The following is a 115,343-nucleotide window of genomic DNA, read 5'->3' as shown; positions in this document are numbered from 1 at the left end:
CATTCCGGAAGATGGTTCGAAAGAGCTGATGATGGATCGCCGTCAGACCAGCTGCTTCGTGATTAAATTCGGCGTACCCGGTGAAAATCTGGCAAAAGAGCTGTGGGAAAATCACGGCAAGTTTTCATTCGCCAGCTCTGCTAACCCATCAGGTAAGGGTAACCGCGGTCTGGTAGAAGGCATCGGTGAGCGCATTGAATCACAGGCGGATCTGATCATCGAAGCCAATGACTACGTGAAATCTATCCAGCCAAACGAATCAGAAAAGACCCGCTACGAGCAGGGCGTGATGGTGGCGATGGTGGATGAGAGCGGCAAGCTGGTGCCTGAACAGAAGGGTGAGCGCAATATTACCCCCTGTCCGGTCCTGATCCGTAAGGGGCTGGACGTGGACAAAATCATGTCCATGCTGTCTGACACCTTCACGACCTGGGATTACCGCCACGGTAATTACTACTGATGTCAGCGCGGGCGGCCCATCGCCGCCCGGTCAAGCCTGAGCAGTATCCACCTGCAACGCCTTCTGCAACGCCTCCATAAACAGCCTGACGCGCGGCGATATTACGCCCTCATGACGGTACAGGATGTACGAGCGGTACAGATCCATTTCCCATTCCGGCAGAACCCGCTGAAGCCTGCCCGCCTTTACTGCGGTCTGGGCGATATAATCCGGCAGATAGGCAACGCCGGTTTGCGCAATCGCAGAGTTGACCAGCGCGGTACTGTTATTGGCACGGAAGCGGCTGCGAACCTCAATATTTCGTCTCTGCTTGTCCTTTTTAAACGGCAGCGAGAGCGTATGCGCCGGGCCGCGGAACAGAATAAAGTCATGGCGCGGCAGATCGTCCGGCCCGAGGATGGGGGCGAAGCGCTGAAGGTACTCGGGTGCAGCATAAAGTCCCCAGCTGATATCCATCAGAGGTTTAGCGTTCGCCTCCGCAGGCGCATCACGGCGGATAACAATCGCGATATCGACATTATCTTCGACCAGGTTGACGGGGCGATCGGTTAGATCCAGATCCACGCTGACGTGCAGGTTATTGGCCACAAACTGGTTCAGCACCGGCACAATACACTGGCAGCCAAAGGTGACCGGGGCCACAACGCGCAGGCTGCCGGTCGGCTCTTCATGATACTGGCGTATAAACAGTTCGGCGCTTTTCACCTCGCTTAAGATGCGCGCGCAGTAGTGATACCAGGTCATGCCGACCTCAGTTACCTGAATTTTCCGCGTGGTGCGTTGTAATAACCGGGCACCGAGGCGTATTTCAAGGGCCGAGATCTCCTTACTGACCGAGGACTTCGACAGCCCCAGGGCCTTTGCCGCGTCGGTAAAGCTAAGCGTCTCCACCACTCGGGCAAAAACGATCATCGCGTGCAGGTTTTCAACATCGCTCATGGTCGCGCTCCTTCTGGCTTTTCGCGGCGGCTTTCACCCTCATCGGTCTCCGCCGTAGAGGTTATCAGGTGGCAGGGGCGGGCGTCTGTCTGTCAGTTATTGAGGGCCGTAGCTTAGAGGGTGGGCGGGATGAAGTAAATATTTAAGAGCAGGGTTTTCCCCGTTAATATTTATTCTCAATACAGTTAATTATACATTAATATTTTGCCGATAAGGGTTGATATATCCGCCAGTGAATGAGGGTAAAGCAAGGTAATATTGTTTATGTTTTGAAATATAGATTCATGTCAGGTAATAAAATCATCGATTTGCATTATGAGACGAGGGTACTATACTGAACGCTTAAATTAAAAAATACACTGCAAACATTGTCGATATTAATTGGCATCAGGAGGTTTTTATCACTTTTAATCAAAATGACCTGATCGTTGACAATAACCGTACTGATTATGAGGCCTGGTATAACGACTACGAGGCCAGCGCAGATGCGCAGCCCGAACCCCAGCCGGAGCCGATTAGCGGCCTCCCCGCGCCGGATATCCTGACGCCGTCCGACCGCTATCAGGAACTGTTTTCGGCGGTACAGAGCGCCCGTATATTCACCGACAGTAAAACCTTTGCGGACTGTGCGCCAAAAATTGAGCCGGAACGTATTTTATATCGTTATTATATCCAGCGTGAAGAGGCCGATTTTAATCTGCTGACCTTCGTGCTGGAGAATTTTGATCTGCCGCGGGCCCACGACAGCCGCTATATTTCAGATCCTGCGAAAAATATGGGGCAGCATATTGACTCCCTGTGGCCGGTGCTGACGCGTCAGCCTGAGAAACATTCTGAGTTTTCCTCGCTTCTGCCCCTGCCTGAACCTTATGTGGTCCCGGGCGGGCGCTTTAGTGAAACTTATTACTGGGACTCCTACTTCAGCATGCTGGGCTTCGCCGCCAGCGGCCGCGACGATCTGATGCGCAATATGGCGGACAACTTCGCCTGGCTGATCGATACCTATGGCCATATCCCGAATGGCAACCGGACTTATTATCTCAGCCGCTCTCAGCCGCCCGTTTTTGCAATGATGGTCGAACTGTTTGAAAAAGATGGCATTAAGAAAGCGAAGCGCTACCTGAAACAGTTAAAACGTGAACATGCTTTCTGGATGGAAGGGGCTGACTCCCTGACGCCAAACGAAGCTTATCGCCATGTGGTGATGCTGCCGGGCGGCGAGGTGCTTAACCGTTACTGGGACGATCGCGATACGCCACGCGATGAATCCTGGATTGAGGACGTGGAAACAGCCCGAAATTCTTCCCGTCCTGCCAGTGAGGTCTACCGCGACCTGCGCGCCGGAGCGGCTTCCGGCTGGGATTTTTCCTCACGCTGGCTCAGCGAGCCTGGCCGCCTGGAAAGTATCCATACTACGCGCATTGTGCCGATCGATTTGAACGCGTTTCTCTATAAGCTGGAAACCACTATCGCCCGGCTGGCCGCGGCGGATAACGATCCGCTGACGGCGGAGCAGTTCCAGCAGAAGGCAGAGCGTCGCCGCGCCGTCGTGGATAAATACCTGTGGGATGCAGAAGCCGGACTTTATCGTGACTATAACTGGTGCGACCGTGAAAAAGGCATGTTCTCTGCGGCCGCCGTAACGCCCCTTTACGTTGGGATGGCCGGTTATGAGCAGGCAACCCGTATGGCGGCGGCAATTCGATCGCATCTGCTGGCTCCCGGTGGGGTGCTCTCGACGGTAGACGAAACCGGCGAGCAGTGGGACAAGCCTAACGGCTGGGCGCCTGTGCAGTGGATGGCGATAGAAGGGCTGAATCACTACGGCGAAGAGCTGCTGGCGAAAGAGATCGCCACGCGCTGGCTACAGATTGTAGGCGCAACCTACGATCGGCACCATAAGATGGTTGAGAAGTACAACGTCGCTGGCCGGGCACCGGTGCTGGCTGGAGGGGGAGAATACCCCCTCCAGGACGGCTTTGGCTGGACAAACGGTGTGACCCGCCGCCTGCTGGCAATGTACCCGGATGCCATGCCCGCGCGCTAAATAGCTGATGCGCATCCCTGTGTCCCGCAGTAATTGCGGGCTGGTGCGTATCTCAGTGTCTCGGAGTCATTGCAGGCTGAGACTTTTATGTGTCCCGCTGATATTACAGGCTGAGGCACTTTTATGTGTCTCGCCGTAATTACAGGCTGATGCGCTTTCAGTGTCTCGCCGTCACCTCAGGTGATCTGTTTTTCTACTCTCAGGTCATCGCAACTGGGCGCAGGCCTGCCTGGACGGATTATTCCTTTCCGGCCTGCGCCCGCTCGCGACGATTACCCATAATCTGATGCAGGTTCATCTCGATCCAGTCGGCCAGTCCCGTTACCTGACCACGCACCTCCTGTCCCAGAGGAGTAAGACGATACTCTACGTGCGGCGGTACAACTTCCCACGCAATACGCTCGACGAATCCATCTTCTTCCATAAACCGCAAAGTCTGCGCCAGCATCCTTTCGCTGACGCCACCAATCTTTTTGCGCAGTTCGCCGAAGCGAAGCGTTTCCTCCTCCAGCGCCACCAAAACCAACAGGCTCCAGCGGCTGGTCAGACGCTTGAGCACCTCACGCGATGGGCAGTGAGTGTTCAATAGCTCACCGCGACGAAACTTTTCACTCAGGGTAGAGAGGGGCTGCGCGGATTCTTTTTTCATACTAACATTCCTGTGCGTACTTACTTTTAATTAGTATATGACTTAGGCTGGTAAGGTTAAAGCACATTCGCGGTCTCTGAGCCGCGGAAAAATTTCACTACGCCATAAGGAGCACATGATGATTGCTGTTACCGGTGCAACAGGTCAGCTTGGCCGTTTAGTCATTGATGCATTATTAAAATCGACGCCAGCAGGTGAGATTATTGCCGTCGTACGTTCACCTGAAAAAGCCCGCGATCTTACCGCCCTGGGGATAGATGTCCGTCAGGGGGATTACACCCAACCTGAAACGTTGCTCAGTGCCCTTAACGGGGTAACGAAAGTTCTGCTGATCTCCTCTAACCAGCTGGGCGAGCGTGAATCGCAGCATAAGGCGGTGATTGCTGCCGCCAAAGAGGCCGGGGTGAAGCTGCTGGCCTATACCAGCCTGCTGCATGCCGACACCACCCCCATGGGCCTTGGGAAAGAGCATCTCGCGACCGAAAGGGCATTAATCGCCTCCGGCGTGCCCTATGCCATTCTGCGCAACGGCTGGTACACCGAAAACTATGCGGCCAGCATTGCTCCGGCGATGGCTCACGGGGCCTTTATTGGTGCCGCGCAGGAGGGGAAAATCGCCTCTGCGAGCCGTCAGGACTATGCTGAAGCCGCAGCTGCGGTTTTGACGCATGAGAATGCGGCTGGAAAAATCTATGAACTTGCAGGCGATAGCGCATACACCCTGGCGGAATTTACCCGCGAGATCGCCAGACAAAGCGGCAGGGATATTCACTACATTAATCTGCCTGAAGCCGAGTTTGTCGGGGCGTTGAAAGAGGCGGGGTTGCCCGATGCGTTAGCGGAAATGCTGGGTGACTCCGATGCCAGCGCGGCGAAAGGGGCGCTTTTCGATGACAGTCATACTCTGAGTCAGCTGGTGGGCCGTTCTTCCACGCCCTGGCAGGAGGTAATTAAGGCGTTTATTAATCAACAATAACGCCCTGAAGGTAACCCGCAGCCCCCAGGGCTATTCCCCTGTATTGATTTTGTCTTAATCTCAGGGGAAAGGGATGCGGGTAAAATAGTTACGGGTGTTAACTAATATATTTGAAGGATTGACTCAAATATCTTGAATATCGGTTAAACAATGAATATTGCACTATGGTTAATACTCATTGTTTAACTAAGGCTTTTGCGCATGTCTGTATTAAAAAAGATTACCCTGCCGCTACTTATTGGTACCGCACTTTACTCACAGTTTTCTGCCGCCGCGCCAGAAAGCTACGCGATGGATTCAGGCCATACCTCTGTTGTTGTCTCCTGGACCCACTTTGGTTTCTCGCATCCGACCGCCGATTTATCGAACATAACCGGTAATATTGATTTCGATGCAAAAGACGTGACTCATTCAAAAGTGGATGTTTCTATCCCGGTTGATACGATCAACACCCATGTTGATGCGCTGACCAGCGAATTTAAGGGAGCGGATTATTTCGACGTGGCGAAGTTCCCGACTGCGACCTTTAAGAGTACGAAGGTGGTCAGCAAAGGGAAAAATAAAATGGACGTCTATGGCAACCTGACTATCCGGGATATCACCCGCCCTGTTATCCTGCATGCAATCTTGAACAAGCAGGGTATGCATCCGATGGTGAAAAAAGAAGCAGTAGGATTTGACGCCACCACAACGTTCAAGCGCTCAGAGTTTAAGCTGGATAAGTATGTGCCAGCAGTAAGTGATGACGTCGTACTGACGATTTCGACAGAAGCCTACGCAAAATAAATTTGCGAAGGGCAATTAACCGCCCGATGTTTCGGGCGGTTAGCCGCTCCAGGTACGAAAGGGTTCAACTGAAGGTAAAATGAGCCACGCTCTGATCAATACGCGATTGCATCATGTTATAAGCATAAAGTTTGTTCTGGCAGGGAATGATCCCGGCTTAGGGTAATGTTTGCGCCATCCTGCCATGAAATAATATTTACCCTGGGAACAGTAAACTCTTCCGAAACGTTGGATTTATGTTCAGGGTAGCTAAATGCATGCACGATCGCCACGTTAACGCCTTAATTATTCGTATTTAATCGTATAGATAAGGGTGGTCTGGTATTCACCCACTGATTGTTTATTGCTAAGCGCATAATAGCCAGCCCGCAGCGGGATAGTTATGTTTGAGAGAGCCGATTCAAAACTGCCAACCTTAAATTTCTCGCCCAGAGAAATGGGGGTCCAGATATTCTCTTCTGAGCGGGATATTTGCATGGCAATCTGATTCGATATTTCTCCGGTGGCTTTATCCTTAAAGGAAAATACACCCTGTTTTTCCAGTCCGGAAATGCCAGGGCCTGTTAACGTCATCCAGATCCCCAGGGTACTCCACAAATTAGAATTACAGAACAGATTAATATTAAAGTCGCTACTGACACCCGGCGTGCTGCCCGTTCCTGAAACGTCATGGATACTCAGGGGTGGAAGGGTGACACGGTAATTTTCATCGCCCGTAACATCACAGGTTTGTGTGGAGAAACTCAGCATACTGGTATTTCTCATCATAAATTGTAGGCTGCCATTACCCACTGAACCTATATCGAACAAGACCACCGTATTGCTCTGAGGATCCAGGGTAACATTTTCTCCTGTCTTTATTAGATCGACGACAACTTCCGAATCAAAATTTAGGTAACGATCGGTGGGTGAACCCATAATAAAAAGAGTGCGCGTTTGATAATCCGTTTTTAAACTTTGAGCGCCCCTGAACTTTTGGCCATTTATCGTGATGGAAAGGCCTAAACCACTCTCTCTTCCGAAAACGCCGTCGAGGTTTTTGACATTAAAATAAATATATTCACTATCGAAAACCCCTGAACTGCGTGGGGCCTTGGCACACCAGGTCTTAAAGTTCATGGTTTTACTGTAAATTACCGTCCCAACCGGTAAGCCGGAGGGAATTTGGGAAGGAATAGTTTTAAAGTCAAATTCCGTCTTCCCCACATAATTATCGCTAAAGCCACAGGTGAGGTCCGCTCGCGTATAAAAACAGACCGTGAGTGAGAAAATTAGCAAACAGGATTTTATCATTTGCATTACGTGTCCCTTTATCGCTGTCTTAACCCTTGGGTTGGCCCGGGGTCTTAAGATGTGCCATCAACGCGGGTTTTACTGCGCCGTGAGTAAGTGCATCCGAAGCCAGTGGCAGACAGATGCGGTGGAGCCTTGTAAACGTTTTGGGGGTAGAAAGAGACGGCGATTCAAGTTCAATAGTAAAATTGCAGCCCATTTCACTTTTGCTTCCCCAACGCACTGAAAGACTTGCGTCATCTTCCTTCAGTCGAACATATATCTGCCCACCCTGGGCGACCACTCCCACGTGCTCGCCATTGGCTTTTCTCACCGCCGCGCCAAAGGGCAACGCATTACCATCCGGAAGCTCAGCACGGATCAGGACCATACGTCCGCGCTGCGTTGGGTAGTCGATTCTTACAATCGCTCCCTGATGTGGTGCCACCTGCTGGCTGGTATTTTGCAATTCCACATTCCAGGGCAGCCCCTTAGGACTGATAGCGATCTGATTAATACGGTAAGGGTTCAGATAAGGCACGAGGGCCATGCCATTTTTATCAAGGCTAACGCCAGAGTAACCCTCGATGGTGGCCCCGGCTGCGTGCTGAGCAGAGACGACGGCCATCGTGCTGAGGTTGCTATAAGGGCTGAGTATCAGACCATCAGAGATACCTACAATACTGCCGCTAAGTCCGCCTGACAGACCATAGTAGCCTTTACCACCAGAGTAACCCGCGTTCATTGTTGTACCAGAGGAGATATAATTTCCATTAAGGCTGCCGGAGTAATTCTTATTCTTATTCTTACTGGCCGAAGCATTATATCCCATTTGATTACGTTCACCGGCCTGACCGCTGACGCCTAACTGGCTGGTAGATCCCTTTTTTTCCAGGGTGGTATAGCTGTTAATGTTGGCACTCTGCCGCCCGGTGCCTAACGGCAGAGAGAAATTAAGCAGATACTGCGTTTCCGAATCTACCTGGCTAAAGGTTTTGTTTATCGACAGGCCATAGCTCAGGAAGCCGTAATGATTATTGTAACCAATCTGAAACTGGGTATTGGTATAGCCTTTATTCCAGTAGTTTTCTCTGAAGCCGGAGAGGTAAACCTGCCCCATATTTTCACTTAGCGGTTGGCTCAGAGTTAATGAGATTCGGTTTTTAGGCCGATTAAGCCGTCTTAGCAGATTATTGCCACCGGGATTGTTTTCAATTAAATCCTGTAGATATACCGCATTGTATATATCCAGATAACCGGGTGATGAGAAGCGGTAAGCCGCCAGAGAGATATTGCTGTTAGTGGACGTCAGCAGTTTGCTATAGCTTGCTTTCGTGCTGACGCCATGGCGTGATTCTTCTTTATATTTGAATTCTGTACCGGAGATGTCAAATGAGAACGCTCCGACCGGCGTGCCCAACGCGCTACCGATTACGCCTGAACTCCAGTTGCCCGTACTGGTTAACCCCGTATAGGCTGTCAGCAGATTACTGATACCTTGCTTATAGGTAGCCTGAACAACGAGAGGCTGATCTTTGAGGTTGAGATTACGCAGCTGGCCTGCAACAAGGCTGTAATTTTTCATTCCAGGCCGCAGGAGCTGGGTAACAGAAGAAAAAGGAACGGAAAAGGAGGATCGCGTTCCATCCGCCTCAGTAACGGTGACGTCTAAATCACCCCCATAGCCGGATGGGTAGAGGTCGTGGATAGAAAACTCCCCGGGCGGTACCGTGGTTTCATAAATTACATTTCCACGCTGCTTAATGGTGATTTTGGCATTGGTTTTGGCAATACCCCTGACGACAGGCGCGTATCCCCGGAGTGAATCAGGTAGCATCAGTTCTGCAGTCGCCAGCTGGACGCCGCGAAAAGAAAAGGAGTCGAAGATTTCACCTGAGGTGCTGGAGTCGCCCATCAGTAAGCGTGAATTCAGGAGGACAATGTCCCGCTGCACATTGGTACTAAAACGGTTGTAGCGTCGGCCCGCTGTCTGATTCCAGTGCAGCGTACCGGCGTGGCGCAGGAGCCAGGGGCCAAGATTCAGCCCGGATCTGAGATCGCCATAAAATGATCGACTAACATTGTTGCCATTATGCTGTTCGAAGTAGCTGGTATTATAACTGGCAAACAGGCCATTTACGCCATAGGTCCACATCGAAGGTGGAACATACCCGCGTGCCAGCTGGTTTAGGTGGGCCTGCGGAATGGATAAGTCGATGCGCATAGCCGAGAGATTCATCACCACGCTGCCGTCCGGCAATACTTCCTTTAAGGTCATGCACTGCGACGGCTCTGTGAGACGTTCCATTATTTCCGGCGAGATAACGCTGGTTTTTATTCCGGACAGCGTGATGATTTCCTGGTTGATGCAAATTCTTGAATGGCCTGCTTTTTCTGTAACATTAATATTGCTACGACCAATAAGTCGGCCATTCACATAGACATCCGGGAAATATTTACCGGGCAATATCCGGTATTCCCCATTGAATCGGGAGATATCAATATCGCCGCCCGCCATGCGGTTAAGAAAGTCGGGATTAAATTTAACCGCAGCCAGTAAAGGTGATTTTATAAATATTGACACACATATCATTGTAGTGACTGAGAGAACGAACCTGGAAAGTACGCGGAGTTTCATATGATCATCCTTGAGTGACTAAAGTGGCATTCAGCTCTCTGTAAGGGGGCGCTTTATCATTGCACCATAATCATTAATGTAATTTAAGAAAAACTGGTAATCCCTGGCCAGATATTCTCTTTTCAGATTAATTGACGCTGTAGCGAAAGGTGAAATCATACTACCCTGTACAGTTGCAATAATTTTACTTCCGCGCTGGATATCCAGGGACGAAAGCGTGACGTGAAACGCAGAACGGTTTTTTACATAAATTTTAACGGTGTCGCCAGGCGCTTCTTTGGAAATAAATAAATCTATTTTCGCAATGGCATCGGTAAACGATAACTTATTAAGCCCCGACGGCCTGAAAAAGAGTTTCATCCTTGTGCGGAAGGCCATCTGCAGTTCGTTACCGTCATTGTTTTCAGCCTGAGGCGGAATATCTACTATATTGAACCAAAAAACACTCTCTCTTTCTGTCGGTAGTGCCTGCCCGGTATAGGTAATTCTCAGGCTTTGTCCCTGGCCGGGTTCAATGCGCGAGACAGGCGGTAATATTAAAAAGGGGACATTCATTGTGTTTATTTTTTGTTCTTCGTTGCCTTCGTCTATCCACGCCTGTACAAGAGAGGGCTGTATCCCCTTATTTTCGAGTCGGACAATGACTTCCTTTTCTTTTTCATTATAAATCACACGCGTACCGTTAATGACAATGCCGGCACTTATGATATTTGAAAAAGCGAACAGGGATAAAACAGCGGATCTGACGACAGTAGTACATAAATTCATCGTATATTCCTTAATAAATCGGGGTGAGCCCCCGATTTATTAAAAGTACAGGTTATTATTAATCGTAATCGATAGAGTAAGTCACTTTGGTATCAACTTTTCCCGGTTTAACGTCGTCTGTGACGGCATAATAACGCATTTTATATACCAGGTTGGCAGCACCCCCTACCAGATCTGTTGCGGCGTGAGTACGCTGGCTGCTGCTACCCGCCTGAAGTACGTCTTCCTTATCGTTCAGCAGCTGAACGTCAACGTTTTCTGCACCCTCTGCCGTAGTATTGGTATTAATCAGTCGGCCGGTGACGGCATCAACAGCGGCACCTGTTTCAAACCAGGCGCGCACGCCACCTGTGGCGGGTGTACAGTTGGTCAGCTTGATCACAAAGCTGGTACCACCGGCAGTGTCACCCGCTTTAGCCAGGTTTCTGGTTGATAATTTTGGCAGACTTACGGTACCGTTACCGGACTTGTCATTATCTAAAGCGACATCACAGGTCGAGGCGGTTATTGCGCCGTCAACAATAATTGAACCTGATGGTGTAGCCAGGGTCGGGAATGAGACCAGAGCGCTGGTCGCTATAACTAATGATGCAATGAGTGTCTTTTTCATCTTATATTCCTTTATAAATAGGTTCACAACGGTAAATTTAAGATTATCTCTTTAAAGTCTGGAGATATTTTTAAAAAAACTAATTGGGTCTTTAATTCAGAAAGGGTTACTTTCCGCAAAGCCAGTAATGAAAATACAACCGAGCAGAGCCAACGCATGTTATCGCTATCGCTAATTCCCCGGACGCAACTTTACTCATTACAACCACCCTGGCCGACTGTCGGGGAAGGGCCGGTAACAGGGCTTATCCATTGGCGATCGGAGTTATTCGAATCGGTGCCACGGATAATATCAGGAATTAGTCAGGTGAGGATTCCGCCTGATGCCTGAGCTAATTATTTAATGCAGATCTGACGCATATAGCCTTCCTCCCGTTACGTGGGTATATTGAAAATTCAATTAATAACTTACTTAGGAAGTATCAGCAAAATTCATTGCGAGATTCCAGTCATTGACCACACAATAAAGTGCATCCTGAACGCCTCCGGCTATAACCGCCGCAATCATGCCGATCAATGTACTGACAGCTCTAACGCTCATCCACCCCGCTGATCGCCGCTGCGGGCAGCACGTTTGCATATTGCGCTGGTCACACCCCCGGGAAAAAATTACAGCAGTACCAGGGGGCTAAAAAGTTTCCCCTGATACTTTATTTATTTCTGAAGGGTGTAATTCACGCATTGATTGAGCTCTCTTGTTTTATAGTGTTAACAACAAATTTCGAGAGCTGAGATTATCGGGAAGGCTACTGTCCAACAATAGTATAAAGTCTAAAGCCTACTTAAAGAGGTTTTTTTTGTTGATAATTTTTAATTCCCCCTTATCAAGACAAATTACCCGGTCAGCGCTGAGGATGGTTTCAGGGCGATGCGCTATTATAATTCTGGTTATTTTCATATTAGATATTTCGTTATTAATAGCGCTTTCTCTTGTAACGTCAAGGTGGCTGGTTGCTTCATCGAGAATAAGCAATTTTGGACGTCTGTAAAGAGCCCTGGCCAGCAGAATACGTTGAATTTGCCCCCCTGATAAAGAAGACCCCATATCGCCAACCAGACTGTTATACCCCATAGGCATGGCCAGAACATCTTCATGTATTCGGGCAATGTGAGCGGCTTCTATTGCTCTATTTTCATCATATGTCGCATCGAAGAAACAAATGTTATCCATAATGGAGCCCGCAAACAAAATGTCATCCTGCATGACACTTCCAACAAGATTACGGAAGTACTTCATGCCCAATTTCTTAATATCCGTATCATTAATCATAATCTCGCCCGACTCCGGGCGAAGAAGGCCTAACATCAGTTTTGCCAGCGTACTTTTTCCCTGTCCTGAGGGGCCGATAATAGCAATGGACTCACCCGCCGCTATCGTAAAGCTGCAGTTTTTTAGAATGTAGGGCTCCGTCTCCGCATAGCGAAAATCGATGTTTTTAATCGCAACCGTGCAGGGCTCATCATCTTCAGGTAGCGCAGCCAGGTTCTCAGTATTCCTCTCGGTTTCTGTCAGAACGATATCTGCCAGGCGCTCACCGTGCAGTCTGAGCATTGAAAACTCAATAACAGCATCAACTAAACCCGTCATGCGCGAGATGAACTGATCGGAAAAGCTGATAAAAGCGACCAGCATGCCGCCAGTGAAGTTTCCATTCAGCACCTGAATAGCGGCCAGCCAGACGAGAATAATACGGCTTATCCCCGACGTTAACCCTTGCAACACGCTGAAAAGAATGGAAAGTCTTTGAATTTTTATGCCTTTATTAGTTACCTGGACTAACTCGCTGGCATAGCTGGATACGCGGATCTCTTCTTTATTATTGAGCTTTACGGCCTGCATGCCCCGAATGGATTCCAGCAGCTGGGACTGTGCTTTTGCAGAGGCTATCAGCTGATCTTCATTGGCCTGCCTGAACGGGCGGAAGGAAACCGCTCTGAGCAGGGTATAGATAGCGACGGTAGCCAATACGATCCAGGTGAGAGTACTGTTATAGCTAAAGAGCACAAAAAGGGTCACGACGGCCATCGCGCCATCAAGAATGGAGCTGATAAAGCGGGTGGTCAGCGTATTCTGTATCGTACTTATGGAGCCAAACCTCGAGACGATATCCCCGATATGTCTTTCATGAAAATAGGACATCGGCAGACCGAGTAAGTGGGAGCAAATATTACTGGACCACTGAACGCTTAGCAGACTGGAGAACCAGGTCGTCACCCAGGAACGCAATGCAGAAATGCCGGTTTGCAAAATAATGATGCAGATAAACGCACATCCCAGCAGCGTCAGCAGATCCCTGTCGGCCGATACCAGTACCTGGTCCATCACCCACTGCATGTAAAAGGGGGAGAGCAGGCCAAATACTTCAAGCGCAATGGACAGCACCATAATATGAAAGAAAACGGTTCCAATGCCTGTAACGTTGCTAATTAAATTCAGCATCGACAGGCGGCTTTTTTCATTTTTTTGCTCGAAATTGCAGTTTGGATAGAGCTCGAGTGCAACGCCGGTAAAGGACTCTGAAGCCTGCTCAAACGTCAGTTCACATTTACCGCGCGCCGGGTCGTGCAGGGTAATCTTGTTTTTAGTGACTTTTTTAAGGACGACAAAATGATTCATGTCCCAGTGAAGAATACAGGGGAGCTGTAACTTATTTAATTCCTCCAGCTCAAGCCTGAGCGCCCGACCCGACATGCCCATATTATTAGCAATAAGCATCACATCTGCCAGCGTGGCTCCTTTGAGCGATGTCGCGTGGGCGCGACGCAGGGTGATCATATCGGTATTGTGGCCATAGTAACCTGCGATCATCCCTACACAGGTCAGCCCGCACTCTGCTGCCTGGGTCTGATGCAAGACCGGCAACTTTCTCCGCCAGGAAAACTGCAAATTTCTTAAAATTTTCATATGTGATAAACCTGAATATAAGGAGAAGTAATAAGGGGAAATTAAACAGAGGATCGACGTCCGAGTGCATACAGGGGTTCAAGGACCCATTCGTAAAGGCGGCGCTTATCGATGATAAAATCAGCCTCTAAAGCACTTCCTGGCTGCAGCTTTACCCGTTGCCCATAGGCATTCATATGCTGTTTATCCAGCCTGACCCGAACCTGATAAAAAGCTTCGCGAACCTGAAGGTCACCCGTAATATGCGAAACTTCCTGTGGGGAAAGTGATACGCGTGAGACATCGCTGACGGTGCCAAACTGTTGACCAAATTTCTGATAGGGAAAAGCCTGATAGCGTAGTACCACCTGCTGGCCGGGTTTGATAAAACCGATGGCCCTGCTGCTTACCATGATACGGGCGATCAGGTGGCTATCTTCGGGCAATAAGGAGGCCACAGACTGTCCCGCACTGACTATCTGACCGGGTTTTACCAGAACGGAACCCACAAGCGCATTCTGAGGCGCTTCCAGCATAACGGAGCGACGTGATTCGTTTTCCACCCGCGACTGTCTGATGCTGGAAAGTTGACGTTCAATTTCATGCTGCTTATTACGAAAATTCAGCGGCTGTTCCCGTCTTTGCTGTCGGGTCAGCGTCAGCTGCTGCTCAACATCCGTTTGCAGCCTTTCTACATCAAGAAGACGAGATTGGGCGTCAAGAAGAGCGGACTGCTGTTGCTCAACCTGAGAGTTCGAGGCATAACCGTTTTCACGCATCAGAGAGATTTTTTTGAGTTGTTTCCGGGCAAGGCCCACCTGGGAAAAACGCTGTGAATGCATAGATTTGTATTGTTCAATCTGCTGCTTAAGATGGCTCTCTTTTTCATTCAATCCCTGAAGCGTTTCCTTATTTAACTTCTCAAGATTTTGGAGTTCGTTTTCCAGCCCCAGCGTCTGTTGTAACAGCTGTTCGGCGACCCTCTCCCGGGTTTGCCCATATTTCGTGGCAATTTCAGAGGATAGGGTGGCAAGGTGATCCCCCTTTTTAACCTCCTTTCCTTCAAACATATTAAGATCGACAATGGTGCCATTGTTGGCCGCCATGATATTCATCATACCTTCTGAGGGTATCAGCGAACCTGTGGCAGTTTCGCGTTTCGTATAGTGACCGAAGAAACAAAATAAAACGATGGTAAGGGTAACAACCGCCACCAGTGCTATGTAAACCCATCGATAAGGGGGGCAGTATATGGCTACCCTGCCAATCGCTTTTGAACGGTTAGCCTCTAAGGCCTCATCCCTGAATAATTGACTGCTCATAATTAATTTTTACGCCCTGGATTAATGACAGATATAGTTTTTCAGCATCGAATAATCTAAATCACCCGTGGCAGCTGCCAACAGGATTTTTTGCTGTATAAAGTTATTCTCAGCTTCGGTAAGATTCTGTATTGCCTTAAACAGTTCTTTCTCAGCATTAAATTCATCAATTAGCGTTCTTAGTCCCACCTCTTTTCCATATATTGTCGAGTCCAACTTTTTCTTAGCAGACTGCCTGGCTTTTCGTAAGGCATAAACCTTTTTCAGGTTATTATTCACGTCGAGCCAGGCAACCTGAGTATCCTGTAGTATTTTTCGTCGGGTATCCTCCAGCAGTTGTTTAGCTCTGTCGTGACGGCTCACGGCCTCAAGCGTTTGGGAAATATTCCGCCCGCCGGTAAAAATGGGCACCGCTACATTAATACCAACATAAGTGTTTGTGGTTTTAGAGGTTGTTCCGAAGAATTCATCCAGCATATTCTCATTTTCTCCTCTGCTCCAGTTACCTCCATAGTTAGCGCGAAGGGTAACGACAGGCAGATGCGTCGATAATGCCGCATAGACGTCTGAACGCGATTCCTGAAGCTGATGCGAGGCAGCAATGATATTCAGGTTTTTGGCTGTTGCACGCGCCAGAACGGTATTCAAGTTTTCACGCATCGGCTTAAAAAGACACGCCGTTTCTGCTTCACTTATTCCCTGCGCGCTCAGGCCCGTTAAGCGCTGGAAATCAATATCAGCGTGATTGAGATCGTTTTCTGCAGAGAGCATATTAGCATCAGAAGTATCATAGCTGGCCTGTGCTTCATCAACATCCAGCTGAGTTCCATCATCGACCGCCAGTGCTCGCTGCGCTTTTCTTAACTGAAGTTCATATGCTTTTTTCTCCTGTCTTAATGTCGTGAGTTGTTTTCTGGAAAAGATAACCGCAAACCATGCTTTACTGACGTTTTGTATTAATTTCTGCTGCGACAGCAAAAAATTAGCATCAGCAATATTGGCTGTGGCATTTGATCTTTGCCAGCTGGCGAAGCGGGCAATGTCGAAAAGAGGTTGTGTCAGATTAAGTGCATAATCGTGGCGTTTAACGCCCGCAGCATAGGCCGCCTTAGGTTGATCCTGCTTTGAATAATTACCGGTTAACGTTATTTCTGGCAGGAGGCCGGCAAAGCCCTGATAGCGCTTTTGCTGCTCTGCCTGATGAAGACTGACGGCGGCAAGATATTCGCTGTCATAGGTGGTCGCCACCATTACCGCCTGCTGTAGCGTTAAGGCCTGAGCGTGCCCCAGCCAGAGCAGCAGAAAAGAGGTGCTGAGTGATATCTTAAAAAAATTCATTTACTTATAATATTCCATTAAAATAAGCATATTTAAGCAGTTCGCCGTTGGTGCTCACACTCAGCTTTTTCATGGCATTATGCTTCTGAGTTGCTACAGTACTGATTGCCCTATTTTTCTTCGCGGCTATCTCTGACAGAGATTGGCCCTGAACAATAAGAAAGATAACCTCCCACTCTTTCAACGTTAGCGTCTCAGACAGGGCCATCCGTTTTTTGTCATCCGTTATGCTTCGTAAGGCTTTAGATATGAATACCGTATCGCGACAAGAGGCCAGGTGTTGCAGCGCATTTTGAAACTCTTCTACATTATCCTGTGCGCTAATGAGCGCGTGATAGCCCGATTGTATTATCTTCCCTATTAATGGAGTCTGAGTATCCTGGAGAAACATCATGATTTTGACTTGATGATTATGACACTCATCTTTGAGGTATTTTTGCTCGCCCGTACTGCATTTTTTATAAACAAAATAATATTCTGTCAGGAGAAGATCAATTTTACCACCTGCTATCTGACGACAAAGAAATGCATAGTCGTCACAGATAGTTATCTCAACAGGTATGTTTTTGGATTCTTTTTTAATAAAATCACATATCGCTTTCTCAAAAATATTTGTATTATAAAATATAATAATTTTTAAGGGCTGTTTTTCATTCCTCATATGCTTTTCCTTGCATTATCCTGACGTAAGGTATTTGAGAGGTCTATGTCATTGTCGATCGTTAATTTTTTTCTGGCATTATCGTCTGTCCATTGTCGAAAGTACTTATCTGATACGACTTTATCTCGAAATAATTCGATGTGTCATCCGGGAAAAGTTTACTCGCATTAAGGAAGCCGCTCTAACCGCTTTCTCCTCATGACAGATCCTTTGTTTAGGATTCTGGGGTCTGGTGGCTTTTCCATAATTAACTCAGTAACCAATACGAGTAATAGGTATCTGTCATGACCGATCGCTCAGACCTGGATTATAGCAATGGAAGTGCCATTTAAATATCCCAGACCATAGCACTGCATTCTTCCATTAAGAATTTAACTTTACAAGTATCGTTTTACAGTGCTGAAGTAGATAATTATCCTGCATAAGTGTCAGTACTAGCAAAAAATTTCCCTGTGAAAAAAATGACAGTAGTTAATTCTGTCATTTCTTATTTCTCGTCAAAATACCTGTAATGTTAGAAAACTTATTGTGTGTTTATTTTGGGTGTCAGATTGCTAATGTGTTACTTTTTGCTGATTATTCTCTTTCTTGTATAGTTCATCATTACATGTAATACTTTTTTACCGTTAAAAAATGATGCCAGGTTAGAGCGTTGGTGTAGATCAATTTGAATGAGATGGACGGAGCGCCACTCTTATAAGTAACATAAAATTTATTCTGAGAGAATTTATGGATAAAAGCCTCAAAGAGATGAGTGCCTCGGTCATTGGCGAAGGTCAGTCTCCAAAAAAAACGCAGCCATTGACCTCATTTTTTCATGTGAAGTCGGTTAAAGAGGGGGAGGCGATGCGACATAGTTCTGTTAATTACGGGCAGAATTATAATAAACCCTGTCAAAGTCACCAAAAAATAATCGATTCACTGTCATCTTTCTCAGTCATTTCCGAGCATGATGAAATCTCCCGCAAAAAAAGGCGTTATCGGTTCTTAAAGAACGCATTGCCAGTCGTTTACTTACTCAGCGAAGGAGATTATTTGTTGAATACGCAGGGGAGTAATAAACTGCTCAATATAGTTTCCTCTCCCTATGTTGTCGGCATGATTCACAACAGTGATGACACCCCGCTCTATTTGGAACGCATAGATTACGGGAAAATTAGCCATATTCCACTGGAAACATTCTGGCATCTCATCTGTAAAAAAAATCTTCTTGATGATGCTATGTTGTTGATATGCGAACATTTCTCAGATTTAACGGAGTACATCACTCTGAATAAGAGCAACGCTTATGAAGAGGTGAAGTCGCTTAGCCATTACTGGGAAAAACTTCCCCCGCATCTGCTAAAACGCTATTCGGCCATGTACCTGATCGAAAACAGTTCATGGCTCTCAAAAAGTTCAATTAGCAGAGCGTTAAAAATAATGAAGGAGCGGGGGGAAATTACCCTTGAGAAGGGGCATATGGTCCGGCCCGAGTGATCCCGGGCTGGCACCTTTATGGCGTCATAGGTGGAGGGGACATTGCACCGTCATATGGCGTGGGGATCCTCCGCAGCCCCTCGCATGGCATGAAGCCTCTCGTGTTAAAGCCAGCCTGTCCGTCTTAGCTTCCACCACAGCAGGGTACAAAGCGAGAACGTGCAGGCTACGACAACAGGATAGCCATAGTGCGTATGCAACTCCGGCATGTGATCAAAATTCATGCCGTACATGCTAAACATGACCGTTGGAACAATCAGTATGGCCCCCCAACCCGCCAGCTTTTTCCCCACCTCATTCTGCTGAACGCTGACCAGGGCCAGATTCATCTGCATTGCGGTGGTTAACATCTCGCGCATATCTTCAGCATCGCTCACCACGTGGCTGGCATGATCTTCTACGTCACGGATATAGGCTTTAAGGGGTTTGGGAATCAGCTCGTCATGCAGCCTGACCAGCTGATTGCAGATTTCGACCACCGGCATTGCTGAATTACGGAGTGCGAGCAGGTGGCGGCGCATAACATAGACCCTTTGCACCGCACTTTTGTCGAAATCACTGCGAAACATGGCATCTTCAATATCGGTAATTCTTCCACTTAGCGACATCGTCAGCTCAGCATAATTATCGACAATGAAATCCAGAATGCAGTAGAGCGCATAACCGGGACCCATGGCCAGCATATCAGGATTTTCCTCCGCCCGTTTGCGGCAGGAAGAATAGCGATCGGATGCGCCGTGCCTGACGGTAATCAGAAAGTTTTTACCAATAAAAATATGTGTTTCACCAAAATGGATGGTGCCGTCTTTTGCATCGCGCGCCGTTTTGACCACGATAAAAACAGAGTCACCATAGTGCTCAATCTTGGTACGCTGATGAGCCGTCAGGGCATCCTCAATGGCCAGGTCATGTAGCCCAAACTCTTTTTGAATTCGGTGCATAAATTCGGCATCGGGATGCAACAGGCCCAGCCAGATAAAGGCATCCGGTTCTTTGAGAACCTCACTGATATTATCAATGTCTACCTCCTCACCATGCCTGCCAGCGTGGTAGACCCTGCTGTTCACTATCATTTCTTTGTCCTGTTTCGAATGCTGCTGAAGCTTAGCAGGGAAATAATCAAGGGGGAAAGTCTGTCGCTCAGGGTAAATCGTCACCGTTTGTGTAAACGACAGCGCCATCACGCATTCGATAAGAATTCTCGATCGCTGGTTAAATGCTTCTGGTAATGTATGCGGTACTCACGCATAAACCCGGAACGCAGTATGCTGTCAACGATCATCTACCGGAGCCATCTTTCTGATGATGTACCGGTGAAAACCCTGGAAAAGTTAGCTATCCAGGCCAACGGCAAGAATCAGTCATTCGATGTGACAGGCATTTTGCTGTTTAACGGCACCCACTTCCTGCAGCTTTTGGAAGGCCCGGAAGAGAAGGTCTGCGCGATATACGATCGTATCTGCGCCGATACCCGCCATCATAATCTGGTTGAGCTTATGCGCGATTTTGGCCCTTCACGGCGTTTCGGTAAGGTCGGCATGGAGCTTTTTGATCTGCGTAAATATGGCAGAGACTCTGTTCTTCAGGCGGTTTTAGACAAAGGCACATCAAAGTACCAGCTGACTTATAACGACAGGGCGCTGCAGTTTCTTCGTACCTTTGTTGAAGCACGGGAAAGAGAAAATTATTTTGAAATTCCTTCGGCCGATCTCTGGGATTTTATCCAGGAAGAGGGGGTGGAACCGGAGACCGTGCCGCTGAACACCGGTACTGAAGCCTGGAGCTTTGCCTTTCAGCCGATTATTGACCCTTTTGCCCGCCAGATCGTTTCGTACGAAGCGTTGATCCGCACGGTTGAGGGCGGTTCACCCGATGACTATTTTGCTCCGCTACCCCGGGAGGAAGTCTATAAGGCAGATCTCAGATCTAAGGCATCGGCGTTTGCGCTGGCAAGGAAGCTCAATATCCAGCAGCAAACGCTATCTATTAATTTGTTGCCTATGTCGCTGGTCTCAGAGCCTGATGCCGTTGAGTTTTTGCTCCAGCAGATCCTTGCAAACGGTTTGGTGCCAGAGCAGGTGGTGGTAGAAGTGACAGAAAATGACGATCTCTCTCGCGTGGAAGAGTTTGAAAGGGCCATCCGGAAGTTAAAAGCCGCCGGTATTTGCTTCGCGATTGATGATTTTGGGGCGGGTTTTGCCGGGCTGTCGCTTCTGTCCAGATTCCAGCCAGACCGCGTCAAAATCAATCGCGATATTATCAGCGACGTGCATAAAAATGGCCCAAAACAGGCCATTGTGCAGGGGATCATTAAGTCCTGCTCGTCGCTGGAAATCGCCGTCATCGCGGTGGGCGTTGAAAAGCCTGAAGAGTGGATGTGGCTGGAGGCAGCCGGAATTTCTCACTTCCAGGGCTTTCTGTTTGCCAAACCGCTGATAAATGGGCTACCCCCCGTTGCCTGGCCGGAGCCGCGCTAACAGACCAACGGCCCTCACCGGGCCGTTGGTCTCAGGTGCGGACTCGCAGAGTGGACTCAATTTTATCGGCCACCTTTGTGACGACCCACGCGATAACCATATAAAACACCACCGCAATGGCAAAAGCTTCCAGATAGTAGAAGTTCAGCGCGGCCGTAAGCTGGGCCTGGGCAAAGATATCGACCACCTCGATCGCAAAAGCGAGCGACAGCGCCTTCATGATAACCATAAAGGAATTAGCCAGGTCGGGGATGGCTGACACGATAATCTGAGGAAACAGTACCCGGCGGAAAAGCTGAGGGGTGGTGTAACCTAACGAGCGTGCGGCGTCTGACTGACCCGAATCAAACGCATTCAGCGCGCCTTTTACGACCTCCGCCTGAAAGGCTGAGACGCAGGCGGTGAGCGCGACGATGATAATGACTTCGTTGGGCAGGGAGTGGGCGCCAGCGTTCATCCCCAGATGGCTGGCCACGTAGTGAACCGCCGGGGGGAGGCCATAATAAGCAAGGAAGATCACCACCACCATCGGCACCCCTTTAAATATCACTTTCCAGGCAATCACCAGCTGCCGCAGCACCGGTATCCGCCGGTGTTCCACGAAGGCGAACAGGCTGCCTGCCAGCGTCGAGCACAGGAAAATGGTTACCGCCATGGCAAGCGTCAGCGGCACGGCACCCAGAATGCTCCAGAAGTCCGGCAGTAATACATCAGGATCAAACATATGTCGTTAACTCCTTTGTCAGAGGCTGGGGGTGAAGGTTTTTTTCGCCGCGACCGTTTTCGAGCTGTACTTCGCATGGCGACGCTCAAAGAAGCGTACGATGAGCCAGGCAATCAGGCACAGCAGGGAGTAAATGACCGCCAGAACCAGGTAGGTGCCAAACTGATACTGGTTATAGTCCCGCTCCATGATCAGATGTGCCGTTGCCATTACGTCGGCCGCTCCGATATACATCACCAGCGCGACGTTATGGATCAGATAAATAATCGCATTGCCGTAGCCGGGCAGGGCAATATGCCCGGCCTGCGGGGCAACGATGCGCAGCATCTTTTGCCGAAAGCTGTATCCCAAACTGTCTGCCGCATCATGCTGGCCGCGCTCAACCGCCAGAAAGGCCGGGCGCATCACCTCCGAAAGATACCCACCGTGATAGAGACTCAACCCAACCATTGACGCCGCCGCCGCTGAGAGAGAATCACCCATTTCGAACAGGCCGGCCACCAGCGGAAGCCCGTAGAAGGCCACGAAAAGCTGGAGCACCACGGGGACACTCCGGGCGTAGGAGACGTACAGGTCGGCCAGCTGGCTGAGGAGGGGTATCCGCCGCACCCGCAATGTTGTCACCACCAGTGCCAGGCAGAAGCCTGTAACAAGGGCGACAAAAATAATCGCGAGCGTTAGCGGCAAGGCTGAAAGTAGCTCGGGAATCATGGAAGTCAGATCCACGTTGGAATGCTCCTGAATACAATGTCTGCGTTAAACCCTGGCCCGAGGCCCGGATGTGAGGCGATAAACTTATTTCATATATTTACTGACGTTTTCGCCAAACCACTTCCGGGAAAGCTTATCCAGCGTACCGTCATCCTTAAGCTCTTTGAGGGCCTTATTCACGTCCTCACTCAGCGCTTTATTTTTCTCCGACTTATGGATCATCACGTAGGTGTTGTTGACTGCGACGGGCTCGCTGGTGGCAATACTCAGTTTCTGGTTATCAATGACGGTCTGTTCACCCAGGTTTGAGGGCAGGATCAATGCATCATATTTACCGCCCTGGATTTCCTTCAGGCGATCCGGGTAGGGAACGCCGGCGCTGGATGCGCGAACAGTGACGTTCTCGCCTGGGTGCGCCTGCTGCCACTGGGTGACAAATTTGTAGACGCCGCCGCCCGCAGTGACCGGGACGATATTCTTGCCCACCAGGTCTTTCATCTCATTAATCGGGCTCTCTTTCCGACTGTAGATCTTCATCAGGCTGGCCCCAATCGGGCTGTCCGGGATCAGGAACTGTTTGAGACGTGCGGGCGCTTTATAGTAGCCGCCTGTCGCCATATCATATTTTCCGGTCGCCAGGCCCGTCTCCTGAGCAATGTCTGCGGCACCTTCCATTTTAAATTTGTACTGGGGCAGCTTAGCGTTTATGGCTTTCAGCACGTCCGGCTCATATCCCTGGGGTTCAACGCCGATGGCGCCCCATGAAAGCGGCTTGGATTCTGCCGCCGTAGCGATTTTGATGGTTCTTACACCGTCGGCGTAGCTGGTCCCGGCTGTGGAAAGCGCGAGGGCAAGCAGCGCCGGCGTGGTCAGACGCCGTAAAGCAGAGTTGAGTGCAGGCATAGAAATTTCCCTTAATTATCAGATGGCGCGTTCAGCGTTGAGAAACTGAGCAAGTCGGGGCAGAGCAGGGCGATCGAAAATCTCATCCGGACGGCCTTCAGCCGCGACCACGCCCTGATCCATAAATACAATGCGATTTGAGACGCTCCTGGCGAACTGCATTTCATGGGTCACCAGCAGCGATGTGATACCTGAGGAGGTGACGTCTCTGATCACTTTAAGCACTTCACCCACCAGCTCCGGATCCAGCGACGACGTGGGCTCATCAAACAAAATCACATCGGGACGCACGGCCAGCGCGCGCGCGATCCCCGTACGCTGAAGCTGACCACCAGAGAGCTGGGAAGGGTAATGATCCTGCTTTGCCGTCAGGCCCACGCGCTCAAGCTCGTGGAGAGCGATAGCGCGCGCCTCCTCTTTTGATTTGCGCTGCACCACCACCAGAGGATCCATGACGTTTTCAATGACCGTCATATTCTTAAAGACGTTGAACTGCTGGAATACCATGGCGGTACGTAAGCGGATCGCCTGAATGGCTTCCTTATCGGGTGCCTGATAATCCATGTGGATCCGATCAAAGCCGATCGTCCCGGAAGAGGGTTTCGCCAGATAGTTAATGCATCTGAGCAGCGTCGTTTTCCCGGTTCCGCTCGGGCCGATAATGGATACGACGTCGCCGCGCTTCACTGAGAGCGAGACGCCTTTCAGGATCGGCGTCCGTCCGTAAGAGAGCGTAATATCATTGAGTTCAAGCATTGACTTTCTCTGTCCTTCTCATTATTCGACCCGGGCATGGCCGAGGACGTGCATCAGGCGATTGGCCCAGCCGAAGATCGCGATCGCATGGATCAGATCGATGATGTCGTGCTCTTCCAATCCCACGCTTTTTAGCGCGACGATATCTTCTGTCGTGGCTTCTGAGGGCGTGACGGACAGGCGACAGGCAAAGCGGTATATGGCTGCCTCGCGTGGATTAAGCATTTCGGGTCGGTTAAACCAGAGGGCGCTGACCAGGCTGGTGCTTTGGGTCAGCTGCGCATGACGGCGAGCGTGGACAACCGCACAAAATTTGCAGCCATTGACGATCGAGGCACCCAGTGCGCCAAGCTCGCGATCCGGGCGATCGAGCCCACCTCCGACATACATAATGGCGTTAAACAGCAGCGTACGGGCAACGTAGCTTTCAGGGTCGTGTGCCAGCGTGCGCACGTAGTCTGAAACCTTTTTATTTGACGGGGTAATCTTCATCGCCTCACGCTGCTCTGCCGAGGCATTGATGAGTTCAACGGGCGCGATATAAGGATGCCAGGCTAAAGGCTTGAGGGTGACCTGTGGGATCATGCTGACCTCAACAGGTGTAAACCCGCGACAACGCGCGTCTGGAAGTTGACGAAGGCAATCAGCTCAGAGAGTGCGACAATCTGTGGGTTATTCAGCCCGGCCTGCTCAAGCCGGGTGATATCATTGGCTGTCGCCAAACCGGGCGTTAGCGTGATCAGATCGACATGCCGTGCAAGCGTCGCCAGCGGTTCATCCAGCGCCGTAGAGCCCTTCGCCAGGGCCATTAGCGGTTCCGGTGGTGCCATGGCCACCAGTTGGGCTTCATAGTCGGCGACCAGTTCCCAGGCCTGGTTCAGCGCCGCCATACGGTGCGCCAAAGCAAGCCGTAATCCGGCCTCCAGACCCTGGTCATTTGCGGGTTGTAACACCGACAGGCGGCACTGCTCCGCGCCCTCGACAAATTCCGGGCGAAGCCGACGCAGGTTATAATGCTCATCGCCCGGTGAAAGGCCGGCGGCATTGTCTATTGCATCAATCACAATGCGTTCTCCTGTTTTAATAAGGGTGTTGAATCAACCCACTCATCGCCCTGAAGCTCAGGCGTGTCGTAAGCGACCAGGTTCTGGAAGTGGGTTTCGACATCTTCAGCAAATAGCGAGGCCGCAATACCGCGTACCAGACGGTCGGCACCGGCACTGACCGCCGGAATATCGCCGGAAACCTTGCCGTGAGTCAGCATGGCAGCATCGTTAAAGCAGTGGATATGGGGCAGTATCGTGTAGGCACCGGGTGATCGTTCGCGAAACTCGAAGGCCGGGCCCAGATCGGGTGCTTCCAGCATACTGGCGCGTGGCGTGCCCATCTCTGGGGTATAGCGGCCCGCCGACCAGCTGCGGATATGGGGGGCGATGGCGGAAAACTCTGGCCGACCGGTAAAGTCGTTGGTAAAGCCGGTGGCGGCAATCAGGAAGTCATAACGCCGTGCGCCCGTAGTGGTGTCAACGATCAACCCCTCTGCCTCTTCCCTGACGGCCGTGATACCGCAGTCGAGAAAGAATCGGGCATGAGGATGGCGAGAAACGCGAAGCGTTGATGAGCGGGGAGGCGGCGTCTGCGTGGCGGCCGTATAGTCGACGAATTTCCACTTCCAGGCATCGGGCAGCTGATGCATGCCGTGAACCAAGCCCTGGCTGCCGATACCGGTCATTTTGTTGATGCGCGGCATCGCTTTACGACGGATCAGGAGGTCAACCGATCCCGCGCCGGCCTCCAGTGCCGTTGCCGCGTTATCCATCGACGAGGCTCCGGCACCGATTACTGCAAGACGCTTGCCTTTAAGCGCCTCGAAATTGATCGCGTCAGCAGAGTGCGCCCAGTATTTGCGATCGATGCCGTTAAGAAAATCGGGAACGGCCAGGCCGCCCAACCCGGATCGCCCGGTTGCCAGCACCAGACGCCGGGTGAACACGCGGCCCGTTTCTTCACCCTCAATATCAATAGCAATCAGGTCACCGACCGGTGTGATACCGGTCATACGCACGTTATTGCGTACGGGCAGGTTGAGAACGTGGCGATACCAGACAAGGTATTCCATCCACTGTTCCCGGGCTATCTTGTCCAGGGCGTGCCAGGCCTCTGCTCCCCACTGCGCCGTATACCAGGCGCGGAAGGTTAACTGCGGCAGGCCCAGCGCCGGACCGTGCAGGGATTTTGGCGATCGCAGCGTTTCCATGCGGGCAAAGGTAACCCAGGGGCCTTCATGTCCGGCAGGCGCGGCATCATAGGCGACAACATTATTGATGCCGGTAAGCAGCAGTTTAGCCGTGGCTGCCAGTCCGCACATGCCCGCACCGATGACCACCACGTCACGCACTGCAACGCCGTCATGGGAGCGTTCAGGGACCCAGGGCTTTGCGGGTAACTCAAGAAGCTCAAGGTCTTGCTGAAGCCGGGCTTCCAGCGCTGAGATCCCGGTTGCGACGGGCGAAGCTGCAGGACAGGTCATGATCGTATTCCTAACATTCGTCCGGTGCCGGGACGCTGAGTGATGGTCTGGATCGGGTTTCAATCGGCGAGGCCATACTGTCTGCCTGAGAGGGCAACAGGGTCTGAATCGCAATATCGTTGCTGACTTTTACTATCCGTTTTATGTATTTTTAAGCGGTAAGTATTAGATATACAAATAGTAAAAAGCGAGGATCTGAATATCTCTTTCCACCGAAAAAGAGTCAATAAGCATGCTGGTTTATCAACCAAACGTTTTCTTCTATGCTTTGCCGGAATTGATATAAGGCGGGGTGTCGGCGCAGCGGTTTGCCGCGCCGTGAACGTTGATTAGTCCTGATTGATCAGGCGCATGACTCGCTGATGTTCAGAGGGGGCCAGCCGCTGAAAAGCAGGAAGCAGATTTCCAGCCGCGGTTTCGAGGGCAGTAACCAGCGACTGCGCCGCCGCCGACAGCTGGCGACCCTGCGGTGTTATCACGCCAAAAAAGTAGGGGATCTCTTCTTCCAGCGGTCGGATGACTACGCCCTCAAGCGGCAGACCCCAGGCCGTAACGGGTTCGAGTATCGCCACGCCAAGGCCCGCGCGGACGCAGGCGAGGATATTAGCGGAGGAATTGGTTTCAATGGTTTCATGCGGCGCGACCCTGAGCTTTTTCAGCACTTTCTCAAGGCTCCCACGCAGGCGCAGCGGATTCAGCGGCGCGATTAAACGGCGTCCCGTCAGGTAGCTAAGCGTAACCTGCTGCGCCGTGGCCAGGGGGTCCCCCTGAGGCAGCGCCACCACGCACCGCGACTGACCTATCCAGTGCAGCTCGACCGCGTGATGTTCAAGCGGGAGGCTGCACAGGCCAATATCCGCCTCAGCGGCAATAATCGCGTGCGTAGTCTGCTCTGCGGACTGGCTGATAATCTGGACTTTATTCTGCAGGTCCAGCGCGGCCAGTGCCTGCGGCAGCAGACCGGCGGCCAGCGCGGGCGTCGCGGCGATTCTGACAGGACGGTGCTGCTGGTGGCCAATTTCCTGTGCGCGGTGGCGGACCTGTTGCAGCGATACCAGCGCTCTCTGTACGTACTGATGCAGCTGTAGCGCTTCTTCGGTCGGATGGAGTCGTGGCCCGTTACGGATAAACAGCGGGTAGCCCACCGACTGCTCCAGCTCCTGTATCAGGCGTGAAACCGTAGGCTGTGAGCGTTTGAGCGCTTTCGCGGCGGCGGTGACGCTGCCAGCAGAAATTACGCAGGCAAAGGCTTCCAGCTGTTTTATATCAAGGTCAAATAGAGTGGTCATCCTGCGCACTATCCCTAACTCGCTGATAATCCCCGACAAGCGCGTGGGAAACCTTTTAATCATAGAGAGACTGAGCGGAATAAGCTATCAGGAGTGCGGGGGAAGGTCATCGGAACACGTCAGGTAACAACGGAGAAGCGGATGCGCCACAGGAGCCAGAAAGCAAAAACCCCCGCCTGAGCGAGGGTTTGAAATGATGGTGCCCGGACTCGGAATCATATCCACGACTAACACGCTATTTGTCATTAGTTTTATTAGCATTTCTCTCAAACAGTACCCCCACTAAGGCCCCATGAAAAATCAGTTTTATTTTGTGATGGGTAACACGAAAAATCGGTGTTTAATTAACTCACTCCCCCACTCTTACGACACATAATTTGTTCCATATCATAAAACTCACCCTTGTTATGAAGCAGAATCATTATTTTTTATCGTAGGGAGTTAACACAATTTCCGCGTTTTTCCACCACGTATTCTTGCATCTTGCTTTATAAAGTTACTCTGGACGTCCTCAGTTCATACTTTAGCCCAAACTTGTAGCACACAGATTCCGGTATTTCCCTGATAATAGAGAAAAGTCGCTGGAGAAAATATTGTGATAAAAATCACAAAGTAAGGCAGGCTACTGGAGAAAAAGCCCGCAACGGCGAATTATCGTAGTCTGTGTACCTCAACCAGCATTTTGAAGGCTCTGCTACATGGAAGAAAATACAAGGCAGCGTACGGAAAAGTATATTTCAGCAAAAAATCAGCATCCAGCCTGGATACTTCTTGCCACCCGCCGTGCCCCGCTGGTATTGAGTTGTCTGAAAACGCTTTTTGAAAAATCACATGATGGTATCCCCTTTGAGGAAGCTATTCAGTCTCTTACCGGCATTCTTGTCGAGCACGTNCCCGCCGTGCCCCGCTGGTATTGAGTTGTCTGAAAACGCTTTTTGAAAAATCACATGATGGTATCCCCTTTGAGGAAGCTATTCAGTCTCTTACCGGCATTCTTGTCGAGCACGTGAGTCAGGAACAGTATGACATTAATCAGGACAATCCATCTCTTCAGGCCGGTCGTGAACTGCGGGAATGGATTAAACGCCGTTTAATTGTCGAACGGGATGGCCGTATTTTTGCTACCGATGCGCTTGAGGTCGCGATTACGTTTGTTGAGTCTCTGGATAATCGTTTCATGACCTCTACGGCTTCCCGTTTGTCCATCGTACAGCGGGAAATTGAAAACCTGGAAACCCGACTTAATCCTAATCCGGCAAACCGGGTTTCAACCTTACGTCGTCGTATTGCCGAACTGGAACGTGAATTACAGGAGGCAGAAGCCGGGCATATTGAGGTGCTGGAAACGCATCAGGCGGTTGAACATATTCGTGAGGTCTTCAATTTAGCTTCCAGCCTGAGGGCTGACTTTCGTCGCGTGGAAGACTCCTGGCGCGAGGCCGACCGCGCGCTTCGGCAATCTATTATCGGCGAGCAGTATCATCGCGGCGATATAGTAGAGAGCCTGCTCAACGATCAGGACGCGCTGCTTAATACGCCTGAAGGCAGAGTCTTCGACAGTTTTCAGCAACAGCTCCGCCAATCAGCTGAGCTAACGGCAATGAGCGAGCGACTGCGCGTAATCTTTAGCCATCCTTCCGCTTCCGATGCGCTTAACCGTCTACAGCGGCACGATCTGCGCTGGCTGGTTAAACGCCTGGTCGATGAATCGCAATCTGTACTCCGGGCTCGTGCCCGTAGCGAGCGCGATGTCCGCGGTTTTATGAAAACGGGTCTTGCTGCTGAACACCACCGCGTTGGTCATCTGCTTAACGAGTTTCTGAATCTGGCGTTAAAACTCGACTGGCAGCGCCAGATGATTCGTAAACAAGAGGTTCCGCTTCCTGCCGTTGGTGTGGCGGTAACAGGCATCCCCGCTATTGAACGTTTACGTTTTAAAGAGGTAGATGATGAAGCGGAACAGACATTGGATCTCAGTAATCATGCGGCGGATTTAACGCAGATTGGCGATGATTTCTGGGATGCTTTCAATGGCCTCGATCGTGAGGCGTTGATTCAGCAGACGTTGCAGCTTCTGGCAAAAGAAAATCGCCCCGTTGGTCTGGCTGAACTGGCGGCGCTATTGCCCCCGGCTCACGATCTCGAAACCTTCGCCGTCTGGATTGGCATGGCGAGTGAAGCGGGCATTGAGGTTATTGATTCACAACGCGAATTCGCTGAGCTGAGTGATAGGGAAGGTCGCCGCTGGCGATTTAATCTACCCACTACCGGTCTGGAATGTCAGGCATTAATGGATATTGATTGGGAGTAGCAGGTATGGCCGGCTTTTTTGACAGGCTGATTAACCGGAGCGTTACTACAAATGCAGGCAGTGAACCAGAACCATCGAACGAAGACGTTACCGATGATTCTGTTGAAGAAAGTGCGGCCAGTAGCGAAACGCGAACGCTGAAAAAAATACGCGAAGCGACTCAGGAACTGCTTAAATACGGCCTGCTGGAAGAGGCCAGTAAACCTAATCTGTATCGCGTCGTACTGACCCATCCTGAAGAGGTTACTCGCATTCTGGAACCTCTCGATCTGGATATCGGCATTGATGAGATCCGCGGTCTGCTGTATGTCAAAGTCAGGCTTGACGAAACGCCAGAGCAGGATGAATGGTTACACCATCTGGTGAGACGGCAACGGCTTAACCTGGAACAATCATTATTGGTTGCCATATTGCGCCAGCATTTTGTTGCCTGGGAGCAAGAAAGTGGAACTGGCGCCAGCCAGGCGCAGATCGCTATCGACGATCTCCTCCCTCAGCTCCAGATTTACCTTGGCGATCCGGGGAGTGAATCAAAAGAACGCACCCGGTTGCTTACCTTACTGGATCAATTAAAGGGGCATGGGCTGGTCACGTCGCCGGATGCGCATGAGCGGATCCTGATTCGTCCGATTATTGCTCATCTTGCCGACCCGATGAATCTTCAGGCATTACTGGCATGGCTACGGGAACAAATTGTTCAACCAACCTCCCCTGATGATTCGTTAGAAAAGGAGAGTAGTGAGGAGGACGTATGAATCAAATAGCGCATCTGGCTGGAAAGGAATCTTTTATTCTCATTCGTATCGAGTTGTTCAACTGGGGCGGTTTTCATGGATTGCATCAGGCAGCAATCCATCAGGAAGGTACCGCCGTTATTGGTCCAACCGGGAGCGGAAAAACGACGCTGGTCGATGCCTTAATTACGCTACTCTGCGCCAATCCCCGCTACAACCTGGCTTCAACCGGGGGACATGAAAGCGACAGGGATCTTATCTCTTATGTCCGCGGTGTATCCGGACCCGGCGATGGTGGTGAGGGGCAATCACATATTGCCAGACCGGGGAAAACCGTGACCGGCATCGCCGCTACGCTGGAGCGTGAAGGGCGGCAGGTCTGTATGGGGACGCTATTGTGGTTTGATTCCACCAGCTCCAGCGCGGCAGACTTGAAAAAGCTGTGGGTGTTTAGTGATAACTCCACACAGACGCTGGATCACTGGCTGAATATCTGGCATGACGGTGGAGCACGGCTGTTGAAGCAAATGGAAAAAGAAACGACCGGAATCTGGATTTGGCTGAACAATAAAAAGCAGTATCTGGCGCGCCTGCGGGATTTCTTCGAAGTGGGGGAAAACGCATTTACGCTGTTAAACCGGGCCGCAGGGTTAAAACAGCTAAATAGCATTGATGAGATTTTTCGCGAGCTGGTGCTGGACGATCACTCCGCCTTCAATCGTGCAACAGAATTGGCCAATAGTTTTGATGGTCTGACAGAAATTCATCAGGAGCTGGAAACGGCGCGTAAACAGCAGCAGTCCTTGCAACCTGTCGCCCTGAGTTGGGATAAGTACCAGAAGCAAGAGCGACAACTTGCTGACAGGCAGGTGCTGGAATCGCTGTTGCCCATCTGGTTTGCACAACAGGCAAGCCAGCTCTGGCGGGAAAAGATTGGCCTCCTTAACGCTGAGCTTGGTGAGGCGGAAACCAGCGAAGAACAGATCCAGTCACGGCTTGAGTTGCAAAAAAAGGTGGTTAGCGACTGTATGCAGCGCTATCTCCAGGTCGGCGGCGCCAATATCGATGAACTGAACGAGCGTATTAAGGACTGGCAAAAAACGCTCGGCAGTCGAGAGACTGTGGCGCGCCAGTATCAACAGCTGACCCACAATCTTGGATTGCCGCCTGACCTGAGCCAACCACAGCTGGAGGCGAATCAGCATGAAGCCGAGGCCCGATGTGAGCAGTTTGCCGATGATATAAAGTTGAAACAGGAAGAGGGATATCAAAAAGGCGCGCTCAGCCATCGCATTACTGAAGAACTTCGGGAACGGGAAACTGAACGCGCCGAGATCGCGTCTCGTCCGGATTCTAACCTTCACGCATATTATCAGGCGTTTCGCAGCGAGCTGGCAAAAGCGCTGAACGTTGATGAATCTGAACTGCCTTTCGTCGCTGAACTGATACAGGTTAAACCGGAAGAGGCGCAATGGCGCGGTGCGATTGAGCGCGCTGTCGGGAGTAACAGGCTGCGTATTCTTGTTGCGCCTGAATCTGCACAGGAAGCGCTGCGCTGGGTAAATCAGCGCAACAACCGTCTGCATGTGCGGCTAATGGAGGTCAAATTACCGCACTCTCCCGCCCGGTTCTTCGACGATGGCTTTGCCCGCAAGCTGTTGTGGAAAGAGCATCCGTGGCGAGAAGCCGTCAAAGCATTACTGGCAGAAATCGACAGGCATTGTGTTGACAGCCCTGAACAATTGCGTGACACGCCTCATGCTATGACGGTTGAGGGGTTAATGTCTGGTAAACAGCGTTTTTATGACAAGCAGGATCAGAAACGCCTTGATGAAGACTGGCTGACGGGATTCGATAACTGCGATCGCCTAAACTTCCTTGCCAAAGAAATTGCCGCGCTCCAGGAGCAGGTTAAAGCTGCAAACGAGGCATTTGAGTTTGCGAAAGGCGAAGTGGGGCTTTTGCAAAATCAGGCCATTTCATTCCAGAAAATACAACAAATTGACTACGATAGCATCGATGTTCCCGGCGCAAAGAGTCAACTGGAGGCGCTCAAGGAACGGCTTGAGAATCTGATCGGCCCGGATTCTGACGCCAGCGTAGCGAAAGCAAAACTTGATGAGGCTCAAACGGTTGAATCTGAACTTGATAAGCAGCTCAGAGCTGCCAATAAAGTCACTAACGGGCTGGATACCGAGCTCACCTTCGCCCGGACCGCAGAACGTAAGGCCCAGCAAACCGCGCAACAAGGTATGCAGGATGAAGAGCGAGAGTTGTGCGCGTCACATTTCCCGGCGGTGCCTCTGGAACAACTGCCCGACATTCGCGATCTGGAACGTCAACATGAGCGGGGAATTCAGCAAGAAATTGAGGGTGTTAAAGGTGAACTGCATCGACTGAACATTGAGTTGACCAAACGGATGTCTGAAGCTAAACGTGTGGATACCGGGGCGCTCGTTGAGGCAGGGGCTGATTTGGACGATATTCCTGTCTATTTACAGCGTTTGCAGGAACTGACCGAAGAAGCCCTGCCGGAAAAGCTCAACCGCTTCCTTGACTATCTTAATCGTTCATCTGACGACGGCGTAACGCAACTGCTCAGCCATATCGATCATGAGGTGCTGGTGATTGAGGCACGCCTTAGCGAACTCAATGAAACCATGTTCAGGGTCGATTTTCAGCAGGGTCGCTACCTGCGTCTGGATACCAAAAAAGTTGTCCATGAAAGCCTGCGCACGCTTGAAAAAGCGCAGCGTCAGCTAAATGCCGCCCGGTTTGTTGATGATAACGGTGAGAGCCATTATAAGGCCTTGCAGGTGCTGGTGGCACAACTTCGGGATGCCTGTGAACGAAACCGTACCCTGGGAGCGAAAGCGCTACTGGATCCCCGTTTTCGTCTGGAGTTCGCCGTGTCGGTGATGGATCGCCAGAGCAAAAGCGTGATTGAATCACGTACAGGCTCACAGGGCGGTAGCGGTGGAGAAAAAGAGATTATCGCGTCTTACGTGCTGACCGCATCACTTAGCTACGCGCTATGCCCTGCGGGGAGTCGTTATCCGCTTTTCGGCACCATTGTCCTTGATGAAGCCTTCTCCCGCAGCTCTCATGCCGTGGCGGGCAGGATCATTGCCGCGCTTAGAGAGTTTGGCTTACATGCGGTATTTATCACCCCTAATAAGGAAATGCGCCTGCTGCGTGACCATACCCGGTCGGCGATTGTCGTCCACCGGCGCGGTCAGGATTCAAATATGGCTTCGCTGAGCTGGGAAGAGCTGGAACAACACTACCAGCGACGGGAGAACGCGTAGAATGTATTCTCCTGATGAACTGCGTGAAAAGCTTGCCCGGCAGTGGAATAACGCAAAGCTACGGGCTGAGCGCTTACTTCCACCCGGTAACTGGCCGCTCTGTCTGCCCATTGGCAAACCTTCCGCTAAAATATTCGCAGAGCAGGCTCAGCGTGTTTTGCATCACGTGCAGTTATGGCGGCGAGTCGCAGTTGGGCGTGTGGAATGGGAAGAGGTGAGTTATCGGGCAAGCGACGGATCGGTATCAATGCCGTTGTGCTGGATCCTGAACGGCCCTTCTGACTGGATCAACGCCGCGGCGGATCCGGCGGTGAGTCGGGAATTTCGCTTGCTGGAGGGAATTATTGAGCAGGTTGATCCCATTTTTCATTCGCTGTTGGTCAGCCATCGTTCGCTCTGGCGGCATAAAGATCCGCAGGACATCATCAGTGCTGTCAGGCTGGCCTGCCGATTAGAGCCGGGCTGTGCAAGGGGGCTACCGTTAAGGCTGCTTTCTGGGCAAGGGGTGGATACCAAATTTATTGAGAATAATATTTCGTTATTAATCCGACTGCTGGATGTGCGTTTTTCAGGGGAAGCCAGCGAGCAGGGATTAACGACTTTTCTTGATGCTTTTGATGAGTCCAGCCACTGGGTTTTGGTTGTGCCATTATCGCCCGGCTTGCTCCCTTTTAAAAAATGCCGGGTAACGACGGCAGAACTGGCGGAAACAACATTGCCCGCGTCGCGTATTCTGGTGATTGAAAATGAACAGTGTCTGCATCAACTTCCAGCGTTATCTGACACTATCGCGATTTTAGGGTGTGGCCTTGACGTGCAATGGTTATCCAGCTCTGTTCTGGATGAAAAACGCGTTGCTTATTGGGGGGATATGGATAGCTGGGGGCTACTGATACTGGCGAGAGCCAGGCGCTGTCGTCCGATGCTTGATGTCCTGCTCATGAACCGTGAGTTGTTTGAGCAATATGCCAGCCATAGTGCCGTTCCTGAACCGGTAAAAGCGCAGCAAGCAATACCTGATGGCTTGGTTAATGAAGAGTCCGATTTTTATCGCTACTTGACCCGCTTGCCGCGTGGTCGTCTGGAGCAGGAATTTTTGCCTGCGGCGATAGTTGAAGAGGAACTGGTCATGTGGCAGAAAGGATTATAAATAAGGCTGAAGAATCCGTCAGTACCCTTAGCAATCTACCGGATAATCGGGAGATGCGGTATGATATAGCCGAATATTTTTCAGCCAGAGGAACCTCTATGCCTTTGCAAATAAAAGACATTATAGATCTGCAAACCCTTGTCGAGTCGGAACAGGTAGAGTTCAAGCTGGCAGGGGGGAAAGACGGCAAAGGCGAGTTACCGAAAGACTTCTGGCCCACCTATTCCGCAATGGCGAATGGTCGGGGCGGTTGGGTAGTTCTCGGTGTAAAAGAACAGGCTGGAAAATTTACACCAGTTGGTATTTCTGATCCAGAAAAGATTAAGACCGATCTGTTTAATCAGTTAAACGATCGTGATCGGGTCAGTGCGAATGTGCTGAGATCAGAAAACGATGTGCAACAGATCTCTTTGCAGGGAACGGACGTTCTGGCGATCCATATCCCACAGGCGATGCGCAAACAAAAGCCGGTTCACCTGAAAAAGTCCCCATTTGGTAACACCTATCAACGTCTGCACGAAGGCGATCGCGTTTGTGATGATATGACCGTCAAGCGGATGCTTGCAGAGCAGATCCACGACAGCCGCGATAATGAAGTGCTTTCCGAACACTATACCTTTCAGGACGATATCGATCTGGACAGCCTGAAAGTCTATCGCAATCTGCTATCGGCAAATAACCCGCAGCATCCTTATCTGGCCTGTGAGCCGTTTGAACTATTTAAAATGGTTGGTGGATGGCGTAAAGACAGGGAAACCGGAAAAGAGGGCATAACGGCGGCTGGCATTCTCATGTTTGGTAAATGGGATGCGATTATTGCTGCTGCGCCTAACTACATGGTGGATTACCAGGAACGCCCCGAAGCTAAAACGGAGCTGCGTTGGGTGGATCGGGTATGTCCGGACGGTACATGGTCAGGGAACTTGTTTGATTTTTATCGCAAGGTATACCAAAAGCTGGTCGCCGATCTTAAAGTCCCCTTTACGCTTGAAGAGGGTCAGCGCAGAACGGATACGCCAGTACATATCGCATTGCGTGAAGCGCTGGTCAACACGCTGGTCCATGCTGATTTTACCGACCGTGTTTCTATTCTGATCGTCAAACGTCCCGACATGTTTGGCTTTCGCAACCCCGGCTTGATGCGTCTGCCGCTGGAGGATGTCATTGCGGGCGGCGTCAGTGATTGCCGCAACAGGTTGCTACACCAGATGTTTTTGCTTATTGGTCTGGGTGAGAAAGCAGGTTCAGGGATGCCGAAGATTTTCAGTGGCTGGAAATCGGCTAATTGGCGAACCCCTAAACTTTGGGAAAAAACGTTTCCTGCACAGACGCTATTAGAGCTTTCTACCGCTAGCCTGATCCCGCAGCATGTTCTGGATGACCTGCATCAGCGATTTGGCGAGACCTTCGATCTGCTTGATGATTTTGAACAGGTGATTGTTGCAACGGCGGCGATTGAAGGCTGGGTCAATCATGAACGCGCCTGCCAGTTAACAACCCGCCATTCCCGCGAAGTCACGTTGACGCTCCCACGTCTGGAAAGTAAAGGTTTTCTGGTCGCAGGTGGTGAGCAGAAAAATAAATATTACACCTTACCCGGCGTATCGGTCATGACGCCGGATGAGGTTTTCTCGTTAGGTGCGGTTGTGAGCTCCACACATAACGAAGGGGACACCACATATAACGATAAGAGGTCCACACATAACGAGGAGAGCTCCACATATAACGAGCAGAGGTCCACACATAACGAGTTGAACTCCACATATAACGAGCTGAGGTCCACACATAACGAGGAAAGCTCCACATATAACGCTGAGGACGATCAATCCACGTCCCGGGATGAGTATGGACGTTTGCTTAACCGCTTTATCGATAGACCCTATATTGATGATGTTGACAATCTCACCGAGGCTTTCCGTAATTCGTTGTTTACATTAGCAGCGGTTCCGCGTGAAAGGCTGCGTCTGGGGGATAAAGCGCTGATGAAGAGTGTGATTCTGAATGTGTGTCAGGGGCAGTATATTTCCGTTGCTGCGCTGGGGCAGATCCTTAGTCGTAACCCTAATGCGCTGCGTCAGCAATATTTGAAACCGCTGGTGGAGCAAGGGGAGCTTAAGCTGGCGTTTCCGCAATATAAGAATGACCCGAAGCAGGGTTATAGTGCGGTTTAATGCTATATCTGGTCCATATCATTCGTACGATATTCAGTAAACGTGTGCCTCGTGTCGTTTGGTTTTAACACACTTTGTAAGGAATTAATATGTCGATAAGATGGGAAAAAATCAGGAGGTTTAACAGTTCTCAAAATAATGCTTTTGAATAACTCATCTTTCGGTAATCCCCCCATTTTTAACGGAGGTGATAAGTAGAATCAGATCGTGCGTTGTCTATGCTGCGTCGGCGTGTAGCCATTCAGCGCCATATTCGGACGTTCGTGATTATAAAACCATTGCTATCGAGTGGCATAGCTCTGCAACGCATCCAGTGATGTAAACAGGTGCTGCCCCAGCCCGTCATAACGCACCGTCCGGTTATATCGCTCAATATAAGCATTCTGCTGAGGTTTACCAGGCTGAATAAAACGCAGGGTTAGACTGCCCCCACAACTATAGGGCAGGATCGTCTACCGGGGTGGTGTCAGTCCAATCGGCATCAGTGAGTGTCTGCTCTGCGGCCAGCTGTTTTTCAGCCAACCTGAGCATCATGTCTATCTGGATGATTTTGGCGGGTGCACGTTCCCTGGCTTCCTTCACGCCTATGGTATCAGGGTGAGCTTGATTTCACGTTTTTAAGGATGTCTTGCAGGTGTTTGGGGACGGCTTTACGGACGAAGTAAACGCCAAATCTGTTCTTAGTTGGCTGTATCATAATGCCCATTTGGACCACCTTTCTGTAACACCGGGAAGCGGGGCCGGAGGAAGATTAAGAGAGGTGACTACTGACAAACCAACAATTTATTGAGCCAGAAAGCAAAAACCCCCGCCTGAGCGAGGGTTTGAAATGATGGTGCCCGGACTCGGAATCGAACCAAGGACACGGGGATTTTCAATCCCCTGCTCTACCGACTGAGCTATCCGGGCAACGGGGCGCATTAAACCNTGCCCGGACTCGGAATCGAACCAAGGACACGGGGATTTTCAATCCCCTGCTCTACCGACTGAGCTATCCGGGCAACGGGGCGCATTAAACCGTAAAGGCCGTCCTTCGTCAACGGCTTTGTCACAAAAATCCGTTAAAACCCGTTTGAGTGACTGCTTTTCACCCAGCCTGGCAAAATATTGCTCAGGTGAGTGCGCCATTCTTACGGCATAGCGCAAAATTCAGCACATCTTCTGCAAGCAGGCGTGCAATCTCCACTTCCTGCACCTTACGCTTTACCAGCAGGCGGCTAAGGCATCCTTCGAGGATCAGTTCCATCTGATGGGCGACCAGCGTGGGATTATCCGTTTGTAGCTCACTCAGCAGATCGTGCGTGTACTGCCAGGATGCGCGCTTTTGCTGGTCAGCGACCTGATGAATAGGGTGTTCGGGCTGGGGATAAAAGCTACACGCGGCGATAAACAGGCAGCCGGGATAACGGTTATTGTTTACGGCTTCGGCCAGCATTTCATAGCGGGCCAGCAGCTTTTGCTCGGGTTTGAGCGTCTCATCCAGCAGCAGTTTGCGCCGCCAGGTATCAACCTGCTGGCTGTGATATCGCAGGGCGTCATACAGTAATGCCTCACGGTCCGGCCAGAAACGTTTGATATCCTGCTCCTGACACGCCACGGCTTCTGCCATCATGGCAAAGGAAGTGGTGGGGGCCAGGCCATTTTGCTCGAGTACACTCAGTGCATGCTCGAGTACCTGTTCACGTTGCAAGTGACTCTCCTCTTGTATGCATTTTTCCGGCTTCAGCCGGAAATCATTTCCCAGTGTCGTTTACTGCGTCAGTTTCTGCAAATGCTGCTGGAATGCCGGGGCATCCATATAGCCCGCAATGCGGGAATGCGGGATCTCATGGCCGTTGGCATCAAAAAACAGGATAGTCGGCAGGCCGCGTACCTGTAGATGCTCAAGCAGCTCACGCTCTTTGGGGCTGTTAGCCGTGACATCGGCCTGAAGCAGCTGTAATGCACTCAGCCGGGTCTGCACCTGTGCATCGCGGAAAGTGTATTTCTCGAACTCTTTACAGGCAACGCACCAGTCGGCATAGAGGTCGAGCATGGTGATGCGCCCGTTAGCCTGCTGTAAAGACGCGTCGAGATCCTTTACATCATCAAGCTGCGTGAAGCTGAGATGCGCGGTCGTCTGAGGGGCGGTACCAGGCCCGAACGCCCAGTCCTGCAAGGGGCGGGCGACGATCAGCGCCGCCGCCAGCATCGCTATTTGTCCCGCTCTCAGCCAGCCATGCGAAGATTTCAGGCTGATAAATGCCCAGGCAAAGAACGCAACGCCCAGCCCGCTCCACAGTCGTAGTCCCCAGGCGTCGCCGACGATGCGTTCGAGCAGAAAAACCGGCAGGGCGAGAATAACGAAGCCAAAACCCTCTTTAACGGTCTGCATCCAGATACCGCTCTTAGGCAGCAGGCGGTTACCAAACAGCGTTACGGCAATCAGCGGCAGCCCCATGCCGAGCGCATAGAGATAGAGCGTCCCGGCACCGGCCAGCATATTGCCGCTCTGGGCGATATAAAGCAGGATCGCGCTGAGCGGCGCGGTGGTGCAGGGAGAGCAAATCAGCCCTGCCAGCGCGCCCATCAAAAAGACGCCGGGCAGCGAGCCGCCCTGCTGACGGTTACTCCACAGGGTCAGACGCGTCTGTACCGATGCGGGAACTTGCAGGGTAAACAGGCCAAACATTGACAGGGCCAGCAGGGTGAACAGCACCGCCAGAGCCATCAGTACGATCGGTGACTGCAACGCAGCCTGAAAGCGCAATCCCGCTGCGGCGACGATGACGCCCATCACCGTGTAGGTCAGCGCCATACCCTGTACGTAGGCCACGGCCAGCGCAAACAGGCGCAGCAGGGAGTACCGACGACTGCCGCCGAGGATGATCCCGGAGATAAGGGGATACATCGGCAGTACGCAGGGGGTAAACGCCACGCCAATGCCGATAAGTAGCGCCCACAGGGCGGAGAAAGGCAACGCGCTGGCACCAGCAGGTGAAGAAGGATGTGCAGCAGCATTAGCGGTAACGTGTACCGCATCAGCAGGCGAAGAGGGATCCGCCATACCGTTAGCGTTAGCGTTAACGTTTTTCGTATCCGCAGGTGAAGAGGCAATCGCAGACGTCTTTAGCGGCGCACTGGATGCCTGCGAGGCTGAGGCAGAGCCGCTGCCAGCAGCCAGCACCGGATTCAGGGGAACGGTACGCGTCTCCGGCGGATAACAGAATCCTGCCGCCGCACATCCCTGGTAGGTGACGGTAATCGTGGCGCCCTTATCGGCCCGCAGCAGCTGTAGCGGTAGAGTAAGGTTCTCGGGGTAGATCTCGGTTTTACCGTAGAACTCATCCTCATGCGCTTTTCCTGCTGGCAGTACCCAGTCGCTGAGGGTCGCGCCATGTGCAGTAATGCTGATCTGCTGACGATAGAGATAGTATCCGGGCTTAATCTGCCAGCTAAGGGTTAACGTGTTTGCCTGCTGAGAGAAATCAAAGCTAAACGCCTGATTAACCGTGCCAAAAGGCGTTTTAGCCGGACTGCTGAACAGCGATGGGTTAGCGACCGGGCTAAGCAGGATCGTTAACAGCAAAAAGAGTAATGTGGTAATACGCTGGGCCATAGGATGAAACCGCTCTTTCCATGTTTAATTAAATAACAACCGGCGTCCGGGCGTGGTTGTGGGCGCACGTTGGGTAATCCGTATACGGATGCAGCGCACTATATCATGACGTCGGGTCAGGAACATTTTCAGGATGTAACGCGGTTAAGCGGGAAAAAAGAGAGGGCCAGAAAGTTCCGGCCCTGAAAGGCGCTACAAAAACAGATGGCCGAAGATAAAGCCAAACAGTACGGAAAGGCAGATAGCCAGCGTACCTGGGATGATAAAGGAGTGATTAAAAACGAATTTTCCAATGCGCGTGGAGCCGGTATCGTCCATTTCCACCGCAGCCAGCAGCGTGGGATAGGTGGGCAGAATAAACAGGGCCGACACGGCCGCAAAGGATGCCACGGCGGTTACGGGGGAGACCCCCAGCAGCAGCGCCGCAGGCATCAGCGCCTTGGTTGTGGCGGCCTGTGAATAAAGCAGCGTGGAAGCAAAAAAGAGGATCACCGCCAGCATCCAGGGGAACTCAACCAGCAGATCGCCAGCGACCTGTTGAATCTCTGACAGATGCGCCTTAACAAAGGTATCGCCCAGCCACGCCACGCCCATCACGCAAATACAGGCGCTCATGCCGGACTTAAAGGTGCTGGCAGAGAGAATACGCGTTGCATCCACCTTGCAGGTCAGACAGATTAACGCGCCCGTGGTCAGCATAAAGATGACGATGGCCTCATTGCGCGGTAATACCGGATTGGCGATCAGCCCGACGGTATCGCTAATGGCGGTCGCATAGAGCACCACGGCGATAATACCGACGATAAACAGCAGCACGGAAAGTTTCGCGCCTGGCATTTCCTCCAGCACGCTGGCCCCGCGCTGGCTCACTTCGCCTTTTGCCAGGCGCTCCTGGTATACGGGATCGTCCTTAAGCTCTTTGCCGAGGAAGTTAGTCACTAACGCCGCCAGGAAAATGGCGATCATCGTCGAGGGAACAGCCACGGACAACAAGCCCAGATAGCTGATGCCGACAGGTTCCAGTATCCCGGCCAGAAATACCACGGCGGCCGAAATGGGTGAGGCGGTAATGGCTATCTGCGAAGCGACGACGGCTATCGACAGCGGGCGGGAAGGGCGTACGCCCTGCTCTTTCGCCACTTCCGCAATAACCGGCAGGGTTGAGAACGCGGTATGTCCCGTGCCTGCCAGCATAGTCATAAACCAGGTCACCAGCGGCGCGAGAAAGGTGATGTAACGGGGATGCCTGCGCAACAGCCGTTCGGCCAGGCTCACCAGGTAATCCATGCCCCCGGCCACCTGCATTGCCGCAATCGCGGCAATCACGCCCATAATAATTTCAATCACATCAAAGGGAATGGCACCGGGCCGGATGTGGAATCCCAGCGTAAGAACCAACATCCCCACGCCGCCCGCCAGGCCGATACCTGGCCCGCCGAGGCGTGCGCCCAGATAAATCGCCATCAGGACGACAATTAACTCCGGCACGATCATGAACTACTCCTCATTTTCATCGGTATAGCGTTTCGCTTTGTATGCCGGGAACATCAGGTTCTGGGTGGAAAAAATATCATCCAGCTCTGCCTCGGTCAGCAGGCCGCGCTCCAGCACCACCTCGCGCACGCTTTTACCCGTTTCAGCACAAATTTTGCCAACAATGTCGCCGTTATGGTGACCAATGTAGGGATTCAGGTAGGTAACAATACCGATGGAATTAAACACGTAGGCTTCGCATACGGCTTTATTGGCCGTTATGCCGTTAACGCATTTCTCCAGCAGGTTTGAACAGGCGTTAGTCAGGATATGCACAGACTCAAACATCGCCTGCCCGATGACCGGTTCCATTACATTCAGCTGCAGCTGGCCCGCTTCTGCCGCCATCGTCACGGTCATATCGTTGCCAATCACCTTAAAGCACACCTGATTAACCACCTCGGGCACCACTGGATTCACCTTGGCTGGCATGATCGATGAGCCTGCCTGCAATTCGGGCAGGTTGATTTCATTCAGGCCCGCACGGGGTCCGGAGGAGAGCAGGCGCAAATCGTTACAGATTTTGGAGAGCTTAACGGCCAGGCGCTTCAGCGCACTGTGCACCATCACGTAGGCACCACAGTCGGAGGTGGCTTCAATCAAATCCTCTGCCGGAATGCAGGACAGACCGCTGATTTCGGCCAGCTTTTGCACCGCCAGCTGCTGGTAACCTTCCGGGGTGTTTAATCGCGTACCGATTGCCGTGGCGCCCAGGTTAACCTCCAGCAGCAGTTCGGCGGTGCGCAGAATGCTTTTGATCTCTTCATTCAGCAGCACGTTAAAGGCGTGAAACTCCTGCCCGAGCGTCATTGGCACGGCGTCCTGTAGCTGGGTGCGCCCCATTTTGAGGATGGTATTAAACTCAGTGGCCTTGCGCTCAAAGCCTGCGCTGAGCTGACCGAGTGCCCCCAGCAGCGTCAGAATGGAGGTATAAACCGCAATGCGAAAACCGGTGGGGTAGGCGTCGTTAGTTGACTGGCATTTATTGACGTGGTCGTTGGGATTAAGGAACTGGTACTCGCCCTTTTGGTGGCCCATCAGCTCAAGCCCGATATTCGCCAGAACTTCGTTCGTGTTCATATTAACTGAAGTGCCTGCGCCGCCCTGATAGACGTCAACCGGGAACTGATCCAGGCATTTGCCATTGATGAGCACTTCATCACAAGCCTGAATAATCCTGTTCGCAATGTCACGAGGCAGGGTTTTCAGCTCTTTATTCGCCATCGCGGCTGCTTTCTTGACCATGACCATACCGCGCACAAACTCAGGAATATCACTAATTTTACTGTTACTGATGTAAAAATTTTCTATCGCGCGCAGAGTATGAATGCCGTAATAAGCTTCCGCCGGCACTTCACGCATACCTAACAGGTCTTCTTCGATACGAATCTTATCAGCCATGTGAACCTTCTTAACGTTGTGCGCACCTTTCAAATGCGTGATTTTCAGGTAGTTACCCATTCAATCATCATGATTGTCTGGCTGGGAACTCTTAGGGCAATATTTTATCCGTTTGCCCAGGGCGGAGCACGATCATATTCTGTTGGTGTGTGAAAGCCTGAACGCAGATCAAAAGAAACACGTTAATTTTCAACTGAGTCAGACGCAATGTGAGCTGTATCGCATATCGTCCCTAACCCTTAACCGGGTGCGGTATGGTTGAAAAGGTCGCGTACAGCCCCCATTACATTGAACTACGATCGTTACGATCTCTATTTTGCCGTCGCGCAGTATGCGGGGCGGCCCTGACTAACAGGAGACTGCGGTGCGCTGGTTACCGTTTTTAGTATTATTTGTTCTCGCCTGGATTGAGATAAGCATTTTCATACAGGTGGCACACGTGCTGGGCGTCCTGCTGACGCTGGTGCTGGTGGTATTCAGCTCGCTGATTGGTATCTCGCTGGTTAAAAATCAGGGGATGAAAAACATTGTCCTGATGCAGCATAAGCTTCAGATGGGTGAAAGCCCGGCGGCGGAGATGATCAAAAGCGTCTCGCTGATCCTGGCGGGTTTTTTACTGCTGTTGCCCGGTTTTTTCACCGATTTCCTGGGATTACTGCTGCTGCTGCCGCCGGTGCAGAAGCGTCTTACGCTTAAGCTGATGCCTCATCTGCGGGTGTGGCGGGGGCAGGGCGGGGCGAACGACAGCGGCGTGACCGTTGACGGCGAGTATGAGCGTAAGGGATCTACGCTTATCGAACACGATCGCGGTGACGGTGACCGTCGCAAATGAGGTGCAAGGCGGGAAACCGCCTTTCTCTTAGGGATCTTACGCTTACAAATTGTGCAATCGTTACGCAAAAGCAAAATTTTTATTTTTTTCCCCTTGAAAGCCCCTCCGCGCGTCCCTATCTCTTCCGTCACGAGGCCGGTGCCACTTAAGCCCGGCTTTCATCCCAAAAAAGACTGATTGGACTTCTCAAAGGAGAGCTATCAATGAAAATTCGTCCTCTGCACGACCGTGTTATCGTCAAGCGTAAAGAAGTGGAATCTAAATCAGCGGGCGGCATTGTGCTGACCGGCTCCGCGGCGGGTAAATCGACCCGTGGCGAAGTGCTTGCTGTCGGTAATGGCCGACTCCTTGACAACGGCGACGTAAAAGCGCTCGACGTGAAAGTGGGTGATGTCGTCATTTTTAATGAAGGCTACGGCGCCAAAACGGAAAAAATCGACAACGAAGACGTGCTGATCATCTCTGAAAGCGACATTCTGGCGATTGTTGAAGCGTAATTTTCCGCGAACCTCACTGAACGAAACGAATTTAAGGGATATTTAAGATGGCAGCTAAAGACGTAAAATTCGGTAATGACGCACGCGTAAAAATGCTCCGTGGCGTGAACGTACTGGCAGATGCAGTAAAAGTTACCCTGGGCCCGAAAGGCCGTAACGTGGTTCTGGATAAATCTTTTGGTGCACCGACCATCACTAAAGATGGTGTTTCTGTCGCACGTGAAATCGAACTGGAAGACAAGTTCGAAAACATGGGCGCGCAGATGGTGAAAGAAGTCGCTTCTAAAGCCAATGACGCTGCGGGCGACGGCACCACAACGGCAACTGTACTGGCTCAGTCTATCGTTAACGAAGGTCTGAAAGCCGTTGCTGCGGGCATGAACCCGATGGATCTGAAGCGCGGTATCGACAAAGCCGTTATCGCCGCCGTTGCTGAACTGAAAAACCTTTCCGTACCCTGCGCCGATTCTAAAGCGATCGCTCAGGTAGGGACTATCTCCGCTAACTCTGATGAAACCGTTGGTGAGCTGATTGCTCAGGCTATGGCGAAGGTCGGCAACGATGGCGTGATCACCGTTGAAGAAGGTACTGGCCTGGAAGACGAGCTGGTTGTCGTGGAAGGGATGCAGTTCGACCGCGGCTACCTCTCTCCTTACTTCATCAACAAGCCAGAAACGGGCGCTGTTGAGCTGGAATCACCTTACATCCTGCTGGCTGATAAGAAGATCTCTAACATCCGCGAAATGCTGCCCGTGCTGGAAGCCGTTGCTAAAGCCGGTAAGCCACTGCTGATTATCGCTGAAGATGTTGAAGGTGAAGCACTGGCAACGCTGGTGGTTAACACCATGCGCGGCATCGTTAAAGTTGCTGCGGTGAAAGCGCCTGGCTTCGGCGATCGTCGTAAAGCAATGCTGCAGGATATTGCCGTGCTGACCGGTGGTACCGTTATCTCTGAAGAGATTGGTATGGAACTGGAAAAAGCGGCGCTGGAAGACTTGGGTCAGGCGAAACGCGTTGTGATCAACAAAGATACCACCACCATCATTGATGGCGTGGGTGAAAGAGAGAGCATCGATCGTCGCGCTGACCAGATTCGTCAGCAGAGCGAAGAAGCGACCTCTGATTACGATCGTGAGAAACTGCAGGAGCGTATCGCTAAACTGGCAGGCGGCGTAGCCGTACTGAAAGTGGGCGCAGCGACTGAAGTTGAAATGAAAGAGAAAAAAGCCCGCGTTGAAGATGCCCTGAACGCCACTCGCGCAGCGGTAGAAGAAGGTGTGGTTGCCGGCGGTGGCGTTGCGCTGGTTCGCGTTGCTGCGATGCTGGCTGGCCTGACCGGTCAGAACGAAGACCAGAACGTAGGTATCAAGGTTGCTCTGCGCGCCATGGAATCTCCGCTGCGTCAGATCGTCTCTAACGCCGGTGAAGAGCCATCCGTGGTGGCTAACATGGTTAAAGCAGGCGAAGGTAACTACGGTTACAACGCGCAGACCGAAGAGTACGGCAACATGATCGACTTCGGTATTCTGGATCCAACCAAAGTGACCCGTTCTGCGCTGCAGTACGCGGCCTCTGTTGCTGGCCTGATGATCACCACCGAATGCATGGTGACCGACCTGCCTAAAGGCGACGCGCCTGATTTAGGTGCTGGCGGCGGTATGGGCGGCATGGGCGGAATGATGTAATTCCCCCCTCCGTTTGAAAAGAAACCCTCTGTCTCTGACAGGGGGTTTTTCTTTTGTGAGGGAAAATAGTAAAGTCATTGGCACCAGAACTAATCCGAACAACGGTTTATGGGTTGTTGGACAACGGGTGATCAAGAGCTTCAGCCGGTTTCACGGTATGCTCTGGAAAGACTCTGATGATAATAATGGGGATTAAAATGCGGATTAATGTCTTGCTGGGACTCTCTGTCGCGGCAGTGCTGCTGACAGGCTGTAGCAGTTCACACCAGCTGAGTGCTGGAGGTGAACGTGTTACCTTCACCGACCAACAGCCCGCGAGCGGATGCCAGCTACTGGGCAACCTGACGGGCTCACAGAGCAACTGGCTGAGCGGTGCAGGCGGCGAGAGCAGCCCCCTGCGCGGCGCGGCAAATGATTTACGCAATCGTGCAGCAGCAATGGGCGGCAACGTTATTTATGGTGCCACCAGCCCAACGCAGAACATCTGGTCCAGCTTTGCGCCTCTGGACAGCAAAATGACCGGTCAGGTTTATAAGTGCCCCTGAATTAGCCCTGGCACCACATCGTCGAAGGGAGGATAGCTCTATCGCCTCCCATACTTTGCCCCGCCTGGCTTTTCCGCCACCTTTCATGCTCCACACCCTTGCAAGCTTTGCCACAGCCTCTCACGCTTCAGACTCAGACTCAGACTCAGACTCAGACTCAGACTCAGACTCAGACTCAGACTCAGACTCAGACTCAGACTCAGACTCAGACTCAGACTCAGACTCAGACTCAGACTCAGACTCAGACAAAGCCATGCCCCTGGCTCACACCGGTCAATACTGACGTAGCTGCAAATCCAGCGGTGTTTTACTTGGTTCGCCGCCAATTTCTCTGGCGAGTTTAGGCACCATATAGCCGGATACCAGGGTTAACAGCTGACGCATAATGGCGCGCGCCTCTTCGTCAGAGACAAAGAAGTGAGCGGCACCCTGAACCTTATCCAGCACGTGAAGATAGTAAGGCAGGATCCCGGCATCGAAGAGTGCGTTGCTCAGCGCAGCCAGCGTAACCGCGCTATCATTGATATGGCGTAGCAGTACGCTCTGGTTAAGAAGGGTAACACCCGCACGTTTAAGCTGCTGCATGGCGTCGCGCAGGTCACTATCAATCTCACGGGCGTGGTTAATATGCGTAACGAACAGCACCTGCAGGCGTGACTGCGCCAGCCGCTGACAAAAAGCAGCGGTGATGCGCGCAGGGATAACCACCGGTAAACGGCTGTGAAATCTGAGCCGCTTAATGTGCGGGATCCGCTCCAGTTCGCCGATCAGCCAGTCCAGCTCACTGTCTTTGGCCATCAGCGGATCGCCGCCGGAGAAAATAATCTCATCCAGTTCTGGCTGCTCTCGGATATACTCCAGGGCTTGCTGCCAGTTGCGCTTGTTGCCCTGGTTATCAGCATAGGGAAAATGGCGGCGGAAGCAGTAGCGACAGTTGACGGCGCAGCCGCCTTTGACCAACAGCAGCGCACGGTTTCGATATTTATGTAACAGACCCGGCACGACACTGCTCTGCTCATCCAGCGGATCGGTACTGTAGCCCGGAGCATCAACAAACTCCTGACTGGCGGTAATGACCTGCAGCAGGAGAGGATCTTGCGGATCGCCTTTTTGCATTCTGTTGGCAAAGGCCCGGGGGACGCGCAGGGCAAAAAGACGACGTGCATCAGTGCCCGCCGTCAGCGCCGGGTGCGAATCAAGGCCTAAAAGACGCAGTAATTCATGTGGATCGGTGATTACATCCGCAAGTTGATGCAACCATTCTTCTCGCGAAGGGGGGTTTAGGGTTACAATGTGTGCCATTTTTTTGGCTAAGTACCAGTATTAAATTGTAGAGGGCCTTTATGGCGACTTATTCTAGCAACGATTTCCGTCCCGGTCTTAAAATCATGTTCGAAAGCGAACCTTATGCTATCGAATCAAGCGAGTTCGTTAAACCCGGTAAGGGCCAGGCTTTTGCACGCGTGAAAATGCGTCGTCTGCTGACCGGTACCCGCGTTGAGAAAACGTTCAAATCTACCGATTCCGCCGAAGGCGCAGACGTAGTAGATACTAACCTGAACTATTTGTACAACGATGGTGAGTTCTACCACTTTATGCACCCTGAAACTTTTGAACAGCATCCTGTTGAAGAGAAAACGGTTGGGGATGCGTCAAAATGGCTGCTGGACAACGCCGAATGTATCGTTACGCTGTGGAACGGCAAGCCGATTCAGGTACTGCCGCCAAACTTTGTTGAGCTTGAAATCGTTGATACCGATCCAGGCCTGAAAGGCGATACCGCAGGTACTGGCGGCAAGCCCGCTACGCTGTCTACCGGTGCCGTAGTGAAAGTACCTCTGTTCGTGCAGATTGGCGAAGTTATCCGTGTTGATACTCGTTCTGGCGAATACGTCTCTCGCGTAAAATAAGTCGGGACACTGGGGGGTCTGCTCTGATGCAGGCCCTTATTTTTCAGGTGGTTGGATGCAGATGATGAAGTGGATAAAACGCATTGCTGTAACATTACTGATGACCTGCGCACTCAGCGCCTGTAATACCTTCCATGGTTTCGGCGAGGACGTTCAGCATCTTGGCGGTGCTATCTCTCGCGTAGCCAGCTAACTCAATACTCCTAAAGTTTCCTTTTCGCTACGCGGCTCTGAGGCGTGTGGCTAAATTACAGCTATGCTTAAAACGCTGTACTTTACTTCTACTTAAAAGGAAATTGTCATGTTAAAGAAAAGTATTGTTGCGATATTTTCGGTGCTGGTCCTCTCTTCCGTGCTCACAGCCTGTAACACCACGCGCGGCGTGGGAGAAGACGTGTCGGCTGGCGGTCAGGCCATTCAGCGTTCCGCGCAGTAATTTGTGTGCCGGTGCCCGCGCACCGGCCTCATCTCTAATCTTACTTCTGCTTAACCCAAATTAGCTTCGATACGTCAAATCCCTCGCGCTGCGCTTTTGCCAGCAGCGCTTCTTTCACCGATTCGGACAGCGTTGGCGTGCGCGACAATATCCACAGATAATTCCGGTTCGGGCCGCAGATCAGCGCATGCTGATAGTCGTCGTCGAGGGCAATAACGTTATACCCGCCATAGAAGGGGCCGAAGAAAGAGACTTTTAGCGCGCCACGACGGGTGGAGCCGGTAAAATAGGCCTTGCCAATGCTCTCCTGCCAGCGCTGCTTCTGCTCATTGTATCCGCGGTTTACCACCTTAAGGCCACCGTCCTCGCGCTTGCTGTAGCTGGCGGTTACCTGCTGCAAACCACGTTCAAAGCGGTGATCCAGCCGGGCGATTTCATACCAGCTACCAAGATAGAGATCGGTATTGAAGCCTTCAACGGGCGTGACGCCTTTCGGCGGGGTGGTATTACAGGCAACAGAGAGAAGGGCGGTGCCGCCGGCGATGAGCATTTTCCACAGAGACATAGAGACGTATTCCATTAGCAATGAATATCGTCACCAGTATATACCCTTCATCTTTCAATTTGCAGGCGCGTTGGCCGCCCGTGCTCACCCCGGTCACTTACCTGGTGTAAGCTTCCGGGGATTCACCCGCTTGCCGCCAGCGATCTCACACCGCGATAATGCCGATAAGCGTTACCACGGTCAGGATAGCGGCGAAGCCGTAAAGCAACCATTTACCGGCCGGAAGGATGACTTTCATATCATGAAGGCTGTGATGTATCCGGTGCAGGCTGCACCAGAGCGGCAGTACGATAGCCAGCAGCAGAAACACCCTGCCGGGCAGGGACTGAGCAAAGTCGAGGACCCGCTCATAGCTGAAGGCGTGCTCAGGCCCGGCACCCAGCGGCAGCAGCAGGCCCACCGCCAGGACAATCACCGGCGAAAAGAGTGCAGCCCACATCCCTCCTGCGCCAAATAAGCCCCAGAATACCGGTTCGTCGGAGCGTACAGGTTGTGCTTTCATTTCATTTCTCCTTAAGGCCACAGCACCAGAAGCAACACCGCCAGGGTAATGACGATCGTGACACTCCATAGCCCAATGATGACCGGGCGCGGCGAAAGTTTTTTATCGCCCACAACAATAACCGAGGCTTTAGGTGCCAGTTCAAACCAGGTTTTGCTGTGTAAAAGGGCTGCTGCCAGCGTAATAAGATTCAGTAGCAGCACCACCGGATGCTGTAAAAACGCGATGAAACTGGCCCAGCTCTCTGCACCGTGCCGCAGGGCAAACAGCCCGGCAATCATCTCAAGGCTGAACCACAGCGCCGGAATAGCCGTCCCTTCGCGCAGCATGTAAAAGCGATAAAAACCGGATTTCATCCACCAGCCGGTCTCCATCGGGCGGTGATAAGGTTTACGTTTAGTGATCATTATCCCTCCTTAACGTGGCCTGAGTGTGGCAATCAGAAAGTCTTTTGCACTTTCAACCTTGCTTTGCTGAATAGCTGCCGCAGGATCGACATGCTTAGGGCAGACCTCCGAGCAATAACCCACAAAGGTGCAGGGCCAGACGCCATTCTCGCCATTCAGCTGTGCCATACGCTGTTTTTTGCCTTTGTCGCGATTATCGAGATTGTAGCGATGCGCCAGCGTAATGGCCGCAGGGCCGATAAACTCGGGGTTAAGGCCAAACTGCGGGCAGGCGGCATAGCAGAGCCCACAGTTGATACAGCCGGAGAACTGGTGGTAACGCGCCATCTGGGCTGGCGTTTGCTGGCCTGGCCCCTCTGATGGCTCCCTGGTGTTACCGATCACATAGGGTTTGATCGCCTCGAGGCTTTCAATAAAATGGCTCATATCGACAACCAGGTCTCGCTCCACGGGGAAGTTAGCCAGTGGCGCAACGAGCATGCCCTTTGGATATTCACGCAGGAAGGTTTTGCATGCCAGCTTCGGCACGCCATCCACCATCATCCCGCAGGAGCCGCAAATCGCCATCCGGCAGGACCAGCGAAAGGAGAGATCGCAGGCGAGATTATCTTTAATAAAACCCAGCGCATCCAGCAGCGAGGTTTGTTCATCCCAGGGGACATCAAAGCTCTCATTGCGGGGCACCCGGTCGGTCTCGGGGTTATAGCGCTGGATAACAATTTTACAGCGCTTCAAATCGCTCATGCCTTGCCTCCTTTTACTTCAGATTCACCGCCATAAACACGTTTAGCAGGCGGCAAACGGGTAATTTTTACCGAATCCCAGGCGATTTCCGGTGCGCCGTGCGGGTTGTAAAAAGCGAGAGAGTGACTGAGGAAATGCGTATCGTCCCTTTGGGTGCAACCCTCATCCAGCCGCTGGTGGGCACCGCGAGACTCTTTGCGCTGGAAGGCCGCGTGGGCCATGCATTCTGCAACGTCCAGCCCGTGCCCCAGCTCAATGCTGTAAAGCAGCTGGGTATTAAATACGCTCGACATATCGCTGATATGCACTCGTTTAAAGCGCGCTTTCAGTTCGGCCAGCTTATCAATCGTCTTCTGCATCAGCTCGGGGGTGCGATAGATGCCGCAGCCCTCTTCCATTGCCATACCCATTTCATCGCGCAGGGTTGACCAGCACTCATTGCCCTGCTGATTCACCAGCGCGTTGAGGCGGCGTTCGCAGTCGCTGGCCTGTGCCATCAGCGCCGCCGTGGAGGTTTTTTTGCTTTGCAGGGCGCGGGTAGCAGCCTGCTCACCCGCGACGCGTCCAAAGACCACCAGTTCGGCCAGAGAATTTGAACCCAGACGGTTAGCGCCGTGCAGGCCAACTGAAGAGCATTCACCTACGGCAAACAGCCCGCGAATACGAGTTTCGCACTGGGCGTTAGTTTCAATGCCGCCCATGGTGTAGTGCGCCGTTGGCCGAACGGGAATGGGGGCGGAGACGGGATCAACGCCGACATAGGCTTTGCTGAGTTCGCAGATAAAGGGCAGCCGTTCGTGAAGTTTTTTCTCGCCCAGATGGCGAAGGTCAAGATGAACCACGTCACCGCGCGGCGTGGCGATTGTCCGGCCATTCTGCCATTCGTGCCAGAATGCCTGCGACACTTTGTCGCGCGGACCCAGCTCCATATATTTATTTTCGGGATGGCCCAGGGGTGTTTCGGGGCCCATGCCGTAGTCCTGCAGATAACGATAGCCATCTTTATTGACCAGAATACCGCCTTCACCCCGACAGCCCTCCGTCATCAGAATACCTGAGCCGGGCAGGCCCGTAGGATGATACTGAACAAATTCCATATCCCGCAGCGGCACGCCATGGCGCAGCGCCATACCCATGCCGTCACCGGTTACGATGCCGCCGTTGGTATTATAACGATAAACCCGTCCGGCACCGCCGGTGGCCAGCACCACAGCATTCGCCTGAATATGAACCAGCGATCCCTCCATCATGTTCATCGCCACCACGCCGCGTACTTCGCCTTCATCCACCAGCATGTCGAGAACAAAATGCTCATCGTAGCGGGTGATTTGTGGGTATTTGAGCGAGGTCTGGAACAGGGTGTGAAGCATATGAAAGCCGGTTTTATCCGCGGCAAACCAGGTACGCTCGATCTTCATACCGCCAAAGCGGCGTACGTTAACCGAGCCATCATCGCGTCGGCTCCAGGGGCAACCCCAGATTTCCAGCTGAGCCATTTCTCGCGGGCAGTGCTCGACGAAATAATCCACCACGTCCTGCTCGCACAGCCAGTCGCCGCCGGAAACGGTGTCCTGAAAATGAAGATCAAAGCTGTCATGTGCCTGGGTGACGGCAGCCGAGCCGCCTTCAGCCGCGACGGTATGGCTGCGCATGGGGTAGACTTTGGAAATCAGCGCGATGGTAAGGGTTGGGTAAGCTTCGGCCGCGGCGATGGCGGCGCGTAGACCCGCTCCACCGGCACCGACAATGACCAGATCGGCAGTAACGTGTTGCACGGTATTCTCCCTGTCAGCTTGTCATATAGGAGGATGAGAGATGCCCCTCATTTGTCCATGGGTATTATAAAACGCACCAGCCACGCTAAACTTGATATGTTCCGGTATTCAGGCGAAAAATTAAGCGCAAAAATGCGACGCGGCTGACGTTTTTATGCAAATTTTTTTGCCAGCGGCCCGGACTATCCCGCTGATGACCGAATGCGGCGGCGCAAATTTGTTTGTCTTCGCCCGCTCGGGTAGACTGCTTCACCCTGTCAGACTGAGGAGTCGAAAAGATGAGCGATACGGCCAGCTGGCTACCAAGTGCACCCATTGCCAATTTATTGAAAAGAGCGGCGATAATGGCAGAAATTCGGCGTTTTTTTGCCGATCGTGGCGTACTGGAAGTTGAAACCCCGGCCATGAGCCAGGCTACGGTGACCGATGTCCATCTGTTCCCTTTCCAGACGCGCTTTATTGGCCCGGGCGCTGCCGGAGGGCAGGATCTCTATTTAATGACCAGCCCGGAATACCATATGAAAAGGCTGCTGGCGGCGGGGAGTGGCCCCATTTTCCAGCTCTGCCGCAGCTTTCGTAATGAAGAATCGGGCCGTCACCACAACCCTGAATTCACCATGCTGGAGTGGTATCGACCCCACTACGACATGTATCGTCTGATGAACGAAGTGGACGATCTTTTGCAGCAGGTGCTGGAGTGCGCGCCGGCGGAAACGCTCTCATACCAGCAGGCATTTATTCGTCATCTGGAGATCGATCCGCTCTCAGCCGATAAGGCACAGCTGCGTGCGGCAGCAGAAAAGCTGGGGGAGGGCGAGCTGGCGAACCGGGAAGAGGATCGGGATACGCTGCTTCAGCTGCTGTTTATGCTGGGGGTGGAACCCCACATCGGTAAGGATAAGCCGGCTTTTGTGTATCATTTCCCCGCCTCACAGGCCGCGCTGGCGCAGATCAGTACCGAGGATCATCGCGTTGCTGAACGCTTCGAGGTCTACTTTAAGGGAATGGAGCTGGCTAATGGCTTCCATGAGCTGACGGACAGCCGTGAACAGCGTCAGCGGTTCGATCAGGATAACCGCAAGCGGGCCGCGCGCGGGCTGCCTCAGCACCCCATTGATACCAACCTGCTGGATGCGCTGGCGCACGGCTTGCCAGACTGTTCAGGCGTGGCCCTGGGCGTGGATCGCATCGTGATGCTGGCACTGAAAGTGGAGACGTTAAGCGAGGTGATCGCCTTTTCCGTCGACCGCTGCTGATGTTGTCGGGATAAACGGCGTCATTACCGCCCTTTATCCCCAAGCGAGTCTACAGGCCGCCTGACTTATAGGTACGCGTTGTCGGGGCCGTTCCGCTGCCCGGAGGGGTTTTACGTCCCAGCGTTTCCATTCTGACCTGGAAAGGTGGGAACGGCATTTCAAGACCGTGTTCCTGATAACCGCGTAGAATGTGCTGGTGCAGCTCGTGCCGCAGCGGCATACGGTGTCCCATCTCCGCCGCGTGAATACGCAGTTCAAACAGCTGGATCCCCTGCTGTAAATCCACCAGATAGGCTTCAGGCTGCGGCATCTCCAGTACGTACTGGCAGCGGTGCGCGGCGGCTAACAGTACGCCGGTAACTTCTTCACTGTTGGCTTCTGCCGCCGCTGGAATGGTCAACACCACGCGCGTCACCGAGTCAGAAAGCGACCAGTTAACGAACTGTTCAGTAATAAAAGCCTGATTGGGAACAATAATTTCTTTTCTGTCCCAGTCGGTAATGGTGGTCGCGCGGGTATTAATGCGCGTGATACTGCCGGTTAAATCCCGTATGGTCACCGTATCGCCGATGCGAATCGGCTTCTCAAACAGAATAATCAGGCCAGAGACAAAGTTGGCGAAAATCTGCTGTAAACCGAAACCCAGTCCAACCGTCAGACCCGCAACCAGCCACTGTAGCTTCGACCAGTCGATACCAATCATTGAAAAGCCCACCAGCCCGCCAATCAGTATCAGCAGATATTTGGTCAGCGTGGTGATGGCATAGCCGGTGCCGGGCGTGAGATTAAGATGCTGTAGCAGCGCCAGCTCCAGCAGGGCGGGCATGTTACGCACCAGCTGAGTGGTGATAATCAGCACCAGAATGGCGATCAGCACCGATCCGAGCGTAATGGGCTGGAGGCTTTCCACACCCTGCACGGTGGTGCTGGCGTCCCACAGGCGAATGTTCTCCAGGAAGCCAAACGCCGAGTGGATTTCAGACCACAGCACGATCACCGACACCAGCGCAATCAGCGTCAGAATCGAGCGGACCAGCCGCAGCGACTGCGCACTGATGGCATCAAGATCGATAACGGGCTCTTCCACGTCCAGATTCTCAGAATTAGCCTGCTGTGTGCTTAACTCTTCTTCACCTTTAGCGCGCTGAGCCAGGATATCGGCGCGGCGGTTGCGGGCGCGATCGAACGCGATACGGCGGCGCTGGATTAGCATCCAGCGGCGAACAATATGGTAGATAACCAGTAACAGGAACCAGATGGCCACCGACGTCTCCAGCCGAGCCAGCAGCGCCTGCGCAGTAGCCAGATAGCCAATGCAGGAGGCCAGTGCGGCGATCAGCGGAATACAGATCATCAGATTCCACAGAACATTATTGACGAAGTTTTCGCCATTACCCTCTTTGTCCAGATGCAGGGGGATCCCGGCGCGTTTCAGGCTGACGGTGACCAGGCTGAGCGCGCCGCAAATCAGGATAAAGCACACGCGCCCCAGGGTGGCAGAAAACTGCCGGTCGTCCAGATTATCCAGGCCAATCAGCAGCATAATTAGCGGCACGACCAGCCAGATACTTAGCGTATAGAAGCGCATGGCGCGCGCAACGCGCACTTTCGGCCAGCGGAAATGCACAATAAACAGGCCTTCCGGGCGGGCGAAAGCGGCGCTAATCATAAAGGCCCACAGCAGCGGCACGGTTGCCGTTACGCCATCCCCGGTGGCTACCGCAATCGGGTAAGGCCAGGCGTGTTGCAGCCCGAAGCCCAGCGCCATCCACAGTACCGGCAGCGGCAGGGCGACCAGAATTGACCAGAAGACGGTACGCAGGGTCAGGCTAAAATGATCCAGCGTAACCTTGCCGACCTTGCCGGAGGCGCGAGTAAGAAAATCCCGGTAGTGCCGGCGGGAGCTCAGGCTGAAGCCCACCAGCAGCAGGGCACCCATAATCGGCAACAGGGTTTCCCGGCTGGTAAACATCATTACCATAGCACCGCCAAGCTGCCCCAGCGTATCCAGCGAGAGCAGGCTATTCATATCGCGGACCAGATTGATGGGGAAGTTGAGGTTTATCGCGCTGACGTCTGCGGTCCAGAACAGGTAGCGGTGCGTCGCCTCTTTCACTTCGTTCAGCGCGTCCTCCAGCTGTCCGTTGGCGACCTTAAGCTTGGTCACCTCCAGAATCAGGTTATCGCAGCCGGAAAGCAGCGAGCCGATCAGCTCCCGCTGGGTTTTAATCTGTGCCTCAAGAATACGATGCTGTTCGCTGGTTAACGGCGTGCCGTCATCCTGCTTCTGCTTTAACAGCTGCTCCTGATGTTCAAGCAGATCCTCGTAGTGCAGCCGCTGCACCCGTAGCTCGCCCATTTCGTTATCCAGCTGCTGCGGCTTCGGCATGTCGGGCAGTCGGGCAACCTGGGCACGAAGCGCTTCGCCCAGAACGTTCGAGATGCCCAGCCACTGCGACTGTTCGCGAATGGTACTAAGCGCCTGGCGCACCTGAAGGGTTTGATTGGCTGCGGTACGCTGCTGCGAGGCGACCAGATCCAGCCGCTGCGCCTGTTGATTAAGCGCTGCTGACAGTTCGCGGTTGATGCGAAACTGCCTGCTGATATTCTGCGGCAGCTCACCGCTGTTTTCCGCCAGCTGCTCGGTACGCTCCAGCGCCTGCTCTGCTTCGCGCTGACGGCGGGCGTTAAGCTGATTGCGCAGATCCTGCAAATAAGTGTCAAGCTGAGCGGCTTTACGCTGATGAAGCTCGCTGCGCATGCGCGCCAGCTCCTGACGGTTGTTGGCGGAAAGCTGCGCCAGCTCCAGCTCATCAACCCTCGCCTTCTGTGCGGTGGACTCCGCCTGGCGAGCGGCAAGCTGTGCCTGAGCCAGCTGCGTCACGGCGGAAGGCTGGCCCTGGAGCCGCCTTTCGATGTCATTTAAAGCCCGACGCGCCTCTGATTGCTGTTGGGGGAGCTGCGCCAGCGAGTCACTGATTTCGCGGGCGCGATCCTGCTCCTGCTGAGCCTGACGGCTCTCTTCCAGCAGTTGACTGCTGACCTGTAGGATCTCCTGATCCAGTTCGGAAGCGGTCATGGAACTGCGAACGGTCTTAGGATTATCAATCAGCGAGGCGATGGACTGACGGAGGTCGCGAGCCATCTTTGGGAAGTCGTCAATTACCTGCTGATAGCTGGTGGCGTTAGAGACAGATTTTTGCTGCTCGTCCAGCCAGTTAAGCGTGGCCTGGAGCGCATCCATCGTTTCCGCCTGATTCGGCGTATTTTTGTCCGACCTGGCCTCATCAAGCTGCTGCCTGATTTGCGCGGCATCAGGGCCACTGGCAGCGCAGGCGGGCTGGAAAAGCATCCAGGTCAGTAAAATCGTCAGAATCAGGCGTAGCATGGGCATCAACTATGGATGGTGTAAAACGTCTTCTGCAGGGGTTTTCTGCAGGGCGATGGCCAGCGTCTGGCCCAGACGCGTCTTCGTTTCCGGCGTCAGGCTTTCCGCCAGTTTGATTCTGTTGGAAGCAAACAGGTTAATCACCGTCGAGCCAAGCTTGAAGCGGCCCATTTCCTGCCCTTTAAGCAGAACCACCGCGCCATCTTCGTCTGCGCCCGGCCAGCTCCAGCGCTTAATCACACCCTCTCTGGGCGGGGTCACCGTACCGGCCCAGACCGTTTCGATGCTGCCGACGATGGTGGCACCCACCAGAATCTGCGCCATTGGGCCAAACTCCGTATCAAACAGGCAGATAACCCGCTCGTTACGCGCAAACAGGTTCGGGATATTCTGCGCGGTCAGCGGATTGACGGAGTAGAGATCCCCGGGGACATAGATCATCTCACGCAGGATGCCGTTGCAGGGCATATGCACGCGATGATAATCACGGGGTGCCAGATAGGTGGTCACAAATTCTCCCTCGCGAAACAGATCGGCCATGGTGTTGTTACCGGCCAGCAGCGCCTCGAGTGAATAGGTGTGGCCCTTGGCCTGAAAAATGCGATCGCCTTCAATGTGGCCCAGCTGGCTGATTGCGCCGTCGGCAGGCAGGACCAGCAGGTTAGGATCGGTTTCAACAGGGCGAGCATCATCGCGCAGCGGGCGGACAAAAAAGTCGTTAAAGGAGCGGTAGCTGCCGGTATCCGGGTTCTGCGCCTCTTTCATATCAACCTTGTAAAACCAGACAAACACGTCGATAACGGCTTTGGTCAGCCAGCCAGCGCGCTTACCTGCGCCCCAGCCAGCAAGTTCGGTCAGGCCTTTTTTAGGTAAAACATTATTCAGGCCGAGTTTTATACGATCCAACACGATAGCCTCCAGGCTTGATCAGATAGCAAAGTAGAATGGGGGCGGATTGTAACAGTGCCCTGGCAATTAGGCTATTCCGCCCGGCCAGTTGCGCCAGGCGGGCAGGTTCAGTTGCTGCTATCGGAGAAGTTACGACGCGTTTTAAGCTGCATATCTGACATGCTGTCCAGAATGCGGTGATAACTGTCGAAGCGCGCCGTATCGATCTCACCCTTTTCAACGGCCTCACGGATTGCGCAGCCGGGGTCGTTGTCATGCTTGCAGTCACGGAACTTACAGTGGCCTAAATACTCACGGAATTCGACAAACCCCTGGGTGATTTGTTCCGGCTCAAGGTGCCACAAACCAAATTCGCGCACGCCGGGTGAGTCGATCACATCACCGCCGTTGGGGAAGTGATAAAGCCTGGCAGCGGTGGTGGTGTGCTGGCCGAGGCCGGAAACGTCGGAAACGTCGTTGGTGAGGATTTCGCCCGCGCCCACTTCCAGACCCAGCAGGGCGTTCAGCAGGCTCGACTTCCCAACGCCAGACTGGCCAGCGAAGATGCTGACGCGCCCGGTTAACGCCGTTTCAAGCTCTTCCAGCCCGCGCTTGTGATGGCTGGACACCATCAGTACGCGATAGCCGATGCGACGATAAATCTCCATCTGCTCATCGACAAACGCGCGGCCTTCGTCATCCAGCAGGTCGGTCTTATTCAGCACCAGCAGCGGTTCAACCTCCAGCGTTTCGCTGGCGATCAGGTATCGATCGATAATATTGAGCGACAGTTCCGGCAAAATGGCGGACACAATGACGATCTGATTGATATTAGCGGCAATAGGCTTAACGCCGTCGTAGAAGTCAGGACGGGTCAGGACGGAGGTCCGTTCGTGAACCGCTTCAACGATGCCCTTAACGGTTGCGCTGCCTTCCTGGCCTGGACGCCATACCACGCGATCGCCGGTGACCAGAGAGCGGATGGTGCGGCGAATATTGCAGCGGTGTTGGCTTCCGTCTGCATCTTCTACATCAACGTGCATACCAAAACGGCTGATGACCACGCCATCGCGCGCTTCCCCGAACAGGCTGTCATCGGGTTCCGGCTTATCGGCACGCTGCTTCAGGCGGCGGTCATGGTTGGCACTGACGCGACGTTGCTGGCCTTTGGACAGTTTGTTTTTAGTCACTCTTCCTCACAGGGGTTGGCAGGCTTCGCCCTAACGGGGCAAAACGTCTATGATACACCCTAACGTATAACGATATAAGCTACGGTGAGAAACCCTATGACCGCAAATGCCAGTAATCTGATTTGGATCGACCTGGAAATGACCGGATTAAACCCCGAACAGGATCGTATTATTGAAATTGCCACGCTGGTGACCGACGCCGACCTCAACATCCTGGCCGAAGGGCCGGTGTTTGCGGTTCATCAGTCTGACGCACAGCTGGCGCTGATGGATGACTGGAACGTGAAAACGCATACCAACAGCGGACTGGTGCAGCGCGTCAAAGCCAGCCAGTACAGCGATGGGGATGCGGAGCGGGAAACCATTGCCTTTTTGCAGCAGTGGGTGCCAGCGAACAGTTCACCCATTTGCGGCAACAGCATAGGGCAGGATCGCCGTTTCCTGTTCAAATATATGCCTGAACTGGAAGCTTACTTCCATTATCGTTATCTTGACGTTAGTACGCTGAAAGAGCTGGCCCGCCGCTGGAAGCCCGAAATCCTGCCTGGCTTCAAAAAGCAGGGCACGCACCAGGCGATGGATGACATACGCGAATCGGTGGCGGAGCTGGCTTACTATCGCGAGCATTTTATCCAGCTATAACGAGCTCTTCCCCGCAGGCGTTTATTTGTACGGGGCCTGGGCGGCGGTTTCGCGGCGGACTGCTGCCGATTAAACCCGCATTCTGCTGTTTTAATCGGCACTCAGGCGGCAACTGAAAAAAATTGCCACGAGAGACTTGCAGCCAAAAGGAATTCTCGTATAATTCGCACCCCGTACCAGGACAGATTTTGGTACCCAGAGCGGGAATAGCTCAGTTGGTAGAGCACGACCTTGCCAAGGTCGGGGTCGCGAGTTCGAGTCTCGTTTCCCGCTCCAGNGCGGGAATAGCTCAGTTGGTAGAGCACGACCTTGCCAAGGTCGGGGTCGCGAGTTCGAGTCTCGTTTCCCGCTCCAGATTTTTGCATCACGATACCAGCATTACTGCGGGAATAGCTCAGTTGGTAGAGCACGACCTTGCCAAGGTCGGGGTCGCGAGTTCGAGTCTCGTTTCCCGCTCCAGATTATTGCATTACGATACCAGCACTACTGCGGGAATAGCTCAGTTGGTAGAGCACGACCTTGCCAAGGTCGGGGTCGCGAGTTCGAGTCTCGTTTCCCGCTCCAAATCTCATTTGCACCCGCTCAGGGTGAAACGCCTTCTTAGTGACCTGCACCCACGACTTGCCCATCCGTTAAAACCTCAACCTAATGACAGGTTGCTCGATCCAGCTAATACATTTCCCTGCATTATGCCGCGCCGTACGCGATCCTGGCAGACCTTTGACGCATCCCATTTTAATTCACAGATTCTCAGTCGGTCTGTAAGCAGCGGGTTCTATTTAGACGCGGCTTACCTGCAATGAAAATGACGTGGCGTATACAAAGGTTTTAGCGTTGCGGCTCGTATGACGTTTCCTGTTACTGCGCTTATACTAACAAACGTGCAAAGGCTTTTAACTTTTGGGTCAGTGAGATCCAGGCTGGCAGTTTGGCGGGGGGCGCTTTTTCCTCTGAATTTAGATCCACATGCTGGCCTGAAAATCCACTGGGGATGTATTCTTCAATAACGACACTTTCCTGATGTATAACCCAACCATGTCTCGGTACTGTATTAATAATATTGATTTCAATTCCGGCTTTGCCAAGCTGCCTGCGCAACTCTGATATGGTCTGATATAAAGTATTAGGGGTGACCTGTTTTCCATGCTCTTCCCAGCCACTTTTATAGAATTGCTGGTGGCTGACAATGTTACCATGGTTAACAATTAACAAAACTAAACAGCGAGAGGCCGTACTGAAAATCACATGCTGAGTGTTATTGTTACGTGAAACAAACAGGTTTTTATGTGGTAGGAATATTACCTTTTCATTAATTAAATAGCATGTGTCGCATTGATTAGCCATGATTGCATCGTCCTTAATATATTGAAGATTACGACTTAACTAGCGTAACGCAGCACCGAAAATGATAAGATGTTTTAATTATCAATGAATGATTTCTATCGGTACCGTCCTCTTATTCCTGGTGGTAATGAAAGCATTTAATAACAAAAATAGCAACAGGATCAAAGAGCGTGAGCGTACTTTATAACTCACAGTGGTTCTCCTGCCACATAATGTTTTTATTACAATAAGCTACGGCCGGGGCTATTACTTTAATGATAAAATATTGGCTTAAATGTGTTCTAAAACTTCCTATAATCTGGCTGGCGGGGCTTTACGTCCCATAATGCACCTGACTTAAGGCGATAGATTATTTTTGGTTGGCTTATCTTTCTGAAAATGATGAATTTAAGCGCGGTGGCATACATTATCAGTTATTTTTTTTTCGATTTCTCCCCTTAATTTTCTTATTAATCACTATCGTTCCGGTCGCTTAAGCAAAAAATGCAAGAAAATTATTATTTTTGTGGCTATATTGCCCTGCTTTATCTGAGTGGGCATCCTGAATGAGGGGTGGCTGCGACCCAAATATAATAAGAAGAGCAAATATTTTGTTAACTGAAAGTTATAGCTGGCCTGTCGCAAATTTCTCAGAGCCATCGTCTTACATTCAGCGATGTTAACTGTAGTTTATTTTACGTTTTTATAAGGAAATACATAAATGTTTAAAAAGACGGCTGTTGCCACATTACTGGGTTGTACACTACTGGCTCAAATGATGCCTGCGGCTGCGGCAGAAAATCGCTATGTCAGCTATCTGACCTCCTGGGGCTTACCCGACGTTGATGCTCTCACTGCTCAGCTGAAAAAATCTGAAATTGATATTTTTATGCTCTCTTTCGGGCAGTGGGATACCGAAGGTAATATCACTGTTTCTGATGATATGCTAACCGTGCCTAAATATAATGGTTACTGGATGCCACAGGGATATGTGGGTTGGACACAGCTTAAGCGGACCAATCCAAACAAAAAGGTTGTAGTGGCCTTTGGCGGTCAGACCTATGAAGGGATTTGGTCAGCAATCAGTACTCCGGCACAGCGCGATAAGGTCGCCAAAAATTTGGCAAATCTGCTTAATACACGTTTCCCTGTCTACCAAAAAGGATTGAATGCTAAGGAAGCCGTGGGTCAATGCCTGGCGACAACCTGGGATGGAAAGTGTGACTACAGTCAATATCAGCTCGCGGGATATACTTATATCGACGGCATTGATTTTGATTTCGAAAAGGCTGCCCGCCTGACGCAGCAGGAAAACGACAACCTGGTGGATCTGGTTAAGCGTCTGCGCGCACTGGTCGGTAAAGAACCTCTGCTGAGTCTGACGACTTACCACGTTGGCGCGGATCCGGAAAACTGCGAGAATCCTTCCATTACTGCAAATTGTTCTTATATCGAAAACGCGCGTTCAGCCCACCATGGTGAAGTGACTCAGCTGCTGAAAGACAGCAAGGACCTTTTTGATTTCTTCAACGTAATGACCTATGACGCTGGCAAAAACTTTAACTATAAAGTTGCCATGCAGAACTACGCCAATGCGGTTGGAGATAAAAGTAAAATTTTGGTTGGAGCGACGATTAACAGTCAGTGGGGACCAGAAGGCAACTTTGTCGAAAGCAAAGCGAATAACATGGAGCGTGCTGCGTGGCAGGCAGAAAATGGCTATGGCGGCTTCTTCGCATGGACACTGGGTTCTTCTACTGAACAGACATCTTTTGCTAATCAGGTTTCTTACCTGAACGATATGGTTAAGCTGGCGAAAGAAACTCAGCCCGTAACGCCCGTTGATCCTGTCACCCCGAATGAGCCAGAGCAGCCTGAAGCACCCGCGGTAGAACTGGCTGTACCAGACGTTTCAGCCGGTCCCCAGCTACGCTACATTGATTACAATAAGGGGGCTGAAGTTAAACTGTTTGTCTCTGACAAAATGTTAAAAACGACCGCTTACCAGGTTAAATTAAATGGGAAATATATCTTCTCCTTTAACAAGGGTAGCGCATATTACTCTTACCAATCAGACCTGGGGGGAGGTGTGATTCAGTTGACTCATGGCCTTGATACGAAAGATGGCGATATCATCACCCTAAATGTGACTGGCAGTTCAACTATCATCCAGAAAATTGTGGTAAAAAATGGTATTAACTATATTGCCGACAAAGCGATACAATCTGTCACTGTTGGAAATGGCAAGGTCAGTGTGACCATTAGTGCCAAAGAGTATAATCAGCCTAATCGTTATATGGTTTATCTGAATGGTAAATACATGATGGAATCTTATAACGGTAAAGCCTATCACTCATCAGTAAAAAAACAGGCAGATCGAGTGACTTTCACCGGTTCATCGTCTGTTAGATCAGGTGATAAAATTGAGGTTCGACGCGTGAGTCATATCCCAGGCGCGAGTTCATCCAGCTTCACCACGATTTATTCTAATGTAGTTAAATAGTGAGTGGCCCCTGCCGCTTGTCAGGGCAGGGTGTATCAAGCTGAAAGGAGGAGTGACTCTCTCCTTTCAGCTCTTACCGGTCGGTTATTCCAGGGAGAGCTTTCACTTGCAGCGTTTTGGTTTTCTACGTGTTTCGCCGCTAATAATTGTGATCAACCTCATTCTGTTGAGCCTTGCCGGTTACCTGCTTGCAACGACCTTTGCCGATTTAACGCTTAAGGAAAAGCATGTTAAAAGTATTATATTATCAGCTGAAGAGGGTGGGGGGGCGGACGTTTTCGAAAAAGAACGCGCTTCTGATACCCCCAGCCCATTTGAACGGTTAATAAGAATTCGTGCGACAGACAGCGTTAGAGAGGGAAAAATTGCTGTCACTCAGCCGCTGCCTGCCGATGCAGTGCTTATGCAGGCACCCGTCGGTGAATTGCCCGGTATAGTAACCGGATTGTTCAGTAGTCATCATCGGCATCAGGACCTGGCCATTATTGAATTTTCGGGCCAGCAAAAAAGTTATCGGCCCGGTGACCAGCTGGAAGAAGGGGGGACGGTCGTGCGGGTTTTACCCGACAGGGTGATATTTGAGTTAAAGGGTTTTTATGTCGCTAAGCTTATTTTTCCGCAGCAAAACAGTAAGTAAAAGGAACTCATCATCCCCTTCACGGATTAAATAGTTTAGTAGCGTATCAAGGAGTTGTGATTATGCAGGGACGTAGAATCGCTGATTGCCGGGCGTTAAAAACGGTATTGCTTATCGTATTGGCCCTGATATTCACCGCGCCCGCCAGGGCCGATAAATACAGCGCAAACTTCCAGGAAACTGATATCCGGGAATTTATTAATACGGTGAGTCAGGCATTAAATAAAACCGTTATCATTCAGCCGGCAGTTAGCGGCACAGTAACCGTCAGGAGTTACCAACAGCTTGATGAAGAACAGTATTATCAGTTTTTCCTGAACGTACTGGACGTTTATGGATTTAGCGTAATTGAAATGGACAATAATGTCCTGAAGGTCGTGCCCGCGGTATTTGCAGGCAGCAATGCCGCCGTTGACGAGGGGATGACTCAGGGCGGTGACATGCTCGCCACGCGCGTGGTGGCCATAAAGAATATGCCTGCGCATGAGCTGGTTCCCGCACTGGAAAAATCGAATGCGGCCAGCGGGATGCTTATCAGTAGTTTTGAGGGCTCCAATAGCCTGTTGCTCACCGGGAAAAGCAGCGTAATTAACCGGTTGCTGGACATCATTCAGCGAATCGATCGTCGCGGCGATAGCCATATTGACGTCTACCCCCTCCAGCATGCTTCAGCTGGCGAGCTTATCCGCCTCGCGGAAGAGATGCTGAACGACAGCAAAAAATCCGCCCGCCCGGGCGCGATGGCGCTGCAGATGGTGGCCGATGAGCGCACTAACAGTATTTTGATAATGGGAGAGCCTGACTCACGTCGGTTAGCGAAGGATCTTTTCCAAAAGCTCGATCTGGAATATACCGCGCAGGGAAAAACCAAAGTCATCTACCTTAAATATGCCCAGGCTGCCGGGTTAGTTGAAGTCCTGACCGGCATGAGTGCCAATATGGAAAATAATGGCCAGTCGGCCTCATCGACAGCCAGCCCCGCACTGTTAAAAGGCACCAGCATCAAAGCGGATGAGCAGACCAATTCGCTGATTATTACCACTCAGCCAGGCATGATGTCCGAACTGGAAAGCGTCATTGCAAAATTAGATATCCGTCGCGCCCAGGTGTTGGTGGAAGCGGTGATTGTGGAGTTGCAGGACGCCGAAGGGTTGAATCTGGGCGTACAGTGGTTCAATAAAAATGGCGGCGGTACAAATTTCCCATCAAATAATGCATCAGCTATCGGAATTTTGGAGGGCGGGTCACTGACGGGTGCCGTTAAAAACGTGACGGGATTAGGCGTGGGCTTTGGTCATAATAACTGGTCGGCTTTGCTCAGTGCAATTAAAAGTAATACCAATAACGATATTTTGGCTACGCCAAGCATTGTTACGCTGGATAACATTGAAGCGGTTTTCAGCGTCGGTCAGGAAGTGCCGGTGCTTACTGGATCACAAACTACTAACAGCGATAACATATTCAATACCGTTGAGCGTAAGAACGTCGGTATTAAACTGAAGGTTAAACCGCAGATTAATCAGGGCGATTCTGTATTTCTGAAAATCGAGCAGGAAGTCTCCAGCGTGGCGGAGAGTTCAACCACCGGCAGCGCCGAGCTCGGTGCGACGTTTAACACCCGCACGCTCAATAATTCTGTGCTGGTGGGCAGTGGGGAAACCGTTGTCGTGGGTGGGCTACTGGATACCACCCAGTCTGATGTGATGCAGAAAGTCCCGTTGCTGGGCGATATTCCTTTTATTGGGCAACTATTTAGCTCAACGTCTAAGAAAACCATCAAGCGAAATCTAATCCTGTTTATTCGTCCGACAATTATTCGTGATGGCGAACAGTACCATCATCTTAGCTCGCGTAAATTCAACGATCATCAGGATCGTCAGCCTGTACGAGATGGCATACATAAATTGCCCAGCGAGTTGATAGCGCTGAAAGACTCTGACGTGCAGCGTGAACAGTTCAAACAGGTTACCGCGCTGATCGCAGCCTTTCAGCAGCACGGAGGGGTGAAAGAGTGACAGGCAGGCAACGGGATCCGATTCCATCGCTGCCTTTCTCATGGGTTAAGCAGCACGGCGCGTTGGTATCAGAGGGGCCGGGAAGCCTGCGCGTGGTCTGTCGTGAGAATGTGACCCTTTCCGCGCTGATGGAGATTCAGCGACTCTTTCCCGCCATCGGGGAGTTGGAAAGGGTCAGTCAGTCCCACTTTGAACATACCCTTGCAGAGGTTTATCAAAATAATGCTGGCGCGATGGCGAATATTGGCAGTGAAATTGATTTTTATGCACTGGCAGAGGAGATCCCCAGCCACATCGATCTGCTGGATAGCAATGATGACGCGCCTATTATCAGACTGATTAACGCCATGCTTGGCGAAGCGATTAAAGAAGCGGCGTCAGATGTGCATATAGAACCCTTTGAAAAGCGTCTGCTGATCCGTTTCCGGGTGGACGGCATTTTACATAACGTCCTGGAACCTCAGCGTCAGCTGGCTTCATTGCTGGTTTCCCGTATCAAAGTCATGGCGAAGCTGGATATTGCCGAAAAGCGCCTTCCTCAGGATGGGCGCATTGCCTTACGTATTGCGGGGCGTGCGGTAGATGTGCGCGTTTCGACGCTTCCCACGCAGTATGGCGAACGGGTGGTGATGCGCCTGCTTGATAAAAATAATGCCAGGCTGACGCTCTCTTATTCAGGTATGTCTGCCGCCTGCCGCGAAGGGCTGACCCAGTTGGTACATCAGCCACACGGATTGATTCTGGTCACCGGACCCACTGGTTCGGGTAAAAGCACCACGCTTTATGCGGCGTTGAATGAGATCGACAGCGGTGTACGCAACGTCATGACCGTCGAAGACCCGATTGAATATGAGCTGGACGGGATTGGACAAACCCAGGTGAACAGCAGGGTGGAGATGACCTTTGCCCGTGGACTGAGGGCGTTACTGCGTCAGGATCCCGACGTGGTATTAGTGGGTGAAATACGCGATGCAGAGACGGCACAGGTCGCCGTACAGGCTTCCATGACCGGACATCTGGTGCTTTCCACACTTCACACTAATACCGCCGCCGGCGCCATTACCCGACTGCAGGATATGGGGATAGAACCCTTTCTGCTCGCCAATACGCTGGCCGGGGTGATGTCCCAGCGGCTGGTGCGTACCCTGTGCACTCACTGCAGCACACAGACAACGGCAAGCCTGGAGGAGCAGCAACTTACAGGCTGTTTGCAACCGACATTGATGCTTTCTCGTGCAGTAGGATGTGAGCATTGTAAGCAGACCGGCTATCAGGGGCGTACCGGCATTCATGAGCTGATTATTCTCGATCAGGAGGTAAGGACGGCGCTGAGCCAGGGTAAAAGCGAGCAGGAGATTGAGGCGCTGGTCCATCAACGCACGGCTACGCTGCGGCAGGACGGTATAAGCAAGGTGCTGGCCGGATTAACAACCCTGGAAGAGGTCGCCCGCGTGACGAGGGAAGTCTGATATGGAAAAGTTTACTTATCAGGCGTTGTCACCCCAGGGAGAAAAATGCCGGGGGCAGCTGCTGGCAGCCAGTCTCAGCGACGCCAGACAACAGTTAAGAGAGAAGGGACTGGCGGTTATTACGCTCAAAAGATCGATGAAAGTAGCGCTTCCGCGGCGTTCCTCCCTCTCTGGCAGGGAGCTGGCGCTGGCGACTCGTCAACTGGCGACGTTGATTGCGGCGCATCTGCCGGTTGATGAAGCGGTACAGGCCGTTGCTCAGCAAAGCGAAAGAAAAACCGTCGTGAATATTTTTTCCCAGCTAAGAGGCATGATCCGTGAGGGACGCTCGCTGGCGGTAGCGCTGGCGACCTTTCCAACGGTCTTCAGCCGGATGTACTGTGCGATGGTGGCGGCAGGTGAGGCCTCGGGGCATCTGCCGTTAGTGCTTCAGCGGCTGGCGAATAATGAGGAACAGAGCCAGAAGCTGAAAGGCAAAATTATGCAGGCAATGATTTATCCATTAGTGCTGACGCTGGTGGCCTTTACTGTTGTGGCCATCCTGCTAACGGCCGTGGTGCCTGAAGTGATTGAACAGTTTATCACCATGAAGCAGGCACTGCCGTTAACAACCAGAATGCTGATCGCCTGCAGCGATTTTTTGCGCGCCTATGGAGTCATGCTGCTCGGCGGGATGGTGGCGTTAGCGATAGCGAATCTACTGTGGCTGCGTCACCCGGCGAGGCTGATTCAGCGGCACCGACAGCATCTTCGCTGGCCGCTGATTGGCCGACTCACCCGCAGTATCAGCACCGCGCGCTATGCCCGCACCCTGAGCATTCTGAATGCCAGTGCCGTACCGCTGCTTGACGCGATGCGCATCAGCGCGTCTGTGGTAATGAATGAGTATGCCCGACAACAGCTGAACGACGCTGAAGCGAAAGTCAGAGAGGGCGGGAAATTTCATCAGTCTCTGAAAGCCACCGGACTTTTTTCACCGATGATGCTGCATATGGTGGCGTCAGGGGAACAAAGCGGTAGCCTGGATGAGATGCTGGAGCGATCGGCAGAGATACAGGAAGAACAGTTATCACATCAGATTACCCTGGCCCTGGCTCTGTTTGAGCCTGCGCTGGTGGTGACGATGGCGAGCATAGTGCTTTTCATCATTCTGGCTATTTTACAGCCCATATTGCAGCTCAATGAAATGATTGGATAAGGATATACACGATGACTTATGGAGAGAGACGCATTCGACGGCCTGACGGGCAGGGTGGTTTTACCCTGCTTGAGATTATGGTGGTGATTGTCATTCTGGGGCTGCTTGCCAGCCTGACCATACCCAGCCTGATGGGGAATAAAGAGAAAGCAGACAGGCAAAAAGCCAGAAGCGATATCGCCACGCTGGAAAATTCGCTGGATATGTACAGACTGGATAACCATCGTTACCCCACCACTGAACAGGGCCTGGAAGCGCTGGTAGAGAAGCCTGAGCTGTCCCCCATCCCCAAAAATTATCCTGAACAGGGGTATATTCGCCGTCTGCCCAGGGACCCCTGGGGCAATGATTATCAGCTGCTCAACCCTGGCGACCACAGCGCGATTGATGTCTTCTCCTTTGGGCCAGAGGGCGAAGGCGCGCGCGAGCAATATATCGGTAACTGGGACGATGAGCGCAAGAAATAGCCGTGATTACGCGTAGTCAGGGGTTCACGCTGCTGGAGATGCTTTGCGTGTTGTTTTTGCTGGGGCTGATGGGATCGCTGGTAACCGGCGCGTTTCCCTCTCCGCACCGTGAGATGGCCAGAGAGCATGAAAAAATCCTTCTGGCGCTGCGCACTACGGCTGAGCGGGCCCAGCTTGAAGGTCGGGTTTACGGCCTGCAAATTCGCCCGGGTGGATGGGACATCAGGGTGTTAAGCCGGGATACCGAGCCTGCTGAGCCCCGGCAGTCGGGTGCTTTAATTGACGGTTACCACTGGCGGATAGCGAAACGCGGAAGTAAAACGTTGCAGTACCGCTTACCGCCACAGGTCGTGCTGAAAATTGAGGTTAACCGCGTGTCTCACTCCTCTGTCGGGGAAAAGGGGGGCGATGACAAACCCCAGGTACTCTTCCTGCCTGGCGGGGAAGTCACAGACTTCGTTTTATCGACGTCGATGCGACAGGCCAGTGACGACAGGGACAGGCAGGCAAAGGGTGCAGCCGCAGGCGGGTTTATCACCTCCAGCGCACAATTTTTGCTATCAGAGGGTGAAAGCTGTGAAAGAAAGCGGAATGGCACTGATGGAAGTGCTGGTGGCGATGCTTATTCTGGCTATCTCAGCGACTGCGGTGTTGAGAACCAACGGACAACAGGTAAAGGCTCTCACTAACCTGCAACAGAAACAAACTGGGGCATGGCTGGCAGACTCGAAGCTGAACGAAATCATGCTCCATCCTGCCAGCACTTCTGAGCTATGGCAGCAGGATTCTCAGGTGATGGGAGGCACGACGTGGCATCTTCGCTGGCGGCGAGTTTCCACCACCGTTCCGGGGATCGTGGCCGTGGAGATTGAAATCCGTCAAAACAGGAAGCAACAGCCTGTGGCATCGCTAAGAACGTGGATGAGCGTTAAGAATGAACGGACTTAAGCGACAGGCCGGTTTTACACTGCTGGAAATGATTGTCGCTCTGGCGTTGACTGCGACAATCAGCGTGGTGGCGCTACAGCTTTTTCAGGGGGTACTGCACAGTTCGGAGCTGTTACGTGAGAAATCTACCCGGCTGATGCAACAACAGTTTGCCTTCTCGGTGATGGAAAATGATTTTTCACATGCTCTGCTAAGCGTTGCTGGTAGCGAAGATAAGGGCTTTACCCCGAACAACGACCTGCCCACGCCCGCTTCCGGGTCTGCAGTGCAGTTTTTACGGGGTAACTGGCTTAATCCCGGCGGGATGCTACAGCGTACGCAAATCGAGGTGGTCAGCTATCGCCTGAGGCAGGGAGAGCTGCAAAAAGTCAGTGCCGTATGGCCTGCGGATATATCGGGTCGCAAGCCGAAGGTGACTTCATTACTGACGGGTGTAGAGGCTTTTACACTCCGCTACTACAGCGGTAATCAGTGGGTTGAGGATCTCAATATGCTGAGCATGTTACCGAAGGCCGTTGAAATAACGCTGGTGCTTACTGAGTCCGGGAAATTCAGCCGGGTGTTTCTGCTGGCAGAAGAGTGAGGGAAGAGGATGTCAGACCAGAAAGGAAGCGCGTTGCTGATGGTATTGCTGATGATGGCCTTAATTCTCACCATAACCGTGATGAGTAATGAGTACTGGCAGCACGTCATGACCAGAAGCCAGCACGCAGTCTGGCGGACGCAAATGAAGTGGACGCTGCTGGGCAACGAGAAGATTGTCAGGAACCAGCTGCAAAAAGAGCTGAAGATCCTGCCCGTCGGGCGGATTGCGGTGCTGGACGATGTGCATATCAGCTATGAAATTCGCGATAGAAGCGATTGTTTCAATCTGAACTCGCTGGTCAGCGCGGCCTCTTCTGACAAAAGCGATTTACCGGCGAGCACGGCAGAAAAAGATGAGGCACCGGAAAACGAGCCCTCTGTAGCGGGATCTCAAATCTCACCGCTGGATGGGTCGTCTGCGGTGGACACGTCATTGACTGCTAACGATCAGGGAATGGCGCAGAAAGCTGGGCATTATCCTGCGGCGGTCTTCACTCACCTGCTGATCAATGTCACCGGGATGGACCCTATAGCAGCAAAAAGCGTCACTCAGTCAGCAGTGGAGTGGGCAAATCGGGAAGCAGACGATTCGGTAAATAATGTGCCGGGCGATAAGGATGAAAATGCAGACAGAGAACGGTCTGTGGAACGGCCCGTTACCTATGCGCCGATGCTTGATAGCCGCGAGCTGCGCAGGCTAAGCGGCGTTGACCAGAAAGTCTGGGAGCAGCTGAATCCCTGGATCTGCGTACTGCCGGATAATAATTTAAACATAAATATCAACGCGTTGAGCCCAGCTCGGGGTGCATTGCTGGCGGCGTTGTTCACGGGCAGCTTGTCTGTTAGCAAGGCCAGCCGGTTATTAAGTGAAAGACCGCCGGAGGGCTGGACAGACAGTGCTTTATTAATGGCGACAGCAACAGAGAAGGAGCTCGGGTTTAAGAAAGCGACAGGGAAAACGCTGGTGCTGAAAAGCCGCTATTTCTCGCTTTCTCAGTGGGTCACGGACGATGAAAATGAGTACGTTCTTCGCTCTCTGTTAAAAGACGAAAATAAAAAATTAACTGTCATCCAACGGCGTTATGGCATGAGCGAAGATTACTGAGTAAGAGTCAATGAATAATATTAAGAAAAAAGCAGGTAAGCGTGCGGTGCTTTTTATCCGGCCTTCGCCCTTTTCCGACCAGCGCGTTGAATGGTTTTATTCCATTAATAAAGACATTCAGGCCACAGGTGAACTTTCAGGTATGGCCAGCATTAACAGGCTGAAGGAATATGCTGCAGCAGGTGATGTCATATTGATCCTTCCCGGCGAGTTCGCAGTATTTCACACTGTTGATATACCCGGTGCCGGAAAAGTAAGAATGAGCCGCCAGCTGCAGAAAGCTCTGCCCTACTGGCTGGAGGATAAGATCCCAGGCGAAGTCGACGCACTGGAGTGGCTGCGGGTTAATGTTGAGCCTCCCTTCAGTATGCTCGGCGTGGATAAAGCGGTGTTGCAGGCATGGATCAGTTGGTTTACCGAAGCCGAATTACCGCTGCATCGCATCGTGCCGGATACGCTTTGCCTCCCGGTTCCCTGTGACGAGGAGTGGAGCTGTGTTCAGGATGGTGAGCGATGGGTTATCCGTCAGAATACGGGGAGCGGCATGGTGCTTCATCGTCAGTGGCTCTCCGCCCTGTCTGGCGATCTCCCTGTTGCAAAGGTGTACGGCGTCAATACCGGGATGGCGCTTCCGGCAGGATGGTATCCGGTTATAGCGGGCAATACGCTTGAGTGCCTGGCGGCTCACAGTAGCAGCACGACGGTGAATTTACTTAAGCAGCCGGTGGGTGTCAAAAAAGGCGTTCTGTTTAAGGGTTGGAAATATACGGTACTACTGGCAACCCTGGTTTTGGGAATGCTCTGCCTGTCGCTTTTTCTACGTGGCTATCAGTATCAGCAGGCTGCAGAACGGATGGAAATGCAATCTCAGGAATTATATCGGGAAATCACGCAAAGTAAGCGAAAAGTGAGCAATCCTAAATTCCGACTGATGCAGATAGTTAAAAATAACGAGCAAAAGCAGCAGCAGCAGAGTGGCGTGATGCAGTTACTGAATATCCTGGCCGTCGCCAGTGATGCTGAGGCTGGGATCGTTATTCATTCGATCTGTTATGACGGCAATCAGGACGCATTATTTATTGAGGTACCGCGTGAAAATGCCGAAAAGCTAAGTAACGGTCTGGAAGCCCTGTCATTAGTCGTTCGCACAGCAGAGCCGGAGCTGAAAGCACATCATGATCCCCAGACGGTGTGGCTGCAAATGGACAGACAGAAATGAAAGAGAAAATAATCGAGCGCTGGAAGGCATATTCCAGCAGCGAAAAAGGCGCCTGTCTGGGGGTGATAAGCGTTGCGGTTGTGGTGTTTATCACTTGTGGTGTCGTTAGCCCGTTGAAAGAGTACGCTGACAGCACGAATAAAAGGATGATTAAGGCTGAAGAGGATTTGCAATGGATCGCTCAGCAAAAAAACCTTTTGCTTAAGCTAAGTGGACGCCGCGCCGCAAATAAAAGTCCAGACCCTTTATTAACCTCTGTTAACCAAACTATGATGAGAAACGGCATAACGGCCATCATTGATGATCACTCTCCGCAGGAGATAAAGTTGCAAATAGCGGCTATTCATTTTAGCCATTTAATTAGCTTTATGAATGAATTACAGGAAGAGTCTGGGATTGAGGTTCTCCAGCTAAATACAGTGGCGCAAAGCGATAAGGATGATGTCGTGAGTGTAACTGAGTTGGTGTTAAAACATGGCCAATGATGGGTGCTTCAGGACGTCAGCGCACCGTTGAAAGAAAGGACACGTTAAATGGATTTATTCGCAGAAATTGCGCGGGACCTGCCGGTGCTCTGGTGGGCAGGACTGGCGACAGTGGGACTCTGTGTCGGCAGTTTTTTAAACATGCTGATCTATCGTCTGCCGCTAATGATTTCCATCGCGGAACAGAGAGCCGAAGAAAGAATAGCCCCTTACGCTTTCGCTACTCAGCTTGAAACGCGGCAGGAAAGGGGGGTATTTAACCTGTTAATACCGGCGTCACACTGTACCTCATGTCGCACCCCACTGGGCTGGAGGAATAATATTCCACTCTTAAGTTGGCTATTGATCCGGGGAAGAAGCCGCTGCTGCAATAAACCCATTAGCATTAGCTATCCGTTGGTGGAGTTAGTCACTGTGGGTGTGACGCTGTTCTGCGCCTGGCTGTTCCCTCCAGGCCTTGCGCTAGTTGGAGTACTACTTTTCAGCTGGTTACTGCTTGCACTGGCTGTTATCGACGGCAAGACCTGGCTGCTGCCGGATGCCTTAACCTGGCCTCTGCTATGGATGGGGCTACTGTTTAATCTGAACGGTCAATTTGCACCGTTGGAGGATGCAGTTTTAGGCGTGATAGCCGGTTATGGTTTGCTGTGGTTATTTAACGCGGTGACATCATCCCTGGTGAAAAAAAATTGTATGGGTAACGGGGATTTCAAACTTACAGCCGCTCTCGCTGCGTGGAGCGGCTGGCAATGCCTGCCGCAGCTGCTATTACTGGCGGCAACGCTGGGAATACTCGCCATTGCACTCGCGCATTTAGTGTATAAAAAAAACCTCAGTTCCGCTATTCCGTTCGGGCCTGCTCTGGCCGTAGCTGGATGGCTACAGGTAACGGGGGTCTTAACTACGGGATAGCAGGCTAGTTAATAACGGACAGCGTTTTTTAAACTTAAGGAAAAGAATAATGACTCACAAAAAATACTTATTTAATTTCTGTGCGGCATCTTTAATGTTGCTGACGGTGACGGGGTGCCAGCAAAGCGCCAAAAAGTTAAATATTACATCAGTCGCCGAAAGGCCTGAAATCGAGCAGCAGGTCCAGCAGCTGTCGGCCATTGTGGGGGGAGGGTATTACCTGAAAGCAAAATGTCATCGCAGTGACCTGCCTTCAGGGGAGAAGATGTTGTCCAGCATCCTTGAACTGGCTAAGCAGCGCAGCTGGCCGGTGGATGCCGCAGAGTATCAGCAGCTGGCTGAAAAGAGTGAGCACATCTATCAGGCCCTGCTCACTGACAGCACTCCAATAGAGCAGCAGTGTCAATATTTCAACCAAAAAATTAGCGGGTATTTTCACGGTTAATACTTCTGAAGAACTACACCGCCCCTGGAGCTCATCCCATTATGAAATTTCATTGGTCATTATGACGTAAGGCAGTGCTCAACGTCTTCACGTACGTCGTATACGCTGCGTTTTTTTGCCTGCAACCATTACTAATGGCATTGGTTCTTAATTAACAGGCCTTGCATAGTAATCTTTCTAACTTAAAAGGATAAACATTTCATCGCCGAATAAAAACTAATAAGCTCTCTTTTTGGTCAGTAGATAAGATAAAAAATGATCTTATCTGTACTTAAAAAGTGGAATTTATAAGGAGTATTGGGATGAAACATGCTTTGAATTTGGTAGCCAAACGTATTGCCATAGCGGTTTTAATAGGAAGTGCTTCAACGGTCGTCGCCTCTGCCAATGATGGAACAATTACCTTTGAAGGAACCATTTCGGATGCGACCTGTGAGATTTCGGGTGGGGATGACGCTTCGCCAAACCAGGGGCCAGACTTTACCGTCCGGTTGCCTAATGTTAGTACAACAGCACTCGCAAAGGTCGGTGAGCTGGCGGGCGACACTCCCTTTTATATTAATCTGTCTGGAAGCCAGTGTCCAAATGGTAAAGTCGCAAATGTAATTTTTGAGCGTGCGCAAAGTACCAATATTGATACCACAACAGGAAATCTGAAAAACCATACCCTCGACGGTGCGGCAAAAAACGTTCAGGTTCGTATTTTGAATGTTGATAAGAAAAATTTAAACCTGAATCAGGCTAATAATAATCATCAGCCAATAAAAATTTCTGAAAATAAGGCTCAGTTCAAATACTGGGGACAGTATATCGCGGTTGGTGGTGCAACTAAGGCCGGTACTGTAAAAACTGACGTCATCTATTCAGTTACATATAATTAATCCAGTTCGGGGGTATTCATCCCCGATCATTATTCCTTTGGTTTCCTATTTATACCAGGTGAAACTTATGAGAACTCTCTATAAGTTGATTTTACTATTAACTATAATTTATATACCTTCATCATGGTCGGTAATCCAGGTTATGCCAACCAGAGTTATCTTGTCCTCTGATGCTAAGGAGGAAACTTTTGTGGTGAGGAATACGGGGGGGGCTCCCTCGTTGGTACAAATCTGGCTATCTAAAATTGACTATGATGGCATGGATATCAGGGACGATGTGCCTTTGTTTATTACCCCTCCAGTGGCACGTATAAATGCTGATAAAAACAAAGTCTTTCGACTTTTTCAAATGAGTGACGCCAGCACGAACTTACCTTCAGACCGCGAAAGTGCATTTTGGATAAATATTTTCGACGTCCCCGCTACAGCTGAAGAAGATGTTAATTTAAATAAACTTAGCATTGCCTTTCGCACGCGTATCAAAGCTTTTTATCGCCCATCAACAATTAAAAGTACCTTAATTGAGGGGGCTAAAAATATGAAGTGGACAGTTGAAGAAAAAGGGGATCGAGTGGTGCTGACTACAATGAATAATAGCCCATATCATATTTCCTTTGCTAATATCTCTCTTTATAACGGTGATGAAAGCCAGGCAGAGCTACCTGGAGAGATGGTAGCACCTTACTCTTCAAAGAAATTCATTTTTAAAAACGTAAAATGGCAGGGAGATAAAAAGGTAAAATATAACTATATTTCCGATCTTGGAGCATTTATAACTGTAGTATTCAAATCATGAGGCGCCACTCTAAAGCAAACATAAAAACACTGGCTACATTAATTCTAGTTACTGTTTGCGTACCCGTTTCCACATCCAGCCAGGCACAAAATTCCTTACCGGAAGAGAATAAGAAAACCAGAAAGAAACTAAAGTTTAACACGGCGTTTATTAAGGAATTTAATAGCGATATTGATATTTCATATTTTGAAAATGATGACCTGCTATTACCTGGTGTCAGACCTGTAGAGGTGGTGATAAATCAAAGGAATCTTGGCGTTCATGATATTAACTTCATTAGGTCGGGAAGTGAGATTAATCCATGTGTGCCTGTTTCATTTTTCGAAAGTGTTAACATTAATAAATTAGCGCTGCCTGAAGGTTGGCCAGAGCAACATTGTGTGGATCCTTCCACTACGCTTACCGGCGCCAGGGCGATATATGACTACGACAGTGAAAGGTTAAGCATCACCGTGCCGCAAAAATATCTGTCCACTCTTCCTGAAGGTTATATTGATCCTTCCCGGTGGGATGAGGGAATAAATGCATTAAGCGTTAATTATTCATTAACAGGATCTAATATAAACTATCGCGACAGTAGAAAAGCAAGTTCATTATATTATGGTAATTTGCTTTCAACCTATCGAAATGGACCATGGCGTTTTACGACCTATGATAGTGTCAGTGGCGGCAGCGAGCAAACCAATCGTCTGAACCATATGCAGGCTTATGCACAAAGGTCAATTGGATCTATTTTTTCACAGCTATCACTGGGCGATCTGAATACGACGGGGGAAGTCTTTGATAGTACTTCATTACGGGGGGTAATTTTAAGATCCGATGACCGAATGCATCCCCGGACGGTAAAAGGATACGCGCCACAGGTGCGTGGAATAGCCAACGGTAATGCAGTAGTCACGGTCAGGCAAAATAACATTATTATTTATGAAAAAAATGTTCCGCCCGGCGAGTTTATATTTAACGATATCGCTGCCATGGGTTATGGAAGTGAGTTAGAGGTAACAATTAAAGAGAACGACGGTAGCCAGCGCGTGTTTTGGGTCCCTTATAGCAGCATGCCTCAATTACTGAGGAAAGGTTATTACCGCTATTCACTTGCGACGGGGGAGGTACGTAGCTATGGCCTTGCTGAAAGACCTCATTTCCTTGAGTCGCAGATACAATACGGCGCGAGCAATGCGGTAACCATGTATGGCGGTTTACAAACGGCACTCGAAAATCAGTATTCGGCAGTAAATAGTGGAATGGCAATTAATACCCGATTAGGTGCGCTGAGTGTGGACGTTACCAAATCCTGGTTTAACAATGCTGGCGAAAAAAAGAGCAAAAAATCTTTCGCCAACGAGTCTTTATTCAAGTTCGGGCTGTCCAAAAGAATAGATCAAACTGATACGAACTTTGATGTTATTAGTTATCATCTTGCCGGAGACAACTATTATTCCTTAAATGATGCAGTGATAGTATCTGACCAGCGTAAGCATGGAAAGAGTAAATGGCACCCAGAGAAATTTCGCCATCGACTGGAGATAACGGTATCACAACTTTTCTCACCGGGATGGGGTGAGCTTACCGTATCGGGGTGGTTACAGAATGGTCAGAAAACAGAAATGTCAGACAACTCCAGATCCAGTTTACTCGTTGGTTACAGAAATAACTTAGGGGTTGTGAACTACAGCGTAAATATAAACAAAACTTTACTCGAAAACAAAAAAAGCGATACGGCATATTATCTAAATCTGAGTGCGCCTTTTGGGTCACCTGATAAAAAAAGGCCGACGATCAGAACGTCATTAAGTTATTCCAGCGATGAATCGAAGTTACGAGTGGGAGTCAATGGAACTCACCAGGGAGAAGAGTCCTCATCTTTCTTTAATACCTGGTTCAGCCAGTCCAGTAAGTCGATGTCAAATTTTGGTATAAATACAGGCCATACCGGAACGGCACTGCAAAAATCAATTGGCTATGGTCAGGGTATGAAATATTACTCAGCTTCTGCTTCGTTGGGCGGTGGATTTCTTATTCATGATAATGGCGTTGTGTTTGCACCTTATGTAAGCGATACAATGGCTTTAATTGAGGCACCAGGGGCAACAGGAGGAAATATATTAGGTAATAAAAAAGCAAAAATAAATTCTGCTGGCTATGGGCTTGTCTCTTATATCTCCCCTTTTGAGGAGAATATGCTGACTTTGGATCTTAAAGGCACTCCTTTAGGATTTGATTCGGACGAAAACAGTAAAACCGTTATTCCTACCGCCGGGGCAGTAGTTAAAGTGCCGATAAAAAACAACAGAGTAAAAAGTGTTATCGGACGTTTGAAATTGAGTAGCGGCCGTTATGTACCCTATGGATCCCGTCTTTATGATGAAAAGGGTGGTGTTACCTCAACCGTTGGTCAGAGCGGGATTGTCATATTTCCTGTGTCCGATCCTAATGAACCTCTGATTGTTAAATGGAATGATCGTGGGATAAACAGAACGTGCACCGTCCATCCATGGGAAAGCGAGGGTAACAAGCAAAATAGTCAGGACAAAGCACTGACGTGTAAAAGTTTCGAGGATGAGAGCAATAAATCATGAGGAAATGGATGAAATATATTATGGGCGTCATAATACTGCTGGGTCTGGCGCCCTCGATTACGCTTGCTAACTGCATAGCAGGGGGGGTACCTAATATTTACCTACCCTCCCAGATAGTCACGCCCTCAGAGAAAGGAAGTGCAGGAACGGTACTGTACAGATACGAAACCCTGGTTCCCAGAATTACCTATACCTGCGGTAACAGGGAAAACACAAGCTGGTATTCTTCATTTTCACGTCCCGAAATGGGAAAAACCAGCATTTCCGACGTATATACTACCGGTATAGCCGGAATTGGTATCCGCCTGAAATGGCCGGTTTCGCGGAGCGCAAATAGCTGGGTGCCAGGTACGTTTTCATGTATGGGGAACTGTATTGAACCTGCTGATAAAATGCTGATTGAAATAGTACAGACTGGCAATACCTCCAGCGGTACATTACCTGCCGGGCCTTTAGCTTCAGTGAGCTTTTCTGCTGACAGTAGTCCGCTCGATCGTAAATTGCTTATGAATATTTATCTTGGTGAGATAACGGTCAATGTACGTTCCTGCTCTATTATCGCCAGCAATAATAATATTGATCTTGGTGATTATTCATTAGCTGATATTAAGAAAACCAGTTTCACCGCCGCTAAAAAAGACTTTTCCATCACTCTGGACTGCCCATCATCCTCATCGGCAAAGATTAAGTTCGACGGAGCTCGTGCCTGGGGGCAAAGTATGGGAGTACTGAAAACGTCAGATAATGAAGTCAATAGCGCCAGGAATGCCTTCGTAAAACTCTATACTAAAAATTCAGTTACCTCCCGCTACAGTGAATTGGAGTTGGGCGCTGATATCATATTTGACCGTTCGAGTAGCTTCACGGGTACGCGTACTGCTAATTATAGCGCTGAAATGTATTTTTCGGACGCACTGCGTGACCAGGTCACCGCAGGAAATGTTAGTGCGAGCGTAGTTTACACCCTAACAATAAATTGATTTCAGGAAGATTTCTTATGAAAATTAACAAGGATGTCGCATTATCCGTCCTGCTTATGGCGGGCATTAACATCAGCCATGCCGCTGAATTAACGGCACCAGAAAGTCAGGCTCAGCGAAATATTGATCAGCTGCAACGTGGTGAAGAGAAAAAGTTTATTGAGAGTGAAATTCAGAGAGAAAGAAAAGTACAGGAAGGGGAGGGAAATAGTCAGAATGTTACTGACGATAAGGGTGTTATAAGCACTCACCTTTTCACTATAGATGAAATAGTCGTGACGGGCGATGAGCGTTATGAGTTTTCACCTGAGAGAAACGCCATTATAGAGCCCTGGTTACATACTAAAATGGGCCAGGCAGAGGTCCTTTCGCTGGTTAAGGATTTGACTAATTTTTACGTTAGTAAGGGGTATGTTACGACCCAGGTGACTATCACTCCCGGTTCTTTGCGAACGAAGAAGCTGGTGCTTAAAGTCCTGTGGGGGAAACTACTGGGTTTTTCTCATAACAATGAGGAACCAGGCTGGCGAGAGAATATGAGGTTATTCAGTGCAATGCCTTTTTCCGCGGGAAAAATAGTCAATATCAGCGATATTGATCAGGCACTGGATAATCTTTTGCGCGTGTCTTCAAAAGACAAAATGGATATCGTTCCTACAGAGATTACAGGTTTTTCACGTATTAACCATCAGTCACAATGGATTTTCCCGTTGTCTTTTCATGCTGGGGTAAATAATTCCGGTTATCGTGATTCAGGTTGGTATCAAAAATATCTCAGTGCATCGCTGAAAAATATATTAGGGATGAACGATACTTTCAACTATTACTTCGCCAGAAATGACCTTGATGCCAAAACTGATAGTCAGTCTTCTAAAAGTTTTTCATTCAATTTTCCTTTAGGCTATTGGCTGTTTGACACCAATTATTATCACTCTGAGTACATGAAGGTTATCGGTGGTAACTTTGGTGGTTACATGAGTGAGGGTAACTCTCAACGGTTATCATTGAAAACCAGCAGGACCATCCTGCGTAATGCTACTGGCAAAACCAGCGCGTACCTGAAGGTGGAAAAAAAGAAAAACGAAAACGCGATCTTTGGCTTTCCTATCGCTGTGTCCAGTAAAGACTATACCAGTATTAATGCCGGCCTTAACTGGGTCGGGAGCCTGCTTGGTGGCTGGAGCTATATGGATATGAGTATGACCGCAGGTGTTCCCTGGTTTAACTCCTCCTGGACAAACGATCCGGACCTGCGGGGTTTCGATATTAATTATAAAAAATACAACGGTACTCTGACCTGGAACAGGCGGCTGGCATCTACTGAAAGCGGTCGTTTTGCCGTCGAATATGAACTTAATTCAGGGTTCCAGTTCAGTAATGACAGTCTGGTCAGTGATGTTAAATATAATATTGGTGATGAATATACGGTGCGTGGATATAAGGAGAGCAGCGTAGCTGCCGAACGTGCAGTTTATCTTTCCAGTACAATGAAATTCCCTGTTCAGATTCAGTTTGCCAGAGTGTATCAAATCAGCCCTTTTGCTGGGTTTGATATGGGAATGGCCCAAAAAAATTGCCCCGGGGGAGTGAACGTCTGCGATCGGGATTATATGAGTGGCGCAGCTGCGGGAATTAAAATGTCCGGTAAGGATTTCAGCTCATCATTTACCACAGGCTGGCCTGTTAAAAAACCCACCTCATTGAAAGAAACGCGGGTGGATAACTACACGCTGTATTTCAATGTTGATGTCGGTTTTTAATGCACTACAATTAAAAGGATTTTATTATGAATAAGAAAACCCATTCCAGATTTAATTTTCAACGGTTGAATACCCGCCTCACCCCATTGGTATTAGCTATGGCGGGGATTATGCCTGTGTCAGTTTCAGCTGAGATTACCATTGACAATACAGAAAAAAACAGGCCTTCAATAGCTGGATCTGCCAACGGTACTCCAACAATTAGTATTAATGATTCTGGTAATAACGGTGTTTCACACAATAAGTACCATGATTTTAACGTTGGTAAAGAAGGGGTGATCTTCAACAATAGTATCCGCGATGGTGTATCTGAAATTGGTGGCTACGTTTTAAAAAATGAGCAGCTAAAAAACGAAGCCAGGGTTATTTTGAATGAAGTTACCGGTGCTAAGGGTAGCCATCTTAACGGAACGATGGAAGTTTTTGGCGGAAGAGCTGACCTTATCATTGCAAATGAAAACGGTATATCAGTGAATGGCGTATCCACAATTAACGCCAATAACCTTACGCTGAGTACCGGCCGGGTCAATCTGGACCAGAATGGTAACATTCAGCTTGCAGTTGAACGCGGTAACGTTTCAATTGAGGGTGCAGGTATCAATACTGCGGGGCTTTCCTATTTCGATATTATCAGTCGCACCGCAGCCCTGAAGGGCGAGATTGCTGGCAATGCCGATCTAAAAATTCTCACCGGGCTAAATGATTATGATACTGGTTCGCGAACTCATCACGTTCGTAGCAAAGGTGGCAAAGATACGCCTCAGTTAGCAATTGATGGTAGCCATCTTGGATCGATGTATGGTAACAGGATCCAGTTAATCAGTAGTGAAAGTGGCGCAGGCGTTTCCCATTTGGGTAGCATTGCAGGTAACAATAGTATTGAAATTAGTGCAGATGGCGATATCATCCTGACGAATATAACATCTAAAAATAATGATGTCACCGTTTCGGGTAAGAATATCGCGCTTAGCAAAAATTCCAGCACCGGCATAGGGGGCATTAGCGCACAGGGAGATATTATTCTCGACGCGTTACAGGGGATAATATTGCATGCGGACGCTATTGCAGAAAGTGGAATAATCAGAATCAATGCAGGTTCTTTATTACAAAGTGCTGCCGCGCTGTTAGCGAAAAACACCTCTCGTACTAACAGTGATATTCCAGCTATTGAAATTAACGTTCGTGGCGTATACAAAATAACCGGCGAACTGTATGCGCTCGATCCCGTCAACAATCAAAAAATAGATAACGCGCAGGTAAAATTGCTAAATGGTAAGTATGTGGTGATGGTGGGCTCCCGTACAATCGACAATGCGCTAGTGATGTCTGATGCGAGCGTGACGACCAATAGTGGGGGTATGCTTATCAGGGCGACTTCCCTCGAGAATGAGAGCGCTATCATCACTAACCGCAAAGGGAACCTTGTTTTTAATCTTGAAGATACCCTGATAAATAATGGTTTGGTACAGGCTAATGGGTCGATTGAACTGAAAGGCAGGCGCCTTAAAAATAGCGGTATTTTCAATACGTCGGGATCCACCCTGTTAACTCTCGGTAAGTTAGATAACAGTGGATCGCTTTATGCCAGTCACCTATCTATTACCACCGACGAAATTGATAATAAAGGGTTAGTCATAGCGGAAAACGGAGATCTCAAACTACAGGTAAACGGTGAAGCCGACGCGCTTAATTCCGGGCTGCTTCAGGGAAAGAATACGCTGATAAAAACCTCAGCCAGCCTCATTAACGAGGGAAATATTGTGGGTGAAAGCTCACTCGCGATTAGTGCCGACAAGCTTAAAAATCATCGTGAGATAGTCTCTCATGGTGATCTTGATTTAGTTCTCGATACTGCGCTTTCAAATACGGGAGAAGGAGCACTACTTTCGGCGAAAGAAAACCTGACCATAACGGGTAAGGACAAAAAACTCATCGTTGAAAATAGTGAGGGTGCTACGCTGCAGAGTCAGCAGGGAAACATTACTATCAATCACGTGGGATTCCTTACTAACAATAATGCCAATGTTATTGCTGATAAAAATTTGAATATTGCAGATGTTGATGGTGTTGTAAACAGTAATGGTCTCTTTCAGGGGGCGGTAGTAGATATTATTGGTCTTTCCCGCCTGGATAATATTGGTGAAAAAGCACGTATTATCGCCGGCCAGCAATTAAAAATGGCAGATGTACAGCATCTTGAAAACCGCGCCGGCAGCATCAGTTCTGACGGTAACATGATGCTCGAGCGAATTGATTCTCTTTTCAATAATGCTGGCCAGCTGGCATCACGAAACGATCTACACCTCTCGCAGATTGACCTCCTTAGAAATAGTAACTCATCGACGTTATCTTCGCTTTATGGCAAGGTTTTTTTTGACACGCTAACTAACCTAAATAATATTTCTGATAGTGTCATTGAGGCTCAGGGCGGTATTGTATTTAAAAATATTAAAGGTTTAAACAACGCTGAAAATTCTGTTATCCGGTCTCTACGCGACATGACAATTGACAGTATTGAAAAATTTACTAACGCGGGGCAAATTCTGACCAGCCTGCAGCTGTTAATGAATGGCGTTGACAGGCTAATAAACAAAGGCGAGTTTGCTCATATTCAGGGCTTAAATATTGCCCTTGATAATATATCAGAGCTAATCAATCAGGGTGCTGCTGCAATCGTTGCACAGGAGCGGTTAAATATTTCTGGAGTTAAAACCTTACTCAATGAAGGAATGGCACTCTTTCAGGGAAATATAGTCGATATCCAGGCTGCCGTAATAAAGAACCGAGACTATGGCTCAGTAATTATCGCAGATCATTCCCTTAATATCCAGGCTGATAGTATAGACAATGCCGAAGAGGGGATGATATTTTCTGATAACACTCTAAAAATTAAAGCCGGGATTCTCAATAATCATGAAAACAGTGAAATCGCGGCAGGGAATTTCACGATCGATGTGGGTGAGTTGCAAAACAGTGGTATCATTACTGCCCAATCCAAAAAGGTAAATAGCATTGTAAACACTGGTGTCTTCGTTAATACAAAAGGTAAAATTATTAGTGAAGCTGACTTAACCATAAAGGCAACTTCGTTTGATAATAAAGAGGGTACTCTTTATGGTAAAGACCTGCTGAATGTCATTTTATCACAGCGATTTAATAATAGTGAACAGGGCACCCTGGCATCTTCAGGAAAACTTTCATTAACCACAGACGATATTATTGATATAAATCAAAGCATAGAATCCTGGGGTTCTGTTTTTCTCTCTGGTAAGGAAATCAATAATAACGCCAGTATTATCAGTGCCAATGATATTTATCTCTCAGCCATCAACGTTATCAACAATACTAATTCACTTATCTATTCGATGAAGGATTTAGTCATTGAGGCTGCCGGGACGATATTTAATGCAATAAGAGGTAATATTTTGACTCAGGGGGATATGAGTCTGAGTGCTAACAAAATACATAATCAGGCAGGTGTGATTCGGTCCGAAGGTGATATGTCACTTGATGCCGATTTAATTCATAACGAAAGTATCTATAAAAACGAAGGTTGGGATTTTGGCCCATTATCCGATGGAAGTTACCGAACCTCGGATCCGGACACGGCTTATAACGAAAAGTATACAGCGACAATCAGCCTTCCCGCCATGTCATCTGACCTTGCGTTGGATACAAAAGCTGAAATCTCCTCTGGAGGTAAAATGTCTATCAATCAGAAAGCATCTACGGCTGGAGCTCTGTATAATGAAGGAGGGCTAATTCAATCTAAAGGAAATATGTTAATCCGTGGAGATGTCACTAATGCCCCTAAATATATTTCTGCATCCTGGTATGATTATCTTGGATATAAAAATTCAGGGGGGTTGCAATTAGTTTTTGAAGAGTATCACTCTTCAACTTCCAATATTGCTTATCTGAAATTTAAATCAATGTATCAGGTTTTGGACTACATCTACGGTAATGGCAAGCCGTCCGAGGTTATAGGCTCGGTGACAAAAACTCATGATCATGCAGCCGGTAACTTTCATAATTCTCTTAAGGGGCTTGCTGGCTCACATTCTCTGTTAAACATGATGATGAACTCACTGTTTGGACCACAATGGAAGGCCTCTAAATTTAAAGAGTTAAAATCTGCGTGGTCACTTCTTACTGCAAATAACAACCAATCTTTGATTGGAAAGAAAAATTACTTTACACCTGCAGATAAAGCTGCACTGATTATTGGTGGGGACTTTACTCATAAAGACGGTGGGTTCAATAATGGTATTGCTCCTGAACTTGCAGAGGGTAACAACCCGCAAAAAAATACTGTCGTAACAGTAGAAGTTGGTGGCCGCGAGGTCAATACTATAGAGGAAAAGTACCAGGTTTTTTCAAATAAGAAAGACATTGAGGAGATCAAGGTTGGTATCAGTACGCTTCCTGTGCTGAGTAATCTAATTGAGATTAAAGGTTTATTCGAAAAGTCACAGTCTTTTATTAACAGAGATAATGCCAGCGTCACATCGGGTAATGGGCCAGTAAATAAAATTATTCCTATGTATGAAACTCGGCCTGAGATGATTGATCAAAGTCAGTATTATGGTTCTGACTATTTCTTTGAAAGGTTGAATTATGATCCTGATCAACCCGTTATTGTTATCGGTGATAACTATTTTATTACCGAGCTTATTCGCAGGCAGCTAAATGACTCAGTAGGGAGTTATTATGCCGTGAAATATAATGTTGAAGGCGCCGATCTTGTTAAAATGCTTTTTGATAATGTGGCAGCGGAAATTTCAGGTGATGAGTTTTCTTCTTTCGTTATTGGTCAGAAGTTGACTGACGAACAAAAGGCATCGTTGGATAAAGATATTGTCTGGTTTGTTACTGAAAATGTTGATGGTGTAGATGTTCTGGTCCCGCAAATATATCTCGCGGCCAAAACCATCGATGAAATTAAAACCTCAAATGAGACAGGCGCTGCCATTGTTCACGCAGGTGGGAATGTTAATGTTGATGCGGAGTCCGTTAATAATATTAACGCTGTTATTAGTGCCGGTAATGATATTTCCCTGGTCGCATCTGGTGATATAAATAATGTTACAAATGGCATGAATGCAGGTATTGTGGCAGGTGGTTCTCTTGAGTTGAACAGTAAGCTCGGGGATATTACCAATCACGGTAGTGAGCTTAGCAGTGGTAAAGATATTATTATTTCTGCTGATCAGGGTAGCGTTGACATTATGGCCAGTGTGGGAAGTGATACTGCCGGGAATCAACAAATTGGTTCCTATCAGGATGATATTACCGCAGGCGGAAATATCATCATCAAGGCTGAAGATATTTCCGTAACAGGCGTTGGGATTAAAGGTGGAAATAGTAGTGACAGTGAAATTCGTCTTACCGCCACAGAGGGGAATGTCAATTTCAATGACATCCATGAAGTAACATCATCTTATGAGAAGACCACCGAGAGGGCCGACTTCTTAAATTCGCGTGTGACTGAAGTAGTGACATCTTCTGCCACCTCGGTGACCAACTCGGTCAATACCGGTGGAAAATTTATTGTTGAAGCGGCGAAAGATACTGTATTTGTCGGCGGTGAATATAATGCGGGTAGCGGCAGCATAACGGCGGGCGGAGATGTTATTACCAAAACTTCTCAGGATCATAATTATTCAAAGACAACTGTTACCGAAACCTCATTTCAGGTTGGCGCAACCAGTAATGTTCCCGGGATGGACGCCACCCTTGATGGATATAGTGGACTGGATGGTGCCTACTCCAGTAGTACGGATCAATATTCTAGCGGAGGTTCACAGTCGCAAACCAACAACTCGCATGGTAAACGGCCGGGCACTGCACCTATCTCTTCAAGCGGAGGCTTTTATGCCGGGGTCAAACAGACAACGTCTGTCGAAACTGAATCCTCATTGACTAATAAAAACGCTGATTTTAATTTTACGGGCGGTATGGATATCAAGGCAGGAAATACCCTTGATATCGGTGGAGTAAACCTGGCCAGTGGTGAGAATGCAACGATAAATCTGTCGGGTGAGAATGTCATCTCCACTAAATATGAAGATGTGAAACAGGTTGATTCGGAGTACAGCGAAACGTTTATTGGTATTAAAGGTGAAGGCCACAGTTCGATAGTGGATGTCATTGATAAGTATACTAATATAGTCAAAGCGGATAATGAGGGTAAGGAAATTGATGCTGGCAGAACTGCCGGGCAGGTTGCGGGCGACATATCCAATATTATATTCAATGATACGGTTGGAGGCTCTGTTAGCATTGGTGTGTCGCATGATACTGAATCTTCGAGCGCTACGACCACGAGTGAGAATATCAACACCATTAGCGGTGGGGCAGTCAATATTACTTCAGGAAATGATACCACTTTAAAAGGCGTTCAGATTGGGGCAAATGAGGTCACGGTCAGTGCAGGTGGCGATTTTAGTTTGAGTTCAGCTGAAAATACTTACAGTGAATCGTCCTCAACAACCTCTCATAATGCTGGTGTTTCAATAGGCGGCAGCATTTCGCCAACCGGTAGCGGCATTGGCGCTTCAATTGATTATTCGGGGTCAACCTCTGATAGCAGTCTTCATGCGACCTCGCACAGTAACTCCACCATCAACGCCGGTCAGATCACGGTTAACACGGGTGGGGATATGACCGTTAATGGCGGTAACATTGTTGCAAATCAGGCCGATCTGAGTATCGCCGGTGACCTTAATATCTCATCTGTACAGGATACCTATAACGAGACTGCCAGTCGTGAAAACTATGGTGGGTCGATTGGTGCATCAATATCGACCAGCGGGATACTCCCCAATGTTTCGGCGCATTACGGCGGAGGGGGTGAGGAACACGATCGGAACCTCACCGCTCAGCAATCGGGTATTCATACGACGAATGAGGTTAATGTGACTACGGGTGGCGATCTGAATCTCGCGGGTAGCCATATTATTTCGGATAGTAAGACGGGTTCTGTCGCCGTTGGTGGAGCGATAAATGCAACTGATATGATTGATAACAAAGATGAAAGTGGCATGTACCAGGGGGGCGGAGGGGGTATCAGTAAAAATGGTACTGTAACGGTGAGTTACTACAATGACACCATTGATGAAGTTCGCTATAAAGAAGAGCAGCACAGTACGATTAATGTTGACACCGGTAACAGTCAGTTGAACGGAAAGCTCAACACCAATGCTGATAAGCTCTCTGAGGTAACGGAAGATCGGGTTGTTGCTGGAAATAATATTTCTGCAACCGTTAGTGCCACGGTACCGAGTAAAAAGCCTAAGCCGGGCAAAAATGGGGATGATGGCACGCAAACCCCGTCATCATCCGTTAACAACGGTAGTACTGACAGTTCTAACACAGTACCGGCTACAACTCCCGCTACTGGTGCTAAAACCCCCGAGAGTAATCCTGCCACCCCGGCAGGCGGTAACAATAGTGGGGGGACTGGGAAGCCATCTTTCAGTGTTGTCGACGGCCCGGGCAGTTCAAGCGGTGTAGTGGGCAGCCTGCCCAAGCCTGGATCCCCCTCATCCGTTAACAACGGAGGTAATAATAGTACTATCAAAGTACCGGGTAATAGTCCCTCGACTGGTGCTACGGCCCCCGCGACTAATCCTGCCACCCCGACAGGCGGTAACGGTAAGTGGCCGACGGTGACGCCACCATCCGGTTTTGTTGGAGGTCCGGGTAGTTCAAGCGGAGTAGGGGGCGGACAGCCCAAGCCAGGCTCCACGCCATCCGTGAACAACGGAGGTAATAACAGTGCTAACAAAGTACCGGGTAATAGTCCCGCTACGGGTGCTAAAACCCCCGCGACTAATCCTGCCACCCCGACAGGCGGTAGCGCTAAGTGGCCGACAGTGACGCCACCCTCCGGTTTTGTTGGAGGCCCGGGCAGTTCAAGCGGAGTCGGGGGCGGACAGCCCAAGCCAGGCTCNTAAGTGGCCGACAGTGACGCCACCCTCCGGTTTTGTTGGAGGCCCGGGCAGTTCAAGCGGAGTCGGGGGCGGACAGCCCAAGCCAGGCTCCACGCCATCCGTGAACAACGGAGGTAATAACAGTGCTAACAAAGTACCGGTTAATAGTTCTTCTAATGGTGCTAAGGTCCCAGCGGCTAATGCAAAGGCGCCTGCTACCGGTGCTAAGGTCCCTGCGGCTAATGCAAAGGCCCCAGCAACTAATCCTGCCACCCCGACAGGCAGTAACGGTAAGTGGCCGACAGTGACGCCACCCTCCGGTTTTGTTGGAGGCCCGGGCAGTTCAAGCGGAGTCGGGGGCGGACAGCCCAAGCCAGGCTCNTAAGTGGCCGACAGTGACGCCACCCTCCGGTTTTGTTGGAGGCCCGGGCAGTTCAAGCGGAGTCGGGGGCGGACAGCCCAAGCCAGGCTCCACGCCAGCCATTAACACGCGCAGTGAAAACTGGAAAACCCTGATAGATAATAAATCGATTACGCCTTCCGCTTCTGGCGGCAATAACAGGTAACACTTAAGCCCGGCGCGCAGACTGAGCGAACCGGGCTTACTTCTCAACGTGTACAACCGGTATCCTCAGGCTGGTCATGGCACGGTTTTACCCACGACATCATGCCCATCGGGATCCTCCGATCGCTAAAAAGATCTTGTCATCAACAAGCATAACGTTCATAATCCCCTCCATTCCGAAACAGGGAATAGAGAGACCGTTTAAAATCAAAGAGTTAGCGAGAAGTTGCTGATTTTTTCCACGGATAGTCTCTTTCACAATTCAGATCGTATGCGGGAATAGCTCAGTTGGTAGAGCACGACCTTGCCAAGGTCGGGGTCGCGAGTTCGAGTCTCGTTTCCCGCTCCAAAAAAATGACGAAAAGCCTGACAGACAGATGATTTATCCACAGCGGTAATTCAGCTGTGCTTCGCTTTTTTTGCCATTTATAAATACATCATTCACAGAGTTATCCACAGGTTAGCCGCCGCCCTGCATGGCTTCCCGAACAGGCATCTTTTTTACATCTTTTGATAACCACATGAATTAATTACTATAAATAATATTTCAATTTGTTATCACGATCCCTTGTGCTTTCTGTGACAGTTGAATGACAACGACTTTTTATTTTTATTCACAGCATGTGGAAAACTGTTCCGGTGGCCTGAGCGACACCTTCGTTGTCAGGCATCACGCGGTAGTCCTTTCTCAATCGACCTGAGCAGGCGCTTATGACGCGCCGCCGTGATTTCTACTGCATTTTGCTTCCTGCTTTCTAACTGACGCTCAACCGCCCACTCAATATGCTCATCCAGCATCGCGTTCTCGCCTCGCCTGGCGACAAGCGCGTCAAGATTCTCCCGCGCCCAGGGGGCATTGCCCAGCGCAACGGCGATGTTACGCAGCCAGCGCAGATGGCCTATGCGCCGAATGGCCGAGCCTTCCGTTATGCGCAGAAATGTTGCCTCATCCCAGGCAAAGAGTTCGGTGAGGGGAGGCGCATGCAGCACCGCTCGCGGGCTAAAGTCTTCTTCATCCGTTAACTGACCGTAGCGATTCCATGGACAAATCAGCTGGCAGTCATCGCAGCCGTAAATTCGGTTGCCAATCAACGGCCTGAACGCTTCCGGGATCGCGCCCTCTAACTCAATGGTCAGGTATGAGATACAGCGGCGCGCATCTACCTTGTAGGGTTCAACGATAGCGCCTGTAGGGCAGGCAGTCATACAGGCAACGCAGCGGCCGCATTGATCCTGCTGGGGGCTGTCTACGGGAAGGGGAAGGTCAATCAGTAACTCGCCAAGAAAAAACCACGAGCCTGCTTCCCGGTTGAGGATCAGAGAGTGTTTACCGGTCCAGCCCAGTCCGGCCCTGGCCGCCAGCGGTCTTTCCAGCACCGGCGCAGAGTCAACAAAGGGGCGAAAATGCGCGTCAGTACAGTGCTCGCGGATCAATTCTCCAAGCTTTTTCAGTCGATTGCGCAATACTTTGTGATAATCACGGCCAAGTGCATAGCGGCTGACGTAGCCAAGCTGGGGGTTTTTTAGCGTACTGGCGAACGCAGCCTTCGCCGGAAGATAATTCATGCGCACGCTGATAACCCGGAGAGTGCCGGGAAGTAGCTCGTGAGGACGCGCGCGCATCATGCCGTGGCGTGCCATCCAGCTCATCTCGCCGTGATACTGTTTGTCCAGCCACGCCTGGAGACGAGGCTCTTCCAGACTTAAATCGGTATCGCAAATGCCGACCTGTTGAAAACCGAGGGTCTGCCCCCAGTGCTTGATATCCTGGGCGAGTTGAAAAAGATCAAGAGGATGTGACATGAGTAACCTGAACCAGCAAGAAAACATCGCCAGTTTACCCTATTCCGTCTGGCCTGTAGAGGCGCTATCCCACCTTGAGCAGCAGGGGGCGGATGCGCTGGGGCTGACGCTGTTTGAACTGATGCAGCGCGCGGGAGAGGCCGCCTTTGCTAAAATCCGCAGCCTGTGGCCCGATGAGCAGCACTATTTAATCCTCTGCGGTCATGGCAATAACGGCGGTGATGGCTACATCATCGCCCGGCTGGCGCAGTCAGCGGGATTAACAGTCACGCTGATCGCCTGCGATGGCAGCAAACCGTTACCGGCGGAGGCCGGACAGGCGCGCGAGGCCTGGCTGGCGGCTGGCGGCATTGTTCACGATCCCGCGGTAGCCTGGCCTGAGAACGTCGGAGTGATTGTCGATGCGCTTTTAGGCACCGGCGGTAATCGTCCCCCTAAAGCCCCTTATGATGCGCTAATCCAAAAAGCTAATGCTCACCCGGCACCGGTTTTCGCCGTCGATGTGCCGTCCGGGCTGGTCGCCGCTACGGGTACGGTTCCCGGTGAGGTTATCTTCGCGGCTCACACGCTGACGTTCATTGCACTAAAGCCCGGCCTGCTGACCGGAAAGGCACGCGATGTGGTGGGCACGCTGCATTTCCATGCGCTGAGCCTGGATCCCTGGCTGAATGAGCAGCCTGCGCCCATTTCGCGCTATGACGCCAGTGCACTTTCTCGCTGGCTGAAACCGAGGCGGCCCACGTCGCATAAGGGCGATCACGGTAAGCTGGTGATTATTGGTGGCGATCGCGGGACGGCAGGTGCGATCCGCATGACCGGCGAGGCCGCATTACGCGCCGGAGCCGGCCTGGTGCGAGTGCTTACTCACAAAGATAATGTTTCCCCCTTACTGACCGCCCGTCCCGAGCTGATGGTGCATGAGCTTAGCAACCAGAGCATTGACGAAGCGCTGGAATGGGCCGATGTCATTGTGATTGGACCGGGCCTCGGGCAGGGCGAATGGGGCAAAAATGCTCTGAATAAGGTAGAAAACTCTCAGAAACCCATGCTTTGGGACGCGGATGCACTTAACCTGCTGGCAATCAGTCCGGATAAACGTCAAAATCGGATTATTACCCCTCATCCCGGCGAAGCGGCACGATTGCTGAATGTGAAGACCAGCGAAATTGAGAGTGACCGCTTACATTCCGCGACGCGTCTGGCAAAACGCTACGGTGGCGTGGTAGTACTAAAAGGTGCCGGTACGCTGATTGCCAGCGAAAAGGGCGAAATGGCCATTGCCGATGTAGGCAATGCGGGGATGGCCAGCGGCGGTATGGGTGACGTACTGTCGGGTATTATTGGCGGTTTGTTAGGACAGAAGCTCTCACCGTATGAGGCGGCCTGTGCAGGATGCGTTGCGCATGGCGCAGCCGCTGAAGCCGTGTCCAGACGCTATGGTACGCGGGGAATGCTAGCGACCGATCTGTTTTCCGAGCTCTATCTGTTTGTTAATCCTGAGATGTTGAATAAATAAGAATGAAGACCTGTGTAATCACATTGCCCGATGAGGCAGCAACTCTCGACCTTGGTGCCAGCATGGCCCGATTCTGCACGGCAGCGGCCACTCTCTATCTGTATGGCGACCTCGGCGCGGGTAAAACCACTTTTAGCCGCGGTTTCCTCCAGGCGCTGGGGCATCAGGGTAATGTGAAAAGCCCAACCTACACCCTTGTTGAACCCTATATTCTGCCGAACCGCCGGGTGTATCACTTCGATCTCTATCGCCTTGCCGATCCGGAGGAGCTGGAGTTCATGGGCATCCGGGACTACTTTACCGGCGACAGCCTCTGCCTTGTCGAATGGCCGCAGCAGGGCGCTGGCGTGCTGCCGACGCCGGACATTGAACTTCATCTTCGCTATCAGGGCGACGCGCGTGAGGCTGAGATTACCGCCTGTTCCGCAACGGGTGATGAAATTGTGCGGCAGCTTGCCGCAGAGAAGGGCTGTTAATGATGTTACGCATGAAGATGGGTCTGATACTGGCCCTGTTATTCAGTACATTCTCCACCCTGGCCGCGAATTTGTCGGATATCAACGTCTCGAACGGCAACAGCAAGGCGACGGTGACGCTCAATTTCAGCGGGCAGCCGATTTATGCTTTTTTCCCGCTGCACAATCCTGACAGGGTGGTGCTGGATATCCGTCAGAGCGGCGTGATCAAGGGATTACCCCTGACTTTTAGCGGCGAAAATATCGTTAAGCGCATTCGCTCCAGCAAGCCGGTAGATGGTCAGAGTATTCGGCTGGTGTTTGAGCTGAATCAGAAGGGCAAGACCCGCGCGATAACCCAGCGTAGCGGCAGCAGCTACAACGTAATATTTACCATTTCAGGTACGCAGCAGGCGCCGCCAGCCGGTCAACAGGCCACGATAAGTCACGCTTCGCGCACCGCCTCCCCGAGCCGGGTGACCGCCGCTGAAAATCCGTTTAAGTCGAAGTCTGTCACGGTCGTCAGCAGCAGTAATACCGTCCTGCGGCCCGGTGCAAGTGCTACCGCGACCAATGACGCGGTGATCGTGGCCATTGACGCCGGGCACGGCGGACAGGACCCTGGCGCTATTGGCGCAGGCGGATTAAAAGAGAAGAATGTCACCATTGCTATCGCCCGTAAGCTGAAAGTCCTGCTGAATGAGGACCGGATGTTCAAAGGCGTAATGACCCGCGATGGCGACTACTTTATTTCGGTGATGGGCCGCTCCGACGTGGCGCGCAAGCAAAACGCTAACGTGCTGGTGTCTATCCACGCCGATGCGGCCCCGAATCGCAGCGCATCCGGGGCTTCCGTCTGGGTGCTGTCTAACCGGCGTGCCAACAGCGAGATGGCGGGCTGGCTTGAACAGCATGAGAAACAGTCAGAGCTGCTGGGTGGCGCAGGTGACCTGCTGGCGAACAGCCAGGCCGACCCTTATCTGAGTCAGGCGGTGCTGGATTTGCAGTTTGGGCACTCCCAGCGCGTGGGCTATGACGTGGCGGTCAAAGTGATCGCTCAGCTACAGCGCGTGGGTTCGCTGCACAAGCGCCGTCCTGAACACGCGAGCCTGGGCGTTCTGCGATCGCCGGATATTCCTTCCCTGCTGGTGGAAACCGGCTTTATCAGTAATCCTTCGGAGGAGCGACTGCTTGGCAGTAGCGCATACCAGCAGAAGATTGCCGAGTCGATTTACAAAGGACTCCGCAACTACTTCCTGGCGCACCCGCTACAATCGGTCCCAAAGGAGGAAAACCGACCGCTGCAGTCCGCAGCGGCGGTTAACGTCGAACCGATACCTGCTCCGGCAAATACGCAGTATTCTGGGCCTACTCAGCGCCATGTGGTAAAACGGGGCGAAACGCTTTCCGGCATTGCCGCGCAGTATGGCGTGAGCATGGCGACGCTGCGCACCCTGAATACGCTGAAAAGAGACGTGGTATGGGTTGGACAGCGCCTTAAGGTTCCGGCGGGCAGTCAGCTTACCCGCGCCAGCAAGCCGAAAAGGGTAATGCGCCACAAAGTGGTCCGCGGCGACTCACTGACCGCGATTGCTGCACGCTACGGCGTCAGCCCGGGCACCATCATGCAGGCCAATAAAATGAAGTCGCAGAATGTGATGCTGGGTCAGACGCTCACGATCCCGACCTCGTAATTAACCAAGGAACCTTTATGCCCATTCAGGTGTTGCCTCCCCAACTTGCTAACCAGATTGCGGCCGGTGAAGTGGTGGAGCGTCCGGCGTCGGTGGTCAAAGAACTGGTTGAAAATAGCCTGGATGCGGGTGCCACGCGCATTGATGTCGAGATTGACCGGGGCGGTGCAAAGCTGATCCGCATCCGTGATAACGGCAGCGGTATTGGTAAGGATGAACTGGCGATGGCGCTTGCCCGCCATGCCACCAGCAAAATTACGTCGCTCGACGACCTGGAGGCGATTGTCAGCCTCGGTTTTCGCGGTGAGGCGCTGGCCAGCATCAGCTCGGTTTCACGCCTGACGCTGACGTCGCGGACGGAAGCACAAACCGAAGCCTGGCAGGCCTACGCGGAAGGGCGGGAGATGGCGGTGACGCTGAAACCGGCGGCGCATCCGGTTGGTACAACGCTGGAAGTGCTCGATCTCTTCTACAACACGCCTGCCAGGCGTAAATTTATGCGCACCGAGAAAACGGAATTTAACCACATTGATGAAATCATTCGCCGTATAGCGCTGGCGAGATTTGATGTGGCCTTCTCGCTGACGCACAACGGCAAGCTGATGCGGCAGTATCGTGCCGTGAGCGGCAGCGGCCAGCAGGAGAGACGCCTTGGTTCGATCTGCGGCCTGCCCTTCCTGAACCATGCCCTGGCAATAGCGTGGCAGCACGGCGATCTGAGCCTGCGCGGCTGGGTGGCCGATCCTGCCGGTTCGCGCACCCTGACCGACCTTCAATACTGCTATGTGAATGGACGGATGATGCGCGATCGGCTGATCAACCACGCGATTCGCCAGGCCTATCAGGATAAGCTTGGGGACGATCACCAGCCCGCCTACGTTCTTTATCTGGAAATCGATCCGCATCAGGTCGATGTCAACGTGCATCCTGCCAAGCATGAGGTACGTTTCCACCAGTCACGCCTGGTACATGATTTTATCTATCAGGGCGTGGTGACCGTCCTGCAGGAGAGCGCACAGCCCGTACTGCCGGGCGCGGAAGGTGAATCTCCGGCGCGCTGGCAGCCGGAAAACCGTCAGGCTGCGGGCGGTAACCACTTCTCTACGCCTGTGGCGACGACATCAGCGGGTGACGATCACCTCTCTACACCTGCCACGGGTAAAGCCGTGGGCGGGAATGTGATGCTATCGTTGGAGGCCGGACAACCGACATCTGTTGCCGGGCGTTCCTCTCGGGGGAGTGCAGATCGCGCAATATTCCCGTCAGACAGCAATTCATCTTCACCGACGGGCGGGTCGACACATTCAGCGGGCGGCTCCTCTGCTTCGTCGCAGGGTGGTGCGACACGTCCGATCGGTGCGGGCGGCATGCCTCCCGCCAGGCAGCGACAGGAGCCGGTTTACCAGAAAAAAGAGGGGGCGGTTTACCAGCAGCTATTGAATGTTTCTGGCGCCTCCCGCATCAATGAGCAGAGTCCGGCACCAAAAATTCAGGCGGCCTCGCCGCTCGGTGGTCATAGCCAGAGCTTTGGCCGCGTCCTGACCATTATCGGGGAAGATTGTGCGCTGGTTGAGGGGCACAACCAGCTGGCGCTGATCCTGCTGCCGGTGGCGGAACGCTGGCTAAAACAGGCCCATCTGGAACCAGGCGAAGAGGGGCTTCGGCCACAGCCGCTGCTTATCCCCCTCAGAATGAAAATCGACCGGCCCGAGCGTGATGCCCATGCCCGCTACGTCAGCCTGCTGAATAAGATGGGGATTGACCTGCAAACCGACGGGCATCACATCCAGCTACGGGCGGTGCCTTTACCATTGCGCCAACAAAATTTACAAATCTTGATTCCAGAACTGTTAGGCTATCTGGCCCGGCAGCAGGATGTCAGCACAACGCAAATGGCGCAGTGGTTAGCGCGCCATGCGGTAGCTGAACACCCTCACTGGAATCACTCGCAGGCGATTGCACTGCTGGCCGATCTCGAACGGTTATGCCCGCAGCTGATTAAATCGCCACCTTCTGGATTATTGCAGCACATCGATATTGAACAGGCGATGAACGCCCTGAAGCATGAGTGAAACATCCAAGGCTGGCCGGCCAAAGGCACTATTTTTGATGGGCCCGACTGCGTCGGGTAAGACGGCGCTGGCAATTGCACTACGCCAGCATCTGCCTGTTGAGTTGATTAGCGTAGATTCTGCCCTGATTTATCGCGGTATGGACATTGGCACCGCCAAGCCCTCCGCAGAGGAACAGCGTCTTGCTCCCCATCGTTTACTGGACATCCGCGATCCGGCAGAAGCCTATTCGGCAGCCGAGTTTCGTCGTGATGCGCTGGCTGAAATGGCGGAGATCACCCGGAGCGGTCGAATTCCGTTGCTTGTTGGTGGCACCATGCTCTATTACAAGGCTTTACTGGAAGGATTATCGCCGTTGCCCCCGGCCGATCCTGAGGTGCGTCAGCGTATTGAGCAGAAGGCGAGTGAATGTGGATGGGATGCACTTCACCGTCAGTTATGTGAAATAGATCCCATTGCTGCAAATCGTATTCATCCGAATGATCCCCAGAGACTCTCGCGAGCACTGGAAGTTTTTTTTATTTCGGGTAAAACTTTAACGGAACTGACTAAAATCTCAGGTGACGCCCTGCCCTATGACGTTGTTCAGTTTGCGATAGCCCCTCAGGCGCGCGAACTGATTCACCAGCGTATTGAGCTGCGTTTTCGACAGATGTTGGCGTCAGGATTTGAAGCGGAGGCTCGGGCGCTTTTTGCACGAGGTGATTTGCATACGGATATGCCTTCCATTCGTTGTGTCGGGTATCGCCAGATGTGGTCATTTCTGACGGGTGAGATCGATTACGATGACATGGTTTATCGGGGAATTTGCGCGACCCGGCAGTTGGCCAAGCGCCAGATGACCTGGCTTCGTGGGTGGAAAGATGTTCACTGGCTGGATAGCGAACACCCTGAAGCCGCACGGGTGAAAGTGTTACAGGTTCTTGGTGCGAAGCATGGGTGATTGTGTACAATTGGTACGTTATCTTGCGCAAATTTTTTACGCAGTATTTCAGAACCGCGAGGTTCTTAAGTAGCAAACAACAAGCATATAAGGAAAAGATAGAATGGCTAAGGGGCAATCATTGCAAGATCCGTTCTTGAACGCACTGCGTCGCGAACGTGTTCCGGTTTCGATTTATTTGGTTAATGGTATCAAACTTCAGGGTCAGATCGAGTCGTTTGATCAATTTGTGATTTTATTGAAAAACACGGTAAGCCAGATGGTGTATAAACACGCTATCTCCACCGTTGTTCCGTCCCGTCCGGTCTCCCACCACAACAATAACGCGGGTGGCGGAAGCAGCAACTATCACCACAGTGGCAGTACTCAGGGGGCTTCAACTCAGCCTCAGCAAGACGGTGACGACGCAGAGTAATCACAGGTCTTATATGACGGGGGAGCGTTCTTCAGGTTCCCCGTCCAGGTAGGATAATGCCAGCCTGATTTGCCCGGGCAGATAAAGCCTGGGCCAAATTACGCAAATAAACGCCGTTTTCAACCGAAAACGCGCACTGTAAATCTGATTTTAACGCTGTATGGCCATTGCGTAACAGGTTTCACAAGGTTCTGAGAGGTTTCAAGTTTGTTTGACCGTTATGATGCCGGTGAGCAGGCCGTACTGGTACACATCTATTTCTCCCAAGACAGAGATATGGAAGATTTGCAGGAGTTTGAAACTCTTGTCTCTTCTGCGGGTGTTGAAGCCCTGCGAGTCGTAACCGGTAGCCGAAAAGCGCCACATCCTAAATATTTTGTTGGCGAAGGTAAGGCCGTTGAAATTGCTGAAGCGGTCAAATCCAGCGGTGCCTCAGTGGTGCTGTTCGATCATGCCCTTAGCCCGGCTCAGGAGCGTAATCTGGAGGCCCTGTGCCAGTGCCGGGTCCTTGACCGCACGGGCCTGATCCTTGACATTTTTGCCCAGCGCGCACGTACCCATGAAGGTAAATTGCAGGTGGAGCTGGCCCAGCTCCGCCATCTTGCCACGCGTCTGGTACGCGGCTGGACTCACCTTGAACGCCAGAAAGGCGGTATTGGCCTGCGCGGGCCGGGTGAAACTCAGCTGGAAACGGACCGCCGCCTGCTGCGTAATCGCATTACGCTGATCCTTTCGCGACTGCAGAAAGTTGAAAAGCAGCGCGAGCAGGGCAGGCAGGCCCGCAATAAAGCCGACGTGCCAACGGTTTCGCTGGTGGGGTATACCAACGCCGGTAAATCGACGCTGTTTAACTGTATTACCTCCGCAGAGGTGTATGTTGCAAACCAGCTGTTTGCGACCCTGGATCCCACGCTGCGTCGCGTTGACGTGGTGGATGTAGGAGAAGTGGTGCTGGCGGATACGGTTGGATTTATCCGCCATCTGCCTCATGACCTGGTGGCCGCGTTTAAAGCCACGCTACAGGAAACTCGCGAGGCAACGCTGCTGCTGCACGTCATTGACGCCAGCGATGCGCGCGTGGATGAAAATATTGAGGCGGTGAATGAGGTTCTGGAAGAGATCGAATCTGATGATATTCCCGCCCTGTTAGTGATGAACAAAATCGATATGCTGGAGGACTTTGTTCCGCGAATCGATCGTAATGAAGAAAATCTGCCGATCCGCGTCTGGCTTTCTGCACAAACGGGCGAAGGGATCCCGCTCCTGTTTCAGGCGCTGACTGAACGTCTGGCGGGCGAGATCGCGCAGTATGATTTACGTCTGCCGCCGGGAACGGGGCGGTTGCGCAGCCGTTTTTATCAGCTCCAGGCGATAGAAAAAGAGTGGAATGAAGACGATGGTAGCGTAGGTTTGCAGGTACGCATGCCCATCGTTGACTGGCGTCGTCTGTGCAAGCAGGAGCCGGCACTGGTGGATTACATTGTTTGACTGATTTTGCCTGACACGCGTATCCCGGCCCTGGGATACCACCGCACACACAATTAATGGAGTATAAACATGGCGTGGAATCAGCCCGGGAATAACGGACAGGACCGCGACCCGTGGGGAAGCAGCAATAATCAAGGCGGCAACTCTGGGGGAAATAAGGGAGGGCGCGATAAGGGGCCTCCTGATTTGGATGATATTTTTCGCAAGCTAAGCAAAAAGCTTGGTGGATTTGGCGGTGGTAAAAACGATAACAGCGGTAGCCAGAATACGCCAGGACGCGGCGGCCGGCTGGTCGGCATCGTGGTTGTGGCCGCAGTAGTTATCTGGGCGGGCAGCGGTTTCTACACCATCAAAGAGGCGGAACGGGGCGTGGTAACGCGCTTTGGCAAATTCAGCCATCTGGTTGAACCCGGCCTGAACTGGAAGCCAACCTTCGTTGATCAGGTTCGTGCGGTAAACGTTGAAGCCGTGCGTGAGCTGGCGGCGTCCGGCACCATGCTGACCTCTGACGAAAACGTCGTACGGGTTGAGATGAATGTGCAGTACCGCATCACTAATCCTGAGCGCTATCTGTTTGCCGTTACCAGTGCCGATGACAGCCTGCGTCAGGCCACGGACAGCGCGCTGCGCGGCGTGATTGGGCGCTCGACGATGGATCGCATTCTGACCGAAGGTCGTACCGTGGTGCGTAGCGAAACGCAGCGCGAGCTGGAAGAAACTATCCGTCCTTACGATATGGGTATTACGCTGCTGGACGTCAACTTCCAGGCTGCTCGTCCGCCTGAAGAGGTGAAAGCCGCGTTTGATGATGCCATTGCCGCGCGTGAAAACCGCGAGCAGTACGTCCGTGAAGCAGAAGCTTATGCGAATGAGGTTCAGCCACGCGCTAATGGTCAGGCTCAGCGTATTCTCGAAGAGGCACGTGCTTATAAAACACGTACCGTGCTTGAAGCCCAGGGTGAAGTTGCCCGCTTTGCAAAAATTCTGCCTGAATATAAAGCCGCGCCGCAAATTACCCGCGAGCGTCTCTATATTGAAACCATGGAACGTGTACTGAGCCACACCCGCAAGGTGCTGGTTAACGATAAAGGCAACAACCTGATGGTGCTGCCGCTGGACCAGCTGATGCGGGGCCAGGGCGGTTCGTCCTCCAACGTAACGCAGGACAGCAGCAGCAACAGCCTGCTTCGTCTGCCACCGGCTTCAGGCAGCAGCAGTGAACGCGCCAGCAGCAGTTCGTCGTTCAGCCCGGACGACATCATGGATCAGCGTCGGGTTAACGCCCAGCGCAACGATACCCAGCGCGAAGGGAGAGAATAAGCGATGCGTAAGCCATTAATCGTAGTGTTGATTGTTGTGCTGGTGGTGCTGTACGCGTCACTGTTTGTAGTGCAGGAGGGGCAGCGCGGTATCGTGATGCGCTTTGGTAAAGTGCTGCGCGACAGCGAGAACAAGCCGCTGGTCTATGCGCCAGGCCTGCATTTTAAGATCCCATTCCTGGAATCGGTCAAATCGCTTGATGCGCGTATTCAGACCATGGATAACCAGGCTGACCGCTTCGTCACCAAAGAGAAGAAAGATCTGATCGTCGACTCCTATATCAAGTGGCGCATCAGCGATTTCAGCCGTTACTACCTGGCAACAGGCGGCGGTGATATTTCTCAGGCCGAAGTGCTGCTGAAGCGCAAATTCAGTGACCGCCTGCGTTCCGAAATGGGACGTCTGGATGTGAAGGATATCGTTACTGACTCCCGTGGGCGTTTGACCACGGACGTGCGGGAAGCGCTGAATACGGGTACAGCAGGGCAGGATGATGAAATTGCCACGCCTGCTGCAGACGACGCCATCGCTTCCGCGGCGGCCCGCGTTGAGCGTGAAACCACCAGCAAAGAGCCGGCGGTCAATCCGAACAGCATGGCTGCACTGGGCATTCAGGTGGTGGACGTGCGCATTAAGCAGATCAATCTGCCAACGGAAGTGTCGGATGCGATCTACAACCGTATGCGCGCAGAGCGTGAAGCCGTCGCCCGTAGCCAGCGTTCACAGGGGCAGGAAGAGGCTGAGAAGCTACGTGCCGGTGCGGATTACGAAGTGACCCGCACGCTGGCAGAAGCGCAGCGTACCGCGCTGATGACCCGTGGTGAAGGGGATGCGGATGCGGCTAAGCTGTTCGCCGATGCGTTCAGCCAGGATCCGGATTTCTACGCCTTCATTCGTAGCCTGCGCGCCTACGATAACAGCTTCAAGAGCAACCAGGATATTATGGTGCTCAGCCCGGACAGCGATTTCTTCCGCTTTATGAAGTCGCCTTCTAACGCCACACGCTAAGAATCTGTTATAAAACTGGGGCCGGATTATCCGGCCCCTTTTTTTTGTCTTATGCGGGTATAATAATGAACTCAACCATTTGGATGGCACTGGCTCTGGTGCTGGTTTTAGAAGGCTTAGGGCCCGTACTGCTGCCGCGTATCTGGCGCCGAATGATCCTGTCAATGGCAAACCTCCCTGACCAGCTGCTGCGCCGTTTTGGTGGGGGGCTGGTGGTGGCAGGTGCGGTAACCTACTACATGGTGAGCATTCATAATGGTGGTCAGGGCTGACCTGCTGTGGCAAGGGAGTGCCGAATCCCCCGCTCTCGCATCTTCTCAACCTTTGGGGTCTCTGTCTGGCGTTTTACTTTACGCTGCACCGCTGATTTAGGGTAAAAAAGTACGCAATCGTATGCTAAAAGAGCTGAAAGACGGGTTTTACGATGGTAGAATCCATTTTTAAGCAATCGGTGATTTTGAGAAATGGGTAAGAACGTCGTCGTACTGGGCACCCAATGGGGTGACGAAGGTAAAGGTAAGATTGTTGACCTCCTGACTGAACGTGCAAAATACGTTGTACGCTATCAGGGCGGCCATAACGCTGGCCATACGCTAGTCATCAACGGTGAGAAAACCGTCCTCCACTTAATCCCTTCTGGCATTCTTCGCGAAAACGTCACCAGCATCATCGGCAACGGTGTGGTGCTGTCTCCGGCTGCGCTGATGAAAGAGATGAAGGGGCTGGAGGATCGCGGCTTCCCGGTACGTGAACGTCTGTTTATTTCTGAAGCCTGTCCGCTGATCCTTGAGTATCACGTTGCGCTGGACGTGGCGCGTGAGAAAGCGCGCGGTGCTAAAGCTATCGGCACCACCGGTCGCGGTATTGGTCCAGCCTACGAAGATAAAGTCGCACGTCGTGGCCTGCGCGTCGGCGATCTGTTTAATAAAGAAACCTTCGCCGCCAAGCTCAAAGACGTAATGGAGTATCACAACTTCCAGCTGGTGAACTACTACAAAGAAGAGGCCGTTGACTACGACAAAGTGCTGAGCGATGTGATGGCAATTGCCGACATCCTGACGGGCATGGTGGTTGACGTTTCCGAACTGCTGGACGGCGCACGTAAGCGTGGCGACCTGATCATGTTTGAAGGCGCACAGGGCACCCTGTTGGATATCGATCACGGCACCTATCCGTACGTGACCTCTTCAAACACCACCGCAGGCGGCGTGGCGACCGGCTCAGGCATTGGCCCGCGCTACGTGGACTACGTGCTGGGCATCGTGAAAGCCTACTCTACGCGCGTGGGAGCGGGTCCATTCCCGACCGAACTTTTCGATGAAACCGGCGAATTCCTGTGTACTAAAGGCAACGAGTTTGGTGCCACTACCGGTCGCCGCCGTCGTACCGGCTGGCTGGACGTGGTCGCCGTGCGTCGTGCCGTGCAGATTAACTCGCTTTCTGGTTTCTGCATGACCAAGCTGGACGTGCTGGATGGCCTGAAAGAGGTGAAAATCTGCGTGGCGTATCGCATGCCAGACGGTCGTGAAGTGACCACCACGCCGCTGGCAGCCGAGGGCTGGGACGGTATTGAACCCATTTATGAAAGCCTGCCAGGCTGGAGTGAAAACACGTTTGGGGTTAAAACGCTGGAAGGTCTGCCGCAGGCAGCACGCGACTACATTAAGCGCGTGGAAGAGTTAACCGGCGTACCGGTAGATATCATCTCTACCGGCCCGGATCGCAGTGAGACCATGATTCTGCGCGATCCTTTTGACGCATAAAGCCGTCTCAGGCCGGGGATCCCCCGGCCTTTGTCCTTCCGTGTCATGCCCTGCCCAGTTTTCTCTTGCCACCGCGCTTAAATAAAATGGCCCTAAGTGTAAAGGGTGGTTTATCATCATTTACAATACACTCATTTATGAGCGGAATAGGGTAGCGCTCCGGGCCTGTTGCCTGAAAAGAGCCTGTACCCTGGGAGACAGCGCTTAGCTGCATCACCCGCACGTCAGCCGCAGGCTGACCGGGTTGATAACACCCATCCGCTCTACCCATTATTGCGCCGTGAACGATCTTCACGCTGCAATGAATGACAACGGAGGAACCGCAATGTCAAAAGATCCATTTAAGGAACGGGAAGCAGAGAAATACGAAAACCCCATTCCCAGCCGCGAATTTATCCTTGCTCATCTTGATAAACGCGAAAAACCGGCCAGCCGTGAAGAGCTGGCCGATGAACTTTCTATTACGGGCGAAGAGCAGACAGAAGCGCTGCGCCGCCGCCTGCGCGCCATGGAGCGCGACGGTCAGTTAGTCTTCACTCGCCGCCAGTGCTATGCGCTGCCGGAGCGTCTGGACCTGCTTCGCGGTAAAGTTATCGGCCACCGCGATGGCTTTGGCTTTCTTCGCATTGAAGGCAGCAAAGACGATCTCTACCTCTCTGCCGAACAGATGAAAATGTGCATGCACGGTGATGTGATCCTCGCGCAGGCGATGGGCGCAGACCGCAAAGGCCGCCGGGAAGCTCGCGTGGTGCGCGTACTCGAACCGCGCAACAATCAGATCGTTGGCCGCTACTTCACCGAAGCCGGGGTCGGCTTTGTGGTGCCGGATGACAGCCGCCTGAGCTTTGATATTCTGATCCCCGCCGAAGAGCTGATGGGCGCGCGCATGGGCTTTGTGGTGGTCGTGGAGCTGATGCAGCGTCCAACCCGCCGCAGCAAGGCCGTGGGTAAGGTCGTCGAAGTACTTGGCGATAATATGGGCACCGGGATGGCCGTGGAAATGGCGCTGCGTACCCACGATATTCCCCATAGCTGGTCGCCTGAGCTTGAGCGACAGATCGCTAAACTGAAAGAAGAAGTGCCGGAAGAGGCGAAAGCGGGCCGTGTGGATCTGCGCGATCTGCCGCTGGTCACCATTGATGGTGAAGACGCCCGCGACTTTGATGATGCCGTATTCTGCGAAAGAAAACGCGGCGGCGGCTGGCGGCTGTGGGTAGCCATCGCCGACGTCAGCTACTACGTGCGTCCGGGTACGCCGCTCGACGACGAAGCGGTTAACCGTGGCACCTCGGTTTACTTCCCGTCGCAGGTTGTTCCCATGCTGCCGGAAGTGCTGTCCAACGGACTCTGTTCGCTTAACCCGCAGGTCGATCGCCTGTGTATGGTTTGCGAGATGACCATTTCCGCTACCGGTAAGCTGACAGGTTATAAGCACTATGAAGCGGTAATGAACTCCTGGGCGCGTCTGACCTATAACAAGGTGTGGAATATCCTTCAGGGCGACCAGGAGCTGCGCGAGCAGTATCAGCCGCTGGTTAAGGATCTGGAAGAGTTGCACCGCATGTATCTGGTGCTTGAGAAATCCCGCGAGCAGCGCGGCGGCATCTCTTTTGAGACGGACGAAGCTAAATTTGTTTTCAACGCCGATCGCCGTATTGAGCGCGTTGAGCAGGTATCGCGCAATGATGCGCACAAGCTGATCGAAGAGTGCATGATTCTGGCGAATATCGCCTCCGCGCGCTATGTCGAAAAGAACAATGAACCGGCGCTGTTCCGCGATCACGACCGCCCAAGCGAAGAGAATATCAAAAGCTTCCGTTCGGTACTTAACGAGCTGGGTCTGACGCTTGGCGGCGGCAATAAGCCTCATCCGCTGGACTATGCCGAACTGTTGACGCAAATTGCCAGCCGTCCCGATCATGAAATGCTGCAAACCATGCTGCTGCGCTCGATGAAACAGGCGGTATACGATCCGGAAAACCGGGGTCACTTTGGGCTGGCGCTGGCGTCCTACGCGCACTTTACCTCGCCTATTCGTCGTTATCCCGACCTGCTGCTGCACCGCGCCATTAAGTATCTGGTGGCGAAAGAGAACGGCACGCTGCAGGGCAACACCACGCCGACGGGCGGCTACCATTACGATCTTCAGCAGATGTTGCAGCTGGGCCAGCACTGTTCGATGGCGGAGCGTCGGGCCGATGAAGCGACGCGTGACGTTGCCGACTGGCTGAAATGTGACTTTATGCAGGATCAGGTTGGCGAAACCTTCAGCGGCGTGATTTCCAGCGTCACAGGCTTTGGCTTCTTTGTGCGTCTGACCGATCTGTTTATTGACGGGCTGGTGCATGTTTCCTCGCTGGATAACGACTACTATCGCTTTGATGCCGTTGGCCAGCGTATGGTTGGCGAGTCCGGCGGCAAATCGTATCGACTGGGTGATACGGTAGAAGTGCGCGTGGACGCGGTGCACATGGAGGAGCGTAAAATCGACTTCGCGCTGATCTCAAGCCAGCGTAAGCCGCGCGGTGAAGGCAAAACCGAACGTGACCGCGCGAAGAAAAGCCCCTCGCAAAATAGCGGCAAGCGTCGTCGTGAGCAGAGCAAGCGGAAGAACTTTGAGCCAGACAGCGCATTTCGCGCCGCGAAGCCTAAAGAAGTCAGCGTTGACGACGGTGCCAGCAAAGAGAAAAAAGCTAAAAAACCGTCGGATAAAACCCGTAGAATCTCCGCTGCGACCCGTGCCAAACGCGCCGCTAAGAAAAAACCTGACACCACGGCGTGAGCCCGTCTGGTGCTGTGGGCGGGTAAGCTGCCGCCCGCAGCATTAAAATTTCATATTGAGTAACCGATTAATGAGTGAAATTGTTTTTGGTATCCACGCCGTGCAGGCGCTGCTGGACAGCGATCCGCAGCGCTTTCAGGAAGTCTTTATTCTCAAAGGGCGCGACGATCGCCGTCTACAGCCGCTGATTCAGGGCCTGGAAGCGCAGGGGATTGTTATACAGGTTGCCAACCGCCAGTGGCTGGACAGTCAGGTGGAGGGCGGCGTGCACCAGGGTATTGTGGCGCGGGTTAAGCCGGGTCGTCAGTATCAGGAAAATGATATTCCCGCGCTGCTGGAAAAGCTGGATTCCCCTTTCCTGCTGATCCTCGATGGCGTTACCGATCCGCATAACCTGGGCGCCTGCCTGCGCAGCGCCGATGCGGCAGGCGTACATGCGGTTATTGTCCCCCGCGACCGTTCAGCGCAGTTGAATGCCACGGCGAAGAAAGTGGCCAGCGGCGCGGCGGAGCATGTTCCCCTGATCCGCGTGACCAACCTGGCGCGTACCATGCGTATGCTACAGGAGGCTAACGTCTGGATTGTTGGCACGGCAGGTGAAGCCGATCACGATCTTTTCCAGAGCAAAATGACCGGTCCGATGGCGCTGGTGATGGGTGCGGAAGGCGAAGGTATGCGCCGTCTAACCCGCGAGCACTGTGATGAGCTGATCCGCATTCCCATGTCCGGAAGCGTCTCTTCGCTGAACGTCTCGGTCGCCACGGGTGTCTGCCTGTTTGAGGCCGTGCGTCAGCGCCGCAGTAAATAATCCTTCCGGGGCGTGACCTGCGCCCCGAAATTCACTCCCCTTTCTCCTGCATTTTTGTCCGTCTCTCATACTGACGTGAGCGTTGATGACAAAGGTGCCGTGATGGACTGGAAAACCCATACCGTATTCAATCAGCCCGATCCGCTGATTAACAGCAATCTGTTTCTTTCCGACACGCCGCTGCGCGAGGCGCTGGTCCGCGAGGGGGCAGGGTGGGACAGTGATTTTCTAACCGCCCTTGGCCAGCAGTTGGGCAGTGCGGACGCATTGGAACTCGCGCGCCTGGCCAACAGCCATCCTCCTGAACTGCTTGCCTATTCGCCACGCGGCGAACGGCTGGACGACGTCCGATTTCATTCCGCCTGGCACCGGCTGATGCAGGGGCTGTGTACGAGCCGGGTACATAACCTTCCCTGGCTGGCCGATGCCTCCCCTTCGGCCTTTGTGGCGCGGACGGCACGCTTTATTCTGCACGCGCAGGTTGAAGCCGGAACGCTCTGTCCGGTCACGATGACCTTCGGCGCGATCCCGCTGCTGCAGGCGCAGCTCCCTGCGGCTTTTCGGTCCTGGCTGCCTGGCCTGCTTTCGGACGCGTACGATCCACATTTGCAGGATGGCGCACAGAAGCGCGGCCTGCTGATTGGGATGGGAATGACTGAGAAGCAGGGGGGCACGGACGTCATGAGTAACACCACTCGCGCTGAGCCGATAGCCTCGCGGGGCAGCGGCGAACGCTACCGGCTGACCGGCCATAAGTGGTTCTTTTCGGTGCCGCAAAGCGATGCGCATTTAGTGCTGGCGCAGGCAAAAGGCGGACTTTCCTGCTTCTTTCTCCCCCGTTTGCTGCCCGGTGGGGAGAGGAACGCGGTACAGATTCAGCGGCTTAAAGAGAAGCTGGGAAACCGCTCGAATGCCAGTAGCGAGGTCGAATTTTTCGCTGCCAGCGGCTGGCTTATCGGGGAAGAGGGCGAGGGCGTGAGAATCATCCTTAAAATGGGCGGACGGACGCGCTTTGACTGCGCGCTGGGCAGCCATAGCATGATGCGTCGTGCCTTTTCGATAGCGCTGCACCACGCACAGCAGCGACAGGTGATGGGTAAAAATCTGGCCGAACAGCCGCTGATGCGTCAGGTGTTGAGTACCCAGGCGCTGACGCTTGAGGGGCAGACGGCGATGCTGTTTCGTCTGGCACGGGCCTGGTCACAGGGTGAAGAGGAGGGCGCTGGCGCCTTTAGCCGACTGTTAACCCCTGCGGCGAAATACGTCATTTGTCAGCGCGGTATACGCTTTGTGGCGGAGGCGATGGAGGTGACCGGCGGCATTGGCTATTGCGAGGAGAGTGAGCTGCCCCGGCTTTATCGTGAAATGCCGGTTAACAGTATCTGGGAAGGTGCGGGCAACGTAATGTGTCTGGACGTTCTGCGGGTGCTGGCGAAGCAGCCAAAGAGTATTGCGTTGCTCACCGCTGAGTTTGATGCGGTCAGGGGGCAGAACAGGCATTTCGATCGCCGCTGGCAGCAGCTGAAACTGCGGCTTCGTGCGCCACAGGCAGCAGAGGCGCGGCTGCTATGTGAAGAACTTTTTACGCTTACCAGCGCCGTACAGGTAATAAGTCAGTTTGAGCCTTTGCTGGCGGACGCCTGGTGCCGCCAGATGTTGGATCCGCGTGGTAGAACAATCCTGCCAGAAGATGTCTGTCAGCGATTACTGCTGCGCGCCGCGGGCGGACGCTGAGGGGCCATATAAGATGGCCGTGGAGTACCATATTCCCGGCATTACCGTTTCGCTAACCAGCTGAATAACATAATAGGCGGCACCCGCCTGGTTTGCTTTCACGGCGATGGCCCGCTCGGCGTCATCGGGTGAACCCCGTTCCTGGACGCTGACGGTGCCCAGCCGCGTTAACGTTGTGCTCTGGGCGCGGGTAATTTCCTGCGCGTGCGCCGTCGCAGCCGGCGGCGATTCTGGAGCGGTTTGAAAGATTGCGCAGCTGGTCAGCAGCAGGCAGGCGAGCAGGGCGGTTAACCGACGCATAGTAAGTTCTCACTGGTGGGATATTACTCAGTGTATACGTTAACCCGCTTTTTTTGGGTTTAGAGAGTAAATTTGCTGACCTGGTTCGTGGTATTGCGATCAGGTTTAACTCTGCTGTCCTGGTCAGGGAATGTAGCGTGATAAGCTGGGGCGTGAGTCTGATGTTCAGGCGGCAATACCTGCGATATCGGTGGATAATTCCAGCGGTGACGGTGGGTTGTGCTGGCTGCAATTTCTGCTGTGCCGGTGGACAATCCCAGCGTTCGCCGGGCGTCCTCACGCCAGGCTTTGCCTGGTGCCTTTGGCTCCGACTCAAGGCCGGACGGCCCGGTCGCGAGCGGGCGTCCTGCCCGCCGCTCCCTGAGCGCAGCATCCCTGCTGCCCTCGCCTGGCCTTCCGTCTGCGCCGCAGCGCTGCGGATTGCCCGTCAATCGCAGGGATTGCCCACCTCTCGGGCTNGCAGCATCCCTGCTGCCCTCGCCTGGCCTTCCGTCTGCGCCGCAGCGCTGCGGATTGCCCGTCAATCGCAGGGATTGCCCACCTCTCGGGCTTCGGAGTTGCTTCAAGTTAAGCCCAGTAAATGCGCGGGCTTCTGCGCTGCTTTTAGTGAAACTGCTTTTACCCACAGCCAGCACTATGCAAAAGGAGCAGACGGGTGGGGCCCGGTGACAGGCATTCCGCAGCGCTGAGTGGAGGGAGGAAGACCCGGATGGGCCAGCAGGGATGCTGGCACAAGGGCATGCCGGGACAGGGATGTCCCGTCATGCCCGGTCCGAAAGGTCNCGACGAGCGGAGCGAAGGGACCGCGCCACGCGCGGCGCGAGGACCGCCAGGCACCGGGCCCCACCCGTAGGCGACACCTCCAGCTTTTGCAGCACCGGGCCCCACTCGTTGGCGACCACACGGGCCTGTGCAGCACCGGGCCCCCACTCGTTGGCGACCACACGGGCGGGCCTGTGCAGCATCGGCCCCCACCCGCAGGCGACACCCCATGCCTGTGCAGCACCGGGCCCCCCAGCAGCCAGTCAGACTACGTCCTTATGGTAAACACGCTGACTAAATTGTTCAGAGCATGCCCCTTACGACTCAAATCCTGAGTTGTTTGCCCGGAAGTGGTCACCAAATCGCTATTCTGCTGCGTTGCCTGCCCAATCTGATTCATGGCCAGATTCACCTGACCTATCCCCAGCGCCTGCTCCCTGGACGCAACGTCAATCTCACCCATCAGCACATTAACCTGGCCAATGCGATCGATAATCTCCTCCATCGCCCCACGGGTCTGTTCAGATAGCGCGTGCCCCTGAACGATTTTATTCAGAGAGCTATCAATAAGGCCGTCAATCTCTTTTGCCGCCTGCGCGCTGCGCTGGGCCAGCGCCCGGACCTCCGCGGCAACTACGGCAAAACCCTTACCGTGCTCACCGGCGCGGGCCGCTTCAACGGCTGCATTCAGCGCCAGAATATTGGTCTGGAAAGCAATAGACTCAATGACGTGGGTTATCGCGGCAATGCTCTGCGAGGCGCTGTTAATCTCAGTCATGGTCACCACCGAACGCGAAACGGTATCGCCCCCCTTACTGATGACATGCGTGGTTTCGCCCACCAGCGTCAGCGCCTGCGACACATTAGCGGAGTTTTGCGCCACGGTAGCACTCAGCTGCTCCAGACTGGCCGAGGTCTCCTCGACGCTGTTGGCCTGGCGTGAAATCTGTTCGCTAATATTTTCGCCGCTAACGGCGATAGCATCGCTGCTGGTACTGATCTCCTGCGCCGCCTCACGCACCTGGGATACAATGCGATCCAGCCCGTCACCGATGCCGTTAATGGCGTTAATCAGCTGCCCTACCTCATCATCGCGGTGTGTCTCCAGCGTAGCCCGCAGATTGCCCGCCGCATAGTGGCGCGCCAGATCAATAACCTGCTTTAGCGGCTTGCTGAGCCAGCGACGGGTAATAAGCAAAAAGCACAGGGTAAACAGCATCACCAGCGTCGCACCAATCAGTAAAAACAGATTACGGGTGTGATCGATGGGGGCCAGCATCAGGCTCTTATCCACCTCGCCAATGATGACCCAGTTCCAGCCCGGGAGCCTCTGCCAGGTTATCATCCGCGTTTTCCCATCCTCAGAGGTGAACTCTGCACTGCCGCTGGTCTGGCTTAGCAGCTGTTTTTGTAGTGCCTCACTCCACGCCGGGCGTTGGCCTTCCAGCGTGGGGTGAAAGAGAAACTGGCCCTGACTTTTCCCTTCGGCACTGTTCAAAACGTAGAAATGCCCACTTTCCCCCAATTTTTTACCCAGTACCTTATTGCGCATCAGCGCAAAGGGTTTGGTGATCTCCACCCCGACGAAAAGTATGCCGATGACCATGCCACCGCTGTCTGTGATGGGCTGATACTGCGTAATATAGCGTTTACCGAACAGGATGCTGACGCCTTCATAGGATCCCCCCTGTAGCGCCCGCTTCCAGGCCGGGCTGCTGTGGTCGAGCCGTGTACCTATGGCACGTTCGCCATCTTCCTTACGCAGCGAAGTGGAAATGCGCAGGAAATCGTCACCCGTACGAACAAAAATCGTAGAAATGGCCCCGGTTCGCTGCTGAAAGTCATCAACCAGCCCCTGGTCCAGATTCAACGTCTTTACGCCGGCCCGCAGAGTTGGAGCCTGTTCGCTGCCAATGGTTACCCGCTGATTTTCATCCCGCGAAAAGCGCTTTGGCAGAAAGTTTCGAAACAGGGCGCTGTAGTTAGCG

General features: G+C 51.8%; 91 protein-coding genes, 7 tRNA genes and 2 pseudogenes (2 of these 100 only partly in view). 61 read left to right on the top strand and 39 right to left on the bottom strand.

All coding sequences use genetic code 11. The features are described from left to right. On the top strand, positions 1 to 460 hold the 3' portion of the coding sequence (locus tag A1830_RS08315) for an L-threonylcarbamoyladenylate synthase (protein WP_067704367.1). It extends 320 nt beyond the left edge of the window; the window shows 460 of its 780 coding nt (coding positions 321–780); its start codon lies beyond the left edge, outside the window; it ends in the stop codon at positions 458 to 460. Between the two features lie 30 nt (positions 461 to 490). Here the strand turns inward: A1830_RS08315 and A1830_RS08310 are convergent, their stop codons facing one another. Further along, positions 491 to 1,399: a LysR family transcriptional regulator gene (locus A1830_RS08310; RefSeq protein WP_067704364.1), complete on the bottom strand. Its 909-nt coding sequence runs from the start codon at positions 1,397 to 1,399 to the stop codon at positions 491 to 493. A 400-nt stretch (positions 1,400 to 1,799) separates the two neighbouring features. On the opposite strand from A1830_RS08310, the gene treF reads away from it, so the two are divergent. Next, positions 1,800 to 3,446 (top strand): alpha,alpha-trehalase TreF, encoded by a 1,647-nt coding sequence (gene treF, locus A1830_RS08305; protein ID WP_073980977.1) that lies wholly within the window; start codon positions 1,800 to 1,802, stop codon positions 3,444 to 3,446. Between the two features lie 238 nt (positions 3,447 to 3,684). Here the strand turns inward: treF and A1830_RS08300 are convergent, their stop codons facing one another. Then, a complete protein-coding gene (locus tag A1830_RS08300) occupies positions 3,685 to 4,095 on the bottom strand; it encodes a winged helix-turn-helix transcriptional regulator (protein WP_067704358.1) in 411 nt (136 codons plus the stop codon). Between the two features lie 118 nt (positions 4,096 to 4,213). Here A1830_RS08300 and A1830_RS08295 point away from each other — a divergent pair, with 118 nt between their 5' ends. Then, a complete protein-coding gene (locus A1830_RS08295; RefSeq protein WP_067704355.1) occupies positions 4,214 to 5,071 on the top strand; it encodes an SDR family oxidoreductase in 858 nt (285 codons plus the stop codon). Positions 5,072 to 5,272: 201 nt separating this feature from the next. Beyond that, positions 5,273 to 5,857 carry a YceI family protein gene (locus tag A1830_RS08290; RefSeq protein WP_067704352.1) on the top strand — a complete coding sequence of 195 codons (585 nt, stop codon included), beginning with the start codon at positions 5,273 to 5,275 and terminating at the stop codon, positions 5,855 to 5,857. Between the two features lie 285 nt (positions 5,858 to 6,142). Here A1830_RS08290 and A1830_RS08285 read toward each other — a convergent pair whose 3' ends face one another. The 8 genes from A1830_RS08285 to A1830_RS08250 form a co-directional block, all read right to left on the bottom strand. Beyond that, a complete protein-coding gene (locus tag A1830_RS08285; RefSeq protein ID WP_067704348.1) occupies positions 6,143 to 7,156 on the bottom strand; it encodes a fimbrial protein in 1,014 nt (337 codons plus the stop codon). 22 nt (positions 7,157 to 7,178) lie between these two features. Then, a complete protein-coding gene (locus A1830_RS08280) occupies positions 7,179 to 9,722 on the bottom strand; it encodes a fimbria/pilus outer membrane usher protein (protein WP_067704342.1) in 2,544 nt (847 codons plus the stop codon). Between the two features lie 75 nt (positions 9,723 to 9,797). After that, entirely contained in the window at positions 9,798 to 10,535 is a 738-nt protein-coding gene (locus tag A1830_RS08275) for a fimbria/pilus periplasmic chaperone (RefSeq protein ID WP_067704340.1), read from the bottom strand. Positions 10,536 to 10,593: 58 nt separating this feature from the next. Beyond that, a complete protein-coding gene (locus A1830_RS08270) occupies positions 10,594 to 11,145 on the bottom strand; it encodes a fimbrial protein (RefSeq protein ID WP_067704337.1) in 552 nt (183 codons plus the stop codon). Positions 11,146 to 11,922: 777 nt separating this feature from the next. Continuing rightward, positions 11,923 to 14,049: a peptidase domain-containing ABC transporter gene (locus A1830_RS08265; protein WP_067704335.1), complete on the bottom strand. Its 2,127-nt coding sequence runs from the start codon at positions 14,047 to 14,049 to the stop codon at positions 11,923 to 11,925. A 41-nt stretch (positions 14,050 to 14,090) separates the two neighbouring features. After that, complete coding sequence (locus tag A1830_RS08260) at positions 14,091 to 15,146, bottom strand: HlyD family secretion protein (RefSeq protein WP_304439238.1); 1,056 nt, start codon at positions 15,144 to 15,146, stop codon at positions 14,091 to 14,093. A 225-nt stretch (positions 15,147 to 15,371) separates the two neighbouring features. Continuing rightward, a complete protein-coding gene (locus A1830_RS08255) occupies positions 15,372 to 16,688 on the bottom strand; it encodes a TolC family outer membrane protein (RefSeq protein ID WP_067704330.1) in 1,317 nt (438 codons plus the stop codon). Between the two features lie 4 nt (positions 16,689 to 16,692). Beyond that, complete coding sequence (locus A1830_RS08250) at positions 16,693 to 17,349, bottom strand: helix-turn-helix transcriptional regulator (protein ID WP_067704326.1); 657 nt, start codon at positions 17,347 to 17,349, stop codon at positions 16,693 to 16,695. Between the two features lie 729 nt (positions 17,350 to 18,078). Between A1830_RS08250 and A1830_RS08245 the strand changes: the two genes are divergently transcribed. Further along, the gene (locus A1830_RS08245) at positions 18,079 to 18,828 is read left to right on the top strand and encodes a transcriptional regulator (protein ID WP_231877590.1); all 750 of its coding nucleotides are present in this window, start codon (positions 18,079 to 18,081) and stop codon (positions 18,826 to 18,828) included. Between the two features lie 104 nt (positions 18,829 to 18,932). On the opposite strand, the gene A1830_RS08240 is transcribed toward A1830_RS08245, so the two are convergent. Further along, positions 18,933 to 19,901, bottom strand: coding sequence for a magnesium and cobalt transport protein CorA (locus tag A1830_RS08240; RefSeq protein WP_067704673.1), 969 nt, complete (start codon positions 19,899 to 19,901; stop codon positions 18,933 to 18,935). A 192-nt stretch (positions 19,902 to 20,093) separates the two neighbouring features. Here A1830_RS08240 and A1830_RS08235 point away from each other — a divergent pair, with 192 nt between their 5' ends. Next, on the top strand, positions 20,094 to 21,305 hold the full coding sequence (locus A1830_RS08235) for a diguanylate phosphodiesterase (protein ID WP_067704323.1): 1,212 nt from the start codon (positions 20,094 to 20,096) through the stop codon (positions 21,303 to 21,305). 31 nt (positions 21,306 to 21,336) lie between these two features. On the opposite strand, the gene A1830_RS08230 is transcribed toward A1830_RS08235, so the two are convergent. From A1830_RS08230 to A1830_RS08195, 8 genes are all read right to left on the bottom strand, one after another. Next, a complete protein-coding gene (locus A1830_RS08230; protein ID WP_067704321.1) occupies positions 21,337 to 22,029 on the bottom strand; it encodes an amino acid ABC transporter permease in 693 nt (230 codons plus the stop codon). Positions 22,030 to 22,047: 18 nt separating this feature from the next. Further along, positions 22,048 to 22,740, bottom strand: coding sequence for an amino acid ABC transporter permease (locus A1830_RS08225; RefSeq protein ID WP_197473307.1), 693 nt, complete (start codon positions 22,738 to 22,740; stop codon positions 22,048 to 22,050). A gap of 84 nt (positions 22,741 to 22,824) precedes the next feature. Further along, positions 22,825 to 23,643: a transporter substrate-binding domain-containing protein gene (locus tag A1830_RS08220; protein ID WP_067704314.1), complete on the bottom strand. Its 819-nt coding sequence runs from the start codon at positions 23,641 to 23,643 to the stop codon at positions 22,825 to 22,827. 18 nt (positions 23,644 to 23,661) lie between these two features. Next, positions 23,662 to 24,399 carry an amino acid ABC transporter ATP-binding protein gene (locus tag A1830_RS08215; protein ID WP_067704309.1) on the bottom strand — a complete coding sequence of 246 codons (738 nt, stop codon included), beginning with the start codon at positions 24,397 to 24,399 and terminating at the stop codon, positions 23,662 to 23,664. Positions 24,400 to 24,420: 21 nt separating this feature from the next. Further along, positions 24,421 to 24,984, bottom strand: coding sequence for a peroxidase-related enzyme (locus tag A1830_RS08210; protein ID WP_067704306.1), 564 nt, complete (start codon positions 24,982 to 24,984; stop codon positions 24,421 to 24,423). Then, positions 24,981 to 25,463 (bottom strand): CMD domain-containing protein, encoded by a 483-nt coding sequence (locus A1830_RS08205; RefSeq protein ID WP_067704302.1) that lies wholly within the window; start codon positions 25,461 to 25,463, stop codon positions 24,981 to 24,983. The genes A1830_RS08210 and A1830_RS08205 overlap by 4 nt, the downstream gene beginning before the upstream one ends. Further along, a complete protein-coding gene (locus A1830_RS08200) occupies positions 25,460 to 26,929 on the bottom strand; it encodes an NAD(P)-binding domain-containing protein (RefSeq protein WP_067704298.1) in 1,470 nt (489 codons plus the stop codon). The genes A1830_RS08205 and A1830_RS08200 overlap by 4 nt, the downstream gene beginning before the upstream one ends. Before the next feature lie 329 nt (positions 26,930 to 27,258). After that, a complete protein-coding gene (locus A1830_RS08195; protein ID WP_197473301.1) occupies positions 27,259 to 28,218 on the bottom strand; it encodes a LysR family transcriptional regulator in 960 nt (319 codons plus the stop codon). 698 nt (positions 28,219 to 28,916) lie between these two features. Here A1830_RS08195 and A1830_RS08190 point away from each other — a divergent pair. The 7 genes and pseudogenes from A1830_RS08190 to A1830_RS08165 all read left to right on the top strand — a co-directional run bounded on the left by A1830_RS08190 (position 28,917) and on the right by A1830_RS08165 (position 37,892). Beyond that, positions 28,917 to 29,135 (top strand): DUF3375 family protein, encoded by a 219-nt coding sequence (locus A1830_RS08190; protein WP_067704295.1) that lies wholly within the window; start codon positions 28,917 to 28,919, stop codon positions 29,133 to 29,135. Next, a complete protein-coding gene (locus A1830_RS08185) occupies positions 29,132 to 30,529 on the top strand; it encodes a DUF3375 domain-containing protein (protein WP_231877589.1) in 1,398 nt (465 codons plus the stop codon). The genes A1830_RS08190 and A1830_RS08185 overlap by 4 nt, the downstream gene beginning before the upstream one ends. Before the next feature lie 5 nt (positions 30,530 to 30,534). Then, positions 30,535 to 31,284 carry a DUF4194 domain-containing protein gene (locus A1830_RS08180; protein ID WP_082804121.1) on the top strand — a complete coding sequence of 250 codons (750 nt, stop codon included), beginning with the start codon at positions 30,535 to 30,537 and terminating at the stop codon, positions 31,282 to 31,284. After that, positions 31,281 to 32,108 (top strand): annotated as a pseudogene (locus A1830_RS23925) (ATP-binding protein); the annotation flags it as partial. The gene A1830_RS08180 and the pseudogene A1830_RS23925, both read left to right, overlap by 4 nt. A 1,116-nt stretch (positions 32,109 to 33,224) precedes the next feature. Then, positions 33,225 to 34,571: an SbcC/MukB-like Walker B domain-containing protein gene (locus A1830_RS23920; protein ID WP_369815699.1), complete on the top strand. Its 1,347-nt coding sequence runs from the start codon at positions 33,225 to 33,227 to the stop codon at positions 34,569 to 34,571. Position 34,572: 1 nt separating this feature from the next. Next, a complete protein-coding gene (locus tag A1830_RS08170; RefSeq protein ID WP_067704292.1) occupies positions 34,573 to 35,721 on the top strand; it encodes a DUF3322 domain-containing protein in 1,149 nt (382 codons plus the stop codon). Then, entirely contained in the window at positions 35,703 to 37,892 is a 2,190-nt protein-coding gene (locus A1830_RS08165) for an RNA-binding domain-containing protein (protein WP_369815695.1), read from the top strand. Before A1830_RS08170 ends, A1830_RS08165 begins: the two co-directional genes overlap by 19 nt. 200 nt (positions 37,893 to 38,092) lie before the next feature. Here the strand turns inward: A1830_RS08165 and A1830_RS22565 are convergent. The 7 genes and pseudogenes from A1830_RS22565 to aspA form a co-directional block, all read right to left on the bottom strand. Continuing rightward, positions 38,093 to 38,314: pseudogene (locus A1830_RS22565) on the bottom strand (transposase); the annotation flags it as partial. Between the two features lie 411 nt (positions 38,315 to 38,725). Continuing rightward, positions 38,726 to 38,801: transfer RNA gene (locus A1830_RS08160), tRNA-Phe, on the bottom strand. A 19-nt stretch (positions 38,802 to 38,820) separates the two neighbouring features. Continuing rightward, positions 38,821 to 38,893, bottom strand: a tRNA-Phe gene (locus tag A1830_RS08155). A gap of 110 nt (positions 38,894 to 39,003) precedes the next feature. Further along, the gene (locus tag A1830_RS08150; RefSeq protein ID WP_067704289.1) at positions 39,004 to 39,582 is read right to left on the bottom strand and encodes a transcriptional regulator; all 579 of its coding nucleotides are present in this window, start codon (positions 39,580 to 39,582) and stop codon (positions 39,004 to 39,006) included. Between the two features lie 60 nt (positions 39,583 to 39,642). Beyond that, positions 39,643 to 41,490 carry a protein-disulfide reductase DsbD gene (locus tag A1830_RS08145; protein ID WP_067704288.1) on the bottom strand — a complete coding sequence of 616 codons (1,848 nt, stop codon included), beginning with the start codon at positions 41,488 to 41,490 and terminating at the stop codon, positions 39,643 to 39,645. A gap of 192 nt (positions 41,491 to 41,682) precedes the next feature. Continuing rightward, the gene (locus tag A1830_RS08140; RefSeq protein WP_067704287.1) at positions 41,683 to 42,984 is read right to left on the bottom strand and encodes an anaerobic C4-dicarboxylate transporter; all 1,302 of its coding nucleotides are present in this window, start codon (positions 42,982 to 42,984) and stop codon (positions 41,683 to 41,685) included. Positions 42,985 to 42,987: 3 nt separating this feature from the next. Further along, positions 42,988 to 44,424, bottom strand: coding sequence for an aspartate ammonia-lyase (gene aspA / locus A1830_RS08135; RefSeq protein ID WP_067704651.1), 1,437 nt, complete (start codon positions 44,422 to 44,424; stop codon positions 42,988 to 42,990). Between the two features lie 364 nt (positions 44,425 to 44,788). Between aspA and A1830_RS08130 the strand changes: the two genes are divergently transcribed. The 4 genes from A1830_RS08130 (at position 44,789) to A1830_RS08115 (ending at position 47,983) form a co-directional block, all read left to right on the top strand. Next, complete coding sequence (locus A1830_RS08130) at positions 44,789 to 45,256, top strand: FxsA family protein (protein WP_067704286.1); 468 nt, start codon at positions 44,789 to 44,791, stop codon at positions 45,254 to 45,256. A gap of 203 nt (positions 45,257 to 45,459) precedes the next feature. Then, the gene (locus A1830_RS08125; protein WP_067704283.1) at positions 45,460 to 45,753 is read left to right on the top strand and encodes a co-chaperone GroES; all 294 of its coding nucleotides are present in this window, start codon (positions 45,460 to 45,462) and stop codon (positions 45,751 to 45,753) included. Positions 45,754 to 45,800: 47 nt separating this feature from the next. Beyond that, complete coding sequence (gene groL / locus A1830_RS08120) at positions 45,801 to 47,438, top strand: chaperonin GroEL (RefSeq protein ID WP_067704282.1); 1,638 nt, start codon at positions 45,801 to 45,803, stop codon at positions 47,436 to 47,438. A 197-nt stretch (positions 47,439 to 47,635) separates the two neighbouring features. Further along, positions 47,636 to 47,983, top strand: a complete 348-nt coding sequence (locus A1830_RS08115) for a DUF4156 domain-containing protein (RefSeq protein WP_067704646.1) — start codon at positions 47,636 to 47,638, stop codon at positions 47,981 to 47,983. A 273-nt stretch (positions 47,984 to 48,256) separates the two neighbouring features. Here the strand turns inward: A1830_RS08115 and epmB are convergent, their stop codons facing one another. Further along, positions 48,257 to 49,285, bottom strand: a complete 1,029-nt coding sequence (epmB, locus tag A1830_RS08110; RefSeq protein WP_067704281.1) for an EF-P beta-lysylation protein EpmB — start codon at positions 49,283 to 49,285, stop codon at positions 48,257 to 48,259. A gap of 41 nt (positions 49,286 to 49,326) precedes the next feature. Here epmB and efp point away from each other — a divergent pair, with 41 nt between their 5' ends. The 3 genes from efp to A1830_RS08095 all read left to right on the top strand — a co-directional run bounded on the left by efp (position 49,327) and on the right by A1830_RS08095 (position 50,329). Then, positions 49,327 to 49,893 (top strand): elongation factor P, encoded by a 567-nt coding sequence (efp, locus tag A1830_RS08105; RefSeq protein ID WP_067704280.1) that lies wholly within the window; start codon positions 49,327 to 49,329, stop codon positions 49,891 to 49,893. Between the two features lie 61 nt (positions 49,894 to 49,954). Continuing rightward, positions 49,955 to 50,086 carry an entericidin A/B family lipoprotein gene (locus A1830_RS08100; protein ID WP_067704643.1) on the top strand — a complete coding sequence of 44 codons (132 nt, stop codon included), beginning with the start codon at positions 49,955 to 49,957 and terminating at the stop codon, positions 50,084 to 50,086. 108 nt (positions 50,087 to 50,194) lie between these two features. Then, a complete protein-coding gene (locus A1830_RS08095; RefSeq protein WP_067704279.1) occupies positions 50,195 to 50,329 on the top strand; it encodes an entericidin A/B family lipoprotein in 135 nt (44 codons plus the stop codon). 40 nt (positions 50,330 to 50,369) lie between these two features. Here A1830_RS08095 and A1830_RS08090 read toward each other — a convergent pair whose 3' ends face one another. The 5 genes from A1830_RS08090 to frdA all read right to left on the bottom strand — a co-directional run bounded on the left by A1830_RS08090 (position 50,370) and on the right by frdA (position 54,322). Continuing rightward, the gene (locus A1830_RS08090; protein ID WP_067704276.1) at positions 50,370 to 50,894 is read right to left on the bottom strand and encodes a lipocalin family protein; all 525 of its coding nucleotides are present in this window, start codon (positions 50,892 to 50,894) and stop codon (positions 50,370 to 50,372) included. Positions 50,895 to 51,039: 145 nt separating this feature from the next. Next, a complete protein-coding gene (gene frdD, locus A1830_RS08085; protein WP_067704272.1) occupies positions 51,040 to 51,396 on the bottom strand; it encodes a fumarate reductase subunit FrdD in 357 nt (118 codons plus the stop codon). Positions 51,397 to 51,407: 11 nt separating this feature from the next. After that, on the bottom strand, positions 51,408 to 51,803 hold the full coding sequence (gene frdC / locus A1830_RS08080; protein WP_067704269.1) for a fumarate reductase subunit FrdC: 396 nt from the start codon (positions 51,801 to 51,803) through the stop codon (positions 51,408 to 51,410). 9 nt (positions 51,804 to 51,812) lie between these two features. Beyond that, the gene (locus A1830_RS08075) at positions 51,813 to 52,547 is read right to left on the bottom strand and encodes a succinate dehydrogenase/fumarate reductase iron-sulfur subunit (RefSeq protein ID WP_067704266.1); all 735 of its coding nucleotides are present in this window, start codon (positions 52,545 to 52,547) and stop codon (positions 51,813 to 51,815) included. Then, positions 52,544 to 54,322, bottom strand: a complete 1,779-nt coding sequence (gene frdA, locus A1830_RS08070; protein WP_067704263.1) for a fumarate reductase (quinol) flavoprotein subunit — start codon at positions 54,320 to 54,322, stop codon at positions 52,544 to 52,546. Before frdA ends, A1830_RS08075 begins: the two co-directional genes overlap by 4 nt. Before the next feature lie 278 nt (positions 54,323 to 54,600). On the opposite strand from frdA, the gene epmA reads away from it, so the two are divergent. Continuing rightward, positions 54,601 to 55,578, top strand: coding sequence for an elongation factor P--(R)-beta-lysine ligase (gene epmA / locus A1830_RS08065; RefSeq protein WP_067704260.1), 978 nt, complete (start codon positions 54,601 to 54,603; stop codon positions 55,576 to 55,578). A gap of 49 nt (positions 55,579 to 55,627) precedes the next feature. Here epmA and mscM read toward each other — a convergent pair whose 3' ends face one another. The 3 genes from mscM to rsgA all read right to left on the bottom strand — a co-directional run bounded on the left by mscM (position 55,628) and on the right by rsgA (position 61,044). After that, positions 55,628 to 58,966: a miniconductance mechanosensitive channel MscM gene (gene mscM, locus A1830_RS08060; RefSeq protein ID WP_067704257.1), complete on the bottom strand. Its 3,339-nt coding sequence runs from the start codon at positions 58,964 to 58,966 to the stop codon at positions 55,628 to 55,630. A 9-nt stretch (positions 58,967 to 58,975) separates the two neighbouring features. Continuing rightward, complete coding sequence (gene asd, locus A1830_RS08055; protein WP_067704254.1) at positions 58,976 to 59,875, bottom strand: archaetidylserine decarboxylase; 900 nt, start codon at positions 59,873 to 59,875, stop codon at positions 58,976 to 58,978. Between the two features lie 107 nt (positions 59,876 to 59,982). After that, complete coding sequence (rsgA, locus tag A1830_RS08050; protein ID WP_067704251.1) at positions 59,983 to 61,044, bottom strand: small ribosomal subunit biogenesis GTPase RsgA; 1,062 nt, start codon at positions 61,042 to 61,044, stop codon at positions 59,983 to 59,985. Positions 61,045 to 61,140: 96 nt separating this feature from the next. On the opposite strand from rsgA, the gene orn reads away from it, so the two are divergent. The 5 genes from orn to A1830_RS08025 all read left to right on the top strand — a co-directional run bounded on the left by orn (position 61,141) and on the right by A1830_RS08025 (position 62,250). Further along, positions 61,141 to 61,686, top strand: coding sequence for an oligoribonuclease (orn, locus tag A1830_RS08045; protein WP_067704248.1), 546 nt, complete (start codon positions 61,141 to 61,143; stop codon positions 61,684 to 61,686). Positions 61,687 to 61,886: 200 nt separating this feature from the next. Next, positions 61,887 to 61,962 (top strand) — tRNA-Gly (locus A1830_RS08040). 2 nt (positions 61,963 to 61,964) lie between these two features. Then, positions 61,965 to 62,040, top strand: a tRNA-Gly gene (locus tag A1830_RS08035). Positions 62,041 to 62,069: 29 nt separating this feature from the next. Beyond that, a tRNA-Gly gene (locus A1830_RS08030) sits at positions 62,070 to 62,145 on the top strand. 29 nt (positions 62,146 to 62,174) lie between these two features. After that, a tRNA-Gly gene (locus tag A1830_RS08025) sits at positions 62,175 to 62,250 on the top strand. Positions 62,251 to 62,553: 303 nt separating this feature from the next. Here A1830_RS08025 and A1830_RS08020 read toward each other — a convergent pair. Next, the gene (locus A1830_RS08020; protein ID WP_067704245.1) at positions 62,554 to 63,030 is read right to left on the bottom strand and encodes a winged helix-turn-helix domain-containing protein; all 477 of its coding nucleotides are present in this window, start codon (positions 63,028 to 63,030) and stop codon (positions 62,554 to 62,556) included. A gap of 700 nt (positions 63,031 to 63,730) precedes the next feature. Between A1830_RS08020 and A1830_RS08015 the strand changes: the two genes are divergently transcribed. The 21 genes from A1830_RS08015 to A1830_RS07920 all read left to right on the top strand — a co-directional run bounded on the left by A1830_RS08015 (position 63,731) and on the right by A1830_RS07920 (position 92,841). Continuing rightward, on the top strand, positions 63,731 to 65,512 hold the full coding sequence (locus tag A1830_RS08015) for a glycoside hydrolase family 18 protein (RefSeq protein WP_067704242.1): 1,782 nt from the start codon (positions 63,731 to 63,733) through the stop codon (positions 65,510 to 65,512). 106 nt (positions 65,513 to 65,618) lie between these two features. Continuing rightward, complete coding sequence (locus A1830_RS08010) at positions 65,619 to 66,149, top strand: type II secretion system protein N (RefSeq protein WP_156484963.1); 531 nt, start codon at positions 65,619 to 65,621, stop codon at positions 66,147 to 66,149. A 62-nt stretch (positions 66,150 to 66,211) separates the two neighbouring features. Next, positions 66,212 to 68,164, top strand: coding sequence for a type II secretion system secretin GspD (gene gspD, locus A1830_RS08005; protein ID WP_067704237.1), 1,953 nt, complete (start codon positions 66,212 to 66,214; stop codon positions 68,162 to 68,164). Beyond that, positions 68,161 to 69,633: a type II secretion system ATPase GspE gene (gene gspE, locus A1830_RS08000; RefSeq protein WP_067704234.1), complete on the top strand. Its 1,473-nt coding sequence runs from the start codon at positions 68,161 to 68,163 to the stop codon at positions 69,631 to 69,633. Before gspD ends, gspE begins: the two co-directional genes overlap by 4 nt. Before the next feature lies 1 nt (position 69,634). Further along, positions 69,635 to 70,831, top strand: a complete 1,197-nt coding sequence (gene gspF / locus A1830_RS07995; RefSeq protein WP_067704231.1) for a type II secretion system inner membrane protein GspF — start codon at positions 69,635 to 69,637, stop codon at positions 70,829 to 70,831. A gap of 11 nt (positions 70,832 to 70,842) precedes the next feature. Then, positions 70,843 to 71,298 (top strand): type II secretion system major pseudopilin GspG, encoded by a 456-nt coding sequence (gspG, locus tag A1830_RS07990; RefSeq protein WP_067704227.1) that lies wholly within the window; start codon positions 70,843 to 70,845, stop codon positions 71,296 to 71,298. 2 nt (positions 71,299 to 71,300) lie between these two features. Then, positions 71,301 to 71,987 carry a type II secretion system minor pseudopilin GspH gene (gene gspH, locus A1830_RS07985; protein WP_067704225.1) on the top strand — a complete coding sequence of 229 codons (687 nt, stop codon included), beginning with the start codon at positions 71,301 to 71,303 and terminating at the stop codon, positions 71,985 to 71,987. Further along, complete coding sequence (gspI, locus tag A1830_RS23915) at positions 71,890 to 72,246, top strand: type II secretion system minor pseudopilin GspI (RefSeq protein WP_197473300.1); 357 nt, start codon at positions 71,890 to 71,892, stop codon at positions 72,244 to 72,246. Before gspH ends, gspI begins: the two co-directional genes overlap by 98 nt. Continuing rightward, a complete protein-coding gene (gspJ, locus tag A1830_RS07980; protein ID WP_067704222.1) occupies positions 72,233 to 72,829 on the top strand; it encodes a type II secretion system minor pseudopilin GspJ in 597 nt (198 codons plus the stop codon). The genes gspI and gspJ overlap by 14 nt, the downstream gene beginning before the upstream one ends. A 9-nt stretch (positions 72,830 to 72,838) precedes the next feature. Further along, the gene (gene gspK / locus A1830_RS07975) at positions 72,839 to 73,936 is read left to right on the top strand and encodes a type II secretion system minor pseudopilin GspK (protein ID WP_067704220.1); all 1,098 of its coding nucleotides are present in this window, start codon (positions 72,839 to 72,841) and stop codon (positions 73,934 to 73,936) included. Positions 73,937 to 73,946: 10 nt separating this feature from the next. After that, on the top strand, positions 73,947 to 75,155 hold the full coding sequence (gspL, locus tag A1830_RS07970; protein WP_067704217.1) for a type II secretion system protein GspL: 1,209 nt from the start codon (positions 73,947 to 73,949) through the stop codon (positions 75,153 to 75,155). After that, positions 75,152 to 75,640, top strand: coding sequence for a type II secretion system protein GspM (gene gspM, locus A1830_RS07965; RefSeq protein ID WP_067704214.1), 489 nt, complete (start codon positions 75,152 to 75,154; stop codon positions 75,638 to 75,640). The genes gspL and gspM overlap by 4 nt, the downstream gene beginning before the upstream one ends. Before the next feature lie 48 nt (positions 75,641 to 75,688). Then, entirely contained in the window at positions 75,689 to 76,552 is an 864-nt protein-coding gene (locus tag A1830_RS23675) for a prepilin peptidase (RefSeq protein WP_067704211.1), read from the top strand. Positions 76,553 to 76,601: 49 nt separating this feature from the next. After that, positions 76,602 to 76,997, top strand: a complete 396-nt coding sequence (gspS, locus tag A1830_RS07955; RefSeq protein ID WP_067704208.1) for a type II secretion system pilot lipoprotein GspS — start codon at positions 76,602 to 76,604, stop codon at positions 76,995 to 76,997. A 302-nt stretch (positions 76,998 to 77,299) separates the two neighbouring features. Continuing rightward, positions 77,300 to 77,878: a fimbrial protein gene (locus tag A1830_RS07950; protein WP_067704205.1), complete on the top strand. Its 579-nt coding sequence runs from the start codon at positions 77,300 to 77,302 to the stop codon at positions 77,876 to 77,878. 67 nt (positions 77,879 to 77,945) lie between these two features. Beyond that, positions 77,946 to 78,674, top strand: coding sequence for a fimbrial biogenesis chaperone (locus A1830_RS07945; RefSeq protein ID WP_067704202.1), 729 nt, complete (start codon positions 77,946 to 77,948; stop codon positions 78,672 to 78,674). Continuing rightward, on the top strand, positions 78,671 to 81,253 hold the full coding sequence (locus tag A1830_RS07940; protein WP_073980972.1) for a fimbria/pilus outer membrane usher protein: 2,583 nt from the start codon (positions 78,671 to 78,673) through the stop codon (positions 81,251 to 81,253). The genes A1830_RS07945 and A1830_RS07940 overlap by 4 nt, the downstream gene beginning before the upstream one ends. Before the next feature lie 8 nt (positions 81,254 to 81,261). Beyond that, the gene (locus tag A1830_RS07935; RefSeq protein WP_067704195.1) at positions 81,262 to 82,233 is read left to right on the top strand and encodes a fimbrial protein; all 972 of its coding nucleotides are present in this window, start codon (positions 81,262 to 81,264) and stop codon (positions 82,231 to 82,233) included. Between the two features lie 17 nt (positions 82,234 to 82,250). Further along, positions 82,251 to 83,993 carry a ShlB/FhaC/HecB family hemolysin secretion/activation protein gene (locus A1830_RS07930; protein ID WP_067704192.1) on the top strand — a complete coding sequence of 581 codons (1,743 nt, stop codon included), beginning with the start codon at positions 82,251 to 82,253 and terminating at the stop codon, positions 83,991 to 83,993. Between the two features lie 26 nt (positions 83,994 to 84,019). Further along, a complete protein-coding gene (locus A1830_RS07925) occupies positions 84,020 to 91,951 on the top strand; it encodes a two-partner secretion domain-containing protein (RefSeq protein ID WP_067704189.1) in 7,932 nt (2,643 codons plus the stop codon). Positions 91,952 to 92,765: 814 nt separating this feature from the next. Next, a tRNA-Gly gene (locus A1830_RS07920) sits at positions 92,766 to 92,841 on the top strand. A gap of 314 nt (positions 92,842 to 93,155) precedes the next feature. On the opposite strand, the gene queG is transcribed toward A1830_RS07920, so the two are convergent. Beyond that, entirely contained in the window at positions 93,156 to 94,295 is a 1,140-nt protein-coding gene (gene queG / locus A1830_RS07915) for a tRNA epoxyqueuosine(34) reductase QueG (protein WP_067704186.1), read from the bottom strand. Here queG and nnr point away from each other — a divergent pair. From nnr to A1830_RS07845, 14 genes are all read left to right on the top strand, one after another. Next, complete coding sequence (gene nnr / locus A1830_RS07910; RefSeq protein WP_067704183.1) at positions 94,294 to 95,811, top strand: bifunctional ADP-dependent NAD(P)H-hydrate dehydratase/NAD(P)H-hydrate epimerase; 1,518 nt, start codon at positions 94,294 to 94,296, stop codon at positions 95,809 to 95,811. The genes queG and nnr overlap by 2 nt on opposite strands. Before the next feature lie 2 nt (positions 95,812 to 95,813). Next, positions 95,814 to 96,287, top strand: coding sequence for a tRNA (adenosine(37)-N6)-threonylcarbamoyltransferase complex ATPase subunit type 1 TsaE (gene tsaE, locus A1830_RS07905; RefSeq protein WP_067704180.1), 474 nt, complete (start codon positions 95,814 to 95,816; stop codon positions 96,285 to 96,287). Further along, positions 96,287 to 97,960, top strand: coding sequence for an N-acetylmuramoyl-L-alanine amidase AmiB (amiB, locus tag A1830_RS07900; protein ID WP_067704177.1), 1,674 nt, complete (start codon positions 96,287 to 96,289; stop codon positions 97,958 to 97,960). Before tsaE ends, amiB begins: the two co-directional genes overlap by 1 nt. 17 nt (positions 97,961 to 97,977) lie before the next feature. After that, complete coding sequence (gene mutL / locus A1830_RS07895) at positions 97,978 to 100,032, top strand: DNA mismatch repair endonuclease MutL (RefSeq protein ID WP_067704174.1); 2,055 nt, start codon at positions 97,978 to 97,980, stop codon at positions 100,030 to 100,032. Beyond that, a complete protein-coding gene (miaA, locus tag A1830_RS07890; protein ID WP_067704171.1) occupies positions 100,025 to 100,975 on the top strand; it encodes a tRNA (adenosine(37)-N6)-dimethylallyltransferase MiaA in 951 nt (316 codons plus the stop codon). Before mutL ends, miaA begins: the two co-directional genes overlap by 8 nt. A 103-nt stretch (positions 100,976 to 101,078) precedes the next feature. Continuing rightward, positions 101,079 to 101,390 carry an RNA chaperone Hfq gene (hfq, locus tag A1830_RS07885; protein ID WP_067704169.1) on the top strand — a complete coding sequence of 104 codons (312 nt, stop codon included), beginning with the start codon at positions 101,079 to 101,081 and terminating at the stop codon, positions 101,388 to 101,390. 207 nt (positions 101,391 to 101,597) lie between these two features. Then, positions 101,598 to 102,878: a ribosome rescue GTPase HflX gene (hflX, locus tag A1830_RS07880; RefSeq protein ID WP_067704167.1), complete on the top strand. Its 1,281-nt coding sequence runs from the start codon at positions 101,598 to 101,600 to the stop codon at positions 102,876 to 102,878. Between the two features lie 69 nt (positions 102,879 to 102,947). Further along, the gene (gene hflK / locus A1830_RS07875) at positions 102,948 to 104,198 is read left to right on the top strand and encodes an FtsH protease activity modulator HflK (protein WP_067704163.1); all 1,251 of its coding nucleotides are present in this window, start codon (positions 102,948 to 102,950) and stop codon (positions 104,196 to 104,198) included. A gap of 3 nt (positions 104,199 to 104,201) precedes the next feature. Then, entirely contained in the window at positions 104,202 to 105,206 is a 1,005-nt protein-coding gene (gene hflC / locus A1830_RS07870; RefSeq protein ID WP_067704160.1) for a protease modulator HflC, read from the top strand. Positions 105,207 to 105,271: 65 nt separating this feature from the next. After that, a complete protein-coding gene (locus A1830_RS07865) occupies positions 105,272 to 105,478 on the top strand; it encodes a DUF2065 domain-containing protein (protein WP_067704156.1) in 207 nt (68 codons plus the stop codon). 192 nt (positions 105,479 to 105,670) lie between these two features. Next, entirely contained in the window at positions 105,671 to 106,969 is a 1,299-nt protein-coding gene (locus A1830_RS07860) for an adenylosuccinate synthase (RefSeq protein WP_067704153.1), read from the top strand. 325 nt (positions 106,970 to 107,294) lie between these two features. Continuing rightward, positions 107,295 to 109,751: a ribonuclease R gene (rnr, locus tag A1830_RS07855; protein WP_067704150.1), complete on the top strand. Its 2,457-nt coding sequence runs from the start codon at positions 107,295 to 107,297 to the stop codon at positions 109,749 to 109,751. 70 nt (positions 109,752 to 109,821) lie between these two features. Next, on the top strand, positions 109,822 to 110,559 hold the full coding sequence (gene rlmB, locus A1830_RS07850) for a 23S rRNA (guanosine(2251)-2'-O)-methyltransferase RlmB (RefSeq protein WP_067704147.1): 738 nt from the start codon (positions 109,822 to 109,824) through the stop codon (positions 110,557 to 110,559). A gap of 102 nt (positions 110,560 to 110,661) precedes the next feature. Next, complete coding sequence (locus tag A1830_RS07845) at positions 110,662 to 112,293, top strand: isovaleryl-CoA dehydrogenase (RefSeq protein ID WP_067704144.1); 1,632 nt, start codon at positions 110,662 to 110,664, stop codon at positions 112,291 to 112,293. On the opposite strand, the gene bsmA is transcribed toward A1830_RS07845, so the two are convergent. Both bsmA and A1830_RS07830 read right to left on the bottom strand, forming a co-directional pair. Then, on the bottom strand, positions 112,264 to 112,593 hold the full coding sequence (gene bsmA, locus A1830_RS07840) for a biofilm peroxide resistance protein BsmA (protein WP_067704141.1): 330 nt from the start codon (positions 112,591 to 112,593) through the stop codon (positions 112,264 to 112,266). The genes A1830_RS07845 and bsmA overlap by 30 nt on opposite strands. A gap of 1,030 nt (positions 112,594 to 113,623) precedes the next feature. Then, a protein-coding gene (locus A1830_RS07830; protein WP_082804119.1) for a methyl-accepting chemotaxis protein crosses the window boundary here: on the bottom strand, positions 113,624 to 115,343 show its 3' portion. It continues 47 nt past the right edge of the window; 1,720 of the gene's 1,767 nt are visible here — the last part of the coding sequence; the start codon falls outside the window, past its right edge; its stop codon occupies positions 113,624 to 113,626.

The sequence above is a fragment of the Erwinia sp. ErVv1 genome (genome assembly GCF_900068895.1).
Lineage (GTDB): Bacteria > Pseudomonadota > Gammaproteobacteria > Enterobacterales > Enterobacteriaceae > Erwinia.
The sequence above is the reverse complement of the archived record's forward strand: the minus strand, read 5'-3'. Positions and strand labels throughout refer to the sequence as shown.

Coding starts and splice junctions, on each gene's coding strand:
- A1830_RS08310 (WP_067704364.1), bottom strand. CDS start 1,399: ATGAGCGATGTTGAAAACCTGCACGCGATGATCGTTTTTGCCCGAGTG.
- A1830_RS08230 (WP_067704321.1), bottom strand. CDS start 22,029: ATGTTTGATCCTGATGTATTACTGCCGGACTTCTGGAGCATTCTGGGT.
- frdD (WP_067704272.1), bottom strand. CDS start 51,396: ATGAAAGCACAACCTGTACGCTCCGACGAACCGGTATTCTGGGGCTTA.
- A1830_RS08280 (WP_067704342.1), bottom strand. CDS start 9,722: ATGATATGTGTGTCAATATTTATAAAATCACCTTTACTGGCTGCGGTT.
- A1830_RS07930 (WP_067704192.1), top strand. CDS start 82,251: ATGAAAATTAACAAGGATGTCGCATTATCCGTCCTGCTTATGGCGGGC.
- A1830_RS08115 (WP_067704646.1), top strand. CDS start 47,636: ATGCGGATTAATGTCTTGCTGGGACTCTCTGTCGCGGCAGTGCTGCTG.
- miaA (WP_067704171.1), top strand. CDS start 100,025: ATGAGTGAAACATCCAAGGCTGGCCGGCCAAAGGCACTATTTTTGATG.
- A1830_RS08090 (WP_067704276.1), bottom strand. CDS start 50,894: ATGTCTCTGTGGAAAATGCTCATCGCCGGCGGCACCGCCCTTCTCTCT.
- hflC (WP_067704160.1), top strand. CDS start 104,202: ATGCGTAAGCCATTAATCGTAGTGTTGATTGTTGTGCTGGTGGTGCTG.
- queG (WP_067704186.1), bottom strand. CDS start 94,295: ATGTCACATCCTCTTGATCTTTTTCAACTCGCCCAGGATATCAAGCAC.
- A1830_RS08095 (WP_067704279.1), top strand. CDS start 50,195: ATGTTAAAGAAAAGTATTGTTGCGATATTTTCGGTGCTGGTCCTCTCT.
- A1830_RS08020 (WP_067704245.1), bottom strand. CDS start 63,030: ATGGCTAATCAATGCGACACATGCTATTTAATTAATGAAAAGGTAATA.
- A1830_RS08255 (WP_067704330.1), bottom strand. CDS start 16,688: ATGAATTTTTTTAAGATATCACTCAGCACCTCTTTTCTGCTGCTCTGG.
- A1830_RS08235 (WP_067704323.1), top strand. CDS start 20,094: ATGCTGTCAACGATCATCTACCGGAGCCATCTTTCTGATGATGTACCG.
- A1830_RS08215 (WP_067704309.1), bottom strand. CDS start 24,399: ATGCTTGAACTCAATGATATTACGCTCTCTTACGGACGGACGCCGATC.
- mscM (WP_067704257.1), bottom strand. CDS start 58,966: ATGCTACGCCTGATTCTGACGATTTTACTGACCTGGATGCTTTTCCAG.
- A1830_RS08180 (WP_082804121.1), top strand. CDS start 30,535: ATGGCCGGCTTTTTTGACAGGCTGATTAACCGGAGCGTTACTACAAAT.
- A1830_RS07940 (WP_073980972.1), top strand. CDS start 78,671: ATGAGGCGCCACTCTAAAGCAAACATAAAAACACTGGCTACATTAATT.
- A1830_RS08225 (WP_197473307.1), bottom strand. CDS start 22,740: ATGATTCCCGAGCTACTTTCAGCCTTGCCGCTAACGCTCGCGATTATT.
- gspM (WP_067704214.1), top strand. CDS start 75,152: ATGAAAGAGAAAATAATCGAGCGCTGGAAGGCATATTCCAGCAGCGAA.
- A1830_RS07860 (WP_067704153.1), top strand. CDS start 105,671: ATGGGTAAGAACGTCGTCGTACTGGGCACCCAATGGGGTGACGAAGGT.
- A1830_RS08210 (WP_067704306.1), bottom strand. CDS start 24,984: ATGATCCCACAGGTCACCCTCAAGCCTTTAGCCTGGCATCCTTATATC.
- gspK (WP_067704220.1), top strand. CDS start 72,839: ATGTCAGACCAGAAAGGAAGCGCGTTGCTGATGGTATTGCTGATGATG.
- bsmA (WP_067704141.1), bottom strand. CDS start 112,593: ATGCGTCGGTTAACCGCCCTGCTCGCCTGCCTGCTGCTGACCAGCTGC.
- A1830_RS07845 (WP_067704144.1), top strand. CDS start 110,662: ATGGACTGGAAAACCCATACCGTATTCAATCAGCCCGATCCGCTGATT.
- A1830_RS08250 (WP_067704326.1), bottom strand. CDS start 17,349: ATGAGGAATGAAAAACAGCCCTTAAAAATTATTATATTTTATAATACA.
- amiB (WP_067704177.1), top strand. CDS start 96,287: ATGATGTTACGCATGAAGATGGGTCTGATACTGGCCCTGTTATTCAGT.
- gspJ (WP_067704222.1), top strand. CDS start 72,233: ATGAACGGACTTAAGCGACAGGCCGGTTTTACACTGCTGGAAATGATT.
- epmA (WP_067704260.1), top strand. CDS start 54,601: ATGAGCGATACGGCCAGCTGGCTACCAAGTGCACCCATTGCCAATTTA.
- A1830_RS08140 (WP_067704287.1), bottom strand. CDS start 42,984: ATGATCGTGCCGGAGTTAATTGTCGTCCTGATGGCGATTTATCTGGGC.
- rlmB (WP_067704147.1), top strand. CDS start 109,822: ATGAGTGAAATTGTTTTTGGTATCCACGCCGTGCAGGCGCTGCTGGAC.
- A1830_RS07950 (WP_067704205.1), top strand. CDS start 77,300: ATGAAACATGCTTTGAATTTGGTAGCCAAACGTATTGCCATAGCGGTT.
- groL (WP_067704282.1), top strand. CDS start 45,801: ATGGCAGCTAAAGACGTAAAATTCGGTAATGACGCACGCGTAAAAATG.
- rnr (WP_067704150.1), top strand. CDS start 107,295: ATGTCAAAAGATCCATTTAAGGAACGGGAAGCAGAGAAATACGAAAAC.
- A1830_RS08275 (WP_067704340.1), bottom strand. CDS start 10,535: ATGAATTTATGTACTACTGTCGTCAGATCCGCTGTTTTATCCCTGTTC.
- A1830_RS07865 (WP_067704156.1), top strand. CDS start 105,272: ATGAACTCAACCATTTGGATGGCACTGGCTCTGGTGCTGGTTTTAGAA.
- gspF (WP_067704231.1), top strand. CDS start 69,635: ATGGAAAAGTTTACTTATCAGGCGTTGTCACCCCAGGGAGAAAAATGC.
- A1830_RS08220 (WP_067704314.1), bottom strand. CDS start 23,643: ATGCCTGCACTCAACTCTGCTTTACGGCGTCTGACCACGCCGGCGCTG.
- A1830_RS08260 (WP_304439238.1), bottom strand. CDS start 15,146: ATGATGAATATCATGGCGGCCAACAATGGCACCATTGTCGATCTTAAT.
- gspS (WP_067704208.1), top strand. CDS start 76,602: ATGACTCACAAAAAATACTTATTTAATTTCTGTGCGGCATCTTTAATG.
- A1830_RS08270 (WP_067704337.1), bottom strand. CDS start 11,145: ATGAAAAAGACACTCATTGCATCATTAGTTATAGCGACCAGCGCTCTG.
- orn (WP_067704248.1), top strand. CDS start 61,141: ATGACCGCAAATGCCAGTAATCTGATTTGGATCGACCTGGAAATGACC.
- gspI (WP_197473300.1), top strand. CDS start 71,890: ATGGCACTGATGGAAGTGCTGGTGGCGATGCTTATTCTGGCTATCTCA.
- gspD (WP_067704237.1), top strand. CDS start 66,212: ATGCAGGGACGTAGAATCGCTGATTGCCGGGCGTTAAAAACGGTATTG.
- A1830_RS08100 (WP_067704643.1), top strand. CDS start 49,955: ATGATGAAGTGGATAAAACGCATTGCTGTAACATTACTGATGACCTGC.
- A1830_RS08240 (WP_067704673.1), bottom strand. CDS start 19,901: ATGATAGTGAACAGCAGGGTCTACCACGCTGGCAGGCATGGTGAGGAG.
- aspA (WP_067704651.1), bottom strand. CDS start 44,424: ATGGCTGATAAGATTCGTATCGAAGAAGACCTGTTAGGTATGCGTGAA.
- hfq (WP_067704169.1), top strand. CDS start 101,079: ATGGCTAAGGGGCAATCATTGCAAGATCCGTTCTTGAACGCACTGCGT.
- A1830_RS08300 (WP_067704358.1), bottom strand. CDS start 4,095: ATGAAAAAAGAATCCGCGCAGCCCCTCTCTACCCTGAGTGAAAAGTTT.
- A1830_RS08125 (WP_067704283.1), top strand. CDS start 45,460: ATGAAAATTCGTCCTCTGCACGACCGTGTTATCGTCAAGCGTAAAGAA.
- A1830_RS08170 (WP_067704292.1), top strand. CDS start 34,573: ATGTATTCTCCTGATGAACTGCGTGAAAAGCTTGCCCGGCAGTGGAAT.
- A1830_RS07935 (WP_067704195.1), top strand. CDS start 81,262: ATGAAATATATTATGGGCGTCATAATACTGCTGGGTCTGGCGCCCTCG.
- nnr (WP_067704183.1), top strand. CDS start 94,294: ATGAGTAACCTGAACCAGCAAGAAAACATCGCCAGTTTACCCTATTCC.
- A1830_RS08200 (WP_067704298.1), bottom strand. CDS start 26,929: ATGACCTGTCCTGCAGCTTCGCCCGTCGCAACCGGGATCTCAGCGCTG.
- A1830_RS23675 (WP_067704211.1), top strand. CDS start 75,689: ATGGATTTATTCGCAGAAATTGCGCGGGACCTGCCGGTGCTCTGGTGG.
- A1830_RS08295 (WP_067704355.1), top strand. CDS start 4,214: ATGATTGCTGTTACCGGTGCAACAGGTCAGCTTGGCCGTTTAGTCATT.
- gspG (WP_067704227.1), top strand. CDS start 70,843: ATGACTTATGGAGAGAGACGCATTCGACGGCCTGACGGGCAGGGTGGT.
- A1830_RS08075 (WP_067704266.1), bottom strand. CDS start 52,547: ATGAGCGATTTGAAGCGCTGTAAAATTGTTATCCAGCGCTATAACCCC.
- A1830_RS08245 (WP_231877590.1), top strand. CDS start 18,079: ATGGATAAAAGCCTCAAAGAGATGAGTGCCTCGGTCATTGGCGAAGGT.
- efp (WP_067704280.1), top strand. CDS start 49,327: ATGGCGACTTATTCTAGCAACGATTTCCGTCCCGGTCTTAAAATCATG.
- frdC (WP_067704269.1), bottom strand. CDS start 51,803: ATGATCACTAAACGTAAACCTTATCACCGCCCGATGGAGACCGGCTGG.
- epmB (WP_067704281.1), bottom strand. CDS start 49,285: ATGGCACACATTGTAACCCTAAACCCCCCTTCGCGAGAAGAATGGTTG.
- mutL (WP_067704174.1), top strand. CDS start 97,978: ATGCCCATTCAGGTGTTGCCTCCCCAACTTGCTAACCAGATTGCGGCC.
- A1830_RS08285 (WP_067704348.1), bottom strand. CDS start 7,156: ATGCAAATGATAAAATCCTGTTTGCTAATTTTCTCACTCACGGTCTGT.
- tsaE (WP_067704180.1), top strand. CDS start 95,814: ATGAAGACCTGTGTAATCACATTGCCCGATGAGGCAGCAACTCTCGAC.
- gspL (WP_067704217.1), top strand. CDS start 73,947: ATGAATAATATTAAGAAAAAAGCAGGTAAGCGTGCGGTGCTTTTTATC.
- A1830_RS08145 (WP_067704288.1), bottom strand. CDS start 41,490: ATGGCCCAGCGTATTACCACATTACTCTTTTTGCTGTTAACGATCCTG.
- A1830_RS08015 (WP_067704242.1), top strand. CDS start 63,731: ATGTTTAAAAAGACGGCTGTTGCCACATTACTGGGTTGTACACTACTG.
- A1830_RS08265 (WP_067704335.1), bottom strand. CDS start 14,049: ATGAAAATTTTAAGAAATTTGCAGTTTTCCTGGCGGAGAAAGTTGCCG.
- hflK (WP_067704163.1), top strand. CDS start 102,948: ATGGCGTGGAATCAGCCCGGGAATAACGGACAGGACCGCGACCCGTGG.
- A1830_RS07945 (WP_067704202.1), top strand. CDS start 77,946: ATGAGAACTCTCTATAAGTTGATTTTACTATTAACTATAATTTATATA.
- A1830_RS08195 (WP_197473301.1), bottom strand. CDS start 28,218: ATGACCACTCTATTTGACCTTGATATAAAACAGCTGGAAGCCTTTGCC.
- A1830_RS08290 (WP_067704352.1), top strand. CDS start 5,273: ATGTCTGTATTAAAAAAGATTACCCTGCCGCTACTTATTGGTACCGCA.